The organism is Afipia massiliensis (assembly GCF_001006325.2).
GTDB classification, from domain to species: Bacteria; Pseudomonadota; Alphaproteobacteria; order Rhizobiales; family Xanthobacteraceae; genus Afipia; species Afipia massiliensis_A.
Window position 1 is genome coordinate 632,264 of record NZ_LBIA02000001.1, and the last position, 115,343, is coordinate 747,606.

The 115,343-nt window shown below is 59.9% G+C and carries 103 protein-coding genes, 1 tRNA gene and 2 pseudogenes (2 of these 106 running past the window's edge); 43 read left to right on the forward strand and 63 right to left on the reverse strand.

Features of this window, described 5'->3' with window-relative positions; all coding sequences use genetic code 11:
* From YH63_RS02855 to YH63_RS02895, 9 genes are all read right to left on the reverse strand, one after another.
* A protein-coding gene (locus tag YH63_RS02855; RefSeq protein ID WP_046828904.1) for a 3-hydroxyacyl-CoA dehydrogenase NAD-binding domain-containing protein crosses the window boundary here: on the reverse strand, positions 1 to 409 show its start. 1,679 nt of this gene lie to the left of the window's left edge; the window shows 409 of its 2,088 coding nt (coding positions 1–409); the start codon lies at positions 407 to 409; the stop codon falls past the left edge of the window.
* A gap of 10 nt (positions 410 to 419) precedes the next feature.
* Positions 420 to 1,703 carry an acetyl-CoA C-acetyltransferase gene (locus tag YH63_RS02860; protein ID WP_046828903.1) on the reverse strand — a complete coding sequence of 428 codons (1,284 nt, stop codon included), beginning with the start codon at positions 1,701 to 1,703 and terminating at the stop codon, positions 420 to 422.
* A complete protein-coding gene (locus YH63_RS02865; protein WP_046828902.1) occupies positions 1,703 to 3,964 on the reverse strand; it encodes an acyl-CoA dehydrogenase in 2,262 nt (753 codons plus the stop codon). The genes YH63_RS02860 and YH63_RS02865 overlap by 1 nt, the downstream gene beginning before the upstream one ends.
* Before the next feature lie 273 nt (positions 3,965 to 4,237).
* Positions 4,238 to 4,855 (reverse strand): flavin reductase family protein, encoded by a 618-nt coding sequence (locus YH63_RS02870; protein ID WP_046828901.1) that lies wholly within the window; start codon positions 4,853 to 4,855, stop codon positions 4,238 to 4,240.
* Positions 4,848 to 5,495: a TetR/AcrR family transcriptional regulator gene (locus YH63_RS02875; RefSeq protein WP_046828900.1), complete on the reverse strand. Its 648-nt coding sequence runs from the start codon at positions 5,493 to 5,495 to the stop codon at positions 4,848 to 4,850. Before YH63_RS02875 ends, YH63_RS02870 begins: the two co-directional genes overlap by 8 nt.
* A 17-nt stretch (positions 5,496 to 5,512) precedes the next feature.
* Positions 5,513 to 8,650, reverse strand: a complete 3,138-nt coding sequence (locus tag YH63_RS02880; protein WP_046828899.1) for an efflux RND transporter permease subunit — start codon at positions 8,648 to 8,650, stop codon at positions 5,513 to 5,515.
* Between the two features lie 17 nt (positions 8,651 to 8,667).
* Positions 8,668 to 9,720, reverse strand: a complete 1,053-nt coding sequence (locus YH63_RS02885; RefSeq protein ID WP_433995088.1) for an efflux RND transporter periplasmic adaptor subunit — start codon at positions 9,718 to 9,720, stop codon at positions 8,668 to 8,670.
* A gap of 216 nt (positions 9,721 to 9,936) precedes the next feature.
* Positions 9,937 to 10,464 carry a cupin domain-containing protein gene (locus YH63_RS02890; protein ID WP_046828897.1) on the reverse strand — a complete coding sequence of 176 codons (528 nt, stop codon included), beginning with the start codon at positions 10,462 to 10,464 and terminating at the stop codon, positions 9,937 to 9,939.
* Between the two features lie 174 nt (positions 10,465 to 10,638).
* Entirely contained in the window at positions 10,639 to 11,805 is a 1,167-nt protein-coding gene (locus YH63_RS02895; RefSeq protein WP_046828896.1) for an acyl-CoA dehydrogenase family protein, read from the reverse strand.
* Between the two features lie 200 nt (positions 11,806 to 12,005).
* Here YH63_RS02895 and YH63_RS02900 point away from each other — a divergent pair, with 200 nt between their 5' ends.
* Positions 12,006 to 12,368 (forward strand): nuclear transport factor 2 family protein, encoded by a 363-nt coding sequence (locus YH63_RS02900; RefSeq protein WP_046828895.1) that lies wholly within the window; start codon positions 12,006 to 12,008, stop codon positions 12,366 to 12,368.
* A gap of 4 nt (positions 12,369 to 12,372) precedes the next feature.
* On the opposite strand, the gene YH63_RS02905 is transcribed toward YH63_RS02900, so the two are convergent.
* Together YH63_RS02905 and YH63_RS02910 are read right to left on the reverse strand one after the other, a co-directional pair.
* Entirely contained in the window at positions 12,373 to 13,677 is a 1,305-nt protein-coding gene (locus tag YH63_RS02905) for an NAD(P)H-dependent oxidoreductase (protein ID WP_046828894.1), read from the reverse strand.
* Between the two features lie 151 nt (positions 13,678 to 13,828).
* Positions 13,829 to 14,629: a phytanoyl-CoA dioxygenase family protein gene (locus YH63_RS02910; RefSeq protein WP_046828893.1), complete on the reverse strand. Its 801-nt coding sequence runs from the start codon at positions 14,627 to 14,629 to the stop codon at positions 13,829 to 13,831.
* Positions 14,630 to 14,867: 238 nt separating this feature from the next.
* On the opposite strand from YH63_RS02910, the gene YH63_RS02915 reads away from it, so the two are divergent.
* Positions 14,868 to 15,536: a GntR family transcriptional regulator gene (locus YH63_RS02915; protein ID WP_083992655.1), complete on the forward strand. Its 669-nt coding sequence runs from the start codon at positions 14,868 to 14,870 to the stop codon at positions 15,534 to 15,536.
* 27 nt (positions 15,537 to 15,563) lie between these two features.
* Here YH63_RS02915 and YH63_RS02920 read toward each other — a convergent pair whose 3' ends face one another.
* A complete protein-coding gene (locus tag YH63_RS02920; protein WP_046828892.1) occupies positions 15,564 to 16,325 on the reverse strand; it encodes an alpha/beta hydrolase family protein in 762 nt (253 codons plus the stop codon).
* 300 nt (positions 16,326 to 16,625) lie between these two features.
* On the opposite strand from YH63_RS02920, the gene YH63_RS02925 reads away from it, so the two are divergent.
* Positions 16,626 to 17,693, forward strand: a complete 1,068-nt coding sequence (locus YH63_RS02925) for a DUF2332 domain-containing protein (RefSeq protein ID WP_083992654.1) — start codon at positions 16,626 to 16,628, stop codon at positions 17,691 to 17,693.
* Here the strand turns inward: YH63_RS02925 and YH63_RS02930 are convergent.
* The 6 genes from YH63_RS02930 to YH63_RS02955 all read right to left on the reverse strand — a co-directional run bounded on the left by YH63_RS02930 (position 17,635) and on the right by YH63_RS02955 (position 24,535).
* Entirely contained in the window at positions 17,635 to 18,561 is a 927-nt protein-coding gene (locus YH63_RS02930; RefSeq protein WP_170978649.1) for a hypothetical protein, read from the reverse strand. The genes YH63_RS02925 and YH63_RS02930 overlap by 59 nt on opposite strands.
* Before the next feature lie 254 nt (positions 18,562 to 18,815).
* The gene (locus tag YH63_RS02935; protein WP_046828890.1) at positions 18,816 to 19,805 is read right to left on the reverse strand and encodes a Bug family tripartite tricarboxylate transporter substrate binding protein; all 990 of its coding nucleotides are present in this window, start codon (positions 19,803 to 19,805) and stop codon (positions 18,816 to 18,818) included.
* 195 nt (positions 19,806 to 20,000) lie between these two features.
* Positions 20,001 to 21,320, reverse strand: coding sequence for a UDP-glucose dehydrogenase family protein (locus tag YH63_RS02940; protein ID WP_046828889.1), 1,320 nt, complete (start codon positions 21,318 to 21,320; stop codon positions 20,001 to 20,003).
* Between the two features lie 80 nt (positions 21,321 to 21,400).
* A complete protein-coding gene (locus tag YH63_RS02945) occupies positions 21,401 to 22,120 on the reverse strand; it encodes an FkbM family methyltransferase (RefSeq protein ID WP_246658002.1) in 720 nt (239 codons plus the stop codon).
* A gap of 136 nt (positions 22,121 to 22,256) precedes the next feature.
* Positions 22,257 to 23,690: a mannose-1-phosphate guanylyltransferase/mannose-6-phosphate isomerase gene (locus YH63_RS02950; RefSeq protein WP_046828887.1), complete on the reverse strand. Its 1,434-nt coding sequence runs from the start codon at positions 23,688 to 23,690 to the stop codon at positions 22,257 to 22,259.
* A 74-nt stretch (positions 23,691 to 23,764) separates the two neighbouring features.
* Positions 23,765 to 24,535, reverse strand: coding sequence for a sugar transferase (locus YH63_RS02955; RefSeq protein WP_046828886.1), 771 nt, complete (start codon positions 24,533 to 24,535; stop codon positions 23,765 to 23,767).
* 563 nt (positions 24,536 to 25,098) lie between these two features.
* Between YH63_RS02955 and YH63_RS21560 the strand changes: the two genes are divergently transcribed.
* From YH63_RS21560 to YH63_RS03000, 10 genes are all read left to right on the forward strand, one after another.
* Complete coding sequence (locus tag YH63_RS21560; protein WP_170978650.1) at positions 25,099 to 25,236, forward strand: hypothetical protein; 138 nt, start codon at positions 25,099 to 25,101, stop codon at positions 25,234 to 25,236.
* A gap of 151 nt (positions 25,237 to 25,387) precedes the next feature.
* Positions 25,388 to 26,059, forward strand: a complete 672-nt coding sequence (locus tag YH63_RS02960) for a metallophosphoesterase (protein WP_433995089.1) — start codon at positions 25,388 to 25,390, stop codon at positions 26,057 to 26,059.
* A gap of 212 nt (positions 26,060 to 26,271) precedes the next feature.
* The gene (locus YH63_RS02965; protein WP_046828883.1) at positions 26,272 to 26,856 is read left to right on the forward strand and encodes a polysaccharide biosynthesis/export family protein; all 585 of its coding nucleotides are present in this window, start codon (positions 26,272 to 26,274) and stop codon (positions 26,854 to 26,856) included.
* A 334-nt stretch (positions 26,857 to 27,190) separates the two neighbouring features.
* Positions 27,191 to 28,624, forward strand: coding sequence for an outer membrane beta-barrel protein (locus tag YH63_RS02970; protein WP_083992653.1), 1,434 nt, complete (start codon positions 27,191 to 27,193; stop codon positions 28,622 to 28,624).
* Complete coding sequence (locus YH63_RS02975; protein ID WP_046828881.1) at positions 28,605 to 30,917, forward strand: GumC family protein; 2,313 nt, start codon at positions 28,605 to 28,607, stop codon at positions 30,915 to 30,917. Before YH63_RS02970 ends, YH63_RS02975 begins: the two co-directional genes overlap by 20 nt.
* On the forward strand, positions 30,914 to 32,335 hold the full coding sequence (locus YH63_RS02980) for a VpsF family polysaccharide biosynthesis protein (protein WP_052753870.1): 1,422 nt from the start codon (positions 30,914 to 30,916) through the stop codon (positions 32,333 to 32,335). Before YH63_RS02975 ends, YH63_RS02980 begins: the two co-directional genes overlap by 4 nt.
* Before the next feature lie 19 nt (positions 32,336 to 32,354).
* Positions 32,355 to 33,452 carry a glycosyltransferase gene (locus YH63_RS02985; RefSeq protein ID WP_046828880.1) on the forward strand — a complete coding sequence of 366 codons (1,098 nt, stop codon included), beginning with the start codon at positions 32,355 to 32,357 and terminating at the stop codon, positions 33,450 to 33,452.
* Positions 33,453 to 33,509: 57 nt separating this feature from the next.
* Complete coding sequence (locus YH63_RS02990) at positions 33,510 to 34,607, forward strand: acyltransferase family protein (RefSeq protein WP_283809715.1); 1,098 nt, start codon at positions 33,510 to 33,512, stop codon at positions 34,605 to 34,607.
* Positions 34,604 to 35,656 (forward strand): acyltransferase family protein, encoded by a 1,053-nt coding sequence (locus YH63_RS02995; RefSeq protein ID WP_246658004.1) that lies wholly within the window; start codon positions 34,604 to 34,606, stop codon positions 35,654 to 35,656. The genes YH63_RS02990 and YH63_RS02995 overlap by 4 nt, the downstream gene beginning before the upstream one ends.
* 2 nt (positions 35,657 to 35,658) lie before the next feature.
* Positions 35,659 to 37,098, forward strand: coding sequence for a lipopolysaccharide biosynthesis protein (locus tag YH63_RS03000; protein WP_046828878.1), 1,440 nt, complete (start codon positions 35,659 to 35,661; stop codon positions 37,096 to 37,098).
* Positions 37,099 to 37,110: 12 nt separating this feature from the next.
* On the opposite strand, the gene YH63_RS03005 is transcribed toward YH63_RS03000, so the two are convergent.
* Positions 37,111 to 38,214, reverse strand: coding sequence for an endo-1,4-beta-xylanase (locus tag YH63_RS03005; protein WP_046829801.1), 1,104 nt, complete (start codon positions 38,212 to 38,214; stop codon positions 37,111 to 37,113).
* Positions 38,215 to 38,418: 204 nt separating this feature from the next.
* Between YH63_RS03005 and YH63_RS03010 the strand changes: the two genes are divergently transcribed.
* From YH63_RS03010 to YH63_RS03025, 4 genes are read left to right on the forward strand one after another with little or no spacing between them, the layout of a single operon-like run.
* Positions 38,419 to 39,213, forward strand: a complete 795-nt coding sequence (locus tag YH63_RS03010) for a WecB/TagA/CpsF family glycosyltransferase (RefSeq protein WP_046828877.1) — start codon at positions 38,419 to 38,421, stop codon at positions 39,211 to 39,213.
* Positions 39,210 to 40,487: a glycosyltransferase gene (locus tag YH63_RS03015; RefSeq protein ID WP_046828876.1), complete on the forward strand. Its 1,278-nt coding sequence runs from the start codon at positions 39,210 to 39,212 to the stop codon at positions 40,485 to 40,487. Before YH63_RS03010 ends, YH63_RS03015 begins: the two co-directional genes overlap by 4 nt.
* Before the next feature lie 10 nt (positions 40,488 to 40,497).
* The gene (locus tag YH63_RS03020) at positions 40,498 to 41,736 is read left to right on the forward strand and encodes a glycosyltransferase family 4 protein (RefSeq protein WP_052753868.1); all 1,239 of its coding nucleotides are present in this window, start codon (positions 40,498 to 40,500) and stop codon (positions 41,734 to 41,736) included.
* Positions 41,733 to 42,149 (forward strand): hypothetical protein, encoded by a 417-nt coding sequence (locus YH63_RS03025; RefSeq protein ID WP_170978651.1) that lies wholly within the window; start codon positions 41,733 to 41,735, stop codon positions 42,147 to 42,149. The genes YH63_RS03020 and YH63_RS03025 overlap by 4 nt, the downstream gene beginning before the upstream one ends.
* Before the next feature lie 89 nt (positions 42,150 to 42,238).
* Here YH63_RS03025 and YH63_RS03030 read toward each other — a convergent pair whose 3' ends face one another.
* The 6 genes from YH63_RS03030 to YH63_RS03055 all read right to left on the reverse strand — a co-directional run bounded on the left by YH63_RS03030 (position 42,239) and on the right by YH63_RS03055 (position 48,237).
* Complete coding sequence (locus tag YH63_RS03030) at positions 42,239 to 43,444, reverse strand: ABC transporter substrate-binding protein (protein ID WP_046828875.1); 1,206 nt, start codon at positions 43,442 to 43,444, stop codon at positions 42,239 to 42,241.
* A gap of 32 nt (positions 43,445 to 43,476) precedes the next feature.
* Complete coding sequence (locus YH63_RS03035; protein WP_046828874.1) at positions 43,477 to 44,238, reverse strand: glutathione S-transferase family protein; 762 nt, start codon at positions 44,236 to 44,238, stop codon at positions 43,477 to 43,479.
* Positions 44,235 to 44,861 carry a 2-hydroxychromene-2-carboxylate isomerase gene (locus YH63_RS03040; RefSeq protein WP_046829798.1) on the reverse strand — a complete coding sequence of 209 codons (627 nt, stop codon included), beginning with the start codon at positions 44,859 to 44,861 and terminating at the stop codon, positions 44,235 to 44,237. Before YH63_RS03040 ends, YH63_RS03035 begins: the two co-directional genes overlap by 4 nt.
* Before the next feature lie 18 nt (positions 44,862 to 44,879).
* On the reverse strand, positions 44,880 to 46,514 hold the full coding sequence (locus tag YH63_RS03045) for an AMP-binding protein (RefSeq protein ID WP_046828873.1): 1,635 nt from the start codon (positions 46,512 to 46,514) through the stop codon (positions 44,880 to 44,882).
* Between the two features lies 1 nt (position 46,515).
* Positions 46,516 to 47,154 carry a TetR/AcrR family transcriptional regulator gene (locus tag YH63_RS03050; protein ID WP_052753867.1) on the reverse strand — a complete coding sequence of 213 codons (639 nt, stop codon included), beginning with the start codon at positions 47,152 to 47,154 and terminating at the stop codon, positions 46,516 to 46,518.
* 168 nt (positions 47,155 to 47,322) lie between these two features.
* Positions 47,323 to 48,237 (reverse strand): LysR family transcriptional regulator, encoded by a 915-nt coding sequence (locus tag YH63_RS03055; RefSeq protein WP_046828872.1) that lies wholly within the window; start codon positions 48,235 to 48,237, stop codon positions 47,323 to 47,325.
* Positions 48,238 to 48,430: 193 nt separating this feature from the next.
* Here YH63_RS03055 and YH63_RS03060 point away from each other — a divergent pair, with 193 nt between their 5' ends.
* From YH63_RS03060 to YH63_RS03095, 8 genes are all read left to right on the forward strand, one after another.
* Positions 48,431 to 50,068, forward strand: a complete 1,638-nt coding sequence (locus YH63_RS03060; protein ID WP_046828871.1) for a flavin-containing monooxygenase — start codon at positions 48,431 to 48,433, stop codon at positions 50,066 to 50,068.
* 91 nt (positions 50,069 to 50,159) lie between these two features.
* Complete coding sequence (locus YH63_RS03065; protein WP_046828870.1) at positions 50,160 to 51,140, forward strand: alpha/beta hydrolase; 981 nt, start codon at positions 50,160 to 50,162, stop codon at positions 51,138 to 51,140.
* Positions 51,137 to 52,456, forward strand: a complete 1,320-nt coding sequence (locus YH63_RS03070) for an ABC transporter substrate-binding protein (RefSeq protein ID WP_246658005.1) — start codon at positions 51,137 to 51,139, stop codon at positions 52,454 to 52,456. Before YH63_RS03065 ends, YH63_RS03070 begins: the two co-directional genes overlap by 4 nt.
* Before the next feature lie 109 nt (positions 52,457 to 52,565).
* Positions 52,566 to 53,471 carry a branched-chain amino acid ABC transporter permease gene (locus YH63_RS03075; protein WP_046828868.1) on the forward strand — a complete coding sequence of 302 codons (906 nt, stop codon included), beginning with the start codon at positions 52,566 to 52,568 and terminating at the stop codon, positions 53,469 to 53,471.
* A complete protein-coding gene (locus YH63_RS03080; RefSeq protein ID WP_137325101.1) occupies positions 53,468 to 54,469 on the forward strand; it encodes a branched-chain amino acid ABC transporter permease in 1,002 nt (333 codons plus the stop codon). Before YH63_RS03075 ends, YH63_RS03080 begins: the two co-directional genes overlap by 4 nt.
* Positions 54,469 to 55,236, forward strand: coding sequence for an ABC transporter ATP-binding protein (locus YH63_RS03085; protein WP_046828867.1), 768 nt, complete (start codon positions 54,469 to 54,471; stop codon positions 55,234 to 55,236). The genes YH63_RS03080 and YH63_RS03085 overlap by 1 nt, the downstream gene beginning before the upstream one ends.
* On the forward strand, positions 55,236 to 55,949 hold the full coding sequence (locus YH63_RS03090; protein WP_046828866.1) for an ABC transporter ATP-binding protein: 714 nt from the start codon (positions 55,236 to 55,238) through the stop codon (positions 55,947 to 55,949). Before YH63_RS03085 ends, YH63_RS03090 begins: the two co-directional genes overlap by 1 nt.
* Positions 55,950 to 56,030: 81 nt before the next feature.
* Complete coding sequence (locus YH63_RS03095) at positions 56,031 to 56,816, forward strand: SDR family NAD(P)-dependent oxidoreductase (protein WP_046828865.1); 786 nt, start codon at positions 56,031 to 56,033, stop codon at positions 56,814 to 56,816.
* A 115-nt stretch (positions 56,817 to 56,931) separates the two neighbouring features.
* Here the strand turns inward: YH63_RS03095 and YH63_RS03100 are convergent, their stop codons facing one another.
* Both YH63_RS03100 and YH63_RS03105 read right to left on the reverse strand, forming a co-directional pair.
* Positions 56,932 to 58,089: an iron-containing alcohol dehydrogenase gene (locus tag YH63_RS03100; protein ID WP_046828864.1), complete on the reverse strand. Its 1,158-nt coding sequence runs from the start codon at positions 58,087 to 58,089 to the stop codon at positions 56,932 to 56,934.
* A gap of 27 nt (positions 58,090 to 58,116) precedes the next feature.
* On the reverse strand, positions 58,117 to 58,875 hold the full coding sequence (locus tag YH63_RS03105) for a FadR/GntR family transcriptional regulator (protein WP_046829795.1): 759 nt from the start codon (positions 58,873 to 58,875) through the stop codon (positions 58,117 to 58,119).
* Between the two features lie 126 nt (positions 58,876 to 59,001).
* Here YH63_RS03105 and YH63_RS03110 point away from each other — a divergent pair, with 126 nt between their 5' ends.
* Together YH63_RS03110 and YH63_RS03115 are read left to right on the forward strand one after the other, a co-directional pair.
* Positions 59,002 to 60,207, forward strand: coding sequence for an ABC transporter substrate-binding protein (locus YH63_RS03110; RefSeq protein ID WP_046828863.1), 1,206 nt, complete (start codon positions 59,002 to 59,004; stop codon positions 60,205 to 60,207).
* 112 nt (positions 60,208 to 60,319) lie between these two features.
* Entirely contained in the window at positions 60,320 to 61,057 is a 738-nt protein-coding gene (locus tag YH63_RS03115; protein WP_046829794.1) for an SDR family NAD(P)-dependent oxidoreductase, read from the forward strand.
* Positions 61,058 to 61,094: 37 nt separating this feature from the next.
* On the opposite strand, the gene YH63_RS03120 is transcribed toward YH63_RS03115, so the two are convergent.
* The 4 genes from YH63_RS03120 to YH63_RS03135 all read right to left on the reverse strand — a co-directional run bounded on the left by YH63_RS03120 (position 61,095) and on the right by YH63_RS03135 (position 66,546).
* Positions 61,095 to 62,744, reverse strand: coding sequence for an acyl-CoA synthetase (locus tag YH63_RS03120; RefSeq protein ID WP_083992649.1), 1,650 nt, complete (start codon positions 62,742 to 62,744; stop codon positions 61,095 to 61,097).
* 74 nt (positions 62,745 to 62,818) lie between these two features.
* The gene (locus tag YH63_RS03125) at positions 62,819 to 63,997 is read right to left on the reverse strand and encodes an acyl-CoA dehydrogenase family protein (RefSeq protein WP_046829792.1); all 1,179 of its coding nucleotides are present in this window, start codon (positions 63,995 to 63,997) and stop codon (positions 62,819 to 62,821) included.
* 20 nt (positions 63,998 to 64,017) lie between these two features.
* On the reverse strand, positions 64,018 to 65,136 hold the full coding sequence (locus YH63_RS03130) for a phosphotransferase family protein (RefSeq protein ID WP_137325102.1): 1,119 nt from the start codon (positions 65,134 to 65,136) through the stop codon (positions 64,018 to 64,020).
* 240 nt (positions 65,137 to 65,376) lie between these two features.
* Positions 65,377 to 66,546: an acetyl-CoA acetyltransferase gene (locus YH63_RS03135; RefSeq protein ID WP_046828862.1), complete on the reverse strand. Its 1,170-nt coding sequence runs from the start codon at positions 66,544 to 66,546 to the stop codon at positions 65,377 to 65,379.
* 209 nt (positions 66,547 to 66,755) lie between these two features.
* Here YH63_RS03135 and YH63_RS03140 point away from each other — a divergent pair, with 209 nt between their 5' ends.
* Positions 66,756 to 68,246, forward strand: coding sequence for an ATP-binding protein (locus YH63_RS03140; protein ID WP_046828861.1), 1,491 nt, complete (start codon positions 66,756 to 66,758; stop codon positions 68,244 to 68,246).
* A gap of 137 nt (positions 68,247 to 68,383) precedes the next feature.
* Here the strand turns inward: YH63_RS03140 and YH63_RS03145 are convergent, their stop codons facing one another.
* The 8 genes and pseudogenes from YH63_RS03145 to YH63_RS03185 form a co-directional block, all read right to left on the reverse strand.
* Positions 68,384 to 69,184, reverse strand: coding sequence for an enoyl-CoA hydratase/isomerase family protein (locus YH63_RS03145; RefSeq protein ID WP_046828860.1), 801 nt, complete (start codon positions 69,182 to 69,184; stop codon positions 68,384 to 68,386).
* Positions 69,185 to 69,313: 129 nt separating this feature from the next.
* Positions 69,314 to 69,406: pseudogene (locus tag YH63_RS03150) on the reverse strand (integrase core domain-containing protein); the annotation flags it as partial.
* 6 nt (positions 69,407 to 69,412) lie between these two features.
* Positions 69,413 to 69,793 (reverse strand): nuclear transport factor 2 family protein, encoded by a 381-nt coding sequence (locus tag YH63_RS03155; protein WP_046829790.1) that lies wholly within the window; start codon positions 69,791 to 69,793, stop codon positions 69,413 to 69,415.
* A gap of 99 nt (positions 69,794 to 69,892) precedes the next feature.
* Positions 69,893 to 70,270 (reverse strand): annotated as a pseudogene (locus tag YH63_RS03160) (ABC transporter substrate-binding protein); the annotation flags it as partial.
* Between the two features lie 55 nt (positions 70,271 to 70,325).
* Positions 70,326 to 70,709: a GYD domain-containing protein gene (locus tag YH63_RS03165; RefSeq protein ID WP_046828858.1), complete on the reverse strand. Its 384-nt coding sequence runs from the start codon at positions 70,707 to 70,709 to the stop codon at positions 70,326 to 70,328.
* 186 nt (positions 70,710 to 70,895) lie between these two features.
* Positions 70,896 to 71,123 carry a hypothetical protein gene (locus YH63_RS03170; protein WP_052753864.1) on the reverse strand — a complete coding sequence of 76 codons (228 nt, stop codon included), beginning with the start codon at positions 71,121 to 71,123 and terminating at the stop codon, positions 70,896 to 70,898.
* 821 nt (positions 71,124 to 71,944) lie between these two features.
* Positions 71,945 to 72,814: a L,D-transpeptidase gene (locus YH63_RS03180; RefSeq protein WP_052753863.1), complete on the reverse strand. Its 870-nt coding sequence runs from the start codon at positions 72,812 to 72,814 to the stop codon at positions 71,945 to 71,947.
* Positions 72,815 to 72,868: 54 nt separating this feature from the next.
* Complete coding sequence (locus tag YH63_RS03185; protein ID WP_046828856.1) at positions 72,869 to 73,903, reverse strand: amino acid ABC transporter substrate-binding protein; 1,035 nt, start codon at positions 73,901 to 73,903, stop codon at positions 72,869 to 72,871.
* Positions 73,904 to 74,099: 196 nt separating this feature from the next.
* Between YH63_RS03185 and YH63_RS03190 the strand changes: the two genes are divergently transcribed.
* Entirely contained in the window at positions 74,100 to 75,116 is a 1,017-nt protein-coding gene (locus tag YH63_RS03190; RefSeq protein WP_046828855.1) for an Lnb N-terminal periplasmic domain-containing protein, read from the forward strand.
* Between the two features lie 696 nt (positions 75,117 to 75,812).
* Here YH63_RS03190 and YH63_RS03195 read toward each other — a convergent pair.
* Positions 75,813 to 77,030: an ABC transporter substrate-binding protein gene (locus tag YH63_RS03195; RefSeq protein ID WP_052753862.1), complete on the reverse strand. Its 1,218-nt coding sequence runs from the start codon at positions 77,028 to 77,030 to the stop codon at positions 75,813 to 75,815.
* Between the two features lie 159 nt (positions 77,031 to 77,189).
* On the opposite strand from YH63_RS03195, the gene YH63_RS03200 reads away from it, so the two are divergent.
* The 4 genes from YH63_RS03200 to YH63_RS03215 all read left to right on the forward strand — a co-directional run bounded on the left by YH63_RS03200 (position 77,190) and on the right by YH63_RS03215 (position 80,619).
* Positions 77,190 to 77,837 carry a helix-turn-helix domain-containing protein gene (locus YH63_RS03200; RefSeq protein WP_283809716.1) on the forward strand — a complete coding sequence of 216 codons (648 nt, stop codon included), beginning with the start codon at positions 77,190 to 77,192 and terminating at the stop codon, positions 77,835 to 77,837.
* 12 nt (positions 77,838 to 77,849) lie between these two features.
* Positions 77,850 to 78,293 carry a cupin domain-containing protein gene (locus YH63_RS03205; RefSeq protein ID WP_046828853.1) on the forward strand — a complete coding sequence of 148 codons (444 nt, stop codon included), beginning with the start codon at positions 77,850 to 77,852 and terminating at the stop codon, positions 78,291 to 78,293.
* Positions 78,294 to 78,330: 37 nt separating this feature from the next.
* A complete protein-coding gene (locus tag YH63_RS03210) occupies positions 78,331 to 79,461 on the forward strand; it encodes an iron-containing alcohol dehydrogenase (protein ID WP_046828852.1) in 1,131 nt (376 codons plus the stop codon).
* A gap of 159 nt (positions 79,462 to 79,620) precedes the next feature.
* Positions 79,621 to 80,619 carry a helix-turn-helix domain-containing protein gene (locus YH63_RS03215; protein WP_046828851.1) on the forward strand — a complete coding sequence of 333 codons (999 nt, stop codon included), beginning with the start codon at positions 79,621 to 79,623 and terminating at the stop codon, positions 80,617 to 80,619.
* Between the two features lie 85 nt (positions 80,620 to 80,704).
* On the opposite strand, the gene YH63_RS03220 is transcribed toward YH63_RS03215, so the two are convergent.
* Genes YH63_RS03220 through YH63_RS03260 form a run of 9 tightly spaced genes read right to left on the reverse strand, consistent with a single transcriptional unit; the run spans position 80,705 to position 88,615 of the window.
* Positions 80,705 to 81,538 (reverse strand): SDR family NAD(P)-dependent oxidoreductase, encoded by an 834-nt coding sequence (locus YH63_RS03220; RefSeq protein WP_246658006.1) that lies wholly within the window; start codon positions 81,536 to 81,538, stop codon positions 80,705 to 80,707.
* Positions 81,531 to 82,280: an SDR family NAD(P)-dependent oxidoreductase gene (locus YH63_RS03225; RefSeq protein WP_046828850.1), complete on the reverse strand. Its 750-nt coding sequence runs from the start codon at positions 82,278 to 82,280 to the stop codon at positions 81,531 to 81,533. Before YH63_RS03225 ends, YH63_RS03220 begins: the two co-directional genes overlap by 8 nt.
* Before the next feature lie 10 nt (positions 82,281 to 82,290).
* Positions 82,291 to 82,935 carry an ATP-binding cassette domain-containing protein gene (locus YH63_RS03230; protein WP_046828849.1) on the reverse strand — a complete coding sequence of 215 codons (645 nt, stop codon included), beginning with the start codon at positions 82,933 to 82,935 and terminating at the stop codon, positions 82,291 to 82,293.
* 2 nt (positions 82,936 to 82,937) lie between these two features.
* The gene (locus YH63_RS03235) at positions 82,938 to 83,636 is read right to left on the reverse strand and encodes an ABC transporter ATP-binding protein (RefSeq protein ID WP_046828848.1); all 699 of its coding nucleotides are present in this window, start codon (positions 83,634 to 83,636) and stop codon (positions 82,938 to 82,940) included.
* Positions 83,633 to 84,376 carry an ABC transporter ATP-binding protein gene (locus YH63_RS03240; RefSeq protein ID WP_046828847.1) on the reverse strand — a complete coding sequence of 248 codons (744 nt, stop codon included), beginning with the start codon at positions 84,374 to 84,376 and terminating at the stop codon, positions 83,633 to 83,635. The genes YH63_RS03235 and YH63_RS03240 overlap by 4 nt, the downstream gene beginning before the upstream one ends.
* A gap of 1 nt (position 84,377) precedes the next feature.
* Positions 84,378 to 85,403: a branched-chain amino acid ABC transporter permease gene (locus YH63_RS03245; protein WP_046828846.1), complete on the reverse strand. Its 1,026-nt coding sequence runs from the start codon at positions 85,401 to 85,403 to the stop codon at positions 84,378 to 84,380.
* Position 85,404: 1 nt separating this feature from the next.
* Complete coding sequence (locus YH63_RS03250; RefSeq protein WP_046828845.1) at positions 85,405 to 86,325, reverse strand: branched-chain amino acid ABC transporter permease; 921 nt, start codon at positions 86,323 to 86,325, stop codon at positions 85,405 to 85,407.
* 52 nt (positions 86,326 to 86,377) lie between these two features.
* The gene (locus YH63_RS03255) at positions 86,378 to 87,673 is read right to left on the reverse strand and encodes an ABC transporter substrate-binding protein (RefSeq protein ID WP_046828844.1); all 1,296 of its coding nucleotides are present in this window, start codon (positions 87,671 to 87,673) and stop codon (positions 86,378 to 86,380) included.
* A gap of 39 nt (positions 87,674 to 87,712) precedes the next feature.
* Positions 87,713 to 88,615, reverse strand: coding sequence for an NAD(P)-dependent oxidoreductase (locus YH63_RS03260; RefSeq protein ID WP_046828843.1), 903 nt, complete (start codon positions 88,613 to 88,615; stop codon positions 87,713 to 87,715).
* A 109-nt stretch (positions 88,616 to 88,724) separates the two neighbouring features.
* On the opposite strand from YH63_RS03260, the gene YH63_RS03265 reads away from it, so the two are divergent.
* Together YH63_RS03265 and YH63_RS03270 are read left to right on the forward strand one after the other, a co-directional pair.
* Positions 88,725 to 89,576, forward strand: coding sequence for a MurR/RpiR family transcriptional regulator (locus tag YH63_RS03265; RefSeq protein ID WP_170978653.1), 852 nt, complete (start codon positions 88,725 to 88,727; stop codon positions 89,574 to 89,576).
* Positions 89,573 to 91,492: a bifunctional 5-dehydro-2-deoxygluconokinase/5-dehydro-2-deoxyphosphogluconate aldolase gene (locus tag YH63_RS03270; protein ID WP_246658007.1), complete on the forward strand. Its 1,920-nt coding sequence runs from the start codon at positions 89,573 to 89,575 to the stop codon at positions 91,490 to 91,492. The genes YH63_RS03265 and YH63_RS03270 overlap by 4 nt, the downstream gene beginning before the upstream one ends.
* Positions 91,493 to 91,542: 50 nt before the next feature.
* Here YH63_RS03270 and YH63_RS03275 read toward each other — a convergent pair whose 3' ends face one another.
* From YH63_RS03275 to YH63_RS03325, 10 genes are all read right to left on the reverse strand, one after another.
* Positions 91,543 to 92,397: an ABC transporter ATP-binding protein gene (locus YH63_RS03275; RefSeq protein WP_046828841.1), complete on the reverse strand. Its 855-nt coding sequence runs from the start codon at positions 92,395 to 92,397 to the stop codon at positions 91,543 to 91,545.
* A 75-nt stretch (positions 92,398 to 92,472) separates the two neighbouring features.
* Positions 92,473 to 93,840, reverse strand: coding sequence for an ABC transporter substrate-binding protein (locus YH63_RS03280; protein ID WP_046828840.1), 1,368 nt, complete (start codon positions 93,838 to 93,840; stop codon positions 92,473 to 92,475).
* A 61-nt stretch (positions 93,841 to 93,901) separates the two neighbouring features.
* Entirely contained in the window at positions 93,902 to 94,966 is a 1,065-nt protein-coding gene (locus YH63_RS03285; RefSeq protein WP_046828839.1) for a branched-chain amino acid ABC transporter permease, read from the reverse strand.
* Positions 94,967 to 94,993: 27 nt separating this feature from the next.
* A complete protein-coding gene (locus tag YH63_RS03290) occupies positions 94,994 to 95,896 on the reverse strand; it encodes a branched-chain amino acid ABC transporter permease (RefSeq protein WP_046828838.1) in 903 nt (300 codons plus the stop codon).
* A gap of 9 nt (positions 95,897 to 95,905) precedes the next feature.
* The gene (locus tag YH63_RS03295; RefSeq protein WP_046828837.1) at positions 95,906 to 96,721 is read right to left on the reverse strand and encodes an ABC transporter ATP-binding protein; all 816 of its coding nucleotides are present in this window, start codon (positions 96,719 to 96,721) and stop codon (positions 95,906 to 95,908) included.
* A gap of 1 nt (position 96,722) precedes the next feature.
* Complete coding sequence (locus YH63_RS03300) at positions 96,723 to 98,669, reverse strand: AMP-dependent synthetase/ligase (protein ID WP_046829784.1); 1,947 nt, start codon at positions 98,667 to 98,669, stop codon at positions 96,723 to 96,725.
* Between the two features lie 413 nt (positions 98,670 to 99,082).
* Complete coding sequence (locus YH63_RS03305; RefSeq protein WP_046828836.1) at positions 99,083 to 101,107, reverse strand: sensor histidine kinase; 2,025 nt, start codon at positions 101,105 to 101,107, stop codon at positions 99,083 to 99,085.
* On the reverse strand, positions 101,100 to 102,488 hold the full coding sequence (locus YH63_RS03310; protein ID WP_046828835.1) for a sigma-54-dependent transcriptional regulator: 1,389 nt from the start codon (positions 102,486 to 102,488) through the stop codon (positions 101,100 to 101,102). Before YH63_RS03310 ends, YH63_RS03305 begins: the two co-directional genes overlap by 8 nt.
* 223 nt (positions 102,489 to 102,711) lie before the next feature.
* Positions 102,712 to 103,242: a hypothetical protein gene (locus YH63_RS21565; RefSeq protein WP_170978654.1), complete on the reverse strand. Its 531-nt coding sequence runs from the start codon at positions 103,240 to 103,242 to the stop codon at positions 102,712 to 102,714.
* A gap of 96 nt (positions 103,243 to 103,338) precedes the next feature.
* Positions 103,339 to 104,775 carry a short-chain fatty acyl-CoA regulator family protein gene (locus YH63_RS03325; protein ID WP_046828834.1) on the reverse strand — a complete coding sequence of 479 codons (1,437 nt, stop codon included), beginning with the start codon at positions 104,773 to 104,775 and terminating at the stop codon, positions 103,339 to 103,341.
* Positions 104,776 to 104,915: 140 nt separating this feature from the next.
* Here YH63_RS03325 and YH63_RS03330 point away from each other — a divergent pair, with 140 nt between their 5' ends.
* The 4 genes from YH63_RS03330 to prpB are packed head-to-tail and all read left to right on the forward strand — an operon-like array spanning position 104,916 to position 109,028.
* A complete protein-coding gene (locus tag YH63_RS03330) occupies positions 104,916 to 105,341 on the forward strand; it encodes an acyl-CoA thioesterase (RefSeq protein ID WP_046828833.1) in 426 nt (141 codons plus the stop codon).
* A 15-nt stretch (positions 105,342 to 105,356) separates the two neighbouring features.
* On the forward strand, positions 105,357 to 106,901 hold the full coding sequence (locus tag YH63_RS03335; protein WP_046828832.1) for an MmgE/PrpD family protein: 1,545 nt from the start codon (positions 105,357 to 105,359) through the stop codon (positions 106,899 to 106,901).
* Between the two features lie 13 nt (positions 106,902 to 106,914).
* Positions 106,915 to 108,084 (forward strand): bifunctional 2-methylcitrate synthase/citrate synthase, encoded by a 1,170-nt coding sequence (prpC, locus tag YH63_RS03340; protein ID WP_046829783.1) that lies wholly within the window; start codon positions 106,915 to 106,917, stop codon positions 108,082 to 108,084.
* 23 nt (positions 108,085 to 108,107) lie between these two features.
* The gene (gene prpB, locus YH63_RS03345) at positions 108,108 to 109,028 is read left to right on the forward strand and encodes a methylisocitrate lyase (protein WP_046828831.1); all 921 of its coding nucleotides are present in this window, start codon (positions 108,108 to 108,110) and stop codon (positions 109,026 to 109,028) included.
* Positions 109,029 to 109,191: 163 nt separating this feature from the next.
* On the opposite strand, the gene YH63_RS03350 is transcribed toward prpB, so the two are convergent.
* From YH63_RS03350 to mnmA, 4 genes are all read right to left on the reverse strand, one after another.
* Positions 109,192 to 109,268, reverse strand: a tRNA-Met gene (locus YH63_RS03350).
* Between the two features lie 146 nt (positions 109,269 to 109,414).
* Positions 109,415 to 109,783, reverse strand: coding sequence for a hypothetical protein (locus YH63_RS03355; protein ID WP_046829782.1), 369 nt, complete (start codon positions 109,781 to 109,783; stop codon positions 109,415 to 109,417).
* Between the two features lie 143 nt (positions 109,784 to 109,926).
* The gene (locus YH63_RS03360; RefSeq protein ID WP_046828830.1) at positions 109,927 to 110,565 is read right to left on the reverse strand and encodes a class I SAM-dependent methyltransferase; all 639 of its coding nucleotides are present in this window, start codon (positions 110,563 to 110,565) and stop codon (positions 109,927 to 109,929) included.
* A 137-nt stretch (positions 110,566 to 110,702) separates the two neighbouring features.
* On the reverse strand, positions 110,703 to 111,878 hold the full coding sequence (gene mnmA / locus YH63_RS03365; RefSeq protein ID WP_046828829.1) for a tRNA 2-thiouridine(34) synthase MnmA: 1,176 nt from the start codon (positions 111,876 to 111,878) through the stop codon (positions 110,703 to 110,705).
* A 305-nt stretch (positions 111,879 to 112,183) separates the two neighbouring features.
* Here mnmA and YH63_RS03370 point away from each other — a divergent pair, with 305 nt between their 5' ends.
* The 4 genes from YH63_RS03370 to fliF all read left to right on the forward strand — a co-directional run.
* Positions 112,184 to 113,716, forward strand: coding sequence for a flagellar hook-length control protein FliK (locus tag YH63_RS03370; RefSeq protein ID WP_137325106.1), 1,533 nt, complete (start codon positions 112,184 to 112,186; stop codon positions 113,714 to 113,716).
* A gap of 12 nt (positions 113,717 to 113,728) precedes the next feature.
* Positions 113,729 to 114,424, forward strand: a complete 696-nt coding sequence (locus YH63_RS03375) for a flagellar hook assembly protein FlgD (RefSeq protein ID WP_046828827.1) — start codon at positions 113,729 to 113,731, stop codon at positions 114,422 to 114,424.
* Positions 114,425 to 114,718: 294 nt separating this feature from the next.
* Entirely contained in the window at positions 114,719 to 114,994 is a 276-nt protein-coding gene (locus YH63_RS03380; RefSeq protein WP_002714638.1) for a DUF1153 domain-containing protein, read from the forward strand.
* A gap of 184 nt (positions 114,995 to 115,178) precedes the next feature.
* A protein-coding gene (fliF, locus tag YH63_RS03385; protein WP_046828826.1) for a flagellar basal-body MS-ring/collar protein FliF crosses the window boundary here: on the forward strand, positions 115,179 to 115,343 show its start. It continues 1,440 nt past the right edge of the window; 165 of the gene's 1,605 nt are visible here — the first part of the coding sequence; it begins with the start codon at positions 115,179 to 115,181; its stop codon lies off the right edge, out of view.

The window sequence follows — 115,343 nt, forward strand, 5'->3', positions numbered from 1 at the left end:
GACCGCCGCCGAGACAGAAGCCGTGGATCACTGCGACGGTCGGAACCTTCAATGCCTCCAGCCGGTCCACCACCGCATGCGCGCGCGCCATCTGGGTTTCGACCTCGCGCGGATCTGTGACACCGCGAAACTCGTTGACGTCCGCGCCCGCGATGAAGCCCGATGGCTTCGCGGAGCGGATGACCACGCCCGCAGGGCGCTCGCTTTCCAGCGCCGCGATGACGGTCTCGAACTCCTCCAGAACGCTCGCGGACAGCGTGTTGGCGCTGGTGCCCTCGCGATCGAACAGCAGCCAGGCGATGCCGTCGCCGTCGCGCGTCAATTTGAAGTTCTTGTAGGGTCCCGCGACCGGGTCCGGCCCGAGTTCGAGCACGCGGTCTTTAAGAACATCCATGATGCGTGAATCCATGTCCGTTCCCTTACACTGTCTCGATCAGCATCGCGCCGCCGAGGCCGCCGCCGATGCATTCGGTGGCGATGCCACGCTTGGTTCCGAGCCGCTTCATCGCATTCACAAGATGCAGTACGATGCGGTTGCCGCTGGTGCCGACCGGATGGCCGAGGCTGATCGCGCCGCCGTCGACGTTGAGTTTCGTCTGATCGATCTGACCGGCAGCTCCATCAAGGCCAAGCACCTCGCGGCAGAACCTGTCATCGTTCCATGCTTTGAGACAGCCAAGTAACTGCGACGCGAAGGCTTCGTTGATTTCCCAGGTCTCGATGTCCTGAAGCTTCAGCCTGTTGCGCTTCAACAGTTCGGTCGACGACAGCACCGGACCGAAGCCCATGATGCCGGGATCGAGCCCCGCCCACTGGCTGTCGACGATGATCGCCTTCGGCTTAAGGCCGTATTTGTTGACGGCGTCTTCCGACGCCAGAATGGTCCAGCATGCGCCGTCGGTGATCTGTGACGAGTTACCCGGCGTCACCTGCCCCCACGGCCGCTCGAAAGCGGGCTTGAGCTTCGCGAGCTTGTCCATTGAGGAATCCGGCCGTACGCCGTCGTCGTGATCATAGAACTTGCCGTCGCGCGCGAATGCGGTTTCGACCTCGCCGTTCAGGAAGCCCTGCGCCTGCGCAGTGGCCAATCGCCGATGGCTTTCCACCGCGTACGCATCCGCCTGCTCGCGGGTCACACCCATCAGATATGCGACGATTTCCGCCGTCTGCCCCATATTGAGATCGGTGATGGGGTCGGTCAGCCCGCGCTCCAGCCCGATGATCGGCTTGAAGTAGGATGGCCGCGCTTTCAGAAAAGCCGTCACTTTCGAGAGCGAATCCTTCGCGGTGGCGAATTTCGCGAACCAGCGCACGCCGGACTGTGGAAACACCAGCGGCGCGTAGCTGAGCGCTTCCGCGCCACCCGCCAGGATCATGTCCGCCTTGCCGGCTTCGATGTACCGGTAAGCCGTATCAATCGACTGCATGCCGGAGCCGCAGTTGATCTGCACCGTGAACGCCACCATGCGTTCCCCCATGCCGAGGCGTAACGCCGCGACGCGGGCGGGATTCATCTCGTCGGCGATGACATTGACGCAGCCGAGAATGACCTGGTCGAACGCAGTGGGCGCAAACGGCTGCCGCGTCAGCAAGGGCCGCCCGGCCTGAACCGCGAGATCGACTGGGGTGAACGGCCCCGGGCCGCCTTGTGCTTTTAGAAACGGCGTGCGTGCGCCGTCGATGATATAAACCGGACGCGCCATCAGCTTGCCGCCCGGTCCGGCGAGGTCTGTTTGAGATCAGGCTGCTTCCTGTAGATCGGCGACAGCGCTTCCGGCGCGAAATCGTCGACCTCGATCACCAGCGCAACTGCATCATGCGCCGCCTTGAGTTTTGTGCCTTCGTCGGCGGTGATGACACCCTTCTTCACGGCTTCGCTCCAGTCGCGGATTTTTGCGGCATGCATTTTCTTCTCGATCGACTCGTTGGCGGTGACGAGCAGGAAGGCGCGCTCCAGCCGCGCCAACGGGCCGTCGTCGTCGATGTGATAGAGGCCCTCGGTCAGCCGGTCGCGCACCGCACCCGGCGCAAGGATCAACTGCGCGCAACGGTGCACCACCTTGTCCGAAGGACCCAGCGGATTGGCGCCGAGCGGTTGTATCAGGAACTTCAGGATCACGGCGACGAAGCGGTTCGGCATGTTGGCCATCACTTCGGCGAGGCGATTTTCGATGGTGCGAATGCCGTTCGCCATCACCCACTCGAGCGCCGCGAAGTCCGCCTCCTGACGGCCTTCGTCCTCCCAGCGCTTCAACGCTGCCGAGAGCAGATACAGTTCGGAGAGAATGTCGCCGAACCGCGCCGACAGCATTTCCTTGCGTTTCAACGCGCCGCCGAGCGTCAGCAGCGCCATGTCGGAGCACAGCGCGAAGGCCGCCGAGTAACGCGAAAGCTGTCGATAGTAGCCGGTCGCGGCACCCGCATCGGGCGCTGGCGCGAACATGCCGCCGGTCCAGCTTCGGCCCCACGCGCGGAAGGTGTTGGTGAGCGCATGACCGACGTGCTTCCAGAATGAAGTGTCGAAATCGGCCAAACCCTTCTTCGGATCGGCGTCGCTGATCGCGTTCATCTCTTGCAGCAGATAAGGATGCGCGCGCACCGATCCCTGCCCGAATACGATCAGGTTGCGCGTCAAAATGTTCGCGCCCTCCACCGTGATGGCGACCGGCACCGAGCGATAGAGATTTCCCATGTAATTCTGCGGGCCGTCGATCACCGCCTTGCCGCCGTGAATGTCCATCGCATCGTCGACCGTAATACGCAGGCGCTCGGTGGCATGCAGCTTCATGATGCCGGAGATTACGGCGGGATGAATGTGCTGATTGAGCGCGGAACAGGTCAGCCGCCGCGCGGCGTCGAGCTGATAGGCAATGCCGGCAATGCGGGCCAGCGGCTCCTCGATGCCTTCGAACTTTCCGATCGGCACATGGAATTGTTCGCGGATGCGCGCATAGGCGCCGGTGGCGCGCGCGCAATACGCCGCACCGGCCGACGACTGCGACGGCAACGAAATGCCGCGGCCCGCGGCCAGCGCGGTCATCAGCATCTTCCAACCCTGACCGATGCGCTCCTGCCCGCCGATGATGAAGTCCATCGGAATGAAAACGTCCTTGCCCCAGTTCGGACCGTTCTGGAACACCTGCATCGCCGGCAAATGACGATGGCCGATGCTGACGCCGGGCAGATCGGTCGGAATCAGCGCGACCGTAATGCCGAGTTCTTCTTCCTTGCCGATCAGGTGATCGGGATCGTAGGCCTTGAAAGCAAGACCGAGCAGCGTCGCCACCGGCCCCAGCGTGATGTAGCGCTTGTGCCAGTTCAGCCGCAGACCGAGGGTTTCCTTGCCGTTGAAGGTGCCCTTGCAGATGATGCCGGTGTCGATCATCGACGCGGCATCGGAGCCCGCCTCCGGGCTGGTCAGGCCGAAACACGGAATCTCGCGGCCTTCGGCCAAGCCCGGCAGCCATTTGTTCTGCTGCTCCTTGGTGCCGAATGTCATCAGCAGTTCGCCCGGCCCGAGCGAGTTCGGCACCATCACCGTGACCGCCGCCGTCACCGAGCGCGACGAAATCTTCCGCACCACTTCCGAATGTGCGTATGGCGAGAAGCCGAGCCCGCCGAATTCCTTCGGAATGATCATGCCGAGGAATTTGTTGCGTTTGATGAACTCCCAGACTTCGGGCGGCAGGTCGCGCCACTCCCAATTGACCTTCCAGTCGTCGATCATCGCGCAGAGTTCTTCGACCGGTCCGCTCAGAAATGCCTTCTCCTCCTCGGTCAACGTTGCCGGCGCGAAGGCCAACAGCTTCGACCAGTCGGGATTTCCGGTGAACAGGTCAGCGTCCCACCAGACGTCACCGGCCTCAAGCGCCTCGCGCTCGGTGTCGGACATCGGCGGCAGCGCCTTGTGCGCCCAGGCGAAGATCGGACGGGTGATGAGATCGCGGCGGAAGGAAAAGCTCATGGGACGATCCTTTTGCGGAAAGGCCAGCGTAACCACGGGGCTGAAATGCTAGGACATGATCCGGAAACGTGGGAGTGGATTTCGTTTAGGTCATGCCTCAACTCTAGCGGAGGCAATGCTGAAAACCAGCTTCGATGTTGTGTCGCGTTTGAAGCGAAAGCCCCCAAAAACACCTACGTTTCAATAACCTGCAGGATGGCGCAACGTTCCGCACCGGGCTCCTAAACAATCGGCAAGACCGTAAAAATCACCAAGACTTGAGCCAAAATGCCGCTACCGTGGCCGCACCATCTCGAACATCATGTCGGGCCGGACCTGGACATAGTCGCCCATCCGCCCCGCGCGCAGGACCGGATAGGCCTCGGCGGTCTGGTAAACGCCGTCCTTGATCAGGCTCTTGTCGATATGGACCGCGACGACCTCGCCGAAGGTGACCCAGGCATCGGCCTTTTTACCGTCGGCGCCCTGAAGCTGGATCATCTGCGTCAGTTTGCACTCGAACGAGACCAGACTTTCGCCAACCCGCGGCACGTCCACCTTGCGCGACGCCACCTTGGTCAGCCCGGAAATCGTGAACTCGTCGGTCTCGTGCGGCACGGTTGCCGACGTCATGTTCATCTGCTCGGCGACATGCTTGGTCACCAGATTCCAGGTGAACTCCTTGGTTTCCTGAATGTTGGAGACGCTGTCCTTCCAGCCGGTCGAGGAAAAGCCGATGATCGGCGGCACGTAGCAGAAGGCGTTGAAGAAGCTGTAGGGCGCGAGGTTGACGTGTCCCTTGGCATCTTTCGATGAAATCCAGCCGATGGGCCGGGGACCGACTATGGCGTTGAAGGGATCGTGCCGGAGACCATGCCCTTGGGAGGGTTCGTAGTAGTGAAAATCAGACATGAGAGACTTTACCCGCACCGCTGCTGCCCGGAATCGTGCCGGACGCACTTAAAGTAAGCGCTGCGAGGATAAAGTCTATCATTTGATCGAGGGTTGGCCCCGGCTTCTTGGCGCATTGCTCGATCATCTGCGGATGAAAGAAGCGGAGCATCGCGGTGCAGGTGCTCAAGGCCGCCAGTTCGATGTCGGTGACCTTGAACACGCCGGTTTTGGCGCCTTCAGCGATCACCGAAGCGATCGCCATGGTGATCCGCTGGATATGGGCTTCACAAACATCCCAGCTCTCCTCCATTGCGATGGCAACCATCTCGTGGATCTTGGCATCGCCGACGAAACGCTCGGCGTTCATGCGGCTGACCGTGGACAGCAACTCGCGCAGCCGCACAGCAGGATGAGTCGTCTTGGCGGCGATGGCTTCCGCTTCGGTCTCGACCTCGTTCATCAGCCGGCGCGCGACGCCCTCATGGATCGCCTTCTTGGAATCGAAGAAGCGATAGATGTTCGCCGGCGACATTTTCAGCGTCTTGGCGATGTCGGCAACCGTGGTCTTGAGATAACCGATCTCGCGAAACAGGCGCTCCGCCGTGGCGAGAATGCACGCCTTCTTTTCGGAATCGGTATCGTCGTGAAGCATGGTCATATCAGCATCGTACCAAGTTATTCTGCCGCGGTCGCAAGCGGCGGTGCATGCCGGAGTTGGCCCGGTTGCGCAGGCGCCGGAGCCACGCCCTCGCCCCGCTCGTCCAGACTCTTCCTGAACCATAACGCATAGAGGCCGGGCAGGAACAGCAAAGTCAGGAATGTTGCAACGAACAATCCACCCATGATGGTGATCGCCATCGGCCCCCAGAAGGCCGACCGGGACAGCGGAATCATGGCCAGAATCGCCGCCAGCGCGGTCAGCACCACCGGCCGGGCCCGGCGTACCGTGGCCTCGACGATCGCTTCGCGCCTGGTCAGGCCATGCTCGACGTCGGTCTCGATCTGATCGACCAGAATCACCGAGTTGCGCATGATCATGCCGGCCAGCGCGATCAGGCCGAGCAACGCCACGAAACCGAACGGGCTGCCGGCCACGTTAAGCCCCAGCGAGGCGCCAACGATACCGAGCGGCGCGGTCATAAACACCAGCACCAGCCGCGAGAAGCTCTGCAACTGGATCATCAGCAGCGTCAGCATGCCGATCACCATCAGCGGAAACAGCTTGTTGATCGATGCATTGCCCTTCTCGGACTCCTCGATCGCGCCACCGATCTCGATGCGGTAGGCCGGCTTCAGGCTGTCGCGAATGCCTTGAAGCTTGGGCCAGATCGCACTGGTGACGTCGGGCGCCTGCACGCCGTCGACAATGTCAGCGCGCACGGTGATCGCCATGTCGCGGTTGCGCCGCCACAGGATCGGTTCCTCGTGGGCATACTCAATCTTCGCGATCTGCGACAACGGAACGGCAACGCCACCCCGCGAATAGATCGTCAGATCGCCAACATGGCCGAGATCGAGCCGTTCCGACGGCACGGCGCGAGCAACCACCCCGACCTTCTCGACACCGTCACGCAGCGTCGTCACCTGCACGCCGGAAATCAGCATCGCCAGCGACTGCGAAATGTCCTGCGGCGTCAGGCCGAGCGCGCGGGCGCGGTCCTGATCGACAGCCAGCTTGAGGTACGGAGTCTGTTCGTTCCAGTCGAGATGCGGATCGACCACCTTGTCGTTGCCGCGCATGACCTCGCGCACCTGATAGGCGATATCGCGCACAGTCTTGGTGTCCGGGCCGACGACGCGGAACTGAACCGGGAAGCCGACCGGAGGGCCGAAGTTGAAGCGGTCGACGCGCACGCGCGCTTCAGACAGCGCGCCGTTGGCAACCTCCTTCTCAAGACGTGCCTTGATACGTTCGCGCGCCGCGACGTCCTTCGAGACGATCACCGTTTCCGAAAACGCCTCGTTCGGCAGTTGCGGGTTGAGACCCAGCCAGAAGCGCGGCGATCCCTGGCCGACATAGGTCGTGTAGGTGACGATATCCTTGTCGTCCTTGAGCAGCGCTTCCGCCTTCTTGACGCTTTCCTTGGTGACGTTGAACGCGGTGCCTTCCGGCAAACGCAATTGCAGGAACAGTTCCGGACGCTCCGACAGCGGGAAGAATTGCTGCTGCACATAACCGAAGCCGACAATCGACAGCACGAACACGCCGATGGTCGCCAGCACCACAGTGCCACGACGGCGGACACACCATTCGATCACCCGGCGCAGGCCGCGATACATCCGCGTCTCGTAGATCGCGTGTGGATCGTGGTTGTGCTTGCCGTGATTGAAGTTCGGCAGCAGCTTGACGCCGATATAGGGCGTGAAGATCACCGCGACGAACCACGACGCCACCAGTGCAATCGCCACCACCCAGAAGATGCCGCCGGCATATTCGCCGACGGACGAATTGGCAAAGCCAATGGGGAGGAAGCCAACGGCCGTGACCAGCGTCCCCGTGAGCATCGGGAACGCGGTGGATTCCCAGGCAAAGGATGCCGCCTTCACGCGGTCCCATCCTTGCTCCATTTTCACCACCATCATCTCGACCGCAATGATGGCGTCATCGACCAAGAGGCCGAGCGCAATGATCAGCGCGCCGAGGGTGATGCGATGCAGGTCCATGCCCATCGCGTTCATCACGATGAAGACGATCGCCAGCACCAGCGGCACGGACAGCGCCACCACGATGCCGGTGCGCCAGCCGAGCGCGAGGAAGCTCACGAACAGCACGATCGCCAGCGCCTCGACAAAAGAGCGCACGAACTCGCTGACGGCATGTTCGACCACCTTCGGCTGATCGGCGATCTGCTCGATCTCGATGCCCTGCGGTACCGCGGCCATGAATTCAGCGGTCGCCTTCTTGATCGTTTCGCCGAGGTCCAGAATGTTAGCGCCCTTCGCCATCACCACGCCGACGCCGAGCGCGGGCTTGCCCTCCTGACGCACCTGATAGCTCGGCGGATCGACGAAACCGTGAGTCACCATGGCAATGTCGCCGAGGCGGAACACGCGGCCATTACCCTCGACCGGGGTTTCGGCCACGGCCTTGACGCTGTCATAAGCGCCGGTGACGCGCAGCGGCACGCGCTGCGACGACGTTTCAACCGTGCCCGCGGGAACCACTGCGTTCTGCTTGGCCAGCGAATCGAACAGCGCCTGCGTCGTAATGCCCAGCGTCGCCAGCTTGGCGTGCGAGAACTCGACGAACACCCGCTCGTCCTGCGTGCCGTACAGATTGACCTTGGTGACGTTCTCGACTTTCAGAAGCCGCTGACGCAGGCCCTCGGCCACCTTCTTGAGCTGGGCGTAGTCGGCGCCTTCGCCTGTCAGCATATAGAGAATCGAGTCGACGTCGCCGTATTCGTCGTTGATGTTCGGCCCGATCAGGTTCGGCGGAAGATCGTTCTTGATATCGCCGAGCTTCTTGCGCAGTTGATAGAACAGCTGCGGCACGTCCTTCGCCGGCGTGTTGTCCTTGAAGGTCAGCGTCATCGCCGTAAAGGACGGCTTGGTGTAGGTCTGCACCTTGTCGAAGTACGGCAGTTCCTGGAGCTTCTTCTCGATCGGGTCGGCGACCTGCTCCTGCATTTCCTTCGCGGTGGCGCCGGGCCACATCGCGTTGATAATGACCACCTTGATCGTAAACGACGGATCTTCCGCGCGGCCGAGCCGCTCATACGAGAAGAAGCCCGCGATGCCGAGCATCACGATGAAGAACAGAACCAGCGTTGGGTGCGCCACAGCCCAGGCGGAGAGATTGAATCGCTTCATCGGACCCTCGTAAGGTTTTAGAACGACAGCGACGAGACGACACGGACCTTCTGGGCCGGATCGAGCTTCTGCACACCGAGCACCACGACACTGGCGCCTTCCTCGACGCCGCCGGTAATGATGACGTCCTTGGTCTCATAGGCCTTCACGGCCACCGGCTTCAGCGACACTTCGCCGGTCTTGGCGTCGGCGACATAGAGCGCGGGGCCGTTGCCCTGGCTGAACAGCGCCGACAGCGGCAGCCGCGCGACCCGCTCAGTGGCGGGATCGGCCAGCGTCAGCGTTGCCGTCATGCCGAGCGACACTGCATCATCGGCGCCGGGCAGCGAAAACTTCGCCAGATAGGTGCGGGTGGCGGGGTCGGCGGTGGGCGCGATCTCGCGCAGCTTCGCGGCATACTTCTTGTTCGGCTCCGACCACAGCGTGACGCTGGCCTGACCGCTCTTGGCGAAAGCGACCAGCGTTTCGGGAACTGCAACCACGGCCTCCTTCTCAGCCGAGCGCGCCACGCGGATCGCGGTCTGCCCCGACGCCACCACCTGTCCCGGCTCGATCAGCGTCGCTGTAACAACGCCGCGCGTATCGGCGACAATCTGGGCGTAGGACAGGCTGTTCTTGGTGAGTTCAACCGAACGCTCGGCGCGGTTGAGACGCGCCCGCGCCTCGTCGCCCGCCGCCTTGACCTGGTCGAGTTGTGCTTCGGTGGACCAGCCCTTGGCGCGCAACTCCTTGGAGCGGCCCTCGGCGGCGCTTGCCTGCGCCAGCACGCCGGTCGCGGCGCGGAATTCAGCCTCGGCCTGCTCGGCCTGCAATTTGAGATCGACCTCGTCGAGCGTCGCCAGCGGCTGGCCGACATCGACGATCTGCCCGACTTCGACCAGGCGCTTGGCGACCTTGCCGGGAACACGGAAGCCCATGTCTGTTTCGATACGGGGGCGGATGGTTCCGACGAAGCTGCGCTCCGGCGATTGCGACTGATAATGGACCGTGGCGACCAGGACCGGGCGACCTTTCTCGCCCTCCTGCGCCTGCTCTTTGCCGCAGGCGCCCAGCGCCAAAGCGGAAACCATCAAGACAACAACAGCCAAGCCATTGTTTTGGCTAAAAGATTTAAAGATGCGCGGCATCGGAAGCTCCCTTGGGTACTTTCGGAAGCTTCTTACAACGATTGACGATTGTCAATAATCGTCATTAGTCAGAATGCCGCAGCGCAAACCTTTGGTCTGAAAAGCCTTTCGGCGGTCCCCACTAGGGCACAGTCATTTTCTGCCGTCTCTGGCGTCCTTTTAGGTCTTGTCTGCCGGATCGCGATGAATCGGATCGATCCACAACACCGTCTCCGGCTTTTCCACCGGCTCAATGTCGAGATTGATCGCAACCGCCTCGCCGTCGCTGCGCACCAGCACGCATTCCAGCACTTCGTCCGGGCTGGCGTTGATTTCCTGATGCGGCACATAAGGCGGCACGAAGATGAAATCGCCCGGCCCCGCCTCGGCGGTGAACTGCAGGTGCTCGCCCCAGCGCATCCGCGCCTTGCCGCGCACGACGTAGATGATGCTTTCCAGATGGCCGTGATGATGCGCGCCGGTCTTCGCATCCGGTCTGATGGTCACCGTTCCCGCCCACAGCTTCTGTGCGCCGACGCGCGCGAAATTGATTGCAGCCTTGCGGTCCATGCCGGCAGTGGACGGCACGTTCGGGTCGAGCTGATTGCCGGGAATGACCCGCACACCGTCATGCTTCCAGCGCTCGTCGTCGTGCGCATGAGAATGATCGTGCGGGTGATCGTGGGAATGATGATGATCGTGCGACATTGGCAGCTCTCTATTCTTGTTCTTAAACGTCAGAGGGATTTCATCCCAGCGTTACCGCATGGCCGGGCTTGTCCCGGCCATGCACGCCTTTGTAGCACAAAGGATGGAAGACGTGGATGCCCGGGAACGCAGACAAGTTTACGCAGTCTACGACTGCTATGCCCGGGCATGATGTTAGTATGACTTCGGCAGTCCCAGAACCTTCTCGCCGATGAAACTCAGGATTAGTTGCGGGCTGATCGGTGCGATGCGCGGAATCATCACTTCGCGAAGATAGCGCTCGACGTGATATTCCTTGGCGTAGCCGAAACCGCCATGGGTCATCACCGCCTGCTGGCAGGCGTCAAACCCCGCCTCGCCCGCGAGATATTTCGCGGCGTTCGCGGCAGGTCCGCACGGCAATCCCTGATCGTACTGCCAGGCCGCCGACATCGTCATCAGCCATGCAGCCTCGAGATCGATCCAGTTCTTCGCCAGCGGATGCTGGATCGCCTGGTTCTGTCCGATCGGCCGGTTGAACACGATGCGCTGCTTCGCGTAAGCCGCCGCGCGTTCGAGTGCGAGTTTGCCGAGGCCGACAGCCTCCGCCGCGATCAGGACGCGCTCCGGATTCATGCCATGCAGGATGTATTCGAACCCGCGGCCTTCCTCGCCGATGCGGTCCTCAACCGGAATCTCGAAGTCGGTGATAAAGAGTTCATTGGAATCGATGGCCTTGCGGCCCATCTTCTCGATCTCATGCACCGCGATCTGGTCGCGGTTGAAATCCGCGTAAAACAGACTGAGACCGTGGGTCGGATTCTTGACCTCTTCCAGCGGCGTGGTACGCGCCAGCAGCAGTATCTTGTGCGCGACCTGCGCGGTGGATATCCAGACCTTCTGGCCGTTAACGACATATCTGTCACCCTTGCGCACCGCGCGGGTTTTCAACTGCGTGGTGTTGAGCCCGGTGTTCGGCTCGGTCACGCCGAAGCACGCCTTCTCGCGGCCCTCGACGATGCCGGGCAGCATGCGCGCGCGCTGCGCGTCGTCGCCGAACACCACCACCGGATTGAGCCCGAACACATTCATGTGGATCGCGGAGGCGCCCGACATCCCCGCGCCCGACTCCGAGATCGCGCGCATCATGATCGCGGCTTCCATGATGCCAAGGCCCGCGCCGCCATACTCCTCTGGGATACAGATGCCGAGCCAGCCCGCCTGCGCCATGGCATCATAGAACTCGTGCGGAAAGCCGCCGGCGCGGTCCTTCTCCAGCCAATAAGCATCGTCGAAACGGGCGCAGATTTTCAGAATCGCATCGCGAATGGATTCTTGTTGCTGGTTCAGTGCGAAGTCCATCGAGATCGATCCCTGAATGACATGACGGGACCGAGACATACGTGACCCCGGCAGATTGAGCAAAGGGGAACGTCATACTGTTTTGCATCGCAGCGCATCCCCGCGCGTCACGCAGGGCAGAACGTCGCGCATTTCGTCTTGCCGGCCACGGGTGCAGGGATATTATTTACGCGAGCGCGCAACCGCATCGGAGACCGGACATGGACCAGAAAGTGACCGATCACGACATCCTCGCCGGTCTCAATCGCGATTATATCGACTCCGTGCAGAACAGCGACGTACGCCGCTTCGATGAAATTCTCGCGCCGGATTTCTACTGCTCGAATCCGGACCGCTCGCTGGTCGATCGCGCCGGGTTTCTGAAGCAGACCGCAAACCCGGTCGCCATCAAAAATCTCAAGGCGGAAGACGTGCTGATCCGCGTCATCGGCGACGTCGCGATCATCCACGCACGCACCAGTTACCTGATGCCGGACGGCAGCACCGGCGGGGGCCGTTACACCGACGTCTGGGCGAGGATCAACGGCCAGTGGCTGGCGGTGTCAGCGCACGTCACGCGCTGAGCGGCTAGCGCGAGAACTTCGTTTCCATCGCGCGGCGGAAAGCGACCGCATCGTCCTTCGTGTCGATCTCCACGTCCGACCATCGGACCACCGCGCCATGCGCGACGTCATTTGTCAGTTTGACTCGATGCGCGAGGCCGATCGGCAGCGCACCGGCCTTGAGGCTCTCGGCCGCCGGCATCAGCTTGCCCCACACCGTATAGCCGCCCTCGCCGTCGAGCATTTCGCCCGCGCGAAGATTTTTCTTGGCGACCGCCGCAACATCACCTCGGAAATCCTGCGGCTGTCCGGTCGGCTCATTGCGCAGCGCGGCTGAGAGCACCGAGATATTCAATTCAAGCCCGATCAGGTGATACGGCTTGTACATAGCTGCAAAACGCCCTGAGGAATCCGTCTTCAATCCATATTGGCGGAAACAATCCGCCGCGTAATCGTTCGGCGCTTCCAGCACGACATAGACGCCCCAGCGCAGATCGCGAAATACCGGACGGCCGTCGCGCTCCAGCGACGAGACGACTTCGACCACGCCGGATTTCTCCAGCACGCCGCCTTTGTCCCGCGGACGCATCAAATGCGGCAGATCGTCGACGCCGCAGGGTGGAAACAACAGGCCGGTCGACGGCACATCGAGGCCGGTGGCATTGGCGATGGCGGCCATCTCGATGGCGGACTTGGTGCCATCCAGAAACGAGTTGAACATCTGCGGATTCATGCCGGCCGACTGCGCCTCGGCGGCGGTCAGACCATAGTGGCCCCAAACGCCAGCGGGCGTCACATCGTGATAGATCGGCAGATACTTGGTGCCCTTTCCCGCCGCGACAACCTTGAAGCCGGTAGCGCGTGCCCAGTCGACCATCTCGGCGGTGAGTGCAGGCTGATCGCCATAGGCCAGCGAATAAACTACGCCTGCCTTGCGCGCTTCATCCGCCAGCAGCGGCCCGGCCAGCACATCGGCCTCGACATTGACCATCACGATATGCTTGCCCGCGGCAATCGCCGCGCGCGCATGACGGATGCCGACGGCAGGATTACCTGTGGCCTCAACGATCACCTCGACGTCGCCACCGGTCGCGGCTGCTCCATCCTTGGTGAAAGTGGTGGCGGCGATCCGAGCAGCGTCCCAGCCCACCGTCCGGCAGGCCTCGCGCGCACGATCCGGATCGAGGTCGACAATCACCGGCACGTCGAGGCCCGGGGTATGCGGCACCTGAGAGAGAAACATCGAGCCGAATTTGCCGGCGCCGATCAGCGCCACGCGCACGGGCTTTCCCGCCACGCGGCGCTTTTCAAGGAGGTGATGCAGGTTCATTTGGGAATTCGATCCAGCGGTTGTCAGCGAATTGGTTATCGCCAAATTGTCCCGTCATGGCCGGGCTTGTCCCGGCCATCTACGTCTTGTTGTTTTCTGGTTTTAAAGACGTGGATGCCCGGCACAAGGCCAGGCATGACGAAGTGCTTGTTTACTCCGCCGCCTGACGACGGCTGCGGGCGTAGCGAACCAAGGCATCGTCATCCACGGTCTGGATCGGTGTGAAGTCGCGATGCGCGATGAACTCCGGCCGGGTCGGCGTGCGGATGTAGTTCGAGACCGCGTTCAGCGTCAGATAGACGATCTTGCGCGGATACGGCGTGATGTTGCCCGCCGAGCCATGCACGAGATTGCCGTGGAACATCAGCATGCCGCCGGGCTTGCCGGTCGGCGCGACGATGCCGCCGTCCTTGACGAGGCGGGTCACGGTGTCCTCGTCCAGCGTCCACAGCGGATAGGACGTGGTCGCAAGATCGTGCGACGCCTTGAGGTCCCCGGCGTTCTGGCTTTTCGGCACCAGCATCAGCGGGCCGTTGATCGGCATCACCTCATCGAGAAACACCGCGATGTTCATCGCGTGCGGCAGCGGCATGCCGTCGTCGCGCTTCCAGGTGCCGTAATCCTGATGCCATTGCCAGACGTCGCCCGTGAAAGCGGATTTCGCGTTGATCTTGTACTGATGCATGTAGACCTTCTCGCCGAAGATCTGTTCGACCGGCTCGATCATGCGCGGATGTGCGCCGAGCAAGCGAAACGCCTCATTATAAAGGTGCGCGGCAAAGGCGGTGCGCGGTGCGCCGCTCTTCTCGCGCCAGACCTCGGGGCGCTGCTCGTCGTAGATCGACATGGCCTCGCGCCGCAGGACATCGACTTCCTCGGCGTTGAAGAGTTCCGGCAAGAACAGCCAGCCTTCGGTGCGGAATTGCTCGAGTTGCTCGGGGGTCAATCGCATGAGGGTCCTCCTTGAAAGTTTTGGGTCACTTCCCGGTTTGTCATTGTTTCAGGGGCGCTTTTTGCGTCTTCGGTCGTGACGGGCGGCGCATGACGGTCGTTGTCGGCTCATCGATATTGCATTCTGAATTCAGTATTCTAAACTCAGGATGCGGCTTGCACCCCACCCTGTCAAGCAGCAACCATGCTGCCGCGCAGCGAAGAGCCTCAGTGATTCTTCGCTCATCCTTGGAGGAGAAGTGCTGGAATCTCTGGCCCTGCCGAAAAGTCTGGTCGATCAGGCCTATGAGGTGATCCTCGATGCCTTGTGCGACGGCACGTTCAAACCGGGCGAGCGCTTGACGCAGGAGAGCATCGCCGCCCGCCTCAATGTGTCGCGACAGCCGGTGACTCACGCGCTGGCGGTGTTGAAGGCGCAGGGATTCCTCGCGCAGGGACGTCAGGGATTGACCGTCACGGCGGTCGATCCGGATTTCTTTGAGGCGATCTACCAGATCCGCTCGGCGGTCGAGCCGCTCGCCGTGAAACTGGCAACACCGCGCCTCACCAAGGAGTCGATCGCGCGCGGACGCGCGCTGGTCGAGCAAGGCCGCAAGCTGGTCGCCGCCGGCGACAGCCGCGCCAGCCTTCAGGCCGACATGGACTTCCACTCATTCATCTACGATCTCTCCGGCAATCCCCTGATCGCCGAGACGATGCGGCTGCACTGGCGGCATCTGCGCCGCGCAATGGGCGAAGTGCTGCGCCATCCCGGCATGTCGATCAGCGTCTGGAAAGAGCACGGCCGCATTCTCGAAGAGATGATCCGGGGCGACGGCGATGCTGCCGCCGAACTGATGCGGCGCCATCTGGTCGAGGCTTACGAGCGGGTTGGAAAGACGGGCGCGCCCGGATCGAAATCATCGTGAAGCTTCGCTGGAGCGTCGCATCGTCAGCTATTTCCATTCAAATCGATCCGTTGGCTTCAACCCGGACTTGAAACCATGGCGAAGGGCTTGAACAGCGGCTGAATCCCCCTTGAGATAGCCGTCGAAGAACAATAGCGCCCCGGCCGCCACGGCGCTGGTATAACGCGTCTCCACTTCCGCCCCGTGAGCGTGCGGTCCGTGCTCCAGACCGGAAAACGCGCCATGGCCCGCGCCATCCAGGACGAGCAGATATTGATGGGGGATCGTCAGCACTTCATAGGGGATGGTTCGTTGTATCGGATCAAACTCCTCGTTGCCCGGTACGGCGTTGCCATCTTCCGTGCCTGTGATGTGAAAGAGCGGGATGTCGATATCACGATAGAGCGCGGCCAGGTCGCCACCTTGTATGGGCATATTGGGGCTCATCACCAAGCCAGCCCTGACGCGGGGTTCCTTGAAGAACCATTGTCCGCCTGGCCCCATCCTTTGGCCGGCAGCAACCATCGTCGATACGCCGCCATAGGAATGGCCGGCCATTCCGACACGCCCGAGATCCAGGTGCCCGGCCAGCGGCCCTTCGTGGTTCAGCCTGGCAAGCTCGCGCAGAATGAAAGGCACATCCTGAAAGCGCGCGCGCGCGGCATTGGCATCCCACATCGCCCTGCGGAGGGCCCGATAGACGTCCGGAAGAGACATGGCGTGCTGCCAGACCGAGTTGTCGGTCGCTGGATGCTGCAAATGCAGGGCGACATATCCGCTTTCGGCCAGGCTCCGCCCGAGATACGGCATCGACTCGCACGTTCCGCCGATCCCGTGGGACACAAGGATCAAGGGATAAACACCGTCGGGAGGGGCAGGAGCGTAGCTGCGGTATGGTACCGCGCGGCCACGCGCTCGATCATGAAGGACGCCGTCTGTCACGCTGTATGCGCAAGCCGGATTCAAGATTTGACTCCGTTCGTCAGACGCGCAAGAATTTATGGTCGCAAGAATTTACGGCTGGTTCGTCTCGTCCACCGACTTGGCGGCCAGCGCTAGAGCAATCCCTAATACTATCAATAACCACGCCATTTTTTGCGGGTTCGTATTATGGTTGTCTTTGAAACAAGCGCTCACTATTACCGCTTTTTTGCGAATGAGTCACGCCGCGGCGGTTCTCCTCTCTACGAGAGGCTGTCGTTGGGAATTGCGGAGAGCCCGGAGCTACAACGTTTGGCGGCGGGCCGGAAAAGAGGTCAGCCTGCGGCCAACCTGATTTTCGGAGCGGTTCAGTATCTCCTGCTTGGGGACATTGATGATCCACTCAAGGACTACTATCCGAGCCTGGGTGGCAAACGAGCAGCAGACGACAGGGCCTTCGACCTGTTCTCTGCCTTTTGCAGCGCTCACGAAGCCGAGCTTGCCGAGATCATTTCGAAACGCGCTACCAATACCAATGAAGTCGGGCGCAGCGCCTTGCTGCTGCCGGCGTTCGATCTGCTGGCGCGCGAAACCGGCACCCCTCTCGGACTCGTCGAAATCGGATCGAGTGCCGGGCTCAATCTGAACTTTGACCGATACGGGTATCGATACACGGACGAGAAAGGCACGTCGAGACTCGAAAGATGGACAGATGCGCAGTTTGTCCTTTCATGCGTGCTGGAAGGGTCTGCCATACCCCCTTTGAGACAGTTTCCGCCGCCGGTTGGATCGCGTGTCGGCCTCGAGCTTTATCCAACGGATGGCAGGGACGCGAACGAACAGCGGTGGCTCAAGGCTCTTGTTTGGCCTGAGCGCCTTGATCGGCTTGCAAAGCTTGATGGCGCGCTGAAGGTTATCGTCGCGCATCCGCCGCGGATCAGAGGCGGCGACGCGGTGGCGAACCTGGCCAGCGCGCTGGCTGAAATTCCATCAAATCAAACGCCGTGCGTCTATCACACGATCATGGGCTATCAGCTCAACGGCGACCAGCATACGAGCATCAACAACACGTTGTTCGCAGCCAGCAAGACGAAGCCTGTCTGGCGGATCACTGTCGAAGGCGAGGTCGCACATTCCAATCCGACAGAGACGTTCAACCCGCTCAAGGTCAACAGGTATTTCAACGGAGAGCGGAGGGTCATAACGCTCGCGGTGTGCGATCCGCATGGGCTTTCGATGGAGTGGAAGCAGGCTTAGGCGAGGCTTTCGGTCCCTTTCTCTGGCGCCTGAAACTGTACGTCAGGACATGCGCCACCAATTCCTCGTATTTGATCCCATGCAAGGCGGCCGCGCGATAGACGGCCGACGCCGGGGCCATGTTGCAGGCGATGTTGACCTCTATGAATACGGTTCGCCGAGTGGCGGGATCATACCGGAAGTCAAACCGGGCATAGTCGAATGGCGACACCTGCGCGGCCATGTCCGCCGTAGCCTTCAGCGCTTCCTTGGCTCCGGGGCCGTCATACGGAGCCGATGTGTAGGTATTGTTGAGCCCGCGCTTTCCTTCATTCGTCAGAACGTTGTCGCCGGGGCGGCCAGTTTCCTGGAATACGGTGAGCGAACCCGGAGGAAATCCCTCCACCACCGGAACCGTTAGATTGAGACCCGGCACGAATTCTTCAGCGATGAAGTCACGGCCTTCGTGACGCGGATCTGAAATGGCTGTTAGCGCGCCGGGCCAGTCGGCCTCGCTGTCGACCTTGATCACCGCGTCGGAAGCGATTCCCCCGCGCGGCTTGAGAATCCAGGAGCCAGGGAGGTGAAACCCATTGCGATCGACATCGCTGGAGCTGATGATTTGGTGTCCGGCGACATCAAGCCCCGCGCTCACAGCCACCTGCTTGGCCAGCACCTTGTCCTCCGAGATCGCGCGGGTGGGCGCGGACGCTCCGAGGCAGGGCACGCCACGATAGGCGGCAATCGCCGGCGTCAACAGTTCGTGGCCATCGAAGATGGCGTGGGAGTGAATGGCGTACAGGAAATCGAAATCGAGCGGCCCGAACAGCACCGCATGTTCGCTCGCCGGCGTGACCCTGAAGCCGAGGCTCCGGAGCGCATTGAGCAAGATGGCGTGATAGACAACGTGATAGCCATACTTGGCTCTGCGTTCAGGGCTGGCGTCAAGGGCATGACGCGCCAGGAACAGGACATGGGTGTCGGCGATCTCTTTCGGAGTCGGCTTCAATAGGCATTGCGATATCATCGGCTTGCCCTCGCCTTGTCACTTCAGGATGCCTCACAAAAGGTCTCGCGACAAGCGAGAAATCGGCGCCAAATCCAGAGGGATGATCGATCGCCGCAGCCAGTGGTCTTGACGGTCTAGACCGGTTGCAAGCCCAGCGACTGCGCGCTCTCCATCCAGACCGGCAATTCGCGCTGATACAACGCATTGGTTTCCTTAAAGCCAAGCGCAGGTTCCAGCACGAATGTCTTGAGGACCTCTTTCACTTTCGGATCGTTGTTCGCCGCCACGCAGAGTTGCGCCAGACGATCGACGATCGGCTGCGGCGTTGCCTTCGGCAGTGCCCAGCCGGTAAAGCCGCTCACTGTGAAGAACTTCGATGTCGCGCCTTGTTCAGGCAATGTCTTGACGTTCGGGAGCGCATCGACCTTCTTCGAATGCACCGCAAACGCAACACCGCGATTGCTTTGCAGGACGGGTTGCGCCGCCGTGTAGCTGCCCATCGCGACGTCGAGCGTGCCTTCCATCAGCCCTGTCCACATCGGCGCTTCGCCGCGATAGTGGATCGGTTCGATGTTGAGGCCATACTGCTTGTTGAGTTCATTGATCGTCATGTGCGGGGCGGAGCCCGCGCTATAGGTGCCGAAATTCACCTTGCCGCTCTTGCGTGCGAAAGCGACGAATTCGTCCAGCGTCGTGACGCCGGATTTCGGGCTCGCGACCAGCGGCAGCCCGGCGCCCGGGATGATGCTCACGAGCGTCAGGTCCTTGTCCATGTCGTAGCCGGGATTCTTCATCATCGCCCGGTTCATCACATAGGTTGTCGAGATGGAGCAGAGGATCGTGTGGCCATCGGGCTCCGCGCGCGCGACTTCCGCAGCACCAATGGAGCCGGAAGCGCCCGCCTTGTTTTCGATGACGACGGTCTGTCCCACCTGCTTGGCGATGAATTCGCCGAAGGAGCGCGCGAGCAGATCGGTCTGCCCGCCGGCCGGGTAGCTGCAGACCATACGGATTTGTCGCGACGGCCACGCGGCTTGCGCCGAGGCCCCGCGCCCGAGGAAGGGCATCGCGGCAGCTGCGGTGCCCGCGGCGATGAAGTGACGGCGATTGAATTTCTCTGACATGGTCCCCTCCCTGAGTTTTTTTAGGAGGGTATCCATTGTCTCGACCTGCACAAGGGCGAAAGACGGGACAGATTGGCGCATAAAGAACGCGCCCCAGTCCCCGGGGTCATGATCCCCAGTCTGCCTCCTGGCCCAATGCTTGCGCCGCACAATCGATTATCGTTGCCGATCGCGGAGCGTTCTGCCTACTGAAACTCAATAAGCCATCGGCTGCGGGCGTCCGACTCCGCAATACAGAAATCCGTTTCGCGAGACTTCGTCCGGCGAATAGATGTTCCGGAGATCGACAATGACCGGCGTGGCCATGGTCACCGCCATTTCCTTGAGATCGAGCGCGCGAAACTGCTCCCATTCGGTGACGATAACCAGCGCATGCGCTCCCTTTGCGCACTCATAAGCATCGCTGCAGAAGGTCACATCCTCCAGCACCTTCTTCGCCTGCTCCATGCCAACCGGATCGAAAGCGCGCACGGTTGCTCCCATGTCCTGCAACGCGGTGATCAGCGGGATCGACGGCGCGTCACGCATGTCATCGGTGTTCGGCTTGAACGTCATTCCCAGCACAGCCACGGACTTTCCGCGCAGATTGCCACCGAAGGCATTCGCGACCTTGCGGGCCATGGCGCGTTTGCGCTGGTCATTCACCGCGACGACGGTCTCGATGATCCGCAGTGGCGCTTCATTGTCCTGTCCGGTTTTGATCAGAGCCAGCGTATCCTTCGGGAAACACGATCCGCCGTATCCCGGGCCCGCGTGCAGGAACTTGGCACCGATTCGATTATCGAGACCAATTCCCCGCGCGACCTCCTGCACATTGGCGCCGACCTTTTCGGCCAGATCGGCGATTTCATTGATGAAGGCGACTTTAGTCGCGAGAAATGAATTCGCCGCGTACTTGATCAACTCCGCCGTGCGGCGATCTGTGTAAACAATGGGCGCGGCGTTGAGATAAAGCGGCCGGTACACTTGGGCCATGATCTCGCGTGCGCGGGTATCATCGGTGCCGATCACGATGCGATCAGGATGCTTGAAATCCCGAATTGCGGCGCCTTCGCGCAGGAACTCCGGATTCGAGACGACAGCAAACTTCGCGTCCGGATTCTGCTCGCGAATGATGCGCTCGACCTCATCGCCGGTGCCGACCGGAACCGTCGATTTTGTCACCACCACCGTGAAATCCGACAATGCCGCGGCCACCTCGCGCGCCGCGGCGTAAACATAAGACAGATCCGCATGCCCGTCGCCGCGACGTGACGGCGTTCCGACCGCGATGAACACGACGTCGGCGCCGCGAACTCCCGCAGCCACATCGTCGGAAAAGCTCAGGCGCCGTTGCTTGACATTGCTCGCCACAAGCTCCGCAAGACCGGGTTCGTAGATCGGGATTTCACCCCGGTTGAGCGCCTTCACCTTGGTCACATCATTGTCGATGCAAACAACATGGTGTCCAAAATCAGCAAAACATGCACCTGAGACCAGCCCGACATACCCCGCCCCGACCATCGTGATCCGCATCTATATTCCTGTCTGGTCATGCCATTGCTGCGGCGCTTTCAGCGCGCATCGTTCGGGTTATGTAGAGAATATATCGCTATCTAGCTGGCGAGAATTTCCCATCCGTCCTTGCCGGGCGGAAAGAAAAAGAAGTTGTTGATGTACGCTTGGCCGGTTTTGCGCCCGCCATTGGAGAGCAACGAGTTTGGATCCTGAAAGATTTCGACATCGAACTGGTCGACCGGGACGATGTCGCCATCCTCGACAAAAAATCCGCTATAGCCCCGATCCTGAAAGAACTCGAAAACCGATTCAGTGGCCAGCGGCCGATGCCTGTCTTCTGCTTCGACAAGGAAAACCGGCCGGCTTCGTTCGAGCAGGCCGACTGCGCCGTTCAGAACATTCAGCTCGTGGCCTTCCACATCGACTTTCACGAAGGCAACATCGTCCTGAATCATGTCGTCAAGACGCGCCATCGGAACATTCAGGACGGTGCAGGATTTTGCCGAAAGTGCGACCTGCGGCTCGAGGGACGCGAGACCATGAACCGCGCCCTCCTCGCTTTGCGGAATCAGGAGCTCCGCCGCACCCTCGTGATCGGATAGCGCGACTTCATGCACAACCACATTCGGCGCCGACGTTCGGCGGAGAACATCCGCCATTGCCCGCGACGGTTCGAACGCATGTACGCGGCGCGAAAGCCGCGCCAGTTCGCGGGTATAGAGCCCGCAATTGGCACCGACATCGACAGTGACGGCATCGTTGCGCACAATCCTGTCCAGAAACGAGAGTTCCACCTCCGCCGTTTTGGGACGGTGCATGAAATGCCACCGCAACCAGAGTCCCGGAAAAGTTTCTTTCAGCGCATTCTTGACTTGCCGCACAGCTGTCATCGCCGCCGCCTTTCTCTTACCTCATCACACGAACCGACGCGGATGGCCGAGTCTTCGATCAGGCTCAAACCCGGTGGTAGATATCTTCCACGCGCACAATGTCGTCCTCGCCGAGATATGGGCCCGATTGCACCTCGATGAGGTTCAGCGGCACCTTCCCGGGATTTTCGAGGCGATGCATGCATCCCAGCGGGACGAAAACCGATTCGTTCTCGCGCAGCAGAATTTCCTCGTCATCCCGCGTGACGATCGCGGTGCCATTTACGACCACCCAATGTTCCGCGCGATGAAAATGCTTCTGCAGCGACAGCTTGGCGCCCGGATTGACCGTGATCCGCTTGACCTGAAAGCGATCGCCAGCGTGAATCGACTGATAGTAGCCCCACGGCCGATGAACGGACTGGGTCTGGGTCGCCGAGCGATGGCCGCTGGCTTTCAACCGGCCCACGAGCTTGGCGACGTCCTGATCGCGATCCTTCGACGCAACGAGCACGACATCCGGTGTCGCCGTGATAATGAGATCATCGACGCCCAGGGCGGCGACCAGAGGCCCCTCGCCGCGGACGTAGCATCCGCTGGCGTCCTCCATGACCACATCACCAATCGCCACATTGCCGGAACTATCCTTGTTACCCATCTCCCATAGCGCCGACCAGCTTCCGATATCGCTCCAGTTGAAATCCGCCGGAACCACTGCAGCCGAATCTGTCTTTTCCATCACGGCGTAGTCCAGCGACACCGATGGGCACGCCCGGAAGGCCGCTTCATCGAGACGCAGAAAATCAAGATCGCGTGTCGCGCCCGCCAACGCGGCTCGGCATGCCGCGAGGATATCCGGCGCCAGCCGCGACAGTTCCTCGATAAGCAATCGCACCGGCAGCAGAAAGATTCCGCTGTTCCAGAGATGGTCGCTGGTGGCAAGAAGCCGCTCCGCGGTGGGCAAATCCGGTTTCTCCACGAATCCTGCGACCTGATGGACGCCGGGTGCGGCAGCAAGCTCGTTACTCGCGCGGATATAACCGAATCCGGTTGCCGGCGAGGTCGGACGTAAACCAAACAGGACAAACTGGCCCGCCTGCGCTGCTGTCATGCCGACGTTGACCGCTTTGCGGAACGCAGCCGCGTCACCAACCCAATGATCTACCGGCATGGCGAGAATGATCGCATCCGGATCGGACTCATGCGCGACAAGCGCGGCAAGGGCGACAGCCGGTGCCGTATTCTGCCCGAAAGGCTCGAGCACGATGGTCGGATTTATGACGCCTGCTCCACGCAGTTGCTCGGCGACAGCGAAGCGGTGCTCCGCATTCGCAACGACCATCATTCCGCCGAACATCGCGGGATCGTTCACGCGCAGCGCGGTCTGCTGCAGCAGCGTCTTCTCACCGAGCAGAGAGAGCAATTGTTTGGGATAGGTTTCCCGAGACAACGGCCACAGCCGCGAGCCGGTCCCGCCCGACAGAAGAACAGGAATGATACGGTGTTGTCGCTGCGTCATTGTTGCCCCCGGGGAATTACATAAGTGACGAGATAGTGGACGAGATAGCCGTCGAGTCGGATCAAATGACGCTGTCAAAATCCGCTGCCAGACAAGAATTCCCGCCGCACCGTACGTGCGATGATCGTGATATCCATCCGCAGCGACCATTTCTCGATGTAATCGAGATCATGATCGATCCGTGCAATCGCCAGATTCGGTTCGACCGTGCTGCCTCTGCAGCCACTCACCTGAGCGAGCCCGGTGATCCCGGGTCGCGCGGTATGGCGCTGAAAATAGTAAGGGACCAGGTCTTCATAGGGCATGTTGGCCGCGAGCATCCCCGGCACATGAGGGCGCGGCCCGACAAGCGACATATCGCCCTTCACCACATTGATTAGTTGCGGAAGCTCATCGAGGCTCGTGCTTCTCAGGATCTGCCCGACACGGGTCACCCTGGAATCACCCTGAACGGTCTGCTGGATACCCGCGGCATCGCCAAGATTCACATGCATCGAACGGAATTTATAAATCTTGAATAGCTGATTGCGGTATCCATAGCGATACTGCCGAAAGAATACCGGTCCGCGCGACGTCGCCTTGATCGCAATCGCGATCGCAATCAACAGCGGAGCGAAGAAGAGAAGCGCGAGCGCGGCAGCCGATGTGTCGAATAGCCGTTTGCTGAATGCAACGGCCGGCTCGGTGTGCGAAATGCGAACGGCGGCGCGAGAGCGATAGGCGTTGCGGCTGCGATAGGGACTGCTGCTGGCATATTCGACCGGGCGAACCGAGATCAGCCGCGTCCCCTTCCATGGCGTTGCCGAGTTATCCTGAACAAAACGGGTCGTGACTGTCGCGGCCATTTGCTCTTGCTTTCAACTGGACGTCTATCGGAACTCAACACCTGCACTGGATGGCATCGCTCCACACGAATGCTTCGCAGGCGCGAAGCACATGAGGATGACGAAGGTGCCAACCTTCAGCGGCGCGAAGGTTTCCTAAAGTTTTGTACGAAATGGGGCGGCAAAACGAAAAATTCGCGCACACGACTCGCGCGCGAGACTCATAAAAATTTTGCAACGCGAAAATTTATCGCGCTGCGAAGCGCTTAGAGTGCGATGCCGATTTCTTACGCTGCAATTTCGTTGACACTGCCATGCACAATCAACGACGTGGACAAGATTCAAGAATGGAGTCGATTATCGAATTAAACAGGCGCAATGTCGCACCCGCGTCATGCGCGAGCAGCCGCGCCGATACTTTGTGCAAATTCGTTCACTAAAAACTAAAAGAGACTCCTTAGACTCCTCTCGGGGAAGATGGATTTAGCTCACAGCGAGCCCGCAAGATGATTGTCCAGCTACGGAAGATCGAGACAACGAGCGGCGACTCACCTGTGTCGTCTGCGCCTTCAGCGGAACCAGCGATGATCGCTGACCAAATGAACGCGGCCTCGCTGGCGCCCCCTGTGAAGCCGAATCGCCGGCTGAGAAACTGGATCATTCTCGCCAATGTCGCCGCCTGGGCGCTCATTATACTGGCGATCCGGTTGATTTTCTTTTGAGTTCCTCCGACAAGCATCTGTCATCACGCGTTCATCCATTTGACCGCGGAACCGTTCAAGACCAAACTTCCTGACGATGCGATCCCGCACTGCCCACCATGACTCGCGAGCGATCGACGCCGCCGTGCCTCCGAACACGCGCGTCTACGCCGTGGGCGATATTCATGGACGCTCGGACCTGCTGGCGGAGACGATCGCGCGCATCGATGACGATGCCCGTCGGCGGCCCGTCGAGCACGTTGTCGAGGTGTATCTCGGCGACTATATCGATCGCGGGCCCGATTCGAGCGGCGTACTCGATCTTCTCGCAGTTCGCCTTGTGCGTCGGCACGCCATTTGCTTGCGCGGTAATCACGAGGCAATCCTCGAGAGATTCCTCCGGCAGGACGCGGATGCTCTTTATCATTGGTCAAAGCTCGGCGGTCTTCAGACACTTGCCTCGTACGGCGTCGTTCCGCGCTCGCGATCTGGATTTGAAACGCCATCCGCGATTCGACGATCGCTGATGGAGCTCTTTCCTCGCGAACACGAATTGTTCTTGCAATGTCTCCGCAACAGTTTCGTTTGTGGAGATTTTTTGTTCGTCCACGCGGGAATAAAGCCAGGCGTTCCCATGAACCTGCAAGATCCAGAGGATCTGTACTGGATTCGGGACGAGTTCCTGAACTCGGAAATCAATCATGGCAAGGTGATTGTGCACGGCCATACTCCGGTCGATCATCCCGACATCAGGCAGAACCGAATCAACATCGACACCGGTGCTTGGCGGACGGGAGTCCTGACGTGCATCGCGATCGAGGGCGCGAGCGTTCTGGTGCTTTAGAACTCAGCATCGTGCATAGCAGACGCGCACAAGAAGCGAGTCGATCACCAGTCGCGTTTGCCACAATCAATAACGAGAACAATCCAGCGACACATTGGAACACGGCATCACATTCTTTCGCCGTTTTTTTCTCGACTATCACTCGGGTCGCGTCATGGATCACGTTCGATCCAATTGATGCGTGCAAATCATGTGCCGAGTGGGGTTGAGTCATGCCGAAATTGTTCACGCGCATCGCGCGCCTGCTTCTTGTTGCCGTTATGGCAACGTGCAGTGTCAGCATCTTCATCGACACGAACGCCGTCGCTCAGCAAAAGCATTCGTCTCCGTCCAATTCCGGAACATATGTGCTCGGGCCGACCGACAAGGTTCGCGTCAAGGTTTACGGTGAGCCCGACGTTGCGGGCGAATATGAAGTCGATAGCGGCGGCTATGTTTCAATTCCGCTCGCGGGCCGCATCAAGGCGGCCGGATCGACCACACACCAGCTAGAACGCTCCATAACTGCCGCATTATCCAAGGGAATCGTTCGCGATCCGCGCGTCAACGTGGAGATCGCGCTCTATCGGCCGTTCTACATTCTTGGCGAGGTGAAGAAGAGTGGAGAATATCCGTATCGCGTCGGCATGACCGTTCTCGATGCGATCGCAAGCGCAGGCGGTTTCACCTATCGCGCCAATGAAAGCAAGGTGTACTTGCGGCGCGCGGGCGGCGCTGGCGAAGAGATCTATCCGCTGGACGCGCCCGTGCTGATTTACCCCGGCGACAACATCCGCGTTCCAGAACGTTTCTTCTGACGCGTCATCCAGATTTCATATTTTCAAGTTCCACATCACGACGATTCGCAAAATGGTTTTGCTGTGTCGTACAAATGCGCGTCGCCATAGTGCGGTCTCTTTGCAATGCAAATTTTTCTGCACTGCAGAACGATATTCGATGTTTCGCGTTGAGATGCGCAGAAAGCGTTTCTCATGTGCCGTGGAAAGAATATTCGTGACGACATCGATGTCGTGAATCGATTCCGTCATGACGTTTCTTTGGGCGAAGGCACGATGATTTTCTGGGCTACTCCGAGACATCCGATACCGGCGACCTCCGCCGGGAGTGCAAGTTTCCCTAACGGGATAATCAATGAAGAGTTCTGTTGCGTTGATAGTGTTGGAAGAAATCGGAAGCCGCAAACGAGCGTCCCTGACGCTGCCGCGACGTGGATCGAAGTTTGCAAGGCTGGGAAAGGCACAGTTGCCGGCGACCGCTCTCATACTTGGTCTCGCGGCGCCGTCGAATGCACAGGTGATACCGTCGACCACTGAACAACTTTCTGCACCCTGGAATGCACAACGGGTTTTCGAGCCGTCAACGTTGCCCGATTTGGCAGATCCGGAGACACGCAACGAGATCCAACCCGAGGATATGCCGGTGAGGAAACGACAACAGCCGGGATACGAACCAGTCGGAATCCGGGCAGGTTCCTGGATGTTCAGCCCCAAGCTGATGTCCGGCGCCCTTTACGACAGCAATGTCTTCTCCTCGAATACCACGAAGCGCTCGGATATCGCCGCCGTGGTCGAACCATCGCTGCGCGCCCACACGTTATGGGAACGGCACGGCCTCGACCTGAAGCTGGACGCCCAGTCGACTATATATAATGAGAACTCCAGTCTTGATCAGACCAATGCCCGCCTGAGAGGCAACGGCTGGTTCGATATCGCGCACGATCTTGCCGTTCTTGCCAATGTCCAAATCGCTCATCTCAACGAAGGCGTTGGAACGCTCAGTTCACCGGTGAACGCGATTTCGCCGACTCCTTACGATCTGTTCTCCGGCGATCTGACCGTTCGCAAGGAATTCAATCGCCTGACCACGTCGGTCGGCATGCGTGTCGATTCCTATGATTTCGGACAAACGCGAGCGCAGGACGGCTCAATCATCAATCAGGACGGCCGCGACGGTCAAATTTATTCGCTGCACAGCCGCGTCGACTATGCGTTCTCGCCCGTTCTGGGGTGGTTCGCCGGCGTCGAGGGCAATCAACGCAACATCCGCGGAACGCCTGCTCAAACGCTCGACTCTCAGGGATACCGTGCTCTGTCCGGCTTCACGGTCGGGTTTGGCAATCTGCTGAGTGGCGAATTCGGCGCGGGTTACGCCCAGCAACGCTTCGATGCGGCCTCCATTGGTACTATCGAAGGTCCCGCCTACCGCGCGATGCTGACCTGGCGCCCTACCCGTATGCTCGACGTCCACTTCAAGGCGGAACAGATCGTCACGCAAACATCGGACACGAGCTCAACCGGCGTGCTCGCAAACGCGTTCCAGCTCGGTGTCGACTACGAACTGCGGCGCAACGTGATCGTGTCGCTTGCGGGCGGTTATGAAAACGATCGCTTTTTCGGACAGCAGCGCAAGGACAAGGTCACGACGTCTGACGCGCGGATCAAATACTTGATGAATCGATACGGCTCCATTTCCGTTTTCCATCGATACACCGACCGTAACAGCGATAGTCCCGCCTTCAGCTTCGACAAACATCAGGTAGGAATCAATGTTACAGCGCAGTTCTGACTACGAGCTTCAGGCCCTGGATGGGCCTGCCGGCGCTGCAACGGGGCGATGGCAGCAGCCCACCGTCGATTTGCGCGAGATGGCGCGCATCCTGCGCCGGCGCTGGAGGATGGTTGCCGCCGCGCCGTTGTCTCTGATTGTGCTTGCGCTGATGTATCTCACCGCCGTCAGCACTCTATATACGGCGACGTCCACCGTTCTTGTGGACCCTCGCCGCGCCAACGTGGTGGACACCAGCCAGACGGTGCTGTCGAATTTCGGCACCGACGACGCCACCATCGAGAGCCAGGCGCTGCTGATTCAGTCCGTCGCGATCCTGCAGCGCGTGGTGGACAAGCTTAAGCTGACAGCCGATCCCGAATTCAGGCCGAAGCCGGGCTTGCTCGACCCTGTCAGGCGATTGTTCAGCAGCAGCGGCCCTGCCTCCGGGGCAAGCCCAGAGGATGCCGCGAAGGCAAGATCCGTCGAGATTCTGCAGAGACGGATGAAGGTGACCCGGCAAGGCACCACCTTCCTCGTGGATATCAGCGTCAGTTCTGAGGAGCCCCGAAAGTCCGCCGCCATCGCCAACGCGATCGCCGAAAGCTACTTCGAGGAACAGGTCCGCGCCAAATACGACGCGACGAAGATTGCCGCGAGCTGGCTCAATGGCCAGATCGAAGGATTGAAAACGCGAGTCGTCGCGTCGGAGCAGGCGGTTGAGGATTTCCGTGCCGCCAACAATCTCTCCGTGGCGCAAGGCGTCACGGTGAACGATCAGCAGATCACGGATCTCAACAACAAACTGATTGCTGCCCGCGCGCAGACCGCCGAAGCGCGCGCAAAGTACGATCAGGTGCAGCGGCTTGCCAAATCCGGGAGCGACCCCGGCGGCATCAACGCCGCCATCACCTCGGAGATGATCACCAAGCTGCGAACGCAGTATGCCGACATCGCAAAGAACGAAGCCGACCTTTCGAGCAAGTACGGCACGCGCCACCCCCTCGTTGCCAATGTGCGGGCGCAGTTGAAGGACACCCAGCGCCTCATCGACGAGGAAATCCGCCGCATTCTCGACAGCACGCAGCATGACTACGACGTCGCCAAGTCTCGCGAAGCATCGTTGCAGCAGAGCCTCGATCAGGTTCGGGGCGTGTCGAGTTCCTCCGGGCAAGCTTTGGTCCGGCTTCACGAGTTGCAACGCGAGGCCGAGGCCAACCGAACGCTCTATGAATCCTATCTGGCCCGATACAAGGAGACGTCCGCGCAGGAAAGTCTCGAAATGCCTGACTCCCGCGTGGTGACGAAGGCGAGCATCCCGATCAGGCCTTCTTCGCCCAAGAGCATGCTGATTCTTGGCCTGGCCCTGATGATCGGAGTTGGCGGTGGGTGTATTGTCGCATTCCTTGCCGATTACCTCGACGGCCGCATCAAAACGCTTGAGCAGGCGGAATCGGTTTCCGGTGTTCCGGCACTCGCCGCGGTTCCGTTGATCGGTACGCGCGAACTTGCTGCCCGCGCAAAACGCGGAAGGGACGAACTCGGTCGCTACGATCCGCGGACAGTGCGACTGTTGCCGCCCGCGCTGCAGCCGCCCTTGATGCGCTATGCCATCGACGAACCGGGCACCTTCTTCGCGGAGGCGATCCGCGCCGTTCGCCTCGCGATTCAGCGCACAATGCGGATCCAGCCGCTAAAGGTCGTGCTGGTGACATCGGCGCTCGATAACGAGGGCAAGACAACGCTTGCCGCAAATCTAGCCCTGTCGCTGGCAACGCTCGGCATCAAGACTCTTCTGATCGATGGAGATCTTCGCAATCCCCAATTGACGCGCGCGCTTTCGCCGCACGCCAACGCGGGATTGATGGAGGTCGCGACGGGCGAGGTCTCGCTGGACCGAGCCATCCTGCTGGACCGGAGCTCCGGTCTTTCGATCCTGCCATCACCGGCTGTGAAGGACGTCGATGTCATCACCGAGCTGATGTTCTCCGAACGGATCGTCGACATTCTCGATCATCTGCGCCAGCACTATGAGCTGATCATCATCGACTCACCGCCGCTGGTGCCACTGGTTGACGGCCGCGCGCTGGCCGAAATTTCCGATCGCATTATTCTTGCCATGGGATGGGATCAAACTCCTCAGGAGGTCATCACGCACACCGTCAATCTGCTGTCTCCTGTCTATGACAAAATTCTGGGCACGGTGTTGACGCGAGTCGATCTCAGCCGGCTGAGATTCTACGACTACTATCGCAGTTCGGCGTATCTCAAGCCGTACGGAAGCGTCGCGCTGAAGCCCGGACCTGCGGAATGAAAGCGCGCGAACCGATGGCTCGGATCGCAACCGCGATTCCAGTGAACGGCCCGTACCCACCGTACCGCGGCGGGGCAACCGTCAGAGCCGGCTTCCCGCGATCGCCTTCCGCGCCGGGCCGCGACACCGCGATAGCCGGCTGGGTCGCAGACCGCATGATTATCCTGGTGATGCTGCTTGCGGTAACCGCGACATTCACGTTGTCGTCGGCGATGCTGACCAACTGGAAGATTCACTACCTGACCGCGGGCGGTGGCTTCTACGAGAAATTTCACCCGGCGACCGGTTTGACATTTCTTGCCTTCGGGCTTCTGCTGTTGCGTCACGGCGATCCGGTCGGCGAAATCGACCGCATGTTCTCCCGGTCGAAACTCATCCTGCTCTATCTCGGATGCTGGTCATTCCTGCTCGTTCAGATGTTCGTGTTGAATCGCCCGTTCACCGTCATCATCGACACCTTCCTTCTTCCGGTCGTGTTGTGCCTCGTGATCTGGCATCTCTCGCCGATGCAGCGGAAACCGCTGGTTTGGGCGACGCATCTCACGATCCTGCTGAACGTATGCCTCGGCTACTACGAGTACTTTTCCGGCCACCGGTTGATCCCCCTGACGCTCGGCGACGTGCTGGTGGTTGGGGAATGGCGTGCCTCGGCGTTGCTCGGACACCCGCTGACCGCGTCGGGGCTTGTTGGCGGGTACATTCTCGCGCTGGTTCTTCGCCCTGCCCTTTGCCCCATCCCCATGCTTCGCACGTCGCTCATTGCATTCTGTCTCGGGTCACTGATGGCATTCGGCGGCCGAACCGCCCTGGTCACGGTCCTGCTGGTGCTGGGCTGTGTCGCAGCACGGGAGGTTTGGCTGATCCTGCGCGGAAAGCGGGTTTCGCTTCCAACGGTGATCGCTACCCTCTGTCTGCTGTTTGTCGCGGCCGCGGGGATCTTCGCAGCATTCGATCTCGGCATTTTTGACAAGATGCTGCTGCGATTTTCATCGGACAAAGGCAGCGCCCTCGCGCGCTTTGCGACATTCAACCTGTTGTCCCATTTCGACTGGCATGAGCTGATACTGGGGCCGAATCCTACCCGTGTGAATGCGTTGCAAGCACAGCTCGGCCTCAACTATGGAATCGAAAACTTCTGGATTTCCTGCATCGTTCAATTCGGCCTCATTCACACCATTCTGCTGACGATTGGCCTGATCGCCCTCTTTGTGGAAATTATCAGACGCGCGCACCCCGCAGTGTGGGCAATCGTCCTGCTGATACTGGTGATCGCGGCGAGCTCCGTCAGTTTCTCGTCCAAGAACATCCAGCTTGCCCAATTCATCATCCTCATCACGCTGCTGCTGCCGCGTGATCCATCCGGCGCCACACCGGCGTTGCGGACCGCTTCCGACAAGCCAATCCGGATTCAGCGATGAACTTTGAGATCGGACTCACATGACCGTTTATGTCGATCACACCCATCTCGGACGTCACGTCACCGGCCTCGAGCGTATCACGCTTGAGTTGTTCTCTCCGAAGGCGCTTGCGCCGCTCGAGGTCGCTCCTGTAATGGCACATGGCACCGGGCGGATGATCGCCACGCAGACATTCGGACTGCCGTTGCGGCTGACGGATCCGTCATCGATCCTGCTGTGTCCCGGCTTTCCGCCCAGCCCGCTGTTGCGGCCGTTCGCGGCACGCGTCATTCCCTACATTCACGACATTTTTCTGCTGTCCCGCCGCGCCGACCTCAACACGCGCGCACGGCTTTACATGGCGCCCTCCTTCAGGCTCGCGGTGCGGAGTTATCCTCGCTTTCTCGTCAATTCCGCCGACACGAAGCGCAAGCTCGCCGCGCACTGCCGGCCCGATGCCGAGATAACGCTCTATCGCCCGCCGGTCCGTAATGTGTTCGATTTGCATGCGGATGGCCGCACCGAAAAAGCCGGCGGATCGTCACCGTTTCGTCTCGTCGCGCTCGGCACTGTGGAGCCGCGCAAGAATTTCGTGGCTGCGGCCAAGATTCTCGCAGCATTACGTGGGCGAGGCTTTGGCGACGCCACGCTAGAAATTGTGGGACGGCGCGGCTGGGGAGACGATTGGGTTGTCCTGGCGCGCAGCCCCGGCGTGATCCTGCACGGATACCAGTCGGGTGATCGGGTCCGCCAGATTCTCCAGAGCGCGGACGCCTTCATCTGCACGTCTCACGAGGAAGGCCTTGGACTACCGTTGCTGGAAGCTCAGTATGCAGGTCTTCCCATCATAGCGCCCGATGCGGCTATTTTTCACGAGGTGCTTGATCGATCCGGCATCTTCATCGATCCCAGCGATCCCGCTGCCGCCGCCGGCACAATCACCGCGGCTTTGTCCGAACCGGAATGGCGGACGTCGTTTGCTGCACGCGGTGCAGAAAATCTGGCGCGCTGGAATGCGCTGGCGTCAGCCGATCGGGGCGCGGTGATCGACCTGATTGCAACGCTGTCCCAACGACGAATACGCACAGCCCGGACGCCCGCGTCTCACGATCCCAAAGGTCGAGGCATCACACCCTGATTTTATCTGGCGTACGTAATCCGAGGGCGATCATTGCAGAATCAAAAAAACGACAACATGCGGCATCTGGACGGGTTGCGGATCATCGCTGCCTGCGCCGTCGTCGTTCTTCACTATGCCGACTACGTGAAGGATCATCCCGCCGGGCGCTTCATGGTCGGTCACACCCTGCATTTCAATCTGTTTGTTGATCTGTTCTTCGTGGTGTCCGGGTTTGTCATCGCAAGCCAGTATCTCGGCAAGGTCGAGGACCTCTCCTCCGTAGGGCGCTTTATTTGGCGCCGGCTGGCCCGCATTTATCCGCTTCATCTGGCAACTCTGGCGTTTTATCTGGCCATTGCCGCCGCCGCATACTTCGGGCTTGCCAAAACCGACAACCCTGCGCGCTACCCGTTGTCCGATGTGCCCGCGCAGCTTCTGCTGCTTCACGCGTTCGACGGGCAGCGGCTGACTTTCAACTTTCCGAGTTGGTCGCTATCGGCTGAAATGTTCTGCTATCTCCTCTTTCCGATCACCGCACTGCTGGCCGCGCGGCGCAAGGCGCTGGTGATTCCACTTGTGGTGCTTCCCGCTCTCGCAAACAGTGTCTATGTGGCCGCAACCGGCAGCGAATCCTGGGCTGAATGGATCAACCAGGGCGGCATCTTCAGAGCGTTGCCGGGCTTCAATCTCGGCGTCGCGTGCTATGTGTTCCGGCATCACATCGCGCGCTGGCCCATCGTCCCCGGAACTCTGACGGCAGGCCTGGCGCTTTTCATTCTTCTGGGCTGGCTGCTGCCAGAGATGGCGGCGCTTGTCGCCGTGTATGCAATCGCGGTGCTCGCGATCCAGCACGATTTGTCCGAGACACCCACCATCCTGTCTCGCCTGCGGTTCGACCGCGCCTCCGCATATACCTACTCCTGCTACATGCTTCATATTCCCGTCGCCACCGTTGTTCTGACTGTGGGGGCGCGTTATCTGGCCGGCACTCCGGAAGGAAAGCTGACGCTGCTGCCCGTCGCTGTTGCGATGCTCGCAGCATTGAGCATTCTGTCTTATCGTTTCTTTGAAACTCCGCTACGCCGCGCGCTTAACAGCGCGTTCGATCGTCAGTTCACGCCCAGCACGGAGGCAACCGTCCCTGCCGGATCTTCGCAAGGGGGCGCACGATGACAATGACAGTAGCAGCGCGCATTCCGGACAACTGGATCTCGTCACGGGCCGAACCAGCCAGCCGTGATGCTACGATCGACACCATGCGTGGCATCGCGATCCTGATGGTGATCGGCATCCATTCGCTGCCGCAGCCGCTCGATACGTCATGGCCGACAATCATCGACGCGGCGCTGCGGCCATGCGTTCCGATCTTCCTGTTTGCATCTGGATATCTGACCGCGCGCTCGAATCGCGTTCCCCTCGGGAAGCGGGTCATGGCTACGCTTGTTCCTTATGCCATCGCCTTCACCGCCGCCTACGTCTACATGGCCTGGCACAACCCGGCGATGGATCATCGCTTCACCACAACGATGGCGCGATTCCTGCTCGCCTACGTGTTCGTCTATTACTATGTCTTCGTCTATCTCGGTTGCACTGTCGGGCTGTGGCTGGTCTTCCGATGCGCCAACATCAATGCCCGGGATGCTTCACAGCGGCTTGTCACTTTTCTCGGTCTCTCGATCATATTCGGACTGATTGCCGGAAGTTATCTCGATCCGCTGTTATCGCGCGCGGGTTTCTCCGAATCGCTCGTTCAGGAAGCGCGCCTGCGTGACATCCCATTCTGGTTTACCTTCGCGTCGCTGGGGGTTCTGTTCGGCAAGGCTGGCGGCGAGACTGCGCTGCGCAACATGCGCTCGGTGATCCTCGGCGCGACCCTGATCGCCTATCTCATCTATGCAGCAATCAGAATCACGAACCTCGGCGACGCCGCCGACTACGATTCCGTTGCCTTCTTCGGTTACGCCGCGCTGTTCAGCGTTCTGCTCCTGGCCTTTCAGCCGCGCCCTCCGTTTCTCGCGACGATCGGATCCGGAAGCTACTTCATCTACCTCTGGCACATTTTCATTGTCATGATGCTGCGCGACCACACTTCCCTGCGCGGGTACGGCGCATTTCCGGACTTCGTGGCGACATACATCATCACGACGCTCGTCAGCGTGACGGGCTTGCTGACGATCCGACGGATCATGCCGCCCAGAACCTTGCGCTGGCTGGGAGCCTGAACATGCTTTTGAAACACACGCTCCTCTATATGCCCGCGCAGATCATCGGGCCGCTGTTCCAGTTGATCGCGATGGTTGTCTGGACCCATGTCGTCAACGAACACACCCTTGGCGTCATCACGCTGGTCACAGCCACCCACGAACTTCTGCAGATCGGATTTCTCGCCTGGTGGTCCCAGTACGCCTTGCGCTTCTTCGGCCGCTTCCAGAGCGGCGAGGAAGCACAGCGCTTCTACAGGACGGAAAATGTAATTCTGCTGACCTCTGTCATCATTCAGAGCGTCGCAATCATCGGCATTCTTTTCCTGGTGATTTCACCCGACGCCAGCATCGGCTTGCTGGTTGCAGCGGTCGCCTACGTCGTGACCCGTTCGCTCAATCTCTACATCGGCGAACGCGCCCGCGTGCAACAACAGATCGGCGTCTACTCGATCCAGCAGATCGTTGGACCGGCCGCCGGGTTTCTGATCGGCCTGGTCATGATCAAATTGCTCGGTCAGGGCCCCGAATGGCCGCTCGCCGGCTATGCCATCGCGCAGCTTGCCGTGGCGCTGATCGTCCTTCCAAGGATCGGTTTTGGCCGGAGCTTTTGGCCGATCGACCGCAAGATCATCAATCATGCCCTGCACTACGGAATTCCCCTGATTGTCGGGGGCGGGCTGAGCTGGATCGGCCTCAACGCGTCGCGCTTTGTCGTCAACGACATGCTGGGCGTCGCCGCGGCGGGCCTGTTCGCTGTCGGTTACGGCCTGGGTCAACGGGCGGCGGCCGTGGCCGCGATGCTGGTGACGGCGGCCGCTTTCCCGATCGCGGTGAAGCGCATGGAGGACAGTGGCAGCAAGGCGGCGATGCAGCAGCTGTCCGACAACAGCGCGCTTCTCGTCGCCGTTCTCGCGCCAAGCATTCTGGGAATCTTTATGCTGCGCGCTGAAATCGTTCATCTGCTGATCGCAGCTCCGTTCCAGCAGGTGACACTCGCTGTTCTGCCGCTGGCCGTTCTGGCCGGCGCGATTCGAAACCTGCGCGCCCATTTTGGCGACCAGGTCTTTCTCCTGCATAGCCGCACACGCCTGATGATCGCCGTTGCAAGCATCGACGCATTGGTGACGGTGGCGCTGAGCTTCGCCTTTATCTGGTACTGGGGAATCGTCGGCGGCGCCGTTGCAACGGTCATTGCGGCGTCGGCAGCCGCGATTGCGAGCTTCGCCATCGGCTTCTCGCAATTCAGCCTGAGGCTGCCGCTCGGTCATCTCCTCCGCATCGCCATTGCAACGATTGCAATGGGATGCTTGCTGCGGCTTCTGCCCGAGGCCAGGAACATCGCCACCATGGCCGCGCATATTGCGACGGGTGCCACGTCATACATCGCCACTCTTGCACTGCTCTACGCACCGACTGCGTACAGGATGTTTCGCGCGAGGCCGCAACGATCCAGCCCCTGAAAGTTACAGACCTTATGCTTTCTTCGCATTCCGGAATGCGCGCGCCATTGCGAACCAGAGAGGCTTCCTTTGGTTGGCGTCATCAAACGGCAATGGCCTGGGGAGCCGCTCGGCCAGCGGATTCTTTTTCTTCGCTGCGTCCGTATAGAAGGAATAGTTGTCTGCAAGCTCCCACGCGACCACCATCTTCACCGCCGGGATACGCAACACCGTGTTGAGAAATTTTTCACCCGTGTCCGCGATCATCGCATCGCGGGTCGGAATGTCATCCGGGAACGTATCGTCGCGGACATCGAACTCGGTGATGTAGATATCCACCTTGCGCTCGGCGAGCGCATGCACGAAATCCGCGAAACGCGCCGCGTCATGCGGATAGCGCGGTTGAAGGTGCCCCTGCAGTCCGACCGCATGGAGCGGAACTCCTGCATCCTGCAGCTCGTCAACCAAACGCAGCAGGCCTGCGCGAATGGCCCGGCCGACGTCGTCGTCCCGCTCTGTGTGCGCCTCGTTGAGCACGAATTTAGTCTTCTTGTCTGCAAGCGCCGCCCGCTCGAACGCCCGCCGCACATAGCCGGCTCCGAACGCGTCATACCATGGGCCAAGCCGATATCCACCGGGCGCCTTGTGCCCCGGCCAGAACGGCTCATTGACGACATCCCACGACTGCAGTTTTCCGGCGTAACGAGCAGCGACCTCCTCGACATAACCGTCGAAGAATGTCCGCCGCTCCGCAGTGCTCATGCTCTTGATCCATGCGGGAACCCACTCGTTCCAGACAAGGCAGTGACCGCGCATTGGAATCCTGTTGCTTGCACAGAATTTCAGCAAACGATCCGCGCTTTCGAATCGCTTGAGTCCGGGCTGCGGCGCGATGGTGCCCATTTTCATGGCGACATCGGTCGTCACGATTCGCGCATGCGTCGTATAGAGCTCGCGATATGCAAAATCCTTGTCGATCACGGGCCCTGCTGCGGCTCCGAACACGAATCCATTTTCTGCCGCAATCGCGCCAAGACTTTCACTTGCCGCAGCAGCAGCTGGCGTGATGATGCGCGATGCAACTCCCGCGCCAGCGAGTATCGAAATCGCCTGTCGCCGCGAAATCTTCACATGCATGGCAGATCTCCATTGCGAGAATGATTTGGTTTCGTCGTCATCGCGTTTCGCAAACGCGACGCCATCGTTGCGACGCAATGGTGCGATTTCGTGACTGTGTTGGTGAAGAGAGAAAACTTTTACTCAAAGTTCCGATCGTCACCGCGAATAACGTCGGCGTTATGGGCAAGCGTTACTCGACCACATTGTCATTGGGGACTCGACATGATGGAATCGCAGGCGCACGAATCGCGCGACATGACTGTCGATGGCATCGCCATCAACATTCTCTCAATGCCGGAAGCCGTGTCGTCCATCGTGTCGGCGGCACAGACCGGCGACAGCTTCAGCGTTTGTACGCTCAATCTCGATCACGTTGCGCAGCTCCAACAGCGGCCTGACTTCCGGGCAGCCTATCGCCGCGCCCGCTTTGTCACCGCCGATGGTTTTCCGATTGTTGCGCTGGGACGTCTCGCCGGCGCGAAGATCGAACGAACGACCGGCGCCGATCTGGTCGAACCTCTTTGCGAGCAGGCCGGAAGCAAAAACATTCCCGTCTATCTGCTGGGCTCCAACCGACTGACACTTCATCGCACGGCCAGACGGCTGGCCAGCCGGTTCAAGGGACTTCAAATCGTCGGCTACGACGCGCCCGGCGGCAATTTCGATCCCTACTCGGATGAAGCCGACCGCGCGATTGATGGCATCCGCAAATCAGGCGCCAGGCTTTGCTTTGTCGCGCTCGGCGCACCGCGGCAGGAAATCTTCGCTGCGCGCTGTCTCGACAGACTTCCCGGCGTCGGATTGCTCTGCATAGGAGCCGCTCTGGACTTCATCGCCCATACGCAGAATCGCGCTCCGCTGATCACACAGAAGATTGGCCTCGAATGGGCATGGCGAATGCTGCGCGATCCGCGTCGGCTGGGCCCGCGCTATGCACGGTGTATGTCTATCGTTCCACGTTTGGTCGCAAGCAGCATCCCGCAGATCGTAAACGCCCGGACAAGGAAAGTGGCATGACATCCACGGTTACACTGGCTCAACGCGCCCGAAATGCTCACCTCACGCCCCCGCGGTATCAGATCTGCCTAATTCATCCGTTCGATCCGCGCGGCGAGAAGGTCGGCGGGCTGGAAACCTACATCCGCGACTTCATCACATTCCACCCGACAGATACCGATCTCCTTTTTATCGGCGTCGACTCCGTCGGCGACCTGAAGCTCGGTGAGATCCACAAACTCACCTTCAGGGGACGAACGTTCGATTTCCTGCCCATTCTGCGCTATTCGGATAGCCAGGCGCGCGAGGCGGCCCGTTCGATCGCCGCGTCACTCACCGGCCAGTTTTTCGTAGCCCTTCTGCGCAACTTCGGTCTGGTCTCGAAACATATCCGCTCACGGCGGTGCTCGATCGACCTGCGCCGGGTGGAATTCTCGTGGCTTCCGGCCGTCCTTCGCCTTCCCTTTATTCAGATGCTTCACGGCGAGGGCGTTCCGAAACTCCAGATGGACTCGCTATTGCGCAGATACTCGTTCGTCCACAACGCAGGCGAGCGCTTCGCCATGGCGACCAGCGCAAAGTTTCTTTGCGTGAACCCGTACATCACCGAACGTCTGCAGAAGGAATACCCGCGGCAGCGGGACAAGATCGACACGCTGTGGACATGGGTCAACACGGAGATTTTCCGTCCGCAGCCCCTGCCCCGCGATACTGCGCCATTCCGGATTGTCTTTGCGGGACGCCTCGACGAGTTCAAGGACCCGCCACTGATGTTCCAGACGATCGACCGCTTGCGTCAGGTGATGCCGGAGAAGGTCGAATTTCACTACATTGGAACCAGCGATCCACACCGGTTCTCCGAGTTCGCGGCGATCGAGGCGATCACTGTCCGCCACGGATTCAAGGATGCAGTCGGAATGGCCGCAACCCTTGCATCTGCGCATGCCGGAATCCTGACATCGGAATTCGAAGGAATGCCACGGTTCGTCCTCGAGACGTTGGCGGTCGGCCGCCCCGTCGTCTCCACGCACCTGCCGCAGCTTGAAGCCGTCATTCGAGACGGCGAGTCCGGCTATCTGGTTCCGCGAAGCGATTCGAGAGCCGACATGGTCGAACGGCTGGTGCATCGCTTCATCAATGTTCGCGATGCTATCGCCCAAGGAGATATGGATTCATCACGGATCGCGGCCAGCATCCGGACCTTTACACCGAGCACCCAGCTCGCGCGCGTCTTCCGCTATCACCAGGAAATCCAGAACACTCGCGGCCTGATGGCCAATCCGCTCGCCTACTGAGGACGCAGCCATGAACATTCTCATGCTGACAAGCGAATTTGCACCTGCGACCGGCGGCATCGGCACCTACGCGCGGGAAATCGCGACAGCAGCCACCGAGCTCGGCGCCCGTGTCACAGTCCTGGCCCCCGACTATTCCAAGAGTTCGCTGGAGGAGGACAAGTCTTTTCCCTTTGAACTACATCGCTTTCACGGCGGGCTGCATTCCATGCGGAACCTTCCCTCGAAGATTTTGCTCGCGCGCAACCACGTGCGGATCGAGGACTACGACGTGATCCATGCGGCCGATTGGCCGTTCTTCATCCCGCTGGCCCTGTCGCGTCACCGGACTCAGGCGCGCCTGCTGATGACGGTGCACGGCACAGAGATCAACGAGACCCAGACACCGCTGAAGAGGCTTGCGATCCAGGCGGCCGGCGTCTTTGGTCCACGCGTCGAAATCGCCGCCAACAGCCGGTTCACACGCGAGCTTTTCCGGGAACGTTTCTCCATCGAAAGCGAACGCGTTGTCGCCATTCCGCTCGGCGTATCGGATTTCTGGTTTGGTCCACGAAAGAGCCGCAAGGCGACACGCAAGGCCTACGGCGTCGATGCGGACAAGATCGTGATGGTCACCGTTGCCCGCCTCACCCGGCGCAAGGGACATCTCAAGACCCTCGCGGCATTAGCGAGCCTGCCGGATGAGTTGCGCAGACGACTCGCATGGCTCGTGATCGGCCCTAACGGCGAGCCCGATTTTGTCGAAGAGTTTCGCGATATGGTCGACACCACCGATTGCGAAGTTCACCTGCTCGGATCTCTGTCGAATGAACATATCCGCGATATTTACGGCGCCAGCGATTTCTTCTGCCTGACCGGCATCCCGGAATCCTCGGGACGCGTGGAGGGCTTCGGTCTGGTGTATCTCGAGGCCGGTGCTGGCGGCCTCCCCAGCGTCGCGACGGCGGTCGGTGGAGTGCCAGATGCCGTCCTGGCGAACGAGACCGGATTGCTCGTTGAGCCTGACGTCAAAGCCATCGCGCAAGCCATCACGGAAATCGCCGAAGACAGCAACACGCGATCGATTCTGGCGGCAGGCGCCGCCGCGCATGCGCGTTCCTTATCATGGGAGCGATGTGCTGCCGAAACCTACCATCTCCCGCGCGCAGGCGAGCGAAAGGACGTCAAGACAACGGACAATCGATCGGCGCGAGAGCAGGCCCATTCGGGCGATGCGATGCCGCGCACGGCCGTCGCGGGCCGCAGATGATGAAGGTCTTCGCTGCGGGCATCATTTTGATGTCGATTGCAGCGGGCCCCGCGCAGGCCGAAAGCTGCACCAAGAGCCGCGATCATCTGCTCGGGAGTCTTGGCGGCGATCTGGCGCAACCGCCGCAAGCCTATCAGGGACTGTTCAAGATTTGCCTTGCAACCATATCCATAACGAACGTCAAGGATGCTTTCGTCCTGAGGGATGGCGGGATCGCCGTCATACCAAAGCAGGATAGCGTGGCGGCAACCGCGGCGACACTTTCGAAATTCTGCGATGCATATCCGCGTAGCACCCTTCGATTCCTCAGCCGCAAGGATCTGCTGCAGGCGAACTCCGTCTCCCGCATTGTGAAAATGTCATCGACCGGCGCGACATCGTGCCGGAAGATCAAGGGCAATGCACCGTCCTGAATTTCCGGTCGTCCTGATCGCGCCGAACGCGATCGCCGCAAGAAGGCAAGGTAGCCGAGCCAGATTGAGCCCGGCTACCCCTGCTCTCATCAGCCGGGTTTCTTGAGCAGCGGACACCGCGATTTGGAAATCGGCTGGAATGCATCGTCGCCCTTCACGATACCGATCGTCTTGTAATAGTCGTACGGCGCTTTCGATTCGGCGGGAGCCTTCACCTGAAAGACATACATATCATGGACAAGACGCCCGTCTTCCCGAATACGGCCGTTGCGGATCACTGGGTCGTCGATCTTGGCAGACCTCAGTTGCTTCAGCACTGCTGCCGTATCGTCGCTGCCCGCGGCCTGAACAGCTTTCAGGTAATTGAGAACAGCGGAATAGGTGCCCGCGGGGAGTGAACCGGGCATCGCATTTGTCTTTACCTTGAACTTCTGTGCAAAGGCGCGAGCGCGTTCATCCTGGTCCCAGTAAAACCCTTCCGTCAAATAGAGACCCTGGGCCAGATCCAGCCCCATGCCATGAACCGTGCTGAGATAGACCACCAGCGGCGCGATGTACTGCTTCGGCGTGATGCCATAGTCCCGCGCGGCCTTGATGGCGTTGACGGTGTCATTGTTCGAGTTGGCCAATGCGATGACCTGCGCCTTCGAAGCCTGTGCGGTCAGCATGAAGCTGGACATGTCGCTGACGTTGAACGGATGCCGCACCGACCCCAGCATCTTGCCGCCGTTGCCGTTGATGAACTCAGACGCGTCCTTTTCAAGTGCGTGGCCGAACGAATAGTCCGTCGTGACGAAGTACCAGTCCTTGAGCCCCTTATCGATGAGGACCTTCGACGTTCCAGCAGCCAGCGCGTAGGTGTCATACATCCAGTGGATGCTGGTGGGCGTGCAGGCCTCGTTGGTAATAGCCGTTCCCGCGGGAGCGACGGCGATGGCAATCTTGTTCTTGTCCGCCGCGATCGGCAGCACCGCCAGAGCCGTGTTGGTCAGCCCCAGATCCACGAGAACATCGACCTTGTCGACATCGATCCACTGCCGCGCCACGCCCGCTGCGATGTCGGCCTTGTTGCCGGTATCGCCGAAGATGACTTCGACGCTTTTGCCAAGCAGCTTGCCGCCGAACTCCTCAACCGCAATCTGAGCCGATGCGACGCTTCCCTTGCCGATGTCCGCTGCCGGACCACTGAGATCCGTGAGCACCCCGATCTTTATCTTTCCCTCACCGGCGACAGCGCCCTGCAAGAACAGCGAGCTGCATATCGCGACAGCGGTTCCCATCAAACGTTTGTTCATTTTCGTCTCCCTTTTTGATCTTGATTTTCGATTTATGCGACGCGGCGCGGCGGCATCGGCCGCTGGTTCAGCGGTATCGTCGGGTCGAGCGCGCTTCTTTCGTGGCCCGGCGGAATCGCTCCGTTAGAAAAGCCAAGCGAGTAGTCTGCATAGAGCTTGGCGTAATCTTCCATCGGCAAACTTGTGGCTTCGACGGATGGATGGTCAGCCAACGCACGGCGCCAGCGCTCGACACGCTTCAAGCCATCCGGAGTTCTGAAACCCCAGAAATACTCATTCAGCTCGTAGCGTTGAAAGAACGGTGCATAGGTTAAGTCTGCCATTCCAAACTCCGCGAATGCGAAGTCTGCATCGGGACTGACGCGCGTGAGAAATCTCTCGAGCCATTCCCAGTCCTTCCTGGCGGCCGCTTCAATACGCTCGCGTCTGACCGGGTCCTGCTCCATCAGCACGCGGTAGAGATTGGTCGTGAACTGCGTGTTGCAGAAATCGATCAGAATGCGCGACTGCGCCTTCAAGTATGGATCGGAAGGAAAAACGGCCCGATCCGGAAAGACATCTTCCAGGTACTCACTGATCACGCTGGATTCGTTCAATGCCCGCCCGTCATGGACCAGCGCAGGCACCTTCCCTGCCGGGTTGATGTCCAGGAACCACGAAGGCCTCGGTTTGGAGAGATCGAGTTCGACCAGATCCGCCTGCAATCCCTTCAGGTGGAGCAGAATGCGGGTGCGCTGCGCATATGGACACGCCGCAACACTGTAGATCGTGAGTGCAGCCTTCGAATCGTTCAACGCGACACCGCCATGCTCGGAGGGGAAATGCCCCTGGCGCGCTGTTCGAGCCTTCGCGTCAGCATATCGACACGGTCGCCGCCCCAGAACAATTCACCGTCCAGCAACATGCTCGGTACGCCGAACACCCCAAGGCTCTCCGCTTCCGTCGTGATTGCATCGACTTCTTTTTGCGCCGGGCCGTTCGCATAGGCTTCAAAGGCATCGGCGGAGCCGCCGAGCTTCTCGATGACGACCTTCATCTGATCGAGAACATCGAGATCGAGCTGGTGCGTCCAGAACATCTCGAACACCGTGTCGTGGTAGGCGCGAAAGAATCCGTTCCGCTGCGCGAACAGCATGCCGGCGCTCGCATAGGTCGCGTCGTAAATCCGCTTCGGCCCCTTCAGAACCAGGCCTTGCTCGTTGGCAAAGCGCCGCGCATCCATATACGCATACCTGACCTTGCGCCAGTAATGCGGCGACCGGTCATCGACCGACCCCAGGTACTCAGCGATGCGCAACGTGTATGGCAGCCACTCGAGTTCGACGTCGTGCGATTTCTCAAGATCAAACAGAGGCTTGTTTGCAACATAGGCATATGGACTTTTGTAATCGGTATAGACACGCACACGCGTTTTCATCGTTTCATTCACCTTCAACTAGAGAGATTTGATTCTTGCTGGCGCCGTCGCTTCGCGATCCCACGTATCGGCCGTGGTGCCTTGTTCGCGCAGGACGTGCTTCTGGACCTTCTCGGTCGGCGTTTTCGGAAGTTCCTCCACGATCCGCACGTAACGAGGAATCATGTGATGCGGCAGCCGCGCGTGGAGAAACTCAACGATTGCCGGCGGCTCGATTAAACGGCCGGCAACCGGCGCGACGACCACCAGCACTTCATCTTCGGTGAATTCGCTCGGAACGGGGACGGCCGCGGCTTCACGGATATCGGGATGCGCCAGCAACTCGACTTCGATTTCATACGACGAGATGTTTTCTCCGCGACGGCGGATCGTGTCCTTGAGGCGATCGACAAAGAAGAAATCGCCATCGCCGTCGCAGATGAAGGCATCACCGGTGTGAAACCATCCGTTGCGCCAGGCATCGGCGGTAGCCTGTGGATTGCCGTTGTACCCGTGATTCATCGCCCACGGCTGCTCGGTCCTGACAACAAGCTGACCCACCGTGCCTCTCGGCACCTCGCAGTCGTTTTCATCCACGAGCCGGACTTCCACGCCAGGCCGTGGACGGCCGCAGGTGCTCGGCTTGACGGGATTTGCACCCGACAGAAGCGGCGTGCTGATCTCCGTCATGTTGAACAACGTGAAAACTTCAACGCCAAATCTCTTCTGGAAATCCGGTCCGCTTTGGCCAAGCGGAACGATAAAGACCATGCGCAAAGGATGGTCCTTGTCGTCGCGCTGAGGCGGTGACTTGAGAAGAAAAGTCGCCATCGCCCCCAGCAGGAAAACCACGTTCACCTTCATGTCGCGAACGGTTTGCCAGAACGTACCGGTCTTGAACGCCGGCACGACCGCGATCGAACTCCCGGTGCAAAGACAGGTGCTGGCGACGAAGGCACCGCCGATATGAAAGATCGGCATATGCAGCAGATGGCGATCACCAGCCCGCGTACAGGTCCATGTCTCGGGACTCATCGCCGAATAGCTGTGCATGTACGAGGACAGCACACCCTTTGACCGGCCGGTTGTTCCAGACGTGTAGATGATCGATTGAGTATGCCATGGCTCGATCGGATCGCCCGGCTCCGGCAGGGTATCCGGATTGCCATCGAGATGGCTTATCGGCAGCACCGTCCGGCCTGAGCAAGCGAAATCGTCCGGCACGCTGCCGGACGAGAAGATCGTGTTCAACGCGGGAGCATTCAGAGCTGCGACCTGACCGAGCAGATCCTCATGCACAACCGCAAATGTCGCAGCGGAATCGGCGAAGACATGTTCGAGAAGATTGCCCTTCAATGCAGGATTGATGGGAACAAACACCGCGCCGAGATAGCTCGCTGCAAACAGCGCCAGCACGCCAAGCGGTCCGTTCGGCATCATGATAATGACGCGGTCGCCCTGCTTCACGCCTGCGGCGTGGAATCCAGCCGCGCAGGTTCGTACCCGCCGCCGAAGCTCCCGAAAAGTCCATTCCGTTCCGTCTTGAAATACAGCATACACCGCGTCGCCGCACTCCGAAGCGTGACGGTCGAGAGCGTAGCGCAGAACGCAGGTTTCCCGCGGCAGAACGCCTGCCGGTCCAACACCTCTCGATGAGTTGTTGCTACCCTCCATGTCAGCCCCGCGGCCGTCGCGCAGACGTCTTGCCCTTGGACGAGGACCGGACGTTCGGATTGGCCGTCAGCATCGCCGCGACGTTGTCGCGCAGTGTCAGGCGGAATCTCGAAATGGCGTCTCCCAGATCGACCCGCAGCATCCGGTCGATGGTCGGAGCCGCGGCGCTAAAATGCGTGATGGCGCCGAGTGTGTAGTAGACGAATAATTCCGCATCGAACTGCCGGAGCGCACCGGACTTCTGGCCACTGCGGATCTGCCCAACATAGCTCGCGATCAGCGACAACAGATGCATCCGCCGCGCGCGTGAAACGCGGGTCCGGTTTTCCATCAGTTCGCGCAAAAGCAACTGCGCGAGATGCTGCTGATCGAAACTCCAGTCGAGAAAACGCTCAAACATCCGAACCACCGTCTCGATCGAGGCGGGCTCGGAAATCTCCATAATGTAACTATCGAGGCTTTTGGCGAGGCGCTCGAGCACCAGCCCGTAAAGTCGTTCTTTCGTTCCAAAATGATGAATGAGTGCCGCGCTGGTAATTCCCACCGCAGCGGATACCTCACGCAAACTCGTGCCTTCAAAGCCACGGACGGCAAACAGTTCTTCGGCAGCCGCGAGACATCGGAGGTCCGTGTCCTTCACGTGCTTAGGTCGTCCTAGCTTCGGAATGGCCGTCGGCATCGCAGCCTCATATAATTAAACGAGTGCTTAGTTAATATTCGCCCACGAATGCTCCGTCAACTGGGGAACCGGCGATCTTTGCTGAAACATGACTTTCACGCCGCCGCTGACAGCTCGAAGCGGGCCTGTTCAGCGCTGTCTGCGCTTCCACGGAGGCGGATTGGAGAAAGTGCTGTCGAGGAAATCAAGAAACGCGCGCACACGAGAACTGAGGTGCCGCCGGCTTTGATACACCGCATAGATTGGATCTTCGTCCGGACATTGATGGCGCGGAAAAAACTCGATCAGTTGACCGCTCCTCAGATCGTCGGCGATCTGCATCTCCGTGAGCCGAACAATACCAACCCCTGCCCGAGCCAATTCCCGCACCATCGATGCCTGGTTGGTCACAATGTTACCCTGCACCGGCAACTGTCTCGATGAGCGGACGCCGTCTTTGACGAACCAGGTGCTGGCGCTGATGCTGGGTAGAAAATTGATGCAGTTGCGGTGCACAAGATCATTCGGATGTGTAGGCTTGCCATGCTCGGCGATGTAAGCCGGCGATGCACAGATCACCCATCGCGTGCTCGAAAAGCGTCGTGCGACGTATGACGAATCCTTCAGATGTCCGACATGGATTGCAACGTCCATCCCGTCGTCGAGAAGATTACCGGGATCGATCCGGAGCTGGATTTCGACCTGAAGCGCCGGGTGGAGGCGACAAAATGCTGGCATCTGCGGCGCCAAAGCAGCGGTCGCGAAGATGGGAATACACCTCACACGCAAAGTATCTTGTATGGCTTTGTTGGCGAACGCCGCCGCATCCGCCGCTTCCACGGCCTCGATTGCGTCTATTGCAGCGCGGTAGAACGCTTCGCCTTCGGGCGTGAGCACATTCTCCCGGTGGGTGCGTCGAAAGAGAAGAACACCCAACCGATCCTCGATGCGCGCGATCAATTTGCTGACCGCCGACGGCGTCAGCGCCAGGTTGCGAGCCGCCGCCGTGAAACTCCCGTCTTCGACGGATCTCACGAATGCAGTCATTTCAGCGAAACGGTTCATTTTCAAACATGACCATAATTCACATCGGTTGTGAATTTTAGGAAATGGAATGCACCCACGCAAGACGCTAGCGTGGACGTACCGCGCGAGAACGGGTTGAATGGTCACGGGACCTGTTCTGGCAATAAAACAAGAAACGCATGGTCATGGGACGTCGCATCGGTTTTGCGCGCCCCTGAGGGAGGAGCAGATATTGCCGGTCGAATCGACGATTCCCACTACCATCCATCGGTCGGAAAGATCGTATGATGCCATCATCATCGGCGCGGGCTTCTCGGGGCTCTATCAACTGCACAAGTTGCGCGACGAACTCGGCCTGAACGTCCGCTTGCTGGAGCAAGGCGGCGGCATCGGCGGAACGTGGTATTGGAACCGTTATCCGGGCGCACGCTGTGACAGCGAGAGCTATTACTATTGCTACTCCTTTTCGAAAGAGATCGAACAGGAATGGGAATGGACTGAGCGCTATCCCGAGCACTGGGAAATCCGCAAGTACCTGAACTTCGTTGCCGACAAGCTCGACCTGAAACGCGATGTCCAACTCGATACCAAGGTGACGCATGCGCGTTTTGACGATGCGACGAGCCGCTGGATCGTGGAGACAGAAGGTGGCGAGACCTTTATGGCTCCCTTCCTCATTACAGCCGTCGGGTGCCTCTCGACTGCGAACGTGCCCAAACTTAAAGGCTTAGAGACGTTCGGAGGCCAGTGGTATCATACCGGCGCATGGCCGCACGAAGGTGTCGACTTCACTGGAAAGCGCGTCGGCCAGATCGGCACCGGATCGACTGGCATCCAGGCTGCACCTGTCATCGCTGCTGCAGCACAGCATCTGACGATTTTTCAGCGCACCGCGAACTATAGCGTTCCGGCCCGCAATGGCCCGCTCTCCGCTGAGGACCAGCGTTCGGTTAAAGCGAATTATCCCGAGATCTGGCAAAAGGCCCGCTCTGGAACAAATGGCCATCCGTTCGACATCTCGCAGCAGTCCGCCATGTCGGTTTCGGATGCCGAACGAAACGTAGCTTACGAGAAGGCCTGGCAAACAGGCGGGCTTCGTTTTCGTGCCGCATTCAGCGACGTCCTGACGAATGCGGCAGCAAACGAAACTGCTTCCGATTTCATCCGCGAGAAGATCCGCGAGGTCGTGACAGATCCCGACGTGGCGGAGCGCCTGACGCCGCGCGACCACGGATTCGCGACGAAGCGCCCGCCGATCGACACGGAGTATTTCGAGACGTTCAATAGAGACAACGTCTTGCTGGTCGATCTCAAGACGGAGCCTATCGTCGAAATCACAAAGAACGGCATCAAGACCAGCGCAGGCGAATACGAACTCGACATCATTGTGTTCGCGACAGGGTTCGATGCGCTGACAGGCCCTCTTCTCGCCCTCAACATCTCAGGCTCGAGCGATCAACCGCTCAGCAAAGCCTGGGCTTCCGGGCCGCGCACCTATCTCGGCCTCCAGACACCCGGCTTCCCCAACCTCTTCACAATCACCGGCCCGGGCAGTCCGTCTGTACTCTGCAACATGCCCGTCGCGATTGAGCAACACGTCGACTGGATCACTGACTGCATCCGGCATCTGCGCGAGAAGGATCTCGCCCGCATCGAGGCACTGCCGGACGCCGCGGAGAAATGGGTCGAGCATGTCAACGACGCCGCCAACGCGACGCTGCTTCCGATGGCGAGCAGCTCCTGGTATCTCGGCGCGAACGTGCCCGGGAAGCCGCGCGTGTTCATGCCTTACGCAGGCGGTTTCGCGCGCTACACGAACATCTGCAACGAGGTTGCAGGCGCTGGCTACAAGGGGTTCGACATCCGGTGAGGCTGGTCCAATGGAGTCTGGATTCCGTTAGCAGTGTTGCCGCGATGTCAGAATTGATAGAGCCTGCATAAGGGCTTGAGTGGGAGAAACGATGATCGCGCCACATCCTGACGTCCTTGCCATGATCGCCGCAGGTCGCGCGGCCGGCAGTCTGCCTTTCGAGGCAATGGCGCCCGAGCAGGCACGACAGGCTTATGCGGCTCGCCGGCCGCTGGTGCAGGAGCCGCCCGATCAGGTCGCCGAACTTAGAAACGTCACCATCAACGGCCCAGGCGGCCCGCTTCCCTTGCGACTCTATCGCGGCGCAGGCACGGATCCGGACGCAATTCTCCCTTGCCTGATCTATCTGCACGGCGGCGGCTGGGTTCTCGGCAATCTCGATTCCCATGATGGAATTTGTTGCCGGCTCGCCAACGAGGCTCAGTGCTGCGTCGTTGCGGTCGATTACCGCCTCGCTCCTGAACATCGCTTCCCCGCGGCCGTCGAGGACTGCGCGGCCGCACTCAACTATATCTCGCAACAGGCAAAGACGCTCCGCATCGATCCTTCGCGGATCGCCGTTGGCGGCGACAGCGCCGGCGGCAACCTCGCCGCCGTATTGTCTCTGATGGCGCGGGACGGACAACTGCCGCAAGTGCTCCACCAGGTCCTGCTCTATCCCGCAGTCGATCTCAGTGTCGAGGGAGAGAGCTACAAAGCGACCACGGCTGGGATGACGATTACGCCGGCAACAATGCGCTATTTCATCGACCACTATGCGCCGGACCCGGCAAGCCGCGAAGACTGGCGCTCATCGCCCCTCAAGTCTTCCTCGCTTGCCGGAGCGCCATCGGCGCTGGTCATGACGTGCGGACACGATCCGTTGCGCGAGGAAGGGCGAGCCTATGCTCGACGCCTCGAACAAGAAGGCGTGCCGGTGACAACGCTACATATGAGTGCGCATACTCATGGCATGCTGACCTTGAGCAAGGTGATTTCAGCAAGCGCGGGAGTTCTCGCATTCATCGGTGCTCATCTTCGCGACGTGTTCAACGTCGCCCATCAGAACGTACGAGGTGTTGACCAAGCGTGAAACGACAGACCAAGCTAACTTGGTCAATAAAACAAAAAGGGAGGGATACAATGAGTAAAACCACAGGCGGCATTGGACGACGTACTTTCATCGGAGGAACGATTGCGAGCGCCGGGGTGGCGATTACCGGCTTTCCTCATGTAGCCCGCGCACAAGCCAAAACGATCAAGGTCGGTATGCCGACCATCCTGTCCGGACGTGTGGCCCTTCTGGGTACATCGAGCCGAGCCGGCGTGCAGGTTGCCTTCAACCAGATCAACGAAGCAGGCGGCATCAATGGCCGAAAGCTGGAATTGGTCGACCGCGATTCAAAGGGACGCCCGGACGAAGCCGCGAAAGTCACGCGCGACCTCATCAACAATGACGGCTGCGAGATCATTATCGACGCCGAGGCATCCTCGGGATCGTTCGCCGTCCATGAAGTTATTCGCGACCTTGGTGTCCTGTGCCTTCACACCTGCTCTGAATCATCGACTCTCACGGCCGATCCCAAACAGTTCGTCAAGACCGCGTTCCGTTGCGCACGTCAGGGCATCCATGACGCAGTCGCAGGCGGTTCGTACGCAGCCAAGATTGCCAAGGAGAAAGGCCTGAAGCGCTGGGCTACCTGCTCGCCCGACTACGCTTACGGGCGGGATAATACAGGGGAGTTCATCGAATACGCCAAGATCTTCGAACCTTCAATCGAGGTGGTGGATCAACTTTGGCCGAAGTTGTTTGCACCAGACTATACCGAGAGCATCACCAAGCTGCTGCAGACCAAACCGCAAGCGGTCTATTCGGCGCTTTGGGGCGGCGATCTCGTGGCATTCATCGAGCAATCGAACCTTTACCGGCTGTTCCAGAACACAGCCTTCTTCTCCGGCGGTCTCGGCGACCCGCCGCTTTTGACCGCTATCAAACAGCTGCCGACAGGCCTTAACACTGTCTATCGTTACAGCAAGGAATATCCCCCGCATCCGGAGAACAAGGCATTCTACGAGGCCTATGTAAAAATCGCCAAACAGGAGCCCACCAACTGGAGCTGGCAGAATTTCGTCGGCGCCAACTTCATCATCGAGGCGTTGCGCCGGACCAACGGCAAGACCGATGGCGCTGCGCTCGCTGGTGAGGTCGAGGGCATGCAACTCAAGACGCCACTCGGCGTCGATGGCACGATCACGATGCGCGCCAAGGATCACACGATCATCAACTATCCGGTCGCCTGGGGCAAAACCATACCAAAGGATCCCTGGGTCATCGATTATGTCAACATGGAATGGTCGAAGATCCTCGAGCACGAGCAGCAGTGGAAAAAGGCGAAGGGATACGCCTGATCTCTCCAGTTCAGGGCAATCTGCCCTTGATGCATGTTATGGCCGGGCGCGAGCCCGGCCATGAGCGATTTGCGGAAGTGACCGCAAAAACAAGATCTGGAGGGATATCGTGAATCTCGAGGCTTTGGCTGGCTGCTTCTCGTCGAGCGCTTGCGTCGTTACACAGCTATCGACAGCGCTCATCGTAGGCATGCTGCTTTTCATGGTGGCGTCCGGCCTGTCGTTGATCTTCGGCGTGCTCGGCGTCATCAATTTCGCGCATGGCGCATTTTATATGGTCGGCGCCTATCTCGCGTACGCAACCTATCAGGTGACATCAAGTTTCACTCTGGCATTCCTGGCTGGCGCGATCGGAGTGGGCATCATCGGCGTCATCTTCGAACGTTTCGCGATGAGCAAGGTCTACGGCAGCGACATCCTCATGCAGTTGCTCGTCTGTTATGCGATTATTCTTATCTTTGATGATCTTGTGAAAATGCTGGCCGGCCCTGAATACAAGATGATGGGCATGCCGGAATCGTTTGCATTGCCTCCGATTGAATTCCTGGGTGGCTTCATACCCGCCTACTACGTGTTCATGATCGGGGCGAGCCTCTCCATCGGCGCCATCCTATGGCTGGCCATCAACAAGACGCGCGTCGGAAAAATTGTGCGAGCGCTCGCAGTCAATCCGCAAATGGTCGGAGCACTCGGCATCAATACGACGTTGCTCTACGCCGGGGTCTTCGCCGTCGGAAGTTCACTGGCGGGCGTCGCCGGCGCCCTTGCAGCGCCCACGCGTACACTGACACCCGGCATGGGCCTCTCAATCCTGATCGAAAGCTTCATCGTGACGATCATCGGCGGCATGGGATCGATAGCAGGCGCGCTGATTGCTGCGCTTCTGATCGGCTTCACGCGAGCCTTCGGGGCGATCGGGTTTCCCCTGTTCGTGGATGGTTTGATGTTCGGAATGATGGCGCTCGTGTTGATCTTCAAGCCAAGCGGCCTGCTCGGCCGGGAGGCGGCACGATGAGGCCGGGCCTTCTGCGCGACCTCGCGGCTGGACTGGCGCTTCTGCTGGTCTTACTTGTTTTGCCTTTCATCTTTACCAAGCCCGCCATAAGAGATTTTCTTATCTACGTGATGGCCTATGGCCTTCTGGCAACATCTCTCAACCTGCTGGTCGGCCTGACCGGGCTCGTGTCATTCGGACACGCGGCCTACTTTGCGTCTGGCGCCTACATGTTCGGCCTGCTGATGCAGACCGGAAAGGTGTCGATCCCGGTCGCGATCATGGCAACAGTTGCTGGCACAGCTCTCCTTGCTCTGGTTATTGGAGCGATCTGCGTCCGGTTGAAGGAAATCTATTTCTCCTTCATCACACTGGCGTTTCAGATGTTCATTCACTCGATCATTCTCACGTGGGTGAATTTGACCGGCGGAGATCAGGGCCTTCGCGGCGGGATACCGCGCCCGACCTTTCTGGGCATCGATCTGAACAATGGAATGACGCTCTATATTTTTTGCGTTGTTGTCTTCATCATCTGCATCGCGATCATGCGGCAGGTTTGGCAATCTCCGTTCGGCTACACGCTGCGATTGATCCGGGACAACCCGACCCGCGCCAACTTCATCGGCGTCGACATCATACGAATGAAGCTTGGAATCTTCGTCATCGCAGGCGCGATGGCGAGCGTCGCCGGCATTCTGCTCGCACTTTTCGTCTCCGGAGCTTATCCGGAATTCGGATTCTGGACGACGTCGGGCGAAGCCATCTTCATGATCATGCTCGGCGGAAGCCAGCTCTTTATCGGACCCATGATCGGCGCCGTTCTCCTTCGCCTGCTGGAGCATTTCGTCACGGTCTACACCGAGTATCATGGCCTCGTTCTCGGTGTGGTCATCCTCGCGATCGTGTTGGGCCTGCGACAGGGCATTGCGGACTACATCGCCGACTGGCTTGAGCGGCGACGTACCACCAGATCTGCAGCGACCCAGACCAGCGTGCTCCCAAGCAAGGAAAGCGCCTGATGCTGAGCGTAAAGAACCTCACAAAAAGCTTTGGCGGCGTGCAGGCAAGCCGCGATATCTCCATCGATTTTCCGGATGGTTCGCTGACTGCCATCATCGGTCCGAATGGGGCCGGCAAGACGACCTTCTTCAACCTGATATCAGGGGCTTTCCCGGCGGATTCGGGACAGGTGATCTTTGACGGTCAGGATATCGTCGGCAAATCCAGCCTTGAGATCGTGCGGCTCGGCATGGTCCGTGCCTTCCAGGTTGCTGCGCTGTTTCCCAGCCTCAGCGTTTCAGATGCGATCACGGCCGCCGTCACATCGCATCAAAGGCGCTCCGCAGCGTTGTTTCGCAGCTTCCCTCTGGAGGGAACAAAGACGCGGGTGGAGGAAATCCTGGAACTGCTGGGTTTGGCATCGAAGGCCGCGACGCTGTCGCGCAATCTCAGCCATGGTGACCAGAAACTTCTCGATATCGGCCTCGCCTTGGCAATGGATCCGAAAGTGCTTTTGCTCGACGAGCCGACCGCAGGCATGGGACCAGACGAGCGCTGGCGAATGATCGGCAAGGTACAGCACCTGTGGGAAGCCAAGAAGATGACCGTGCTTTTCATCGAGCATGACATGGATATCGTGTTCAAGATTGCCCAGACGATTCACGTCCTCAAGTACGGAGCGATCCTGGCGCAAGGCACTGCCGCCGAGATCCGCAGCAATCAGGATGTTATCGATGCCTATCTCGGAACAGATCATCATCTCGCTCAAGCCGCGGGAGAACAGTGATGGCTGAGCCACTCCTGAGGATCGAAGCCGCGGAAGTCTTCTACGGCGCCAGCCAGATCCTGTTCGGCATCGACCTCGAGGTGGAGAAGGGCCAGACCATGGCTCTTCTCGGCCGCAACGGGGCCGGCAAATCCACGACGTTCAAAGCGATCGCGGGCATCGCCCCGCCAAAACGCGGCCAGGTGATCCTGGCCGGCAAAGCCGTAACCGGGCAGCCGCCGTACCGTATCGCGAAGGCGGGTATCGGCTACGTGCCGGAAGACCGCCAGGTCTTTCCCGAGCACACCGTCGATGACAACCTGATTGTCGGCGCGAAGAAAGGCCCATGCGGCGAGGATTATTGGAACACCAAGCGCATCTATGACGTTTTTCCGCTTCTTGCGGGGATGAAGACGCGAATGGCCGGCCGATTGTCCGGCGGTGAGCAGCAGATGCTGACACTGGCCCGCACGTTGATGGGCAATCCCGACATCGTCCTGCTCGACGAGCCGAGCGAAGGTCTCGCACCGATCATCGTTCAAGCCATCGGCGAACTCATCCGAACGTTACGAAATATGGGCGTAACGATTATTCTGGCCGAGCAGAACATGCATTTCTGCCTTGGCATCGCCACCCATGCCGCCATCGTCGACAAGGGGCAGATCGTCTATCGCGCGACGATAGACGATCTGCGGCATAACGAAGCCATCAAGCAACGATATCTTGCGGTTTGATCATGGCTTGCAGCCATCGCAGGGCATTATCTGCGATGACAATCCTCAATCGCTCAATAAGAAACTCAGGGAGCATCCGTTATGAGTGCTGATTCCAAGCGCCGCGTCAGTGTGGTGACCGGCGGCGCCAGCGGCATCGGCGCCGCATGCGCGCGGCAGCTCGCATTGTCCGGTGATCTCGTGATTGTCGCGGATCGCGATCTGGAACGGGCGCGAACCATCGCGAATGAAGTTGATGGTCAGGCTTGCCATATCGATGTCAGCGACGAGACCGCGGTTGAGGCTTGCGCTGCGCAAATCGAGCACGATTGCGGTGCCGTCGATGTGCTCGTCAACAGTGCCGGAATCATTCAGGTGCCGCAGCGACCGCATGACATGAAAATGTCGGTATGGGATGACGTCGTGCGCGTCGACCAGCGTGGCACCTACGTTGCCTGCACGGCTTTTGCGCGTCGCATGATCGAACGGCGGCGGGGCAACATTGTCAACATTGCATCGGTGGCGGGTATGCGCTCGATGCCGCTGCATGCCTATGCCCCGGCCAAGGCTGCGGTGATTGCGATCACCGAATGCCTCGCCGCCGAGTGGGGGCCATCCGGAATTCGCGTCAATGCGGTGTCGCCAGGTTACACGCTGACCCCGGCGCTGAAGAACGCGATCGATCGCGGTGAGCGCGATGTGTCGTCGCTAACGGTCAACGCGGCGCTGCAGCGGCTGGTCGATCCTGACGAGATTGGGCGGGCGGTCGCGTTTCTCGCGTCCGACGCGGCGTCGGCTATCACCGGCATAAACCTCCCGGTTGATTGCGGCTGGCTAGCGGGAACGTCGTGGAGCACCTATGGCGGACTCAGGGAAGCAGTAGGCTGAGGGGACGCCTGAGATGCACTGGTCGAGGGAGGTGAAAGGCAGTCGGCGAAACCGATGACCAAGCCTTCGCCGCGCCACTCATGCCGCGCCCACGTTCCGGGAGAGTCAAAGCACTTTATGCTTCGTATTTTCCATCCCAGGCCATTTCAAGAATTTGCATGGCCTCTTCAGCTGTGGCGATGGTACGCGGATTGGCTTGAACAAACGGATTGGCGAGCGAACTCTGTGCAATCTTCGGAAGCAATGATCTTTCGACTTTGAGATCGTGGAGATTCCGCGGCAGATCAAGCCGTGCAACGAACTCGGCAACAACCGCGACAGCACTCTCACCAGCCCCGCCGAGCGCGCTGGAAATCTCGGTGTACCTGTTTCCCACAACGGCGAAGTTGTACGCCAGCACAGCCGGCAACAAGACACAGGAGGTGTAACCATGCGGCACGCCCGCCAGCGCTCCCAATTGATGACCGATGCCGTGGGACGCGCCGTAGCGCACCCGGCCAAGACCAGCTGCAGCGAGCCAGACACCCATCTGCCCCTCGGAGCGCGCGCGCCAGTCCTCCGGGTTCAGTTTTGAGTTTGGTAAGCCAAGCGCAAGTTGCCGCAGACCATGCAGCGCGGTCCCGTCGCTGAAGGGATTTGCGTCGGGCGAAAGAAACCCTTCTACCGCGTGATCAACGGCGCGCATGCCTGTCGATAGCCACAACCATGGCGGCGTGAGTGTTGCGAGATGCGGATCGTAAATCACAGTAGCAGCGCAGAAATACGGTGCGCGGAACATGTGCTTGATTCCGCTTTCCGGATCGACGCCGCCACCGATAACGCCAAACTCCGCCCCGGACAATGTGGTGGGAATTGCAATGGTCCGGTACGGCGGCAATTTGTCGGAGCTTCCAATTTGCGCCGCTGTATGGCGCAGGAGTTCGCCTTCACTGGAGAGACCATGTGTCAGGGCAAGGGTCGCGATCTTGACTGAATCGATGGCGCTTCCACCGCCAATGACGACAACAAGATCAGGCCTCGCCGATCCGATGATTTGCGCCAGTTTGGCCACCAATGGCAGCGGCACATGGGCTTCGATCAAATCGGAATGACCAACGCACACAGCACCCAACATCGAAATGATGTCCTGGACCTGGGCGGATTTTGTGAGACTGCGCGTTGAAACGACGAAGACTCGCGTGGCCCTTCTTCGCTCGACTTCGGCGATGACCGCTTCGGCAGCGGCGGCCTCGAATACAATGCGATCTTGATCGATATAGTCGAAGAATCGCATCGGCAGTGGCCTCTTTCCCAGGTCGTTTCATGCAGCGTCGATCTTGCCCGGCCAACCGACCGGTGCATCGATATCCAGACTTGCCAGCTCATAGCCACGACGAAAATCAACGACGTGCTTATCCATCCACTCGCGCGCAACAGCAGCATCGCGGCCTCGGAGCGCCTGCAATATCTTCTCGTGAGCAAAAACGAGACGTTCTCCCGCGTTCAACCGGGAAAATACGTTCAGAAATGCCGGGTAGAAGAGCTGGCTAATCGGCTGGCGACAAAGCTGAAGCGCCCGATTGCCAGATGCTGTCGCAATCAACTGGTGAAATTCGATATCGAGTTGCACCAGGCTCTTCTTGTCTTCGTAGGCCACGCGTGTCCTCTCAACGTTCTCCTGCAGAGCGTCGAGGGTATCTTCCGAGATGCGCGACGCTGCGCCTTCGACAAGCGCGGGCTCGATACAGCGCATACTTTCCCACAATTCGAAAAACGTAACTTCCTGCAGCACAATGGCCGCGGTTATCTTCGATGAAATATCGGCTTCGCGGGGCGCCGTAACGAATAAAAGCTTTCCGCCGTCGTGCCGCCGAACCAATCCGTTCTGCTCAAGGACACGAATGGCTTCCCGGATGGTTGACCGGTGAACGCCAAGATCCTGAGCGAGGGTGGTCTCTGCGGGCACGCGATCGCCGACAGCCCACTCCCCTGACATGATTTTTGTTTCGATGCGCCGCACCACGGATCGGTAGGCCGGCTCGTTTGAAACGGGAACAATTTCAACATCTAAAAGGGACATTTTGTCCGACAACTCCCGTATGAAGATACAGCTATATAGCAAAACTGCGCACTTTTCCAGACTTGTTGGTTTGACAAACGCTCCTTCACAGGCATTATTGTCCGACAATAAACTGGGAGGGAGTAAATGACAGTTTTTAGAAAGCTCGGCTTCGCCGCCGCATTGTGCCTCACCACACCGGCGTTTGCGCAAGTTTCCGACGGTGTCGTGAAAATCGGCGTCCTGAACGATCAATCCGGCCTCTATGCGGACATCAGCGGGCCGGGATCGACAATTGCAGCCAAGATGGCCGTCGAAGATTTCGGCGGGAAAGTGCTGGGCGTGCCGGTCGAGGTCATCGCTGGCGATCATCAAAACAAGCCCGACATTGGCAACGCCATTGCGCGACGCTGGATCGATAACGAGAAGGTCGATGTCATCGTCGACGTCCCTCACTCGGCGACCGCACTTGCGGTGTTGAGCGTTACAAAGGAAAAGAACAAGGTCCTGCTGCTGTCCGGTCCAGCCTACGTGGAACTTACCGGAACACAGTGCGCTCCCACGACAGTCCATTGGACCTACGACAGTTACGCAATGGCGAACGGTACGGCACGCGCCGTCGTCAAACAGGGTGGCGACAGCTGGTTCTTTCTGACCGGCGACAACGCGGGAAGCCATTCGCAGGAGCGCGACGCCATGGCGTTCGTTCAGAAAGCGGGAGGAACCGTCGTCAGCAACGTCCGACATCCGCTCAACACCTCGGACTTTTCCTCATTCCTGCTTCAAGCCCAGCAGTCCAAGGCCAAGGTGATCGGTCTTGCGAACGCCGGCGGCGATACGGTGAACGCGATCAAGCAAGCCAATGAATTCGGACTGACCGCGAGCGGCCAGAAGCTTGCAGGCCTCCTGATGTTTATCAGCGACGTCAAGGCGGTCGGGCTCGAGCAAGCCAAGGGCCTGATCATCACCGACGCTTTCTATTGGGATGCGGATGAGCGCACCCGCACGTGGTCCCGCCGGTTCATGAAGCTGCATGGCGGCCGTGCGCCGACTTCAGCACAGGCCGGTGTCTACAGCGCCGTTGGGCACTATCTCAAAGCGATCCAGGCCGCCGGCACCGATGAAGGCGTGGCCCTCACCAAAAAAATGAAAGAGCTGCCCGTCAATGATTTCTTCAGCGACAACTACAAGATCCGACAGGACGGACGGCTGGTGCGAGACATGTATCTCTTGCAGGTAAAAGCCCCGGCAGAGTCGAAAGAGCCTTGGGATGTGTTCAAGATTCTGGCCAGGATTCCCGGCGATGAAGCTTATCGGCCGATGGCCGATGGCAAATGCCCTCTTGTGAAGTAAATCATGCCGGCAGGGGCGCGAGACTCAATGTCTCGCGCCTTCTTCGCGTGGTAAAATTTTGGATCGTCGCGGACTTGAAACGATCCCGACCCTGCTCTTCTTGGAGACGACGATGAACGAACTGGATTACACCGGCAAGACCGCGCTCGTCGTCGGAGGATCAAGCGGAATCGGAAATGCCGTTGCGCAATCGTTCCGGGAGAAGGGCGCAAGTGTGCATGTCTGGGGCACCAGGCCGCATGCAGCTGACTACGATACCGAAGAAGGTTCTAATCTGGGCGGTCTGCACTATTCGCAGGTTGACGTCTCCGATTTCGGCACCATTGAACAGTTCAAACCGAATTTCGATCGGCTCGACATTCTGGTCCTTTCCCAGGGCACCGTTCTATATGGGCGCCGCGAGTTCGAGATGGGCGGATTTCAGAAAATCATCGACGTCAATCTCAACAGCCTGATGGCGTGCAGCCTGAAATTTCACGACATGCTCAAGGCCAGCAGCGGATCGCTGATCATCATCAGCTCAATGGCTGCCTTTCGCTCGACGAAAGGAAATCCCGCCTACAACGCCTCCAAAACCGGAGCATACGGCTTGACCCGCACCCTCGGCGAAGCATGGGCGGAAGACAACATCCGGGTGAATGGGATCGCCCCGGGCCTTGTCGATACCAAGTTGACCAAGGTAACGACCGCAAATCCGAAGCGGCGCGAAGGCGTCGAACAGAAAGTACCACTGAAACGCCTGGGCCGGCCTGAAGACGTTGCGGGCGCGGCGCTGTTCCTCGCCTCACCCCTTGCCTCCTATATCATTGGACAGACCATTATCGTCGACGGCGGTTTGACGCTCGCCTGATCGCCATCGCGATCGCCGACCTCAATCAGGATTTGCATCACGAGCCCGCGCTGTCCTCCGTGCGGGCCAGTTCGCGATCCCGCAAGTCGCGCCGCCGGATTTTTCCTGTAATCGTCACTGGAAGCTCGGAAAGATACTCGATCGCACGTGGATACTTGTAAGGAGCCGTCACGGACTTGACGTGGTCCTGAAGTTCGCGCGTCAGTTCTGGTGACGGCACCACGCCGTCACGCAGCACCACGAACGCCTTGACGATCTCGCCTCGTTCGACATCCGGGCTTCCCACCACGGCGCAAACCCGGACCGCCTGGTGCTCGAACAGCGCATTCTCGACCTCGAGTGGGCCGATACGGTAACCGGCCGAATTGATCATGTCGTCGGAACGGCCGCGATACCAAAGATACCCGTCGGCATCGCTTTCCGCACGATCACCGGTCAGATACCAACGGCATCCATCGCTGCCGTTGAGAATGCACGCTTCGGTTTTCTCCGGATCCTTCCAGTATTCCAGCATCAACTGCGGATTTGGAAGCAGGAGCGCCAAATCACCCTCATTGCCGGGCGGCAGACGCTGCCCCTGCGCATCAATGACATCGAGGTCAGATCCTGGTGAAGGCCGGCCCATGGACCCATAGCGCACAGGCTCGGTCGTGTAGTTCAACGCGACCATCAGTGCCTCGGTTTGTCCGTATGCTTCATCAATACGAACACCTGTCGCATCTTCCCATCGCGAGGCGATCACCGGGTTCATGGCCTCACCGGCGGTCACCACGCGGCGCAATGAGCCGATATCGCGGCCCCTGACCTCATCGACGACGCGCGACAATTCCGTTCCCGGCGCGCAATACACCGTGATGTTGTGCTTACGCAGAAGGCGAAGACGCTCCTTGGGTACGAACGGGCCGTCATAGAAAAAAGAACAGGCGCCGCAGCTCAATGGCCCGAACAGAATGCTGGTGCCGGCCTTCGCCCATCCGGTATCAGCCGTACACCAGATAGTCTCCTGAGGGCGCAGATCCAGCCAATAGATGGCCGAAACACGCCACGCGTAAATAGCCCTCGACGCGTGAACGACGGCCTTCGGATGGCCGGTCGATCCCGATGTGTAATACATGATCGCGGGGTCTTCCGCGCTGACGATCGGCGCGTCGATCGTCTCCGGCGCGTGCGCGCACTCTTCATGCCAGTTGAGCCAACCCGGCGCCCGACCTGTTGCGAGCCGCACCGAAATACTTGTTTCTACCCCATCAAACTTCCCTGCATGCTCGGGCCTGCAAATCGCAGCCTTAACTTCGGCGTTCTTGACGCGATATTCGATGTCGCGCGCCGTCAGCATCTCGATGCACGGGATCGGAACCGCGCCGATCTTCATCACCGCGATGATGGAGATGAACCATTCAGGCAACCGCGGCAGCATGACGATGACGCGATCGCCCTTGGTCACGCCGCGGGAGCGCAATACGTTGGCGAGCCTGTTCGACAGCAGCGAGAGGTCTGAATAGCTGTACGTTCGCTCTTCGCCCGCTTCGTTCTCCCAGATCAGCGCTGGGCCATTTCGCTCACGCGCCCAGCGGTCGATAACATCAACACCGAAGTTGAAGGTCTCGGGTATATCCCACCGGAAGGCGGCGCACATCGCGTCGTAGCTTTGCTCCGACTGATTTTCGGACGCCCATACATCACGCATCGTTTTCTCCCCGTCTCTCTATTTTTTGGCATCGGTCGCTGTGTCGCGACCTTTTTGCGCTCATCTATCTCCGACTATTTCGTATGGCCTCGCACAAGCCGGCGACCGATCGCCCATCGATGCACTTCCGACGGACCGTCATAGATCCGAAAGGCACGCACATCGCGATAAAATCGCTCGACGATCGTGTCCCGCGTTGTGCCGAGACCGCCGAGGATTTGAAGCGAGCGGTCTGCAACGCGGGCGATTGCCTCCGAGCAGATAACCTTGGCCATCGAGCTTTCTGCCGAGGCCTTCTCGCCCTTATCGAGCAACCAGGCGGTATGCCAGATCGTCAACTGCGAGGTATGGATGTCCATGGCATTGTCGGCGAGCATGAAGGATACACCTTCGTGTTCACCGAGGACCTTTCCGAATGCCGTCCGACGACGCGCAAACTCGGTAGCGATTTCCTGCGCTCTGATCGCAGAGCCTAGCCAGCGCATGCAGTGCGTCAGCCGTGCGGGCGCAAGACGAATCTGCGCGTACTTGTATCCCTCGCCGATTTCTCCAAGGATAGCGTCTGACGGAACACGCAGTTGGTCAAACCGGACCACAGCGTGCCCGCCCGTGAAACTTGAATCGATAGTATCGAGCGTCCGCTCGATCTTGATTGCATCATCGGACATGTCGGCGAGGAACATGGTTGCCCGGCCATCGGCTTCCCCGCCGACCACCTTGGCCATGATAATGGCAAACGCTGCGCCCTCGGCTCCCGTGATCAGCCATTTCTCCCCATCGATCACCCATGTATTGCCGTCGAGACGCGCGGTCGTAAGGAGCTGACTTGGATCAGAGCCCGCCCCCGGTGAAGGTTCCGTCATGCAGAAGCATGAGCGACCAGCCCCGGTGGCGAGCGGCTTCAGGTAGCGTTCGCGCTGATCAGGACGCGCGACGACATCAAGCAAGTGCATATTGCCTTCGTCAGGGGCCGCACAATGCAGAGCGACCGGTCCCAGCATGGAGTATCCCGCAGCTGTAAAAACCGCGGCCTGGCCGAGATGCGAAAGGCCTTGGCCGCCATACTCCTTTGAAACATGCGGCGCGAATACGCCCGCCTTGCGTGCAAGATCATTCAGCTCGCGGCGCAGGTCGTCCGTCGGACCGTGCGACGTCCAGCGCTCATCCGTCTCGTAAGGAACGACAATATCGCGGACGAATTCCTTCACGCGGGACGCGAGTTCCAACACCTGCGCCGGAACGGAGAAATTCATATCAAGGTCTCGCGGATTCATCAGGTTCCTTTCGTCAATCCAGAAGCGATGTCTTTGGCGAGGAGCAACAGCGCTTCACCAACATGAGCGAAGTCCGCATACCGCGCGTCATTGACTGCGCCATTCAAAAATTGCCTATGCAATTGCAGAAAGACGACGCCCAGCTTGAAAAGAGCAAGAACGCGCATCGCGGGAAGGCCGTCGAGATCGATACCCGTCAGCGCCGCATAGCGCTTCGCCACGTCATCACGACGCCAGAACCCCGGCAGCGACGTCGGCATTTGCTTGAGTTGCAACAGGGCGGCTGGATCGTCCGGCTCAACCCAGTAGCTCAGAAGCGTTGCGAGATCGAACAGCGGGTCTCCCCGCGTACCCATGTCCCAGTCGACCAGCGCGACCGGTGCAAGCGTCGCCGGATCGAGGATCAAGTTATCGAGCTTGAAGTCACAGTGAAGGATCGTCGGTGGCCGCTCGCGAAAGCGTTGCCGAGCGAGCCAGCCCGAGATGTCATCGACAAGCTTGCGCGCGCCGGCATCACCGGCGACGAGCGCTCCCCTTTTCGACCATCCGGCAATCGCGCGAGCTACGAATCCTTGAGGGCGACCCAAATCTTCCAGACCAACGGCTCGCGCATCGACGGCGTGCAATGCGGCCAGAGTCGACACCAGGGTTTCGCTTAAAATCGCAGGAGCGTTCGCGCAGGACTGGAGCAGAGACATATCGGCTCCCCGCACAACAAGGCCAGGCCGATATTCGATCAACTGGAACGGTACACCGATGACGTCTTTGTCACCGCAGTAGTGCAGACTTTTCGGAGCGAACGACAGCGCCTGAGACAGGCACGATAGAATGCGATGCTCGCGGGCCATGTCATGGGCACCCGGAGGAAGTTCGCCATCGGGCGGACGACGAAAAACCGTCGGCTGACCGTTGATCGTGAGCAGATAGTTGCGGTTTGCGAGACCACCGGCGAATTGGTGAGCCGGTTCTGTCGGATCGAAGCTCATCCCCTGCGTGGAGAGATAGCGCGCCAGCGCCCCCCAATCGCTTGGAGCAGCGTCCGACGTTGCCAGGAGTTCCCGATCTGCGGTCGATTTCAGGACGCTCATCTGCAAATCGTCCGCGCGTTCGCTGCGCATGCGAAGGTCATTCTCGATATTATTGTCGTACAATAATATCTAAATCCGCCACTAGCCTCCCTGTCAAGGCGCAAAAGTCGCAGGAACTACAGGAATACCATATTTATTGTCCGACAATTTTCGGTTGGAATTACCCACAGCGTTCCCGCGACACCCCTGAACTGACAGTCGCGGCACTTAGGCCGATAGGATATCAACCGCGAGCTGAAACCCTCTGGACCGGCCGTGCAGCGAGCCCGTTTAGCGCGCGGGCTCGAGAATCGAGACGTAGTTCGCGACCGCCGCGCCGCCCATATTAAAGATGCCCGCGAGCTGAGGGTTCTTCAGCTGCATTCCCTCGGGTGCCTGGCCGGTGAGCTGCATCGCGCTCATCACATGCATGGACACCCCGGTTGCACCGATCGGATGACCCTTTGCCTTTAGTCCGCCGGACGGATTGATTGGCAGCTTGCCGCCAATTTGCGTCCAGCCTTCCTTGATCGCGCGCGCACCCTGCCCCTTCGGCGTCAACCCCATTGCTTCGTACTCGATCAATTCGGCGATTGTGAAACAGTCGTGGGTTTCCACGAAGGATAGATCCGAAAGTCCGACACCAGCGGCCTGCAATGCACGCGCCCAGACCACAGAGCAGCCTTCGAAATCGACGATGTTACGCTTCGACATCGGCAGAAAATCCTGTGCATGCGCCGTTGCCTTGAAGGACACCGCCTTGCGCATTGTCTTCGCAGTCTCTGCATCCGTCATCACCAACGCGGCCGCGCCATCGGACACCAGCGAACAGTCCGTGCGCTTCAGCGGCCCTGCCACGAATGGATTCTTCTCGCCTTCAGAGCGGCAGTATTCGAAACCGAGATCCTTGCGCATCTGGGCATATGGATTGGCTACGCCGTTCTTGTGGTTTTTCGCGGCGATCATCGCCAACGCATCGGACTGATCCCCATAACGCTGGAAGTACTGCTCGGCGATTTTACCAAATACGCCTGCGAATCCTCCAGCGATCTCACCGTCTTCGGGCAGATACGACGCTCTCAGCAGATTACGACCGACCTCGGGACCCGGCGTTCGGCTCATCTGCTCAACGCCAACCACCAGAACAACACGGGCAGCGCCCGCCTGAATTGTCTTGATGGCCTGATGAACCGCCGCCGATCCGGTCGCGCAAGCATTTTCGACACGTGTTGCGGGCTTGAATCGTAACGCGGGGTCCGCCTGCAGCACCAGTGCAGCGGTAAAATCCTGCGGCGAGAATCCCGCGTTGAAATGCCCGAGTATGATTTCATCGACGTCACCAGGCGCGATGCCCGCATCGACCAACGCATCGGTCGAAACGCGAACAATCAGGCTTTCGACAGTTTCCGCGTCCATTTTCCCAAATGGCGTATGCGCCCAACCGACGATCGATGCAGTCATGATGATTTCCCTATTCCGAGCAATTTGCACGAATCAACACGTCGAGATGCACACCCGCACCGATCAGACGCTGAGCGCAGTCTACAAGGAAGCCATCGCGCGTCAAAGAAGCCGCACGACCCGTTCCCACCGGCGCTGCGCTCTCGGCGCTCGACGGGCTGCGATCAGGTTGGTAAGCCCCTCTGCGCAGGGAGACTTTGAGTCGAGACATGACCGTTGCAATCGAGATGGGACACACAACGGCAGGCGCCCCGGCGACTCTCGACCTTGAGGAACTGCTGGCGACTCGCCTGCTGGTGCAGGGAAATTCGGGCTCCGGAAAATCCCATTTGCTGCGCCGGCTGCTGGAACAAACTGCCCCTTGGGTGCAGCAGACCATCATCGACCCCGAAGGCGACTTCGTGACGCTGACCGACCGTTTCGGCCACCTCGTGATCGATGCCGAGGACCATACCGAGCGGGGCCTGCAGGCCGCCGGCGAACGAGCGCGCATCCATCGCGTTTCCACGGTACTCAATCTCGAGGGGCTCGACGCAGAGAATCAGATGCGGCGCGCCGCCGCCTTTCTCGGCGGGCTTTTCGAGGTCGCGCGCGACCACTGGTACCCGATGCTGGTGGTGGTGGATGAGGCGCAGCTCTTCGCGCCCGCAGTCGCAGGAGAGGTTTCGGACGAGGCGCGCAAACTCTCTCTCAGTGCCATGACGAACCTGATGTGCCGTGGCCGCAAACGCGGACTTGCAGGAATAATCGCAACCCAGCGACTGGCGAAGCTCGCCAAGAACGTCGCTGCCGAGGCGTCCAATTTCCTCATGGGCCGAACCTTCCTGGATATCGACATGGCGCGCGCCGCCGATCTTCTGGGCATGGAGCGGCGACAGGCGGACGCCTTCCGGGATCTGGAGCGCGGGCAATTCATGGCGCTGGGCCCGGCCCTCTCCCGTCGCCCCCTGGGACTGCGCATCGGTCCAACGGATACCCAGCCGCGCAATGCGACTCCGCGACTTATGCCGCTCCCGGAAGCAACACTGGAGGACGCGCGCGCCATTATTCTGGCAGCCCCGCCGCCAGAGAATAACCGGCCCCAGCGCCGATCGTCGCCTGACCTCCTCGACCAGCTCATGGCAGCGAAGTCCGCGGCGCTGGAGATCCGTCCCGAACTAGTGGTCGAGCAGCCACTCAGCGCTGAAGAACTGGCGGAGCGGCATGAGCGAGTGGACAGCATTCTGCGCGCCGTCATGGCGGAGCCGGACGCGGGATTCCGCGTCATCGGCGTCCTCTATCAGGAATTCGTGGTTCGCTGTCGAATAGCAGGCCTCGGTTCGGCCGTACCGGACCTCACTGACTTCCGTCGCATGCTGACGCGCGCCCGCGCCGGGCTCGGCTCCGATATGGCGATGGATGACGCATGGCAGGATGTCTCCGTCCGCGCCTCCATTCTGCCCGAGGATATGCAGGGTGTCTTCATGATGATCGCGCGCGCCGCGAAGGAGGGTTGGCCCTGCCCGAACGATGCGGCGATTGCCCGCGCCTATGGCTCGCACTCGTTGCGCCGTGCACGGCGTCTGCTGACCTACATCGAGGAGCAGGGCCTCATCGTTTGCCAGCTTGACGGCGCTGGTCGGCGGATCGTGACGCTTGTCGAACTGGCTTGGGCAACGGCGCCGGGCGACCCCAATGCCGAGGAACTAGCGGCGGAGTAAGGCTGCAGCAACTCGTCTCTATGATGCGACGGTCGGGCGGCGCACAGACACGCCGGCGCGGTTACCGATCTATCGAATTGCGCAGAAGCCTACCTGAAGGCCTTGCTGATGTCGGACGCCATCAGCACCAGGAAGATTTACCGGCCTTTAAAGCGGGGCTTGCGCCGCTCAAAGAATGCATCGACACCCTCTTTATGGTCTGCAGTCATGTTCGTGAGCGCGAACTGATCTGCATCCATGTGACTGGCAAGATCATCCAAGGCATGAGCGAGACGGTTCACAGTCAGCTTGGTCATCATGACCGAAAGCGGCGGTTGCTCAGCAATTTTTGTTGCAAGTTCCATTGCGGCCGCAAAGGCGTCAGCCTCAACCACCTTTTCTACTAACCCCCATTCAAACGCTTGATCGGCAGAAATGCGATCGTTAGCGAGAATGATGGCCTGCTTGGTTCGAGCCGGTCCAATCAGATGCAGCATTCGCGGGATGCTTTGCCAGCTCATGCTCATGCCGAGCGCGACTTCGGGAACACGCATGTGAGCGCCGCGAGCCATCACGCGGAAATCGAGTGCCACCGCAAGAGCGACGCCGCCGCCGATACAAAAACCTTCTATCGCACAAATCGTGATTTGCTCCATTTCCTGCCACGCGCGCGCAAGACGCGGACCCGACTTGAGTTGTCTCCGCCATGCACCGATGTCAGTGGAGGGATCTCGTTCTCTGCCCTCTTTCAAGTCGAACCCAGCAGAAAATGCCGTGTCCGTGCCAGTCAGGACAACAACCGACGTTTCGTGATCGTCCTCGAAACTGCGAGCCGCCTCGGTAAGTTGCCGCATGGCGTCCCGCGAAAGCGCGTTGACTCCATCTTGACGGTCGAAACGGACGACTGCAACGCGTCCTTCGGGGCCAAGCCCCTTCTCAATCGATACAAAATTGTTCACTGAAGCTCCATTCCTTGACCGACCCCACTGAGTGGTCCGAATGGCATGTTAGTTTAGGGATTGTATTCTGACTATCTCCTTTGGTGCTGGCCAGACGAGCCCTCGGGTGCTGTCAGTAGTCGACATCCCGGAGGTGTGTGGACGCATCGTGTTGCAGTGGCGGCGCCAGTTTTCGATCACAATCTGTGCCATCTTCAACGTGTAGAAGATCTCGCCATTCAGCGACCGCTATTCGAGCGACCGGCTGTGAAAAACCTTGTTGACGATCTGCCAGCGTCCGCCCGCCTTCAACAGGCTGAGATGATCGGTGAAAAACCGTCCGGGCACCGCGCAGGTCAGCGTGACATTCGCGCAGTTCGGGGCGCTCTCCTCTACGCGGACAATACGCTCCAGCTCGCGGCCGAAATTCTGGCTCTTGGGTGAAGCGCGCCCCTCCACCAACTTGCACCAGTCTTCCAGCGGAAGGTCCGATACCTTGCCATCCGCAAGTGAATGCAAATGGCTTACTTCATGGAAAGTCTGCCGGAGCTTTTTAGTGTCACCTTCGTACAGGCCGTCAAGATAGGTCTGGACGGTCAAGAGAACGTCTTGAATGCTGGATATGCTCATAATGTTTTCCTGCGGTAGCTGGCTTGTCTGGATTGAGGCGGGAGGCTGCCCTGGCAAGAGCATGGCTGATCAAGCCTCCCGTTGCAATTTTTGCTCCGCTTACTTCTTCAACAAGGCGCAGGTGCTGCTGGAAAGGGGCATGAAGGCCTGATCGGCCGGAGTCGTACCGACGAGCTTGTACAGATCCCATGGTCCCTTCGATTCCGATGGCTTTTTGACCTCCAAGAGATAAGCCGGATGAATCTTGCGGCCATTAAGCTCGATCGCCCCTTCACCAAACAGGGGATCGATTGCATTGGTCGTGTCACCACCCGCGTTCGCAAGTCCAATGATCTTTGCTTTTGATGCTTGAGCCTGGAGCAGGAAGGACGAAGAATCGGATGTATTGAGCGGATGCTTGACGCGTCCCGCAACCTTGCCGCCCGATTGCTTGATGACGGACGAAGCATCGCGCTCCAGAGCAGCACCGAAAGCATGCAGGCGCAACCTGCGAGCACACACTCCCAAGTTTCTCCCAAACAGAACTTGGTGTTCAAGCCTCGCCTATTTCACGCCCCGGATCGATTCCTACTCCGTAGTAATCGGCTTGGCCCGCCGATCTGAATTTCTGAGTAAGCTCGCCTGCCCGCTGGAAGGCCTTTGTCGTATCGCTCGCCGTGAGCGCCACGGTTGTGGTGATGTCCGTAAGGCTTCCGCCAGCCGCGGCGGCAAGCACCGCTGAAATCATTGTGGGCTCATCCGGTGCTTCCGCTATGATCAGCCAATCGTAGGGTCCCAAAGTCAGATACCAACTGATCAGTCGAGCACCGGCGGCAGTGAATAACTCCGCGACGGCCTCGGAACGGTCTTCCGGCCTCGCGGACATCCCCTTGATGGCCGCGGCAGTGTAACGACCTTGAGAAATGTAAATCGTCATACTGGTCTCCTCTGCATTCGCTAGTTCTATCTAGCTGAGGGCAGCATCTTACTCCCAACCGATGTTCCCCGGATATCGGCCGGCTCCAGGATCACCGGCGGAGCGTGCGTCCGATGCGCGCGGATTGAACCGGAAGCGGAATCACTCGTGGCGTCAAGCGCATTAAAAGAGAGCCGCCTCGATGCATCACGGCTTTACATACGACCATCCACGCTCCTGCAACTCCATGACGCGCACAACGCCGGATTTCACAACTTTCGCCTCTGAAACCAGAGCAATCTCCTTATTCTCGGCCTTGCTCATATTCTCCTGGGTATTGCCGCAGGCCTTGAAGAGATAGCTGGCGTGCTCGCCGCGATCGCCGTGATCCGCTTGCGCGACGTTCGTTGCATTGTTGAGCGCCAGATTCATCATCGCAGGTTCACAACCGGACGACGTGCAATCACGTCGCTGGCTGCCGCCGGCCGTCGTGGCACATGTAACGACGCCTGTTCTGACGGTGTTATCCGGCCGTTGTTCTCCAAGAAAAGGTTCGCCAATGCACAAACTCTATTCGACTTGCAGCCGACCCAAGATAATCCTTTTGGCTACGGGTCAGAGCGCCCAATGCCCCAGAGTTCCCGCGATCGGTTTTCAGTTCGATTAGATTTTCTGTTGCCATACCGTCCCGGGAAACGAGCACCGCTCAGCAACCCGCAGGCATGATTGAGGCAAGCATCCAGCGATCCGCCTGCATTGCCATCGTGAATGGACGGTATAGGTTGAACTCACTGACGGGATCTGACGCCGGGAATGTATCCGTTCGCCCGGCATCGAGCTTGGCGCGGCTCATGCGGCCGCACAGTCCTTACGGAGGTCTGCGTGCGAACATTACTTGCGGGAGCGATGACGTTCGCACTATCCAGCACGCCTCTCCATGCCCTGCCTCCCGACAACGCCGATCCGTCATTGGCCCCTTGGTTCAAGAGCTTGAAACAGCCGGGAACGGGCGCGGAATGTTGCTCAATCGCTGATTGCCGCACCGCTGAGGTGCGCCGGGATAGCCAGGGTTATGAGGTCAAGATTGACCAGAAGTGGCATGTCTCAACGATCTTCTGGCTACGAGTCCCGGCAGAGAGGATACTCGATGAGCACCGCAACCCGACCGGGGGCGCGGTTTTGTGCTACACGCCCGAGGCGGGGATCCTCTGCTTCGTCCCGCCTCCCGAAAGCTAAGATTCGAACGGCCGAAAGCGCTAGCTGACAAAGATCACCCGGGTTTCCAGGGAAACCCGGCGATACAGATCTTCGACGTCTTCGTTCACCAATCGGATGCATCCGGAAGCCACGAGGTGACCGATGGTTTTCGGCGAGTTCGTCCCGTGAATAAGCAGATCGGGCTTGTCCATCACCAGCGCACGAGCACCAAAGGGATTTCCAGGACCGCCGGCCAGTGGACGAAATGCCGCCGTCTCTTTTGCGGTCGCGGCGCTCGCGGGCTTCCATTCAGGCCACTCGAGTTTGTTAGTGACACGATAGAGCGTTCCCGATTTCAGGCATTCCCGGGCAATTCCGATCCCGTAACGGCGCGCGGAATTGTTGGAATCGATCAGATAAAGGAAGCGGTTTTCCCTATCGACCACGATAGATCCTGGAATGACGGTGGTTCGATAAAACACGACCTGACGCTGGAGCGCGAATGGCAGGCCCTCAGCCGATGAGCCGCCATCAACGCCGGGCTTCAAGTCCGGCATTATGATCTCTTCGCGGCCGCGCGAGGCCGTCGCGCTGCCGCGCTTGCCGGCCAGGAACTGATAAAGAACGACCGACAGACCGATCACAGCGACGATCGCGCACGCGATCACCGCAACGCGCTTCCAATCAATGCCGGGTGACAGCAACTCTGCGGCTGCCGTCGACTCGTCCTGGTTCAACTCTTCGGAAGCGAGATCGCTCTCTATTCGCTGGACGGCAGCTTCGAGTGCAGAGACATGCAGCGCGGCGGCCTCACGCGTCAGGTTGGACCTGGCAATCAGGCCGCGCGCATCCCTGTAAATCTTGTCGCGTTCGGCTGCGCCCTTGCCGGCAACGGCCGTCGTCAACAGCGTGAAATAATCCACATTCATGACTTGCCCCAAGAACTGCCCCAAGAACTGCTCCAAGAACTGCCCGATAAGAAATTACCTGATGGGAGGCGCGTACTGGATTCCGCCGCGCGTCCAAAGCGCATTCAATCCGCGGGGAATGCTTAAGCTCGACTGTGCCCCAACATTTCTCTCGTAGATCTCGCCATAGTTGCCGACAGCGCGGACAGCCCGCACGGCCCAGTCCTTGGTGAGACCCAGTTGCGCGCCGAATTCGCCCTCGATGCCGACAAGCCGGCGGACATCCGGATCGGACGATTTCAGCGCCTCATCGACCGATTTGGATTTGACCCCCAACTCCTCGGCATTGATCAGTGAAAAAAGCGTCCACTTGATCAGGTTGAACCAGCGTTCATCGCCCTGACGCACCGCCGGTCCAAGCGGTTCCTTCGAAATCACTTCTGGCAGGATAATGTGACTGTCGGGCGCGGACAGCTTGAGACGCTGCGCATAGAGTTGCGATACGTCGCTTGTCAGGACATCGCACTTGCGATCGTCATAGGCTTTCAACGCCTCGTCCGACGTCGGAAACGCCAGTATCTTGAGCTCCATCGTATTGGCGCGGAAGTAGTCCGCCAGATTGAGCTCTGTCGTCGTACCGCTCAGGGTGCAAACAGTCTTTCCGCCGAGATCCAGTGCGGTGTCGATCTTGGCATCCCTGCGCAGCAGAAATCCCTGGCCGTCATAATACGCAACAGCGGCAAACATCACGCCCAGCGAACCTTCACGCGACATCGTCCAGGTCGTGCCGCGCGACAACACGTCGATCTCCTTCGACTGCAGCGCGGCAAAACGCGACGCTGTATCGAGCGGCACGAACGTCACCTTCGCTGGATCGTCAAAGATCGCGGCAGCCACGGCGCGGCAAAAGTCGACGTCAAAGCCGGACCATGCGTTCTTGTCATCCCTGCTCGAAAAGCCCAGTAGCCCCTGACTGACGCCGCAATTGAGCGTTCCGCGATCCCTGACAGCGTTCAATGTCTGAGCGCTAGCGGACCAGGCCGACACAAATGATGCAGCCAGCAAAGCCAAGCTCAGAGTGCCGGAGCGTAACCTGTAACGAGTAAGCATTTGGGTCTCTCGATCAATTGCGATGCCCACTGGGGCCAAACTTGAAACGAATTTGAACAATCATGTAGAGTTGCGAAAGGCTACCAGAACGTATTTAGCAAGTGAAGTCTGGCCGGTACATTCCCTGCGTCCGCTTCCATCCTGGCGTGACAAATACCTCGAATACGGATTCAGTTGAAAACAGCGGAAGGAATCCATGAGTTCGCTGCGCAGGTTTTTGTCCACGTCGCTCGGCCGGCTAATAGCCGGACTTTGGTTTCTTTGCCGGGTCCTGCTCATCGCGTGGGCAGCCCTGGCAATCTACTATTCGAACCTGCCATGGGCCGCGGCGCGCCTTGCACTGGCAGTGGCCTTTGCGGCCTTCGCGATCTGGGCCCTCTGGTTCTCACGTCAGCGGCGGATGCCCGCGGTCTTCGGCCTGTTGTTTCTTGGCGTTGTTGCGTGGTGGATATCGATTCCTCCTTCGCACGATCGCGAGTGGCGGCCGGAAGTCGCGGTGATGCCACGGGCGATCATCGATGGCGACCGGGTGCGCATCACCGGCGTGCGCAACTTCGACTACCGTACCCGGAACGACTTCACCGTCCGCTGGGAGGAGCGCGAGGTGTCGCTGTCGCACCTGACCGCGCTTGATTTCTACGTCTCATATTTTACCGAGGGGCCGGTCGGGCACACGTTCGTAAGTTTCATCTTCGACAACGCCCCGCCGCTGACGATCTCGATCGAGACACGACCAGAGATCGGCGAGGGCTTTGCGCCGGTCGCTTCACTGTTCAAGCAATTCGAGTTGATCTACGTGGTGGGCGACGAGCGCGACCTCGTCGGCGTACGCACCAACCACCGGCGCGAGCCGACATACCTCTATCGCCTCAACGCCTCCGCCGACGATGCACGCCGGCTGCTACTGGTTTACCTGACGCGGATCAACGAACTCGCCGACCGGCCGGAGTTCTATCACCTGCTGACCAACAGTTGCACGATCAACATCGTGCGCTATGCAAATGCCGCCGGACGAGCCGGCCGGTTCGACATCCGCCATCTGCTTAACGGCCTGATCGACAGCTACCTCTATCACTCGGGCCGGGTGGACACGACGCTGCCGTTTGACGAATTGCGGCGGCGCTCCCTGATTAACGAAGCCGCGCGGGCCGCCGATGGCGCATCCGATTTTTCGGAGCGCATTCGCGCATCCCTGCCGACAATGTTTCCCTGAGACGCTCCGCCCGCAGCTTTCCCGCAGCAGCGCCAGTGCGACGTGGAGCTAAATGATTCTGATCCTCAATGAGCGGGCAGCGCTTCTTTGACGTGATTTTCGCTCAGCGCCAGAACCCAAGAGAATTGTCTGACCGCAGACCAAATTGATGGCACAAAATGCACATTCCAAACTAACATTTCAAACGGACCATTCGATGGAGGGTGGTCCACGCTGTTGCTAATGTCCGATGTCTTGCTAGTCTTGGATATTGAAGTGCTGGTAACTCGCTGCATGCCGAGTATGGGCGCTTCTCAAGAGCGATAGAAAGGCGCGCATATGAATAAATTTCTAGCGTTTGTCCTTGTGGCCGCTGCCGTGCTCTTCGCAGAATTGACGCCACGGCTGGTTTCCAGCGCTACTGCGCAAAGCGTCACCATCGACCGCGATGGTGTGCGCATCGATCGAAGATCGCATCGCGTGGGCCGTTCGGAGGCGATTAGAATAGCCCAACGAAACGGAGTATCTCGCGTCAGACATGCCGACATGCGGGGCCGTTATTGGGTCGTCACCGGTGAAAGTCGCCGCCGACGCGACATTCTGCGACTGACGATCGATTCACGAACCGGGCGTGTTATCGGGCGCCGTTATATCCATCGGTAGTGAACATTGCCGCGGCGCGTCAAGCGCCGTCCCGAAGGACGGCGCTTCGGTGCATCATCGTTGAGCTAGGAGCGGACATCCACCTTCGCTCAGCGAGCGAAAGGCTTCATCAGCCGGTATCGTCGAAACGATATCATAGTAATCCCACCGCTGCTTGGACTCGGCGGGCTTCTTCACCCGTGCGATATACATGTCGTGAAGAAACTGGCCGTCGGCCCTGACCTTTCCATTCGGTGCGAATGCATCCGAAACGGGCAGTTCACGCATCTTGTCGGCGACTTTCAGGGCGTCGTCAGTCTTCGCCGCTCGCACGGCATACAAGTAATGCCGGACCGCGGAATATATCCCGGCCTGCGTCATCGTCGGCATGCGGCCCTGACGTGCGAAGTATTTCTTCGACCAGGCCCGCGAGGCCTCATCGCGATCCCAGTAGAAAGCCGTGACGAACTGCAGGCCTTGTGCCGCGGCAAGCCCGATGGAGTCTATGTCGGTCAGGAACACTGTGGGAGCGACAAGCGTCTGCTTGCTGGTGATACCGAACTCGCTGGCCTGCTTGACGGCCGTCGTCATGTCGGCGCCGGCATTGGCGAGCGCAACGACCTTGGCGTTTGATGCTTGCGCCTGCAGCAGGACCGAACTGAAATCCGCCGTATTGAGCGGGTGGCGCACCTCGCCGGCGACCTTGCCGCCGGCCTTTTCGATGGCGCGGCGCATATCGTTCGAAAACGCATGACCGAAGGAATAGTCCACGGTTATGAGAAACCAGCTATCGAGCTTTTGCTTGGTCAGCGCGCTCGCGAGCCCGTATCCATTGGTATAGCTGGAATAGACCCACTGGAACGATGTCCGGGTGCAGGCCTTTCCTGTGAAATCGGAAGAGGCCGACGCATTCAGCACGATCCTCTGGCGTTCGTTCGCCAGTGTCGTTACCGCGAATCCAACGCCGGAGTTGGAAATGTCCGCGACGACATCGACTTTCTCGACATCGAACCAGCGCCGAACAATGCCCAAACCGATGTCCGGCTTGTTTTGATGATCCGCCGAGATGATCTCGACCGGAACGCCGTCGATGGCATTGCCGAATTCCTCAGCGGCCATCCTCGCTGCGACGACGGAGCCTTCGCCCCCGAGATCCGCGTAAGCACCCGATCGATCATTCAGAATGCCGATCTTGATGACGTTGTCCGATTTTCCGCTGTCGGCAGCGACGCTTTGCGCAACCGCCGTTCCGGCGAGTGTGCACAATAGAACCCCTAACTTCACGATCTTCATGGCGACCCTCCTGTCTGTGATTGATTGCTTGGTACGCAATCTTCTTGGCGGCACTCGCTGATTTCGGATATAAATCCTCGTAATTCGCCAATTTAATTGCCTATAGAGCAATTTTAATTGACAAGGAAGCAAATTCGGAGAAAGGTGCCGAAGATGAAAATGCAGGACGATGCGCTGGTTGCTTTGGGAGCGCGAATTCGTTCGCTGCGTGAGGGGCGTGGGATGAAACTGAAGGACTTGGCCGATGGCGCGGGGCTTTCAGATGCGTTCGTGTCACGCCTTGAGCGCGGGCAGGTGTCCAGTTCGGTGGCCAATCTGATCCAGATCGCACATACGCTCGATGTCGGCGTCGCCGAACTTTTTGTCGGCGCTCCGGATCAACTGCGAAGCAGCGTGACTGTGCATCGGGTCAAGGATGCCGGGGAAGCTCAGAACATTCCAAGCACCGGCTATCGCTGGCGGCTATTTGCCGGCGGCATGCCGAACGACGATCTCGAGGTGTTTCATCTGGTGTTTCCGCGCAAGAACCGGATGGACTTGATGGTGTCGCATCCCGGTCAGGAATATTGCTACGTGATAAGCGGGCTGATCCGCTTCCATGTCGGAGCCGAGAGCTTTGACCTCTCCCCCGGTGAAGGCATTTTCCTGAATTCTGAACTGCCGCACCGCGCCGATAACGTCGGAGACGACGAGGCGCGCATCTTGATGGTGGTCGCAAAGTCTCCCTCGAAGACTGAACACTTCGATTGGTGGAGAGTACCAACCGCGTCACCTGCGATGCGGACAACCAAGACCAAATCAAACTAGGAGAACCAAGGCATGCAGACGGCTCCGATCACAGCGAGCGGCAAGCACTTGCCGTATGAAGTGAAGCACTTGGACGATATCGAATGGGAAACCATTCGCTGGCCGGGAGAAACCGGCAAGATGCTGTTTCATCCCCGTCCGGAACGCCCGACCGAACCCAATGCCGGGATTCTGCGGCTCGCACCCGGCGCACACCATCCGGTGCACAACCACGACTTCGCGCAGGTCTGGTACATCCTCAGCGGCGAATTTCAGATCGACGACAATCTATGCAAGCCAGGCACGATGATCTTTCATCCGGACCCGCATTTCGAAGGCAAATTCGAAACGGCGACCGGCGGAGATATCCTGATCGTGCAGTATCCCGGCCCCACCACCGGCGGTCGGCCTATTTATGCCGGTCGCTTCAATATGGAAGAGCGCCGCGACATTCGGGAAGAGCGTACGGATCTGTGACGCGAGATTGATTGAGCAGACCAAAGGGCAACGCGTCATGACCATGATCTCCTATCTCACCACCATCAGATTCGGTTTTGACGAATCGGATGCGTTGTCCGACGAACTCAAGGCGGTCGGCATTGCCCGACCGCTCGTTGTCACCGATCGGGGGATCATTGCCGCCGGACTGGCGGAGCGCGTGCTGGCAAAGGCAGGCGGCGCTCATTGGCCCGTCTTCGAGGGAACGCCGTCCAATCCGACCGAAGAGGCGGCGCATCAAGCTCTCGCGATTTACACAGCCGAAAAATGCGATGGCTTGGTCGCGATCGGCGGCGGCTCGCCGATTGATCTCGCCAAGGCGGTCGCACTGCTTGCCACGCACGAGGGACCGCTTGAACAGTATGCCGCAATCCTTGGCGGCGTGCCGAAGATCAGCGCATCGATCGCGCCTGTCATTGCAGTTCCAACCACCGCCGGGACAGGAAGCGAGGTTGGACGCGCCGCCCTGATCACGCTGCGCGATGGCCGCAAACTTGGATTCGTCAGCCCGCATCTCATTCCGGTGCGCGCGATTTGCGATCCGTTGCTGACTCTTGGCCTGCCGTCCGGGCTTACCGCCGCGACCGGTATGGACGCGCTCTCCCACTGCGTCGAAACCTATCTCTCGCCGCGCGTCAACCCACCGGCGGACGCTATCGCCCTCGACGGCGCAACGCGCATTATCGGCAATCTGACCAGGGCTGTTGCCCATGGCGACGATCGCGAGGCGCGCTGGCAGATGATGATGGGCGCCCTGCAAGGCGGGCTGTGCTTTCAGAAAGGCCTCGGCGCGGTGCACGGGCTTTCCCATGCTTTGGGTGGATTGACGGAGCCAAGTCTTCATCATGGGACGCTGAATGCCGTACTGATGCCGGCGGTGATGCGCTTCAATGCAGAGGCAATCACCGACAAGATTGCCCGGTTAAGGGCCGCGCTGGGACTATCGGCTCATGCAGATGTTGCCGACTTCTTCGCGGGACTAAACGTTGATCTGAAGCTTCCGCGCGGTTTGCGTGCGATGGGGGTTTCGGCCGGTGTCATCGACGACATGACCAGGAAGGCCGCGCAGGATCACTCCACCGGCACCAACCCAAGGCTCATCGACGTCGCGGGCTACCGTCAAATCTTTGAGCAATCGTGGGAATAGCCTCCACTTACTCTGTGGCAGGACATCGGTTGCGATTGACTGGACCTTTCGGTGCCACAGTAACTCGATCAGTCGCCTAGATTCCTTGTTTTTCGGCGGAAGCCAAGCTGGAATTGTTATCACAGGGCTGACAGGAACCGCTCGCTAAGGGGCGATTTGATGAGTGACGGATTTTCGGTCACAACCTCCCGCGTGCACGACTTCGAAGGTTTCCGCGAAGCAGTTCATGGCTCGCATGTCGACGTGATGCAGCTTGAGCGCGGGAGACTTCATGGTTCTTTGACCCATGTTGGAATCGGAAACTTCTCTCTTAGTGTCGGGTCGTTCTCAACCGGCATCCGAACACAGCGAACGTCGAAGGAACAAAAGCTCATCGTCGGAATGCTCCTGGAATCCAAGAATCGGGTAACGCACTGGTCATATGACATGCGGCCAGGTGATGTTCTGGTTATTCCGCCGAGTATCGACCATGACGGCAGATTCTTTGGTGCCTCATCTTACGCCGCGATCCGGCTGGACCTGGCAGATGTTTCCAGCATCTTCGGCGGTGAAACAGATTTAGCCGACCCGGCAACCTGGAGCGTGAAAAGCCACTACAAGGCCGATCCCCGTCTCGGCGTCGTAGCGATTCAGCGGTTGCGAAAAATCATGTCGCGCCTCGCGGATCCAAACATCAAGTTACCTGAACAGTCGGCGGACTTCTGGAGACGCTCAATCACAGATGCCATGATGGCAACGGTGATGCATTCGCTGCCATCGGACAACGCCGGCCCACCGCTGTCCGCAACCCGGCTGATCCGTAACGTAGAGCATTACATCGAAGCTGTGGGCATCAGGCCTGTTCATATCGCCGAGCTCTGCGCCGAGTTCGGCGTTTCACGTCGAAGCCTGCACCGCGCATTTGACGAAGTGCTCGGCATCGGACCGGTGACGTTTCTACGCTATAAACGCCTGTGCGGCGTTCATTCCATACTGCGAGAGAGCGATCCGGCGCGAACCACGGTGGCTGAGGTCGCAATACAACATGGATTTATCGAACTGGGCCGCTTCGCACAGTACTACCATACGCTTTTTGGCGAGCATCCGTCGGAGACGCTACGAGCACCCGCGGGCAGCCTTGCAACCTCCCAGGCCATGTTTCGACCCCGCTTCGCATAGAGACGCAGAGCGCTACCAAGCGCGGAAAACGGCCTCGCCTGACCGCTTTGCGCCAGAAACGGGCATTCGCGCATGGGACACCGACTTACTGGCTTGCCGTAATGCCGCCGTCGACATAGAGAATCTGTCCCGTCACAAAACCCGACGCCGGAGTTGCAAAGAAGATCGTTGGGCCAACAATGTCCTTCGGATCGGCGATCCGGCCGAGGGGGATCCGCGCTTCGAGCTGTTTGCGGAATTCCGGATTCTCCATCACATGGCGGATCATCTCGGTGTAAACGAATGTCGGCGCGACACCGTTCACTGTAATATCGTGCGGCGCAAGCTCCATGGCGTGCTGTTTGACGAGCATCACGAGGCCGCCCCGGGTGGCGCAATAGGCCGAGTACCCGCGGTTGCGAAGGCCTAATTGCGAGCGCACGGACAACAGATGGATTTGCCGCCCACCCTTGCCTGCTTCGATCTGCCGCTTCGCCACCGCTTGCGCGATAAACATCGCGGCCTTGAGACTACTTTCATACACCTGATCGAAGGCTTCTTCCGTAACTTCCAGTATTGGTTGCTCGATCTGAATACCGACGCAATTCACCAGAATATCGATGCGGCCGAAATGCGCTGCGACTTCCGCAACAGCGCGCTCGATCGACGGAATGTCGGTAACGTCCATACCAACCGCGACAGCGCGATGACCCGCTTTTGCAAGGGCCTCCGAAAGAACGTCGGCCTTGGCACGATCGCGGCCGCCGATGGCGACGGCCGCCCCCTGCGTCGCCAGCCCCCAGGCAATCGCTTCGCCCAGTCCGCCCGCACCGCCAGGAACAAAGGCCACCTGCCCGGAAAGCTCGAACAGATTCGTCAGATCGTGCTTCGCATCGATCTTGGGCGTGATTCGGTCCCGAGCATCCGCTGCGTCAGTCAAATTGCAGACCTCCATTGAGATCGAGAATCTCACCGGTGATGAAGCCAGCGAGTGGTGACACAAAAAATGCGACGCAGTGGGCGAATTCCTCTGGTTCGCAAAAACGTCCGACCGGAATCTGCGCGATCAGCGCCTCACGCTGGGCTTCAGTAAGTTGTTCTGTCACCATCGGCGTCTTCACATAAGCCGGCGCAATGCCGTTGACTGTGATTCCAAATGCAGCGAACTCGCGCGCAAGCGAAAAAGTCAACGCCTGCAACGCGCCCTTTGAAACGGTATAGGCAGTGCCGGCCGTCAATCCGCCGGACTTCATCGCATACGAGCAGGTATTGACGATCCGGCCAAACCGTCGGGCCTTCATGCCGGGCAAGACCGCGCGGCTGAGATGAAACGCCCCGTCAAGATTGATGCCAAGTACGCGATGCCATTCCTCCGGAGTCGTCTCGGCGATCTTGTTGTTCGACAGGATTCCTGCATTGTTGACCAGAATGTCCACCGGGCCGAGGGCGCGCTCCGTCGCCGCGACAGCTTGCGCGGCCCCCTCCGCCGTCGAAAGATCGGCCGTTACGGGCACCGCGACATCGCCGATCTGTTTCGCAAGAGCCGAGACACGTTCCGCAGCGATGTCCACGAGCGCCACGCGATGGCCATCTGCCGCAAGCCGAACTGCTGTTGCTGCCCCCATCGTTCCTGCGGCCCCGGTCACCAGGGCAACGCGACCATGCGTACTCGCGGCACTCATATCTGCATGCTCACAATAGTGTCTCCGCTTTCGCCAGCATATCGCCACCGAGATAGGCCCTCACGGCTGGCTCCGCGATCAGGCTCGCATAATCAGGGCTGCGGCTGACACGCCCACCGGTGACCGTCAGGAATTCCTCAGCGATCTCCTTCAATATCTCCAAGTGATAGACCGTGGTCGGATGTACCGACATGAACACCAGCCGCCCTTCAGCCCGCAGCTTACGAAAGAATTCAAGCATGAACCCGATATAGCCATCCTGCGTATTGAACTGCGGCTCGTCGAAAAGGTGCACCATCGGCGTGTCGCTGCCGGCAGATTGCATCAGAGCGGGCGGCTTGAAGGTCGTGAAGCGGCGCACCTGGTATGACTGGTGGTAGTGGATCGCCAGCCGGTCGCGCTCGTTCGGTTTCACATGCTGGATATTGCGCCCGGCCACCATGATCCGGCCTTCAGTTGGCGTGTTGCTCCCCGTAATCATCTCGAACAGCGTGGTCTTGCCGGCGCCATTCGGCCCGATCACACCGACGATCCGGGGCTTCGAAAATTCAAGATCAGCCGAGAGCGAGAACGTCTGACGCCGGTTGATCAAGCCGCGCGTATAGGTCTTGCGGACGTTCTCAACGACAAGAAGCGGTGCGCCTGAAGACGCCATTGTCATTCTCCAAGCAATTGGCGGCGCAACGCCTTGTCACCACGTAAGGCTGCGGCGGAGCCAGCCCAGGCGACCCGGCCATTGTCGAGAACAATGACACGGTCGGCGACCGACAGCGCAACATCGGCATTCTGCTCGACGATAATGGACGCGATTCCTTCATCCCTGAGCCTGCCGATGGTGGCCAGCACATCGAGCACGATCTTCGGCGCGAGGCCCTGGCTGGGTTCATCGAACAGCACGAGGCCCGGCGACCCGAGCAGCGCGCGGGAGATCGCCACCATCTGCATCTCGCCGCCGGACAGCGTTTCCGCCTCCCGGTCCATCAAATACTCCAGCGCCGAGAAGATACCGCTGACATCCTTGACCGACCATGGGCGAAAGCGCGTGCGCTTTTCCGCGATCGACAGATTCCGGGCCACAGTCAGCGTTGGACAGAGGCGGCGGTCATCAGGCACCCAGCTGACTCCGAGCCGTGCAATCTCGTGGGTCGGCTTGCGCGTGACGTCGATGCCTTCGAACCGGACGCGGCCACGCTTGGCCTGATTGAGTCCGAGAATGGCGCGAAGCGTCGTAGTCTTTCCCGCACCGTTGGGACCGAGCAATGCCAGCACCTCACCGGGCTCGACATTCAGCGACACCCCGAACAGCGCCTGGGTTTCGCCGTAGAAAACATCGATGCCGGACACATCAAGGATCATTGCAGTTTTCCGAGATTGGATCGACGCACCCACGGATCGGACTTCAACTCCTCGGGCGAGCCCTGCGCGATCACCTGTCCCCACTGGATAACCGAGATGCGGTCGGCCAAAGCGAACAACAGGTCGAGATCGTGCTCAATGGCGACGATGGTCACCTTGCGCTTCAATTCACCCAGCAGGATTTTCAGCCGCGCCCGTCCGCTCGCGCCAAGCCCCGATGTCGGCTCATCGAGGAAGAGGATGCGCGGCCGCGTCGCCAGCGCCACCGCAATCTCCAGCGCGCGGCGATCGCCATAGGACAGGTCTTTGGCCGGGATACTCGCCTTCGCCGCGAGACCGACATTCTCCAGAATCTCATCCGCCTGTTCGAACAGAAAGCGGTCGCACGCAACGGCATGGCCGGCGTGGGATGCCATTTCCCGCATTTGCGGTAACGCCTGTATGACATTGTCGCGCGCGGAGTATTCGTCAAACAGCGTCATGATCTGAAACGAACGCGCAATGCCCTTGCGGACGATCCGCTCAGGCGCGAGACCGGTTATGTCTTCGCCATTGAAGACGATACGTCCCCGGTTCGGCCGGAAGCGCCCAGTCAGCACGTTGAAGCAGGTCGTCTTGCCGGCTCCGTTCGGCCCAATGATGCCGGCGAACATCCCCTCCTCGACTGAAAGATCGATACGCTCCAGAACGACGCGGCGGCCGAAACGCATGTGCAGGCCGTTGGCTTCGAACAACGCCATGCTAGCCTCCGGTTTCTTTGACGGGATCGACGACGGGGGCCGCCCCGCGGCGGCGCGCCCACCACGCCTTGAGATCAATCGCAATACCAGCGATGCCCTCGGGCTTGAACAATACGATCAGCACGAAGAACATGCCGAACCAGAACATCCAGGCTGTCGTATACGCGCCGACAATATCGCGGGTCAGAAGATAAGCCGCAGCGCCAACCACCGGCCCCCAGAAGCTGACGAGACCGCCGCCGATCAGCGTCATCATCACGATGTAACCTGAGTGATGGAGGCTCATGACGTCAGGGAATGCGGAGGTCTGCGCCATCGCGAACAGCCCACCCGCGAAGCCGGAGATCGCTGCCGACAACGTAAAGACCGCCACCTTGAAGCGCCACACGTCATAGCCGACGAACGTCGCGCGAGTTTCATTCTGCTTGATGGCCTGAAGCGTCCGTCCGAATGGCGAGTTCACCAGCCGCCACAGCGCGACGATCATGACGGCGAAGCAGGCCAGCACAAAATAGTAGAATGAGGTGTTGGATGAGAGGTCGAACCGCGCCACGCCGATATCGGCGGGCATGCGCGCGATCTTCAGAAGACCATCCTCGCCACCGGTGATCTTGTGCGCCTTTACGGCGATGAACCAGAACACCTGGCCGAAAGCGATGGTCATGAACGCGTAGTAGATGCCGCGCCGGTGCGAAATGAACAGGGAGACAACCGCGCCGACAATCATCGAACCGACGATGGCCGCGACGATACAGATCCAGAGATTGGTTGAGATGTTGAACTGCGTCAGCCCGAATGCATAGGCCCCCACACCGAAGAACGCACCATGACCAAATGACGGCAACCCGGTGTAGCCCAGCAGCAGATTGAAGCCGAGCGCATAGATCGACCAGATCAGGATTTCGACGCCGAGATACGGGTAAAGGCCAATCCGTTCGATCCAGAGCGGGACTGTCGCCAGAAACATCAGCGTGACGATCATCGCGGGCGTGACCAGCTTCGGCGACGCGTGCGGATTTGGCAGCACGTCAGACCTCCAACACGCTTTTCTTGCCGAACAGCCCGCGCGCACGAACCGTCGTGACCGCAATCAGCAAGAGATACATCGACAACAGCGACCACTCCGAGGCGTACGCGCCGGTCAGCCCGACCAGCGCACCGACGAGGAGCGATGCGATCACCGCACCCCAGAAGCTGCCGATCCCGCCAAGCACGATCACCAGGAAGGCCGGAATGACGGCATCGACACCCATATGCGGGCGGATCCCCCAGATCGGCGCGAGAATAACGCCGGCGAGCGCGGCGAGCGACGTCCCGAACGCAAACACGATCAGCCGCAGGCGTGACAGATTGATGCCAAGCGCCCTCACCATTTCGTTGTCGTGCGCGCCGGCCTTGATGATCGCGCCATAGGGAGTCTTCTCGATCACTAGCCACACAAGTCCGATAGCGACTGCGGCAAATCCGGCTGCGTAGAAGCGATAGGTTGACCAGATCAGGTCCTGAAAGATGAAACCGCCGCTGATGCTGCTCGGTACCTGCAAAACGTAGTCGCGCGTTCCCCAGACGCCGCGAATGCCCTCCTCGATCACCATCGCGATGCCGAAAGTGAGGAGAAGGCCGAACAGCGGGTCCTTGGCGTAAGTCCGCCGCATCAGGAACTCGACACCCATGCCGACAATCGCAACCACAAGCGGCGCAATCAGCAGCGCCGCGACATACCGCCATGCCAGCGGCATCAACTTGAAGAAATCGCCAAAGAAGGGCGACAGTACCGTCTCGCCGCCGACAATGACGATGGCGATATACGCCCCGAGCGCAAACAGTGAGCCGTGGGCGAGGTTGATCTGCTCCATCAGCCCCACAATCAGCATGAAGCCGAGGGCGATAAGTGCAAACAACAGCCCGAGCGTGATGCCGTTGAGAATGTGTGGCAGCAAATCGATCATCGTGACATCCGGTGAGCATGCACCGGAGCCGTTGGGCTCCGGCGCAAAGCGCTTACAGTTCGAACGTTGGAACCTGCTCGTACGGCACGAGCTTGCATTTTCCGGCCGCTGCATCGTCGGTCGCATCCTTCGGTTCGGCCCAAGCCACCATCTCGTAATAGTCGGTGGTGTCGGCCGGCTTCATGTTGCGGCGGGCGAGATAAATCGTCTGCTGCATCTGATGCGTGGTCGGGTCCATGTACGCATCGTAATGCTGCATGCGGTCTGCAGCCGAGACCTTGATGTTCTCGAGCTGCTTGATAACGGCGATGTTGTTGGTTGTGCCCGCTCGCTCGATGGCGCGCAGCAGCTCCCGGGTGGCCATGTAACCGTTGTAGGAGACATTACCCGGCACCGGGATTGGCCCGTCCTTGTAAGCCGCCTGCCATTTCTTCACGAATTCGGCCACACCCGGCAACGGCAACTTGTGATACCAGGTGGTGCCGAAAACGCCGAACAGGCTTTCTGGCGCGCCCCAGATGTCCGGCCAATCCTGCTGATTGTTGATCCAGGCAGGCTTGCCGTCGAGTTTGAGCTGCGCAACCTGCGTGCGCAACGCCTTGAGATCGTCGCCGCCGATCGCCGTCGCAACCACGTCCGGCTTGGCCTGCTGAATCTTCAGCAGATAAGACGTGAAATCGCGGGTGTTCTGCGGCACCAGCAGGTTGTCCATAATCTTGCCACCGCTGGCCTCAACCAGACCTTTGGTCGCGTTCGCCGTGGTGTGACCCCACACATAGTCATTAGTCAGAAGCAGCCAGTTTTTGCCGACAGATTGGATCGCGGCCTTGACGGTCGCCTTCGAAAAGTTGGTGCCGTTGCCGTCCCAGACAAACTTGACGCGCGAGCAGTTCTCGCCCGCCTCGCTCGGCGCCGACGAATTGGTGTTCATGTAGATGGTGCCGGTCTTCGCCGCGACCTGCGTGATGGCGTTGGCGACGCCCGAGTGCAGTGCGCCAATCAGGAAGCCGCATTCATCGCGGGTGATAAATCGCTCTGCGATGCGGCTCGCAGTTGCGGGCGTCGTTTCGGTATCTGCCGTGATCCACTCGATCTTGCGGCCGATGACACCGCCCTTGGCGTTGAATTCATCGATCGCGAGGCGAATGCCCCGCAGATCATCCTGGCCGCTGTTGCCATACTGGCCACTGGCGTCGCAGGTCAGGCCGAGTTTGATCGGCTTTTTCTGGCCTTGCGCCAGAACCCTGACATGCTGCCATGGACCGAAGAATGTTCCGGTTCCGGCGAGCGCGGCGCTGAGTGCAGTTCCTTTCAGAAATTTACGACGTGTCGTAATGAGCTTGGTCATCGACGTGTCCTCCCTGCAATATTGAACGCTCGTCCAGCTTCAGCCGGCGGCGTTCGTTTTAATTTTGACGTTGTTGATCTTCTCCTGTGCGCGCACGAGTGCGCCAACCATGCTGTCACCGAATCCGAGCGCCGCGGCCTGCACGAACGTCTGATGAACGCATTCTCCGAGCTGCGCCGGCATGCTGAGATTTTCAGTGAGATGCGTGTAGTAACGCAGATCCTTCTGGGCGAGACGCAGCAGGAACGGCAGACCGGTGTCGTCGCCTTCGAGAATGCGCGGAACGATCATCTGGAAAATGCCGCTGTTGGCGCCGCCTGCGGTGATCACCTTCTGAAATGCATTGAGATCGAGCCCGGCGCGCTGGCCGGCCATCAGCGCCTCGGCGATCAGCGCCGCCTGCCCCATCGCGAGGAAATTGTTGACGAGCTTGGTCGTGTGACCAGCTCCCGGCCCACCGACATGAAAGATGTTTTCAGCGAACGTATCGAGCGCCGGCTTGATGCGCGCGAAAATCTCGGGCTCCGCGCCAACCATCACATTGAGTTTGCCAGCCTCTGCCTCGCGCGGCGTGCGCGCCAGCGGCGCATCGACGAACGGTACCGACAGCGCCTGCAGGTCTTTGTGGATACGCGCGGTGGAGGACGGCTCGCTGGTCGAGCAATCGACGACAATCTGCCCTTGTTTGACCGCACCCTTCAAACCGCGCGGGCCGTAAATTACCTGCTCAACCTGCGGAGAGCCTGGAACGCATAGAAAGATAACGTCCGCGGTCGTGGCGATTTCGTCCGGGTGTTTGCCCTCGCGCGCTCCACGCGAAACGAGATCATCGACCGGCGCACGATTGCTGTTGCCAAGGACGGTTGTCGAAAAACCCTTCTCGACCAGGTTCTTGGCCATCCCGTGGCCCATCATCCCGACGCCGATAAACCCGATCCGCATCTCACATCCTTGCTGCTGTTTCTTCCTGTAGAATTTTTATTCTTTCTCTTGGCAAAATAGAATACATATTCTATTGAGGCTGTAAAGCTGGATTTTGCGGATGCTGCCAATGATGCCCTCTATCAAGTCGTATGAAGACCTTCGCCGCGAGATCGCGCGGCGCCATGCCGACCTGTCGGATCGGCTGCAGCGGATCGCCAAGTACGCGGTCGACCATCCGGATGACATCGCGCTGAACACCGTCTCGACGCTGGCGTCCGAGATTGGCGTGCAACCTTCGAGCATTGTCCGTTTTGCGAATGCATTCGGCTTTGGCGGCTTCTCAGAGATGCAGCAGATTTTCCGCTCGCGCCTCGTGGCCGATGCCAGCAGCGGTTATCGCGCACGCATCGCGAACGTGCGCGGGGAAAAATCCGTTTCCGGCAATTCCAACGATCCGATTGCTGTGCTGACGCGCGAAGTCGATGCAGACATCGCCTCGCTTCAGGAAATGGGGCAGTCCGCCGACCGGCAGTTGTTGAAGCGCGCAATCAGCCTAATGTCCAACGCCAGCACGATTTACGTCGTAGCGCAGGGGCGATCATTCCCGGTCGCCTTCTATCTGTCCTATGCGCTGGGTCGCCTGGAAGTCCGGTCACATCTCATCGATGGTATTGGCGGCCTCAACAAGGCAGTCGCGCAAACCGCGACGCCCGATGATCTGCTGATTGCCATCAGCTTCCGCGACTATTCACCGGATGTCGTCGGCGTCGTGGATATAGCGAGCAAGCGCCGCGTTCCGATCATTGCCATCACCGACAGCCCTTTGAGCCCTATCGCAGCACTAGCCAAGGTATCGTTCGAAATCCGTAGCGCAATGGAAGATCGGCCGTTTCGCTCTCTCGTTGCACCGATGGCACTGTCGCAAGCGCTTGTTGTCGCGCTTGGACATCACCTGACAAGCGAGCAGAGATCGACATGATGAAAGCTCCTTCCGGCCGCGCCCTGGACATCGTGACGCTCGGGCGAGCCGCAGTCGATCTTTATGGCGAGCAGATTGGCGGCAGGCTCGAAGACATGACGAGCTTTGCCAAATATCTCGGCGGATGCCCCGCCAATATCGCGACCGGCGCATCGCGGCTGGGCATGCGCACCGGCATGATCGCCCGTGTCGGCGACGAGCATATGGGACGATTTGTGCGCGAGACGCTGGAACGGGAAGGTGTCGATGTTTCGCAGATCCGCACCGACCCGTCGCGGCTGACGGCGCTGGTAATTCTAGGTATTCGCGACCGCGACACATTTCCCCTCATTTTCTACCGCGAAAACTGCGCCGACATGGCGATTTCCGCCAGCGACGTCGATCCGACCTATATCGCCAACGCTGCGGCGCTTGTCGTAACGGGCACGCATTTCTCCACGCCGACCGTTGATGCCGCGAGCCGCGCAGCGATTGCCGCGGCGCGCGCGGCCGGCACCCGTGTGGTACTCGACATCGACTATCGTCCGGTGTTGTGGGGGCTGACCGGACGCGGCGACGGGGAAACGCGGTTCATCTCTTCAGAACAGGTCAGCGCGCATCTCCAGTCGATCGTGCCGCTGTGCGATCTGGTCGTCGGCACCGAAGAGGAGATCCATATCGCCGGCGGCAGCACTGACACCGTCGCAGCGCTGCGGCGTCTGCGTTCGCTGACGAACGCTGTCCTTGTGGTCAAACGCGGGGTGCAAGGCGCAACGATCTTTGAGGCCGCAATTCCCGATCGCTTCGAGGAAGCCATCGATTGCCCCGGCTTTCCCGTCGAAGTCTTCAATGTTCTGGGAGCCGGCGACGGGTTCATGGCAGGCCTGCTGACGGGATGGATTTCCGGTAAGAGCTGGTTCGAAGCGGGACGGACAGCCAATGCCTGTGGGGCGCTCGTGGTGTCACGCCACGCCTGCGCCCCCGCCATGCCATCAAAGATCGAACTGGAGGATTTTCTCGAACGCGCCACGACAATGGAGCAGGTCCACAAGGATCGCAGACTCCAGCATCTGCACAGGATGACAACCGGGCGCCGTGCGAACGCGCCAGTCTTTGCCCTCGCCTTCGATCATCGACGCCAGTTCGAAGATCTCGCGGCAGGTGCAGGCGCGGGTCACGATCGCATCCACGCATTCAAGGATTTGATCGCAAAAGCCGCCATCGGACTCAGCAAAGAGTTCGACAATTTCGGTGTTCTTGTTGATGAAAAATTCGGACGAGACGTCCTGGACCGGCTAACCGGCAGCAACATCTGGATTGGCCGGCCCGTCGAAGAACCAGGCAGCCGGCCGCTTGCGTTTGAAGGGGAACGCGACCCGGCGCTCGCCCTTCGATCCTGGCCTGCCGGACACGTGGCGAAGTGTCTCGCGATCTACGATGCCGGAGACCGGCAACCGCTGCGAGAGGTGCAAGACAATAGTCTGCTGGCGCTGCAAAGAGCGGCTGAATCCAGCGGTCATGAATGGCTGTTGGAAATCGTCCCGCCTCGCGGCGTTCCGACCGAAGCCAGCATCATCGCAGCCGTCGAGCATTTCTACAAAATCGGACTTATGCCGGATTGGTGGAAGCTTCCACCCTCGCCAAATCCGGGCATGTGGCGCGCTGTCGGCAATGCCATCCGTGCGAACGATCCTCATGCGCGAGGCATTCTTGTGCTTGGTCTGGATATGCCTGAAAGCGATCTCGGACTAGCGTTCGCTGGCGCAGAAAGCGAACCGCTCGTTCAGGGGTTCGCGGTCGGGCGAACGATTTTCTGGCCCGCAGCAGAGCGTTGGTTCAAGGATGAGATATCGAATGATCAAGCCACTTCGATGATCGTTGATAGTTTTCGCCGCATTAGAAATCTCTGGCCAAGTCCCCTATTGGCGTCCGGATGATCATTGGCCTATTCCGATTGAACATGGACATCCGCCACCTCCCCGCATCATCAAAGCCAGCGCTTGCGGCGACGGTACGACTTCATATCGCGAAAGCTCTTGCGCCCCTCGGACGATATCCCGAGATAGAACTCCTTCACGTCGGTGTTCTCTGCCAGCGCTTTGGCCGGCCCATCCATCATGATGCGGCCGCTTTCCAGGATGTAGCCATAGTCGGCGTATTTCAAAGCCACGTTGGTGTTTTGCTCCGCCAATAGAATGCTCACGCCTTCCTTCTGGTTCAGGTCACGCACGATCTCGAAAATCTCCGCCACGATCTGCGGAGCCAACCCCATCGACGGCTCGTCGAGCAGGAGCATACTCGGCTTGGCCATCATTGCCCGGCCGATCGCCACCATCTGCTGCTCGCCGCCGGAGGTATAGCCGGCGAGACTGGTTCGCCGCACTTTCAGCCTCGGGAAATAATTGTACACCTTGTCCAGTTCGTCGCGCAGCTGCGCGCCCCTTACAGAACGCGCATAGGCGCCGGTGATCAGGTTTTCCTCGACCGTCAAATGCCCGAAGCAGCGGCGCCCTTCCATCACCTGAACCATGCCCCGCCCGACCATGTCGCCCGGCGTGAGCTTGTCGACCCGCTCACCGCGAAACTCGATCGAGCCCTTGGTCACCGCGCCGCGCTCCGAGGCCAGCAGCGTCGATATCGACTTGAGCGTTGTGCTCTTGCCGGCGCCATTGCCGCCGAGCAGGGCGACGATCCCGCCCTGAGGGACCTCAAGCGACATGCCGCGCAATACCAGGATGACGCTGCCATAGACCACCTCGATATTCTTCACCGCAAGGATTGGCCGAGCGGCTGTCCCGACAGCAGTGCTTCGTTCAACGGTCGAGTCAGCGGCGACATTCATGGCAACCTACCTTGAGCCTTGTGTGAGCGAAGGATTGAGGTGGGGAGAAACCCCCACCTCGTTCTTGTTGGAACGTCAGTTGGGGCAGTCGCGGAGCGTGATGTTGTTTTCCTTGGCGTACTTTTCCGCGGATTCCTCGATCAGTGCGCGGATCATCTTCGGATCGTTCGGTCCAATCCAGTCCTTGGTCGTGATCTGGAACTTGGTTCCGTCCCACTGCATCATATGGAAGGTGCCGGCACCTTCGTGATTGCGGCACGAAAGCTTGTACGGCGGAAGCATGCCATTGATGCCGAGCTCCTTGCGCCTCGCCTCATTGGTATAGTCAAGCGCCTCGTAACCATCGCGGAATTCCGCACCGTTAACCGGCTTACCAACCTTGTTATGTATCCTCTGCGCATTACGCAGCGCCTCGACGTAGTTGACCGCCGCGATGACGCCGCGGTTGTAGTAGATCGTGCCGACGCGGTTCGGGTTCTGCATGTTGCCCTTGCCTGCACCCCCGCTGTACAGGACCTTCTCGATGTCGGCGATCAGCGGCCACTGCTTGCCCGGCAAGACCATGGCGACAACATTAGTGTCCTTCGCCTGCGCGCCACCCGCGATCATGTCTTCTTCGGCGCCACCGAAGGTGACGAAGATGATCTTGTTACGCGGGAAGCCGACGCGGGCCGCGGTCGTGAGGGCCGTGCCGCTCATGCCGGCGCCGGCGCCCCAGAACGTCACCCAGTCGGCCTTCGCCTGACGGATTTGCAGCCACTGGGACTGCTGTTCGAGTCCGGGCGGGGCGATCGGGATCTCGATCAGATTGATGCCCCAGTCCTTCGCTATCTGGCGCATCGCCGGCAGCGGTTCGCGGCCGTAGGCGGTATCGATGTGAAGGTGCACGATCGTCTTGCCCTTCATTTTATCGATGCCACCTTCCTTCTGCTGAATGAAGTTCAGCTTCATCGCAATCTGCGACCAGTAATTGGCAGTCGCGCCGAACACCCACGGCCAAACGCGGCCGTCGGCGGCGTCGGTGCGGCCATAACCGGCCTGCGCCAGCACGACGTTATCTGCTGCGACGCGGCCGATCACCGCATAGGCCAGTGGTGTGCCATAGGGATCCCACAGCAGCATCTTCTGATCGCCTCTGTGCAAGAGACGCTGGTAGCATTCGACGCTGCGGGCGGCGTTATATTCCGTCTCGCACTCTTCGTAGACGAGCTTCACGCCGTTCACGCCGCCATGCTTGATGTTGACGTAGTTCAGATAGTCGATAACGCCGCCAAAGATGCCGGTACCCATCGCGTTGTAGGGACCGACGCGCATGCTTGCGACCGGAAAGTATTGTTCCGGCTGCTGGGCCATCGCAGGCGTAGAAACGGTTGCCGCCGTCAGGAGCGCGCCCGCAGCCGCGATGCCGGATAACTTGCGACAAAGTACTTTGGAGATTGGCATTCTAGTTCCTCCCTATGTTGCGATAAGCTTCCGCTTCTTCTTATTGAGTCCTTGAATTCGCTTAGTGCTTGAACGGCCAAAGCCGCAGCCTCTCCTTGGTAAGCTGCCAAAGTCGTGCGAGGCCGAGTGGCTCGAAGATCAGGAACATGATGATCATCACACCGAAGACGACCTGCTCGACCGCGGAGATCACGCTGGCATCGACGGACTTGCCGAAGATCGAGTGGAACAGGATGTTCAGAAAGATCGGCATGAGCAGGATGAATCCGGCTCCCATGAACGATCCCATGATCGTCCCGAGTCCACCGATGATGACCATGAACAGAATCCGGAACGACAGATCAATCGTGAACGCTGACGGCTCGACCGTCTGAAGGTAGGCGAAAGCATAGAGTGCGCCTCCTACGCCGCAATAAAACGAGCTGATTGCGAAGGCTTGCAGTTTTGTGCGCAAGAGCGAAAGGCCCATCACCTCCGCCGCAACGTCCATATCGCGAACCGCCATCCAGCCTCGGCCGACGCTGCCGCGCGCCATGTTCTTGGCCAACAACGCGAGCACAACGACGATGGCAAGGACGACCCAGTACTTCTCGCGGGGCGAGACGAATTCGTGTCCCAGGATTATGATTTTCTGCGCGGTGATGACGCCCGCCGGATCGTAGTTCTTGAACCAGCCGAACTTGTCCAGCGACCAGACGATGAAGAACTGCGAGGCGAGAGTGGCAACCGCCAGGTAAAGGCCCCGGATGCGCAGGCTCGGCAGCCCGAACACGATGCCGACCATCGCAGCGCAAATGCCCGAAAGCACGACGGCGACGACAAACGGAATGTCCGGAACCCGCAATATGAAATTGTAGCAAGCGAATGCGCCGACTGCCATGAAGCCGGCGGAACCCAGGGAAAGCTGACCCGCATATCCCATCAGGATGTTCTGCCCCAGCGCCACCAGCGACAGGATCAGCCACGGAATGAGGATCGCGCTGAGCCAGTAAGCGTTCGCACCGAACGGGATCAAAACGGCGATGAGCAAGATGATCGTCATCCCAAGCCGATCCTGGCGCAATGGGAAGATCTGCGAGTCCTGCGCGTAGCTGGTGCGGAACTGGCCGGCTTCTCTATAGAACATGACGAAATTCTCCAGGATGCCGGGGCATCAGACGCGTCGAATGATTTTTTCGCCGAACAAGCCCTCGGGCCGGATCAACAGAAAGAGGACCGCCATGACGTACGGGAACCAGACCTCGACACCGCCGCCGAACATCGGTCCGAAGTAGACTTCGACGAGTTTTTCCGATGCGCCGACCAGAAGGCCCGCGACGATGACGCCTGGCACCGACGTAAACCCGCCGATGATCAGAACCGGAAGCGCCTTCAGCGCCACCCACACCAAGGCAAACTGCACGCCGCTGCGCGCGCCCCACAACATGCCCGCCACCAGCGCGACCACTCCGGCGGTCGCCCACACCAGCATCCAGATGTGCTTCAGCGGAATGCCGATCGAGAGCGCCGCCGTGTGATCGTCCGCGACCGCGCGCAGACCGCGCCCTACTTTGGTGCGCGAGAAAAGAAGCGCCAGCGAGACAACCATGATCGTCGCGACAATGCCGGCCATGATATCGAGCTGGCTGATCAGCATGCCGGTCTTGTCCATAACCCAGATAATGGGCTCGTCGCGAATGCCGAGATCGAGGTTGCGGACGTCGACACCCCAGGCGAGCTGCGCCGCACCTTCGATGACGAAGGTCAAACCAATCGTCGCCATCAGCAGCGTGTCTTCGCTTTGGCTGACCAGCGGACGAAGCACGAACCGTTCGGTCGCCATGCCGACCAGCACCATGAGGCCGATCGCCACCGGCAGCGCCGCCCAGAACGGTAACCCAAGCTCCATGATGCCCACGAAAGAAAGGACGGCGAACAGCACCATCGCACCCTGCGCGAAGTTGAACACGCCAGATGCTTTGTAAATCAGCACGAAGCCAAGGGCGACGAGCGAGTACATGATCCCGGACAACAGGCCCCCGACCAGAACCTCGATAAAGAATGAAAAATTTGCCATCGCAATTCCTCAGTGTGCCACGCCGAGATAGGCGTCGATGACGTCTTGGTTGGACCGCACTTCGCCGGGCGTGCCGTCACCGATCTTCTTGCCGTAGTCGAGCACGACAACGCGGTCGGAGATGTCCATGACGACGCCCATGTCATGCTCGATCAGTACAATCGTCGTTCCGTAGTGGTCATTGACGTCGAGGATGAAGCGGCACATGTCCTGCTTCTCTTCGATGTTCATGCCGGCCATCGGCTCGTCGAGCAGCAGGATCTTCGGCTCAGCAGCAAGCGCGCGGCCGAGTTCCACCCGCTTCTGCAATCCGTAAGGCAGCCGCGCGACCGGCGTTTTACGAATGTGCTCGATTTCGAGAAACTCGATGATTTCCTCGACCGCCTCGCGGTTCTCGGTCTCCTCGCGCCGGGCGCGCGGCAACTGCATGGCCACTTCGAGGAAGTTGGCCTTCGTGCGCAGAATGCGGCCGGCCATGATGTTGTCCAGGACCGACATGCCTTTGAACAAGGCGATATTCTGGAATGTCCGCGAGATACCCAACTGCGCCGCATGGGTCGGCGTCATGCTCGTCAAATGTTCGCCGCGGAGGGTGATTTTGCCCTCCTGGGGCGCGTAGACGCCATTGATGACATTGAGCATCGAGCTCTTGCCGGCGCCGTTTGGACCGATAATCGCGCGCACTTCGTGCTCAAGCACATTGAAGCTGATGTTGGTCAGCGCTTTGACGCCACCAAATCGCAGCGAGATGCCGTCAAGTTCCAGGATCGGACCGCCGATCGGGAACGCGCGTTCGTTTGCCGATGGCAGATGCACAATGTTCATCTCAAGCAGCCCTATTCACTTGCGCAGACCCAACAACCTTCACATCGCGAATTTTCAACTCGGCTGTCTCTTCGCCCGCGTGATCGCTTCCGATATCGAGCCGAACCTCCGATTGACCGCCGTACATGGCGTCCACGACGGGTCCGTAACGCTGAGCAATGACATCGCGGCGCAATTTACCGGTCCGTGTCAGCACACCATCGTCGGCGTCGAGTTCTTTCGACAGAATCGCGAAGCGCTGGATCTGGGTTTTCGCCTGCGCCGGATCGCGCGCCAAAGCGGCATTCACGTCGGCGATAGCGTTGGCGATCAGGCCGTATACCTCGTCGCGCGACGCAAGGTCGGCATGACCGGTGTAGGAAATTTCCTGTCTGTCGGCCCACCGACTGACCGCTGTCGGATCAATGTCGATGAGCGCGCAAACTTTGTCGCGGCCGTTGCCGAGCGCGACAGCTTCCTTGATGTAAGGAAAAAACTTGAGCTTGTTCTCGAGATCCTTTGGCGCGACAGGCGTGCCGTCTTTCAACACGCCGACGTCCTTCATACGGTCGATGATCCGCAGATGGCCGTCACCATCGATGTAGCCGGCATCGCCGGTGTAAAACCAGCCTTCACCGTTCCTGGCCTGCGCCGTCTTCTCGGGATCTCGGTGGTACTCCTTGAACAGGCCGGGTGAGCGCACCAGAATTTCGCGCTCCGCCGTGAACTTCAGTTCGACGCCCTCGGTAGCTGGACCAACCGTATCCAGCTTGACCTTCCCGTTGCGCTGCATGGCGACAAAGAAGCCAGTTTCGGTTGAACCATAGAGCTGCTTCAGGTTGATCCCCAAAGAGCGGAAGAACATCAGAAGATCGGGCGAAACGGCGTCACCGGCGGTGTAGGCCACCCGCATCCTGCTCATCCCGAGCATGTCGCGAAGCGGGCCATACAGCAGAAGGCCCCACACGGGCGCACCGAGGCGATCGGTGACCGACACCGCTTCGCCAGCCAGTTCGCGTTCTGCAATGCGCCGCGCGGCAACCATACCGCGGCGATACAGCGCTTGATTGAGACCGCCCGCCTCTTCAATGCGAATAGAAAACTGGGTCAGCAAAGCCTCAAGCACGCGGGGCGTCGCCAAGAAGCAGCTAGGCCCGACTTCGCGCATATCGGCGAGCATGGTGTCCGAGGATTCGGGGCAACAAACGCAGTAACCCACCACCATCGGCTGAACGTAGCTGAACAGGCACTGGCCGATCCAACCCGGCGGCAGGTAGGCCATCGCCACGTCGCTGTCGGTCAGCCCGTCCGCTGCGGCCGCGACACTCGCGCGATCAATCAGCGACGCGTGCGTGAGAACAACGCCTTTTGCAGGCCCCGTCGTGCCGGAGGTGAAGAACAGAAATGCCGCATCCTGGCCGGCACCGCGTTCGGCTTCGGCCTGCAGGAAGTCAGACTTCGAAGATGCGAGTTCACGCCCCTGCTGCAGGAGCGCGGAATAGCTGATAACCTGCTCCCACTTGTAATGTCGCATGCCGCGGTCTTTGTCATAGACAATGCAGCGGATGGTCGGACAGCGAGGCAGGATTTCGAGCAGCTTGTCGACCTGCTCCTGATTTTCCGCAAATACATGGGTGATTTCCGCCCGCTGAATCGGAAGCACCAGTTCTTCGGCAGTCGCGTCTTGATAAAGCGGCACAGCGACGGCACCCAGCCACTGGGCGGCACACATTGCGGCATACAGACGGGGCCGATTATCACCGACCAGCGCGACGTGCGCGCCGCGCTCCAGTCCTCGCGCGGACAGCGCCGCCGCCAGCGCTTTCACCTCGTCAGACAGGTCGCGCCATGTGGTGGTGCGCCAGATACCCCGGCTTTTCTCGCGGATGGCCGGAAGCTCGCCGCGCACCATGGAATTGTGAAGGAGCAATTTCGGGAAAGTATCTTTTCCGGCTTTGTCAGTTGTCATTCGCTTCTGCCCCGATTCCAGCCTGTCGTTCATCCCGCCCGGAATGCCGTTCGCATCCGATACGAGCAGAGCCGCGCAACCATTCCAGACGCGCCGAAGCGCCTGAAGAGTTGCAACTGAAATGTCGGGTTGTTTCGACGCAGAAGCGCCGCGACCAGCGTGCGCCACAGAACAAGATCACAAACCAGCGCACGGCAGAACCGTCACGAGGTACGACCTCATTCATCCGACACAGTGGATCGATCGATGCCGATCCTTATCCGTGACGGAGCTCCCTCCCCTTCAGCCACCCAACTAGACAGCAACGTTTGTGCCAGTTGAGCGCGTGAGGCAAAACAACAGCTTACCGCAATGCATGAAAATCAATCCGGACAAATTGGCTGAAACGCCAAGGACAATTTGTCCTCGCCCGCTCAAGCTGCTTCGGGCAGCCAGATTGTGAACGTCGTCCCGCGTCCCGGCTCGCTCTCCGCAGAGATCTTGCCGCCCTGCCGTGTCACCAGCTTCTGGCTGATGGAAAGACCAAGACCCGTTCCCTGCTGCCGCTTGGTGGTGAAGAAGGGATCGAAGACTTTCTGCATGACGTCGGAACTCATCCCGATGCCGGTGTCGGACACTTCAATTGAAAGACCTGGCTTACCATCCATATCCATGTCTGCAGAACGCAGCGTGAGGACGCCACCGTCGGGCATGGCGTGGATGGCATTGACAACAAGATTGACAATGACCTGCTGCAATTCAGTGCGATTCATAAGGACAAAACGGGTCGCGTGATCGCTTCTGGAAACTTCGATTTCCGCCTTGTTGAGCAGATGTCGCACGAGAGGTAAACAGTCGGAAATCACATTGTCCGCGGCGTGACGCTCAACATAGCCTGCGTACTCTTCCGGCTTCGCAAATTGCAGCAGCTTTGTCACGATCTGGCTAATGCGGTGAATCTGCTCATCGAGCAACCGAAACTCCGTCCGGGCAATGTCCGCCTTATCTCCCATCAAATTGCGAACAACATCCAGATTTCCTTGCATGACGGCAACCGGGTTATTGATTTCGTGCGCGACGCCGGCAGTGATCTCACCGATCGTGGCGAGCTTTTCAGAGACAATCAACTGCTTGGTCGTCGCCTCAAGCTGCCGATTTGCAAGCTGGAGTTCTCGTGTGCGTTCATCGACGCGTGTATTGAGTTCCTCGTTCCATTTGCGCAGCGCGCGGTCGCGCTCCTGTAACTGATCAAGCAAATTGTCGAGATGGAGCGCGACCCTTCCAATTTCATCATTGGCCACCGGAATGTCCGTGCGCGCTCCGAGATCTCCACTTTCGACTTTCGAGATCGTATCGGTCATCCGCTCGAGCGGCTTGAAGATTGCCCGCGCCCAGCGAAGAAAAATCGGCACGCTCGCGGCTGTCATGACGAGGAACACAAGCAGGATCGTTAACAGGATCGCGTACCTGGCTTGCGTAAACGGCTTTTCCAGAAAACCGACATAGAGCATTCCGACCCGCTTGCCATAGCTGTCAACGATCGGCTCGTATGCCGATATGTACCAATCGTTTACGACGAAGGCCCTATCCAGCCACACCTTGCCCTGATCGAGTACGGCGGACCGCACGACGCTGGATACGCGCGTTCCGAGTGCGCGGCGCCCTTCGAACAGACGGACATTGGTGGTCACGCGCACATCGTCCAGGAACAGCGTGGCCGTTCCCTGGCTTCCCTCCGGAAGGCTGGCGGCGCGATAGACCAGATCGTTGATCGTATCGATAAACTCCAGATTTGTGTTTAGAAGCAGCCCCCCGACGAGCGCTGCCGGCCGTTGTGCCCCAAGCGAGACCGGGCTCGCCGAATGAACCAGCATGCCCCGCGTTTCCACGACACGATCGGTCGGGACGGCGTTCGGGGTTTCCACCAGTTCGAGCTTCGCCCGCCACGTCAATCCGGGTGCGATTGCGCCAAGTTCCTCACTTGTGAAGATGTCAATCGCGGTTGACGGAGATCCGTTGAGAGCGGATGAAACAACCGGCCAGTTTTTTCTGATGTTCGGAGATTCGAATTCAGGAGCAGAAGCGACGATATTGCCATCGCGATCCGTGAGATAAAGAAAATCCAGACGGAGCGCGACGCGTCTTACCTCGAGCAGTTCAGTCAGCGCCGTCTTCTCTTCCTTGCTGACGACATCGCGAAACTGGGCGGACTGGCCAAGCGCCTTTATATGCTCGCCCGTATACTCGAGAATTCGGGCCAGATACTGATGAGCGATGGTGAGATCGCCATTGACCTTCGAGATCAGCGTTGCGTTGAACTGCTCATTCCATCTCGCGATAGCGACGCCCAGCAAAAGCGGCAGAATGACCAGCATCGGCAACAATGCGATGGCGAGGAGCCGGAAGCGAACGGATCGGCCCGTAATCTTCGACACGAGACTGACCGCCCGCTTAGACATTCCACAACGCAGCTTTGCGATCGATTGTCTTGCGTGAAACACCCAGCCTGCGAGCTGCTTCGTCCTTGTTTCCGCCGGTCTCCCTCAGAACCGCGAGGATATGGCGTTGCTCCATATCGGCGAGACTGTCGGTTGCAGCGCTTTCGGTCTGGACCTGCCCTCCAAAATCGTCGGGAAACATTCCGAGGATCAAGGTGCGCTCAATCAGATTCCGCAGTTCGCGGACATTGCCGGGCCAATCGTAGCGGGCGAGCGCCGCGCGAACAGAATCATCGATGGGGACCGGCGGCATGCCAAGTTGCTGCGAGAGCTTGCCCATGAACAGCGTTGCGAGTTCCTGTACGTCGTCCTCGCGATCCTTGAGAGGAGGCAGGCGAATTTGCATCACGTTGATGCGAAAGAAGAGATCGGCCCGAAAACGCCCCTTATCGACTTCCTTTTCAAGTTCCGCGTTGGTGGCGAAGACAAACCTCAGGTCGACAGGCACCTCGCGCTCCGAACCCACAGGACGCACGCGCCGATCCTCCAGAACACGCAGCAACTTGCTCTGCATCGCCGGCGGGAGTTCGCCGACCTCGTCAAGAAATAGCGTGCCGCCCTTGGCGTACGTGAAAAGCCCCTCCCGCACCGTTTCCGCGCCAGTGAAGGCGCCTTTGACATGTCCAAAGAACTCAGTCTCCACCATGTCATGAGGGATAGCCGCGCAGTTCACGGGGACAAACGGCTTCTCGGCGCGGTCCGAGAGCGAGTGAATCGAACGCGCTGCCACTTCCTTCCCCGTCCCGGACTGGCCCGTCAGCAGAACCGATGTTGGCAGTCGCGCCACACGCGCCAGCGTATCGCGCACACGCTGAATCGTCGACGAATTGCCAATCAATCTGTCGCGCAGCAGTACATGGTCCGACGTCGATCGAAGCTCGTAGCGCAGAACGTAGTTTTCGCGTTGAAGTCTGACCCGGTCCAGACATCGCGCAACCGCGTTCAGAATCTGGTTGGAGCGAAAGGGCTTCAACACGAAATCCACAGCCCCGGCCTGCAAGGCCCGGATTGCCGTCTCAAGATCGGCATAGGCCGTCATGAGAATGGCATCGGAAAAGAAGCCAATCGTGCGCTGCTCGGAGAGCCAGTCGACTCCGTTCCGGCCGGGCATGATATTGTCCAGGATCACGACATCGAAGTGATTGGCGTCGAGTTTGCGGGATGCCTCTTCGGTATCAGCAGCTTCCTCGATGCGCTTGCAGCGTGGCCCGAGCGTGCGCACAAGAAAATTGCGCATACCCGGCTCGTCGTCGACGATCAAAATCGAGGCCTGCGCGAGCCACGGACCGAATTCCGGATCGCCCAGAGGCTCATGACCCTTCCGCGCCGTTTCCGCTCCCACGCAAATCCCCCCGAGCCCACGGCACCAAACGGATCGCCTGTTCAATCTTTTGTCAACAACACAATCGTACGAGAGCCACGCGCCCCTTCCCAAACTATCCGAAAGTCTGACTTCACCGATGAACGCGGCGGCTATCCTGCTGCAACGCAGCGAAAGACGTCAGACGCTTAAGGTGATCAGCCAGTCGTGCTCAGCGAGTTGCAGTTCCAGAAGCGCTGCCTCGCTACTCCTCTCTGAATGCGCGATTGATCTGATCCTTCAGCGGCTTTACGAGATAAGAAATCACCGTGCGCTCACCGTCGAGATTGGTGCCTTCGCGTTCCAGCGCCATCATACGCTGGATGGAGACAAGTCCCTTCTCCCAAAGCTCACGAACACCTTTGAGCTCGCGCTCAATCAGGGCGATGCCCCGCACCTTCGCGTCTTCCTGGGCAACCAGACCGCGCACCTCTTTCTCGTATTGCACGACGCGCTCCCGAAGCTGCGCCTTCTTGCCCAGGCGAGCCTCGCGGCGAAGTTCAAACAGCTTGCGCTCACCCGCCATGAGTTGTGCGATGACAGGATCACTTATGCGTCTGGTCAATTCAGATGGAAATGAAATCCTCTCCGCCTCGTCGCGCTCCGCTTCAAGTCTCGCTCGCCGCGCAGCGAACTCATCGAGCCGCTTGGTGACAATGGCGAGATTCGCCCGGGTCTGCGTCGCATCGAGCCGCTTGACCACATCGCCCATGATGACGCGCTGTCCCTCACGCACCAGGATTTCGCCGATCCCTAAGCCCTTCTACAACCGTGGATGTTTAGAGAATCTCCAAGAACTGGAAAAATCGTGAGCCAGCGCTCAATAACCTTGTCATTGTGCGATCGGTGCAGACGTCGCATAGGGCGCGAAATGCGATCGCGATTCGTCGATGTTCAACGCGCGCCCGATTGGCGGAAACGCCCGCTGCGGACAATCCAGCCGCTCGCAGACCTTGCAGCCCATGCCGATCGGCGTCGCCACCGCCGGATCGATATTCAACCCCTGTGAGTAGACGATGCGTTCGGCGTGACGCACATCGCAGCCCAGCGCTACGGCGAATGTCTTCGCGGGCGCGCCATAGCCGCCCTGCCCGTGCGACACGGTCCGTGCGATCCATAGATATGTCCGCTCGTCCGGCATTCGCGCCAGTTGCGTCAGGACGCGACCCGGATTCGCAAACGCCTCGTAGACGTTCCACAATGGGCAGGTTCCGCCGACACGGGAGAAATGGAAGTCGGTTGCGGATTGCCGCTTTGAGATATTTCCCGCACGATCGACCCGGATGAAGAAAAAGGGGATGCCGCGCGCATTTGGCCGCTGCAGCGCGCTCAACCGGTGGCAGACGGTCTCGAACCCGACACCGAAACGATGCCCCAGCAATTCGATGTCATAGCGCCAGCGCTCCGCTTCGCTCAGAAATACCGTGTAAGGCAAAACCATCGCGCCGGCGAAATAATTGGCAAGGCCGATGCGAGCCAACCCTCGCGCGTCGTCATTGGTGAAGCCGGCCTTGTCGATGATCGAGCGCAACTCGTTGTCGAACTCCAGGATGGCGATCTGTGTGGCGAACTGAAAAGCCTGCTGGCCGGGCCGCAAACGCCGCGACAATCGCATGACCTTCGCGCGCGCATCGAATTTCCGTTGCGTCCCGGATGGCAGTTCGTCGAACGTGTCGAACACTGCTTTGACGCCGTGACGGCTTTCGAGATAGGCGGCGAGCGCTGGCGCCATCTGCCCGATGGGAAATTTCATCCGCATGGCGATGGCTTCGGCTGCCTCGTCCAGTTCCGGAATGTGATTGTTGTGCGCGTAGAAAAAATCGCGCACCTCTTCGAACGGCGTCGATGGCAGGATCGCGGACGCCGCCTGACGGTCCTCGCCGAGCCGCGCGGACAGTGCCGCACTTTGTTCAGTGGCTAAACGGTATTTGCGATTCAGCGTCACCAGCGCGCGCCCCACCGCCGGCATGTTCAGCGCAAGTTCGCGCAAGTCGGCTGTCGCAATGGTCTCGCCGAGCGCCGGATCGGCCAGCGCCTCGCGCAGATCGGCAATCAACCGCGCCTCGTCATCATCAGAAAACGACTGCACGTCCAGACCGAAGGCGGAGTTCAGCGCGAGCAGCACCGGCAGCGTCAGCGGCCGCTGGTTGTTCTCCAGTTGATTCAGGTAGCTCAGCGAAATGCCGAGCTTGGCGGCGAGCGCCGCCTGCGTCAGCCGCCGCTCCTCGCGAAGCCGTTTCAGCCGCACGCCCATGAAAGTCTTTTTCATTGGACAGCCTCACTTTGCAGACTTTGCAAACTCGACCACGAACCTTCGCAAAACTTCGCTATTTCAGGTATTTTCAAGCACTTCGCTATGCAGATATTGCGAAGTTCTGACGGAATAACAAGCCGTCCGGAGCGCTCCCGATGCAATTATCTGCAAAAGCCGCCGAGCCAGCCCAGGAAACCCGTTTCGTCGAAATGGTGTTTCCCGGCCTGTCCAATCACTACGGCACACTGTTCGGCGGCAATGCGCTGAACCTGATGGGTAAGGCCGCATTCGTCGCCGCCGCGCGGCATGCCCGCTGCAACGTGGTGATGGCGACATCCGACAAGATCGAATTCCACCAGCCGATCCCCGTCGGCGAGTTGATCGAGATCGTCGCCCGCGTCGAGCGCGAGGGCCGTAGCTCAATGACGGTGTCGGTGGAGATGATCCGCGAAAATCTCGCCAGCGGGCAACGCGATGTCGTGACCCGCGGAAATTTCGAGATGGTTGCCGTCAACGAGCACGGCCGGCCGGTCGCCATCGCGCAAAGCGCTCCACTCAATCTGAAACATCAACTGACCTGAACAGGGAAGACAACCGTGAAGCAGCATACCGTTCGCACCTACAAGTCCGCAGAACCGCTCAATCGCGCCGATCAGCTCGCCTGGAAGATCGCTGAGGTCGCATCCGATCCGGTGGCGGTCGAGACCGAGGTGGTCGAGATGATCGGCAACCGCATCATTGACAACGCTGCGGTCGCAGCGGCTTCAGTGGCGCGCCGTCCGGTCGCGAGCGCGCGGGCGCAGGCGGAGGCGCACCCATTCCAGCCGGGCGCGACAGTGTTTGGCCTCAACAAGAGTCAGCGTATCTCGCCGGAATGGGCCGCGTGGGCCAACGGCGTGGCTGTGCGTGAACTGGATTTCCACGACACCTTCCTCGCGGCCGATTACTCGCACCCCGGCGACAACATTCCGCCGATCCTCGCCGTCGCGCAGCACTGCGGACTGTCCGGCGCGGATCTCGTTCGCGGCCTCGCGACGGGATACGAGATTCAGGTCGATCTGGTGAAGGGCATTTGCCTGCACGAGCACAAGATCGATCACATCGCGCATCTCGGCCCGTCGGCCGCCGCGGGCATCGGCACTCTGCTGAACCTGCCGACCGAGACGATCTATCAGGCGGTGCAGCAGGCGCTGCATGTCACCACCACGACGCGCCAGTCACGCAAGGGCGAAATCTCGAGCTGGAAGGCTTATGCGCCGGCCTTCGCAGGGAAGATGGCGATCGAAGCTGTCGACCGCGTGCTGCGCGGCGAAGGCGCACCATCGCCGGCGTGGGAAGGTGAAGATGGCTTCATCGCGTATCTGCTGAGCGGCTCGAAGGCGCAATACATCGTGCCGCTGCCTGAGAAAGGCGAGCCGAAGCGTGCGATCCTCGACACTTACACCAAGGAGCATTCCGCCGAATATCAGAGCCAGGCGCTGATCGATCTGGCGCGGCGCATGGGTCCGAAGATCGGCGACCTGTCGAAGGTGGAAAGCATCGTCATCCACACCAGCCACCACACCCACTACGTGATCGGAACCGGCGCCAACGATCCGCAGAAGATGGACCCGAAGGCGAGCCGCGAAACCCTCGACCACTCCATCATGTACATCTTCGCCGTCGCGCTCGAGGACGGCGGCTGGCATCACGAGAAATCCTACGCGCCGGAACGCGCCAACCGCGAGAGGACCGTGGCGCTGTGGCACAAGATCTCCACGGTGGAAGATCCGGAATGGACGCGCCGCTATCACAGCCACGATCCGAAAGAAAAAGCCTTCGGCGGCCGCGTCGTCGTTACGCTGAAAGGCGGCTCGGTCGTCAGCGACGAACTCGCGGTGGCCGACGCGCATCCGCTTGGCGCGCGGCCCTTCAAACGGCCGGACTACATCAAGAAATTCCGCACGCTCTCGGACGGCATCATTGCGCCGTCGGAACAGGATCGCTTCATCGCCACGGTGGAGCGGCTGACGTCGCTGAAGGCGGATGAACTGACCGACCTCACATTCACCGTCGATGCGAAACTGCTCGGCAGCCGCACGACGCACGGCATCTTCGATTGGCACCACGATGCGCCGGCAAAGCGCGCAGCCGCCCGGTAAGGAGGACCATGCGATGGACGTGAAACCTGCTCCCAAAAAATCGGTGGCGCTGTCCGGCGTGGTCGCCGGCAACACCGCGCTGTGCACCGTGGGCCGCACCGGCAACGATCTGCATTATCGCGGTTACGACATTCTTGACGTCGCCGAGACCTGCGAGTTCGAGGAGATCGCGCATCTGCTGGTTCACGGCAGCCTGCCGACCGTATCGGAACTGCGCAACTACAAGGCCAAGCTGAAGTCCCTGCGCGGCCTTCCGGTGGCGGTGCTGCGCAGTCTCGAACTGCTGCCCGCCGCGGCGCATCCAATGGATGTGATGCGAACCGGCGTCTCGGCGCTGGGCTGCATCCTGCCGGAGGTGCACGACCACGGTCAGCCTGGCGCGCGGGATATCGCGGATCGGCTGATGGCGTCGCTCGGGTCGATGCTGCTGTACTGGCATCACTACGCCCATCACGGCCGCCGCATCGAGGTCGAGACCGATGACGATTCCATCGGCGCGCACTTCCTGCACCTGCTCCATGGCAGAAAGCCCTCGGCGTCGCATGAGCGCGCGATGCACACCTCGCTCATTCTTTACGCCGAGCATGAGTTCAACGCCTCGACGTTTACCGCCCGTTCGATCGCAGGCACCGGCTCGGACATGTATTCGGCGATCAGCGGCGCCATCGGCGCGCTGCGCGGACCCAAGCACGGCGGCGCCAACGAGGTCGCGTTCGAGATTCAGAAACGTTACGACAGCGCGGATCAGGCAGAGGCGGACATCCGCCGCCGCGTGGAGGCCAAAGAGGTTGTGATCGGATTCGGGCATCCCGTCTATACGATTGCCGATCCGCGCAACAAGGTCATCAAGGAGGTCGCGCGGCGTCTCAGCATCGAGGGCGGCAGCATGAGGATGTTCGAGATCGCGGACCGGATCGAGGCCGTGATGGCGGAGACCAAGAAGATGTTCGCCAATCTCGACTGGTTCAGCGCGGTGTCCTATCACGCCATGGGTGTTCCGACCGCGATGTTCACGCCGCTGTTTGTGATTTCGCGGACGTCCGGCTGGGCCGCACATGTGATCGAACAGCGCATCGACAACAAGATCATCCGGCCGTCGGCGAATTATGTCGGTCCGGAAAATCTGACATTCGTGCCGCTCGACGAACGGGGCAAGGCGCCCTCTTCGGTCCGGGCCGCCTGACGGCCATCCTAAGGAAATCCTATATGCCTTATCTCGTTGCCTCCGATCTTCCCGCCGAAAGCGCGGGTCGCCGCTTCCGCGCATTGCTGCAGCGTCCGGAAATACTCCGGCTGCCGGGCGCTCATAATGGTATGGCGGCTCTTCAGGCGAAAGCCGCAGGCTTCGAGGCGCTGTATCTGTCCGGCGCGGCGATGACGGCCTCAATGGGCCTGCCGGATCTTGGCGTCATCACGGTGGATGAAGTCGCGTTTTTCGTCCGCCAGATCGTGCGCGCATCAGGCCTGCCGCTGCTGGTCGATGGCGACACCGGTTACGGCGAGGCGCTCAACGTCATGCACATGGTGCGGACCTTCGAGGAAGCGGGCGCTGGCGCGGTGCATCTCGAGGACCAGCTCCTGCCCAAGAAATGCGGACACCTGAACGACAAGAAACTTGCTGACGCCCACGATATGGCTGCGAAGGTCGCCGCTGCCGCGAAAGCGCGCCGCGATCTGGTCATCATCGCGCGCACCGACGCGGCCGCGAGCGAGGGGTTGGACGGTGCGGTGGCGCGCGCGAAGCTCTACATGGAGGCCGGCGCCGATGCGATTTTCCCCGAGGCGCTGAACACTGCCGAGATGTTTCGCGCGTTTGCAAAGCGCATGCCCGGCGTGCCGTTGTTGGCGAACATGACCGAATTCGGCAAAACGCCGTTCTTCACGGCAGCCGAATTTCAGGAGATGGGCTACCGGATGGTGATCTGGCCGGTGTCGTCGCTGCGCGTCGCCAACAAGGCCCAGCAGGAACTCTATGCGGCCATTGCCCGCGACGGCGGCACCCACAAGGCTGTGGACCGGATGCAGACCCGCGCCGAACTCTACGACATGATCGGCCTTCATGAGTACGAAGCGCTGGATGCTTCGATTGTCCAGACCATTGTTCCGGAGAGCATGCCGCAGCGGTAACTGAGTTGGCTGTATAAACTTTCAATAGATCTTGATTGGATGACATTCCATCACAGCTTGCGCGTAGAACCAATCAGCGGCCACGTGGGATGTCGCACAGCAGCCTCGAAGCCCTGTTCGGCGAGCTGCTTGAAATGAAAGGCTTTTTGGGGCTGACGGGTCTTGGTAGCGAGAGAGGGACTCGAACCCCCGACCCCAGGATTATGATTCCCGTGCTCTAACCAGCTGAGCTACCTCGCCACAGTTCGAACCACCTTCGCGGTCGCGAACGGCGGCATATAAGAAGTCACCCAAATGCCTGTCAAGCAATGACCGCGCCCTCTCCCATCTTATTGGTTTTTCACACGCAATTAGCCGCGTAGAGCGCTTCGCGAGGCCTAAAAACCTCACTTTGGCCGCACCGAGAGATCGCCGCCGGGGCTGCCGGGCGGCGGAATCACCTTCATCGCTCCGCCCTGCGGGGTCGGGGCATGCATTTCGGGATCGACGCCGGGCGGAGGACACAGCACGCCGTCGGATTTCGCCAGCCTGTCACCCAGCGATTCCGGGGCGCGGCCGGTCGTGGTGCCGCGCGGGGCGATAGTCCCTTCACGCGGAACCGCCTCGGTCGGCACGCAGTTCGTTGCCGCACGAGCGGGATTGGGCGGCGCGGTTTGCGCCTGCGGCGTCGATGGCGCCGGCGGCGCCTGCGCGAAACTCACAGCAGGCAGCAGCACCAGCGCAGCACTCATCGCTATCGGGAGTTTCATTGTCATGGTGGGGAAACGGCACAGCGGCGCGGATGTTCCCGGCGGCATGATCCCGCAAGGCATGCCCTCGGGTTTGACCCGAGGGTGGGAGCCGGTTTTCAGATCAGATCATGCCGAACCAGCAAGGCAAACGCGCGTGGCGAGCGCTGTCAGCCCTTGCGATAACGGATCAGCGAAAAGTGTCCCATCGGCGGCATCGGGCGGCGCTCGACCAGCGTGACGCCGCCATGCCTCAAAGCCCAGTTCACCAGCCGCTCCCACGGGAATTCCGGACGCCAGCCCAGCCTGCGCGCCAGCGGCGCGAAGCACATCTCGAAGACTTTGCGCGGACCGCTTTCCGCGCCGATGTGGTTGACCAGAATAAGTTCGCCGCCCGGCTTCAGCACGCGCATGAAATCGTCGAGCGTCGCTTCCGGATCGGGCACAGCGGTGATCACATATTGCGCCACCACCGCATCGAACGCCTCGTCCGGAAACGCGAGATTCTTTGCGTCCATCACCGACAGGGTTTCGACGTTGGTAAGGTTCTGCGCGCGCACGCGCTCCTGCGCCTTGCGCAGCATCGGTTCGGAAATATCCACGCCATGCAGCCTGGTGCTGCGCGAATAATCCGACAGCGACAGTCCGGTGCCGACGCCGACGTCGAGCACACATCCACCGATCGCATCTGCCAGAGCGATGGTCGACTTGCGGCCTTCGTCAAAAACCTTGCCGAACACCATGTCGTAAACCGGCGCCCACGCGGCATAGGCTTTCGCTACTCCGGCCCGATCGATGTCGTTGGTCATGTCCCCGCCCTGTTACGCAATACTTGTTATTGTTCCGGCACGATCCGCGCCGAAAATCTCACCATTCTTGGAGGATCAGAAGCATTTTGGCCAGCATGATCTAATCCGAAAACCGGTGTCCACTTTTCGGGATCATGCTATCCGGCAAGGGCTTCGCGCAGCCCCGGCGCGGGCTGGACCATGCGCGGCGCAGCGCTGATGAAGCCGCCGCCGAGAACGCGGGCCTGTCCGGCAGGCGCATCGTAGAACACGCAGGCCTGTCCCGGCGAAACGCCTTCCTCGCCATCGACCAGTTCGACCTCGTAAGTCCCGCCGACACGGCGCAGCCAGGCCGGCTGCGGCGGACGGGTGGAGCGCACCTTGACGAACAGTTCGAGGCCCTCGCCGATCGCGCGGTCGAGTTCGCCGTCGCCGATCCAGTTGACGTCGCGCAGCATGATCTTGCGCACGTTCAGCGCCTCGCGCGGTCCAACCACGACGCGGCGCGTCTCCGCGTCGAGATGCACGACATAAAGCGGCGCGCTTGCCGCGATGCCGAGGCCACGGCGCTGGCCGACGGTGAAACCGACGATGCCCTGATGGCGGCCGAGCACACGGCCGTTGAGATCGACGATGTCGCCGGGCTCCATCGCCTTCGGCTTCAGCCGTTCGATCACGTCGGTATAGCGGCCGGTCGGCACGAAGCAGATGTCCTGGCTGTCGTGCTTGTCCGCAACCGACAGTCCGAACCGGCGCGCCAGTTCGCGGGTCTGCGCCTTGGTCATGTCGCCGAGCGGGAAGCGTACATCGGCGAGTTGGTCCTGCGTCGTCGCGAACAGGAAGTAGCTCTGGTCGCGGTCGGCATCCGCGGCGCACACCAGCGCGCGCGATCCATCCGGCTGGCGGCGCGACGCGACGTAATGTCCGGTGGCGAGCGCCTTGGCGCCGAGTTCGCGCGCGGTCGCAAGCAGATCGCGAAACTTGATCGAACGGTTGCACTCGATGCACGGCACAGGCGTCTCGCCGTGCACGTAGCTCTCGGCGAAGCTCTCGATCACCGACTCGCGAAAGCGGCTCTCATAGTCCAGCACGTAATGCGGAATGCCGAGACGCGCCGCGACATCGCGCGCGTCGTGAATATCCTGACCGGCGCAGCACGCGCCCTTGCGGTGGGTCGCCGCGCCATGGTCGTAAAGCTGCAGCGTGATGCCGACCACGTCATAGCCTTCGGCCTTCAGCAGCGCAGCCGTCGCCGAGGAATCGACGCCGCCGGACATGGCGACAACGACCCGGGTGTCTTCCGGGCGACCTTCGAGGTCGAGGCTGTTGAGCATGAGTGAGGCCGATCTTGCTGTTGCCGGGAACCACTTTGGTCGCCCGCAACCGGTCATTTCAGGTGCTCTTTATCTATAGTCCGACCGTAGCTGAGGCAATCGCGGCCCGCCTTGATCTATTCCAATGAAACCCGCCCCTTTTTGAGGGGGAAATTCTTGCCGCCGGGCAGAAAGCCCCCGGCCCCGCGCCCCATGCCGGCTCCCATAGATTTACTTAAGTTATTGAAATTACTTATATTTTTAATATTCTCCTGGTGGCCCGGTCCTTGCTGAACAGATGAAGCAATCAATCTGAAAGGCCGCCCGTGTTCAGCGTTACCCCGGAACCAGCCGTATCCAAGCCCGCCTATGACCCGCAGGCCAGACAGGCGCGCGCCGATCAGCCGCCGTCGGACGATTTTGCCGCACTGGTGGACAGCAATGCCGCGGCGGCCTCCGAGACAGACCGTCCGGCTCGCCCGGCACCGGATGCGCCGCGCCGTGATACGCACGGAACCAACGCACCCGCGCAGAACAACGACCGGCCGCAGGCCGATGCTTCCACATCATCGTCTAATAAAGAGTCCGGCACGGCAAAGCAGGATGCCCAGTCATCCGCACCAGCCGATGCAACCGGCAACACATCCACGGACAAGACCAAAGCCGCGTCTGGCGACTCCAAAACCGAAGACAAGCCGCAGGATGGCAGCGCTGAGAGCGACGCAGCCGTGGCCGCTGTGACGCCGGTGATTCCAGCCATCGTGACCGATCCCGTCGCGGTCGTGATCGCCGCGGCGGCAGCGCCAGTTGCAACGGGCGACGAGACAGCAACAGCAACAACCGTTGCGGCAACAGCCGCTATCGCAAGTGCCTCCGCCGTCACCACGCCTGTCGATCCGTCGGCGGCGCAAACGCCCGGCACTGCAAAACCCGACACCACCGGCGCGACCGTCACAACCGCCGTGACAACTCCGGCGGTTGAAACCACCGCGCCGGAAACCGCCGCCGCGACGATCTCCGTTGCTGCGACCGTCATCAAGTCCGACAGCGGCAAGACCGAAGTCACCGCGAAGGATGGCGAGGCCGCACCCGCCAAGGACGGCAAGGACAGCAAGCTGGCCGCCGATCCGTCGGCCAAGCCGGTATCGGATCAGGCCATCAAACCGGAAACCGGCGCGGCGAACACCGACGACAAGCCGGCGCAGCACCAGCAGGCAACTGCGGAATCCGGCAAGGCCGACACCGAGAAGCATGCCGGCAAGACTGCGCCGCAAGCCGAACACAACGCCACGGCTCCCACGCCGCAACAGACGCTGCTGACCGATCCGGGCTTGCTGCCTCCCACCGGCATTCAGCCGCAACCGATCCAGACCCATGCCGCCAATCTGACCGCGATCGCGGTGCCGACGGCGAATACCGCGCTCGCGGACAGTGCGCCGGTGCCGCTGAACGGTCTCGCGGCGGACATCGCGCTGCGCGCGGCCGGCGGCAACAGCCGTTTCGACATCCGTCTCGATCCCGCCGAGCTGGGCCGCATCGATGTGCGCCTCGACGTCGACAAGCACGGCAACGTCACCTCGCATCTGACGGTGGAGCGTCCGGCGACGCTGGACATGCTGCGTAACGATGCGCCGAGGCTTCAGCAGGCACTGGAAGACGCCGGCTTGAAGACCGGCGACTCGGGATTGCAGTTCAGCCTGCGCGACCAGTCATCGTCCGGCCGCGATAGCGACAACGGCTCGGGCCGCAATTCCCAGCGCGTTGTCATCGCCGAAGAAGACACCGTGCCCGCGCAGGTCGCTGGGCGAACCTACGGCCGCATGCTCGGAGCGAGCAGCGGCGTCGATATCAGGATCTGAGGAGAGATCATCATGGCGGTTGATGCAACCACAGCGCCGATACCGACATCGGACATCACGACAAACAACTCTTCCGGCTCGAGTTCGACGAGCGGCAGCAGCACCGGCATCGCGGATAATTTTCAATCCTTCCTGATGCTGCTGACCACCCAGCTGCAGAACCAGAATCCGATGGACCCGCTGGATACCAACCAGTTCACCCAGCAGCTTGTGCAGTTCGCGCAGGTCGAACAGCAATTGAAGTCGAACAGCCAGCTCGAAGCGCTGGTCAAGATCGAGAAGACCGCGCAATCGACCCAGGCGCTGGTGTTCGTCGGCCAGACCGTGGCGGTTGACGGCAGCACCGCGCATTTCGACGGCAACGCCACCTGGAATTTCAGCGCGCCGTCGAACTCGAGCGCGACCATTACCATCACCAATTCAGCGGGCCAGACCGCCTACACCGGCAGCTTCGCCATCGGCTCCGGCAATTCCAGTTTCGTCTGGGACGGCAAGGGCGCCGACGGCACCAAGTGGCCGGCCGGCGACTACAAGATGACGGTCACGGCGAAGGACAGCAACGACAAGGACGTCGCGATCTCCACCGAAGTTCAGGGCACTGTTGATTCCGTCGATCTCACCGCGAGCCCGGCGCTGCTGTCGATCGGCGGCAAGAACTACACGCTCGAACAGATCAAGCGCGTCGTGCGGCCTCCCGCATCGAGCTGATGCGGCTGGCACCAGCCTGAAAGTTGTTCGTCATTGCGAGGAGCAAAGCGACGAAGCAATCCAGTCTCTTCTTGTCGCTCTGGATTGCTTCGCTTCGCTCGCAATGACGGTGCGGATTCCTTTCGTGACAGCTCATTTCTGCATCCTGTAGGCCGGTCCCTCACGGAACCGGCCTGTCCCGTTTTGGGCAGATCGAAGGAGAATCGTATTGGAGGCTTGGGTTTAGGTAAATTTTAAGCCGCCGGGGGTAGGTTGTTCCCACGAGTTCAGTTGTTTCGAGTTTGTGAGTACACCATGACAGAACCCCACCGCCCGAGGGTGAAGTACGTCATCGGGCCAGATGGCAGTCCGCTGACGATCGCGGATCTACCTGCGCCCGGTACCAAACGGTGGGTCATCCGCCGTAAGGCCGAGGTTGTGGCTGCCGTACGCGGTGGTCTCCTCTCTCTTGAGGAAGCCTGCAGCCGTTACACCCTGACGGTTGACGAATTCCTGTCCTGGCAGTTCTCCATCGACCAGCACGGTCTGGCCGGATTGCGCACCACCCGCATCCAGCAGTACCGCCAGTAAGTTTCCGGCGCTCGCGCCCCCTTTTCATTGCAATTTTCCGAAAACCAGCTCCCTCACGGGAAGCTGGCTTTCGTCATTTCCTCTTTTTCTCCTCAGCCGTTAACCGGCGTTAACCATATTGAAACCATAGATAGGCAAATTCTGCCCAGTCGGTGCGTGGCACCGAATCTGTGGGGCTGGTTCGTTGCAGGGTCTGTTTTCCTTCCTGAAAGGTCTGGGCGCGGCGCGGATGGCGGCTATGGCCGCCGTAACGCTGGCGCTCATTGGTTTCTTCGGCTTCGTCATCATGCGGGTCACCACGCCGCCGATGGCCACCCTGTTCACCGACCTCAGCTATGAAGACTCCTCA

Excerpts from the sequence above, each read along its gene's own strand:
- YH63_RS02860 (WP_046828903.1), bottom strand. The coding sequence starts at position 1,703 with ATGGCGCGTCCGGTTTATATCATCGACGGCGCACGCACGCCGTTTCTA.
- YH63_RS02865 (WP_046828902.1), bottom strand. The coding sequence starts at position 3,964 with ATGAGCTTTTCCTTCCGCCGCGATCTCATCACCCGTCCGATCTTCGCC.
- YH63_RS02870 (WP_046828901.1), bottom strand. The coding sequence starts at position 4,855 with ATGTCTGATTTTCACTACTACGAACCCTCCCAAGGGCATGGTCTCCGG.
- YH63_RS02875 (WP_046828900.1), bottom strand. The coding sequence starts at position 5,495 with ATGACCATGCTTCACGACGATACCGATTCCGAAAAGAAGGCGTGCATT.
- YH63_RS02880 (WP_046828899.1), bottom strand. The coding sequence starts at position 8,650 with ATGAAGCGATTCAATCTCTCCGCCTGGGCTGTGGCGCACCCAACGCTG.
- YH63_RS02885 (WP_433995088.1), bottom strand. The coding sequence starts at position 9,720 with ATGGTTTCCGCTTTGGCGCTGGGCGCCTGCGGCAAAGAGCAGGCGCAG.
- YH63_RS02890 (WP_046828897.1), bottom strand. The coding sequence starts at position 10,464 with ATGTCGCACGATCATCATCATTCCCACGATCACCCGCACGATCATTCT.
- YH63_RS02895 (WP_046828896.1), bottom strand. The coding sequence starts at position 11,805 with ATGGACTTCGCACTGAACCAGCAACAAGAATCCATTCGCGATGCGATT.
- YH63_RS02900 (WP_046828895.1), top strand. The coding sequence starts at position 12,006 with ATGGACCAGAAAGTGACCGATCACGACATCCTCGCCGGTCTCAATCGC.
- YH63_RS02905 (WP_046828894.1), bottom strand. The coding sequence starts at position 13,677 with ATGAACCTGCATCACCTCCTTGAAAAGCGCCGCGTGGCGGGAAAGCCC.
- YH63_RS02910 (WP_046828893.1), bottom strand. The coding sequence starts at position 14,629 with ATGCGATTGACCCCCGAGCAACTCGAGCAATTCCGCACCGAAGGCTGG.
- YH63_RS02920 (WP_046828892.1), bottom strand. The coding sequence starts at position 16,325 with ATGCCGTATCTCGGGCGGAGCCTGGCCGAAAGCGGATATGTCGCCCTG.
- YH63_RS02925 (WP_083992654.1), top strand. The coding sequence starts at position 16,626 with ATGGTTGTCTTTGAAACAAGCGCTCACTATTACCGCTTTTTTGCGAAT.
- YH63_RS02935 (WP_046828890.1), bottom strand. The coding sequence starts at position 19,805 with ATGTCAGAGAAATTCAATCGCCGTCACTTCATCGCCGCGGGCACCGCA.
- YH63_RS02940 (WP_046828889.1), bottom strand. The coding sequence starts at position 21,320 with ATGCGGATCACGATGGTCGGGGCGGGGTATGTCGGGCTGGTCTCAGGT.
- YH63_RS02945 (WP_246658002.1), bottom strand. The coding sequence starts at position 22,120 with ATGCACCGTCCCAAAACGGCGGAGGTGGAACTCTCGTTTCTGGACAGG.
- YH63_RS02950 (WP_046828887.1), bottom strand. The coding sequence starts at position 23,690 with ATGACGCAGCGACAACACCGTATCATTCCTGTTCTTCTGTCGGGCGGG.
- YH63_RS02955 (WP_046828886.1), bottom strand. The coding sequence starts at position 24,535 with ATGGCCGCGACAGTCACGACCCGTTTTGTTCAGGATAACTCGGCAACG.
- YH63_RS21560 (WP_170978650.1), top strand. The coding sequence starts at position 25,099 with ATGATCGCTGACCAAATGAACGCGGCCTCGCTGGCGCCCCCTGTGAAG.
- YH63_RS02965 (WP_046828883.1), top strand. The coding sequence starts at position 26,272 with ATGCCGAAATTGTTCACGCGCATCGCGCGCCTGCTTCTTGTTGCCGTT.
- YH63_RS02970 (WP_083992653.1), top strand. The coding sequence starts at position 27,191 with ATGAAGAGTTCTGTTGCGTTGATAGTGTTGGAAGAAATCGGAAGCCGC.
- YH63_RS02975 (WP_046828881.1), top strand. The coding sequence starts at position 28,605 with ATGTTACAGCGCAGTTCTGACTACGAGCTTCAGGCCCTGGATGGGCCT.
- YH63_RS02980 (WP_052753870.1), top strand. The coding sequence starts at position 30,914 with ATGAAAGCGCGCGAACCGATGGCTCGGATCGCAACCGCGATTCCAGTG.
- YH63_RS02985 (WP_046828880.1), top strand. The coding sequence starts at position 32,355 with ATGACCGTTTATGTCGATCACACCCATCTCGGACGTCACGTCACCGGC.
- YH63_RS02990 (WP_283809715.1), top strand. The coding sequence starts at position 33,510 with ATGCGGCATCTGGACGGGTTGCGGATCATCGCTGCCTGCGCCGTCGTC.
- YH63_RS02995 (WP_246658004.1), top strand. The coding sequence starts at position 34,604 with ATGACAATGACAGTAGCAGCGCGCATTCCGGACAACTGGATCTCGTCA.
- YH63_RS03000 (WP_046828878.1), top strand. The coding sequence starts at position 35,659 with ATGCTTTTGAAACACACGCTCCTCTATATGCCCGCGCAGATCATCGGG.
- YH63_RS03005 (WP_046829801.1), bottom strand. The coding sequence starts at position 38,214 with ATGCATGTGAAGATTTCGCGGCGACAGGCGATTTCGATACTCGCTGGC.
- YH63_RS03010 (WP_046828877.1), top strand. The coding sequence starts at position 38,419 with ATGATGGAATCGCAGGCGCACGAATCGCGCGACATGACTGTCGATGGC.
- YH63_RS03015 (WP_046828876.1), top strand. The coding sequence starts at position 39,210 with ATGACATCCACGGTTACACTGGCTCAACGCGCCCGAAATGCTCACCTC.
- YH63_RS03020 (WP_052753868.1), top strand. The coding sequence starts at position 40,498 with ATGAACATTCTCATGCTGACAAGCGAATTTGCACCTGCGACCGGCGGC.
- YH63_RS03025 (WP_170978651.1), top strand. The coding sequence starts at position 41,733 with ATGATGAAGGTCTTCGCTGCGGGCATCATTTTGATGTCGATTGCAGCG.
- YH63_RS03030 (WP_046828875.1), bottom strand. The coding sequence starts at position 43,444 with ATGAACAAACGTTTGATGGGAACCGCTGTCGCGATATGCAGCTCGCTG.
- YH63_RS03040 (WP_046829798.1), bottom strand. The coding sequence starts at position 44,861 with ATGAAAACGCGTGTGCGTGTCTATACCGATTACAAAAGTCCATATGCC.
- YH63_RS03045 (WP_046828873.1), bottom strand. The coding sequence starts at position 46,514 with ATGGAGGGTAGCAACAACTCATCGAGAGGTGTTGGACCGGCAGGCGTT.
- YH63_RS03055 (WP_046828872.1), bottom strand. The coding sequence starts at position 48,237 with ATGAACCGTTTCGCTGAAATGACTGCATTCGTGAGATCCGTCGAAGAC.
- YH63_RS03065 (WP_046828870.1), top strand. The coding sequence starts at position 50,160 with ATGATCGCGCCACATCCTGACGTCCTTGCCATGATCGCCGCAGGTCGC.
- YH63_RS03080 (WP_137325101.1), top strand. The coding sequence starts at position 53,468 with ATGAGGCCGGGCCTTCTGCGCGACCTCGCGGCTGGACTGGCGCTTCTG.
- YH63_RS03085 (WP_046828867.1), top strand. The coding sequence starts at position 54,469 with ATGCTGAGCGTAAAGAACCTCACAAAAAGCTTTGGCGGCGTGCAGGCA.
- YH63_RS03090 (WP_046828866.1), top strand. The coding sequence starts at position 55,236 with ATGGCTGAGCCACTCCTGAGGATCGAAGCCGCGGAAGTCTTCTACGGC.
- YH63_RS03095 (WP_046828865.1), top strand. The coding sequence starts at position 56,031 with ATGAGTGCTGATTCCAAGCGCCGCGTCAGTGTGGTGACCGGCGGCGCC.
- YH63_RS03100 (WP_046828864.1), bottom strand. The coding sequence starts at position 58,089 with ATGCGATTCTTCGACTATATCGATCAAGATCGCATTGTATTCGAGGCC.
- YH63_RS03105 (WP_046829795.1), bottom strand. The coding sequence starts at position 58,875 with ATGTCCCTTTTAGATGTTGAAATTGTTCCCGTTTCAAACGAGCCGGCC.
- YH63_RS03110 (WP_046828863.1), top strand. The coding sequence starts at position 59,002 with ATGACAGTTTTTAGAAAGCTCGGCTTCGCCGCCGCATTGTGCCTCACC.
- YH63_RS03115 (WP_046829794.1), top strand. The coding sequence starts at position 60,320 with ATGAACGAACTGGATTACACCGGCAAGACCGCGCTCGTCGTCGGAGGA.
- YH63_RS03120 (WP_083992649.1), bottom strand. The coding sequence starts at position 62,744 with ATGCGTGATGTATGGGCGTCCGAAAATCAGTCGGAGCAAAGCTACGAC.
- YH63_RS03125 (WP_046829792.1), bottom strand. The coding sequence starts at position 63,997 with ATGAATTTCTCCGTTCCGGCGCAGGTGTTGGAACTCGCGTCCCGCGTG.
- YH63_RS03130 (WP_137325102.1), bottom strand. The coding sequence starts at position 65,136 with ATGCGCAGCGAACGCGCGGACGATTTGCAGATGAGCGTCCTGAAATCG.
- YH63_RS03135 (WP_046828862.1), bottom strand. The coding sequence starts at position 66,546 with ATGACTGCATCGATCGTCGGTTGGGCGCATACGCCATTTGGGAAAATG.
- YH63_RS03140 (WP_046828861.1), top strand. The coding sequence starts at position 66,756 with ATGACCGTTGCAATCGAGATGGGACACACAACGGCAGGCGCCCCGGCG.
- YH63_RS03155 (WP_046829790.1), bottom strand. The coding sequence starts at position 69,793 with ATGAGCATATCCAGCATTCAAGACGTTCTCTTGACCGTCCAGACCTAT.
- YH63_RS03165 (WP_046828858.1), bottom strand. The coding sequence starts at position 70,709 with ATGACGATTTACATTTCTCAAGGTCGTTACACTGCCGCGGCCATCAAG.
- YH63_RS03170 (WP_052753864.1), bottom strand. The coding sequence starts at position 71,123 with ATGATGAATCTGGCGCTCAACAATGCAACGAACGTCGCGCAAGCGGAT.
- YH63_RS03180 (WP_052753863.1), bottom strand. The coding sequence starts at position 72,814 with ATGAATGTGGATTATTTCACGCTGTTGACGACGGCCGTTGCCGGCAAG.
- YH63_RS03185 (WP_046828856.1), bottom strand. The coding sequence starts at position 73,903 with ATGCTTACTCGTTACAGGTTACGCTCCGGCACTCTGAGCTTGGCTTTG.
- YH63_RS03190 (WP_046828855.1), top strand. The coding sequence starts at position 74,100 with ATGAGTTCGCTGCGCAGGTTTTTGTCCACGTCGCTCGGCCGGCTAATA.
- YH63_RS03195 (WP_052753862.1), bottom strand. The coding sequence starts at position 77,030 with ATGAAGATCGTGAAGTTAGGGGTTCTATTGTGCACACTCGCCGGAACG.
- YH63_RS03200 (WP_283809716.1), top strand. The coding sequence starts at position 77,190 with ATGCAGGACGATGCGCTGGTTGCTTTGGGAGCGCGAATTCGTTCGCTG.
- YH63_RS03205 (WP_046828853.1), top strand. The coding sequence starts at position 77,850 with ATGCAGACGGCTCCGATCACAGCGAGCGGCAAGCACTTGCCGTATGAA.
- YH63_RS03210 (WP_046828852.1), top strand. The coding sequence starts at position 78,331 with ATGACCATGATCTCCTATCTCACCACCATCAGATTCGGTTTTGACGAA.
- YH63_RS03215 (WP_046828851.1), top strand. The coding sequence starts at position 79,621 with ATGAGTGACGGATTTTCGGTCACAACCTCCCGCGTGCACGACTTCGAA.
- YH63_RS03225 (WP_046828850.1), bottom strand. The coding sequence starts at position 82,280 with ATGAGTGCCGCGAGTACGCATGGTCGCGTTGCCCTGGTGACCGGGGCC.
- YH63_RS03230 (WP_046828849.1), bottom strand. The coding sequence starts at position 82,935 with ATGGCGTCTTCAGGCGCACCGCTTCTTGTCGTTGAGAACGTCCGCAAG.
- YH63_RS03235 (WP_046828848.1), bottom strand. The coding sequence starts at position 83,636 with ATGATCCTTGATGTGTCCGGCATCGATGTTTTCTACGGCGAAACCCAG.
- YH63_RS03240 (WP_046828847.1), bottom strand. The coding sequence starts at position 84,376 with ATGGCGTTGTTCGAAGCCAACGGCCTGCACATGCGTTTCGGCCGCCGC.
- YH63_RS03250 (WP_046828845.1), bottom strand. The coding sequence starts at position 86,325 with ATGATCGATTTGCTGCCACACATTCTCAACGGCATCACGCTCGGGCTG.
- YH63_RS03255 (WP_046828844.1), bottom strand. The coding sequence starts at position 87,673 with ATGACCAAGCTCATTACGACACGTCGTAAATTTCTGAAAGGAACTGCA.
- YH63_RS03260 (WP_046828843.1), bottom strand. The coding sequence starts at position 88,615 with ATGCGGATCGGGTTTATCGGCGTCGGGATGATGGGCCACGGGATGGCC.
- YH63_RS03265 (WP_170978653.1), top strand. The coding sequence starts at position 88,725 with ATGATGCCCTCTATCAAGTCGTATGAAGACCTTCGCCGCGAGATCGCG.
- YH63_RS03270 (WP_246658007.1), top strand. The coding sequence starts at position 89,573 with ATGATGAAAGCTCCTTCCGGCCGCGCCCTGGACATCGTGACGCTCGGG.
- YH63_RS03275 (WP_046828841.1), bottom strand. The coding sequence starts at position 92,397 with ATGAATGTCGCCGCTGACTCGACCGTTGAACGAAGCACTGCTGTCGGG.
- YH63_RS03280 (WP_046828840.1), bottom strand. The coding sequence starts at position 93,840 with ATGCCAATCTCCAAAGTACTTTGTCGCAAGTTATCCGGCATCGCGGCT.
- YH63_RS03285 (WP_046828839.1), bottom strand. The coding sequence starts at position 94,966 with ATGTTCTATAGAGAAGCCGGCCAGTTCCGCACCAGCTACGCGCAGGAC.
- YH63_RS03290 (WP_046828838.1), bottom strand. The coding sequence starts at position 95,896 with ATGGCAAATTTTTCATTCTTTATCGAGGTTCTGGTCGGGGGCCTGTTG.
- YH63_RS03295 (WP_046828837.1), bottom strand. The coding sequence starts at position 96,721 with ATGAACATTGTGCATCTGCCATCGGCAAACGAACGCGCGTTCCCGATC.
- YH63_RS03300 (WP_046829784.1), bottom strand. The coding sequence starts at position 98,669 with ATGACAACTGACAAAGCCGGAAAAGATACTTTCCCGAAATTGCTCCTT.
- YH63_RS03305 (WP_046828836.1), bottom strand. The coding sequence starts at position 101,107 with ATGTCTAAGCGGGCGGTCAGTCTCGTGTCGAAGATTACGGGCCGATCC.
- YH63_RS03325 (WP_046828834.1), bottom strand. The coding sequence starts at position 104,775 with ATGAAAAAGACTTTCATGGGCGTGCGGCTGAAACGGCTTCGCGAGGAG.
- YH63_RS03330 (WP_046828833.1), top strand. The coding sequence starts at position 104,916 with ATGCAATTATCTGCAAAAGCCGCCGAGCCAGCCCAGGAAACCCGTTTC.
- prpC (WP_046829783.1), top strand. The coding sequence starts at position 106,915 with ATGGACGTGAAACCTGCTCCCAAAAAATCGGTGGCGCTGTCCGGCGTG.
- prpB (WP_046828831.1), top strand. The coding sequence starts at position 108,108 with ATGCCTTATCTCGTTGCCTCCGATCTTCCCGCCGAAAGCGCGGGTCGC.
- YH63_RS03355 (WP_046829782.1), bottom strand. The coding sequence starts at position 109,783 with ATGACAATGAAACTCCCGATAGCGATGAGTGCTGCGCTGGTGCTGCTG.
- YH63_RS03360 (WP_046828830.1), bottom strand. The coding sequence starts at position 110,565 with ATGACCAACGACATCGATCGGGCCGGAGTAGCGAAAGCCTATGCCGCG.
- mnmA (WP_046828829.1), bottom strand. The coding sequence starts at position 111,878 with ATGCTCAACAGCCTCGACCTCGAAGGTCGCCCGGAAGACACCCGGGTC.
- YH63_RS03375 (WP_046828827.1), top strand. The coding sequence starts at position 113,729 with ATGGCGGTTGATGCAACCACAGCGCCGATACCGACATCGGACATCACG.
- YH63_RS03380 (WP_002714638.1), top strand. The coding sequence starts at position 114,719 with ATGACAGAACCCCACCGCCCGAGGGTGAAGTACGTCATCGGGCCAGAT.